This window comes from Streptomyces sp. NPDC029159 (assembly GCF_055564055.1).
Map to the genome: position 1 here is coordinate 1 of NZ_JBVHWT010000019.1, position 93,836 is coordinate 93,836.

A 93,836-nucleotide genomic window follows, 5' to 3' on the forward strand; every position below is an offset into this window, starting at 1 on the left:
CTTCCCACGGCTTCGGCCGCGCCACCCCGCACCCCCAGATCACCGGTCCGGGGGCGATCCAACCACGTCGAAGATCATTTCGTTAGGAGTTCTTAGTGCTCCAGTGCGGTTTCGTGATCTATTCAGCGGATCGTGTCGGCCGCGCCCCGCCTCGTCGGCTCTGGTTGTCTGGGCTGCGTCTCTTCGATCACTGCTGGCCCGAGGCCCGGGATGCCTCTGCTGCGCGCCTACCTGCTCAGTTTGTTTTCGATCCAGGTGGTGGCGAAGTCGATGACTTCCGCGGCCTCGAACAGATGGCTATCGGCAGCGCCGACTCTGCCCTGTCGACCGATTCCCGCAGCGAGCATGTCCTGGGCGATGGCTTCGAACGGCTCTTTCGCTTCGGGCACCACGGCCGAGTAGTCGAAGGCCCCGTCTTCCGAGTCGATGTCGTGGAAGTGGTGCCAGACCTGTCGGCCCTGCACGAGGATGGGCTGTTCGTAGTCCACGAACCGTTTGCCGGGGGCGTTGGCGAGCGCCTCGGCGTGGTGCAACAGCGTCACGGTGTCCAAGGGGGCGCCGAGCAGCAGGACCCGGCCTCTGTGGGCAGTCAGCCGTGCAAGGGGGCTGTCAGGGCCATGGGGATCATCCCAGGGGTGGTCGGTCATCAGCTCGGCTGCTGCCGCTCCCAGGGCCGCGAAGCTGGCATCCGGGTGACGACTGCGGACGGCTCCGGGCCAGCGGCGCAGTGCTTCTGGGAGACGGCCGTTGTTGTGGTCGGCCTCGCTGAGGTTCGGGTCGTAAGCGGGGTGTTCTGCGCGCAGGGCGTCCTGCCAGTCCTGTGGCCAGGTGACGAAGTCATAGGGGGTGCGTCGTTCCAGCCGCAGGTCACCATGAGGGTTCCCTGCGTTCCGACGACGTCGTGGAGTGCGCCGATGATGGTCTGCGGTCCGCCGGCCACGTAGCCGATGGCGGACATGCGCGTGTGGAACATGACGATGTCGCCGTCTCTGAGGCCGAGCGCGGCCAGGTCACGGCTGATCCGACTTCGGGTCACAGGACCGCTGGAGCGCTTGAGTAGTTCCATCTCGTCCTACCGCGACTGGGAGCAGCTGGCGGCACACAGCGCAGCCCACCTGCGCGCAATGGCGGGCGCCGACCCGGACATCCCGCAGCTCGCCCACCTCGTCGGCGAACTGATGCGGAAAAGCCCCGAGTTCGCCCGACTGTGGGAACGCTACGACGTACAGGCACGCAGCGGCGGCCACAAACACTTCCGACACCCCGAGGTCGGCCCGATACGCCTCAACTTCGAGATCCTGACCATCTCCCGCACAGACGGCCAACGCCTCGTCACCTACCAGGCACCACCCGGCACCCCCGACCACGACGCCATGCTGCTCCTCGACATGGCAAACCCCGCGGAGGCAGCACTCCCCGACGCGGCCGAGCAGTAGCCGACCAGGCTCACAGGACGAGAGGCGTACCTCCGAGGCCGGGCCTCCCCGGACCGCAGCTGGCATTCCCCGTCCGTGGAAAGTCAACACGCAAGCGGCACCGACAGCACGGCCCCAGCTCTTGGTAGTTGAGGTTAAGATCCGGACCAGGCAAGGACCAACGCGCTACCAGCGACAGTCTCGTCGGCATTTCGGCAGCTCAGCACCATCGCGAGTGCTGTACCACCAGCAGACGAAGAAGCTTCTGGTGTCGTACTCACCGAAGGATCTGGGGGTTCTTCTAGAGGCAGGAAAAAGGCGCCTGATCTGGCATTTTGCCGGTCAGGCGCCTTCCACTCGGCCCACCAAGCCATCGCCTGGTTTACGTCATACCCCCAGCCCCTCCCACCGCTATATCGATCCTGACCAGCTGTTCCGGACCAACGGCCTGACGCACGCACCTCGGCGCCCGCGGATATGGGGGCTTTCCCCCCGCGCGGGCAGAGGGATGCAGGCCCTGGAGTTTTTATGCCGCGAAATATGCGTGACCCGAAACGAACGGAAATTCCAGCTGTGACGCGCCACAGAAAAGTCGTCTTCACGGGCCTTGCGTCATTATCCATCCTGGCAACATCATGCTCGACAGCTTACGAGCCACTACCACGGGCGCCGCACTTCAAAGTTGGTGAGTTGCTGGGCGAGTGGCGCGGACCCGAAGGCGCTCGGCTCTCCTTGGGGAAAGGAGGGGAGGTGACGGCAGTGCGGCTCCGAGGACAAGAAATGGACTTCGACGACCACTGGAGCCTTTCTGGAAAAGGGAGTTGGCGGACCCGTAGCTCCTACGAGGGCAGCCGCACCGTAGCCGATGGGCACTTTGTGCAACTAACCATAACGAACGGAATATCCCGCGAGGCGAAGACCGGTCGAGCACAGATCGACGGATCCGACACCACCCCGGCGACCCGAACAAAGAGCCCGACCAATTACACTTGGGCGATGAGTCTCGAGAGGGAAGGCAAGGGGCTACACATTTACTACGTTGTGGGCGACCCCGACGCGCGATGGTTTTGCCAATTTACTCACATGTAATGAGAGTTCGAGGCGCCACGCGGCTCCCTGGGCGTCAGACCGATCGGAACAGGTCAGGCGTAAGGTTCGGCGTTTATCGACAGAGGTGGAACATTGCATCGAATATGCCTGGGATCTACTGTTGCCGGACATGAGGGCGGTCTCCGCCTGGCGTCGCGCTCCATCACAGTACGCCGGACTGTGCAGGTGCAACACTAAATGACTCGAAACTCTCCGGCCCACCGGTGTCCAGAACGCAGACATCTCATTGATGCCGCGGCTCGGATCCTGGTGATGCTCGTACTGACTGTTGGCGCCTCGGCGTCTCTTTCACACCTCATGCCGCGCCAAGTCGGGTCAGATGTACTGCGGAGCGACGCCGCACGCCAGAGTCAACTCGTCGTCCACGTCCAGTACCAATCTGACCTGGAGGTGAAGGCGCAGTGGACCACTGGACTCTGGGGCGAAAAGAAAATGATTCACCGGTTTCAGGAACTCCCTTATTCGCCTGGTGGAGTACATGAACTCGAGAAGGCACTGAATCGCGATTATCCGGCTGTACGCCACCATGTCGTGTTTGCACACGATGACACTTTGGAGGATTTCGGAGGGGTTGGCGCCTTTTTCCCTATAACGTATTGGCGGTTCATTCCTCAGCTGTGGTTGAAGTTCCTGACGCTTGGATGCTGCGTGGGGACCCTGGTGGCTATCACATTCCGGGAGAACCATCGAGCGAAAAGCCAAGGCTACTGGCTGCTGTCTTCTGCGCTGACGGGGGCGGGGATATTCGCCTATCTGGCCACGGAACCTTTCTCCATCATCCGGCACGCCATGGGAAGTCCTGACCTGCACGAAACGATGGGTGGCTGGCGGGTGTTCTTGAGCACGCTGGCGACCTGCGTGGTCGGAATGCTCCTCTTGATGGCCTTCGGGGCGGCAAGAGGATACGGAGTCCTCGAATTCGGTCAGGGGTGACCAGGCCATCGAGCGGGCCGCCGGGTGCGAGCAGTTCGGAAGTGCTTCGCCGAGGATCAGGTCGCGGTCGTCCGCGAGGCGGACGGCGAGGAAGGCCACGGCCACTTGGCGTTCGTCGGAGACGGTGACCTCGGCGTGCAGCTCCGCGGTCGCTGCTTGTTCGTCATGCCGTCCGCGCACATCAGTCCGATGCGCGCCCACCGAGTCAAACCCTGCACGGTTTGCGTCGGCTCGTCCCTTCACGCGCCCGCCGCTCGCCCTCCATCAGCAGGGGACTGCACGCCACCGGGACCATGTCACCGGACTCGAACCAGGTTCACAGAGTCGGGCTTGCCCTGCGTCGGCCACCGCCCTGCGAGCACCTCACTTCCGTGGGCAGCACCACTCACCGGAACAGCACCCACAACTCACTCACCCGGCACCAGCCACTTGGCAACATCGGCCACGTACGCTTCAACAAGCCATCGCGCCACAGGAAATGACGTCTCAACCGCGACCCATCTGCGAAAGGTGAGGCATGACGATGCCCCGGCCTCAGCCCGTACCGATCAACGGGGAAGACCTCGATCCACGGCAGCAGGGGCAGCGATACGAGCTGGCAACCTTGTTCTTCCGCCTGCTCGACGCCGAGAAGGCCGCCGCCGGGGTACTGCCCTGGGTCAACGCTCCTGCCGCACGGGGCAGATTGCTCGGCTGCTGGCAGACGGAGAACGGTCCGCTGGGGCAGCTGATGGTACTGCGCGGCTTCGCCGACGACGCGGAACTGACGCAGGAACGGACGCGGGCGCGCGGCAGCAGCGAACCGTTCGGCGCGGGCGAGCACCTGACCGATCTGACGCTGCAGAGCTTCGCCCCCTTCCCGTTCGTTCCGCCGGTACGCACCGGCCGGTTCGGCCCCGTGTACGAGATCCGCGACTACCACCTGCGCCCGGGAGGTCTGCCCCCGACCATCGCCGGCTGGCGGCAGGCGCTGCCCGCCCGGCACCGTGTCGATCCGCTGACGGTGGTGATGTACGCGCTCGACGGCGCCGACCGGATCATCCAGATCTGGCCCTTCCACAGCCTGGACGAGCGGGTCGGCATCCGCAGGGACCTCTACGCATCCGGCCTGTGGCCGCCGCCCGGCGCCCCGGAAGAGATCCTCGACGCCACCTCGATCATCGCCTGGCCGACCGAGTTCTCGCCGCTCTCCTGACGTGCCGTCGACGCCCTGGAGGGCCGGCGAAGTCGGTGTGCGCCATGGCCTGTCGGCCCTGGGCCCGTGCGGCGGGGTCTCACGTGCTGTCCTGGGCGTGGCTGAAGGGCGCGATCGTTGCGGCCCACCGGGCCTGCAGAGCGGCACGGAGGAGTGGCGGGATCAGGGGGTGCGTGAAGCCGCGGGTGGCGAGGCGGAATGGGCCTTCGATGTATGTGTTGGCGAGGGTGGGCAAGGTGAAGAACTCGTCGTGGGTGGGGCACGCGGCTTGCTGCATGGCGGGGGATCCGGGCAGGTCCGCGGGGCCCCATTGCCGGATTCCCGGGAGTCGGCTCAACCGGTCGATGAGCCAGTAAAGCAGTGAGGCGTGCAGCGGGGCGTCTTGGGTGGTGTCGGCGAGGGTGGTGATTTCGGCTGTCATGGCGACGCTCTCGGCCACCAGGAGGCCGTTCCCGAATTGGAGTTGCCGGGCAGCTGACGGTCCCCTGTGCTCGGTGAGTTCGGTGAGGTGATCCATGTGGGTGCCGTAGTGGAACTGCATGCCCGGGCGCTTGGCGGTCTCGTGCTCCGAGGGCGGTTTGAAGGCGACGACCAGGGTGGGGGTGTCCTCGTCCATCAACCAGTCCCGCCATGCCAGATCGACGCTGAAGTCCACATCGACGCAGCGGTGGCCGGTGCATCCGCAAGGGCGCAGGTGGGCAGTGCGGTCCAGATCGGCGGCGACCTCGGCCGCGCCGGACGGTGTGGGGGGGGGCGGGTCGGCGGGGCTGTCGTTGCGTACGCGGTCTGCCAGGCGCGCGAGGGTGACGGCGTGCCGGCGGACGTCAGCCGTGGGCCAGGGGGGCGGTACGGAGGCCGACCGTGGGCGGGGGTAGCGGGCGGGGACCGGCCCGAGCAGGCCGCGCAGGGCGCGCAGGGCGCGCAGACGTGCGGCGAAGCGTGGGAAGACGGGTGGCAGCGTCGATGCCGCCTCGTCGATGGCCGCGAGGGCCTGCAGTTGTCCGGTGACGACGGCGTGCAGGAGGCTCTCCGCCAGGTTTCGCGCGCGCCAGTCGTCAGCTTCCTCTCCCACCGCGGGCACCGCCATGACGCTCGCGACGGCGGAGTCGTCGTGGGTGGGGGGCGAGTTTTCCTCGGTGGTACTCATCCGGTCACCAGCCTGACGCGCAGGAGCAGACGTTGGGGGTCGGAGAACCAGGTCCGCCCGTGGAGGACCCGTTCGTTGTCGCATATCAGGACGCTGTCGGTCGCCAGAGGCAACTGAACCAGGAGGGGGTGTGCGTCGAAGTGGGCGTCGATGTCGTCCGCCACGGCCCGCAGGTCTTCGCCGACATCGAGGTTGTCCAGCCGCCAGCGGATCCGGCCGTCCTCACTGATCGCTGCACGGACCGTGTCCTGCTCTCCGCCGAAGGTGTCGGGTGGCACCCATCTCCACACCGGCTGACGAAGCCTGTCGAGCGTCGTCGGCTCCAGTCCGCTCTGTGCCCGGCGGGCAGCCAGCAGTCTGCTGAGCCCGCCGTCACGCGCCGGACGCACACAGATACAGAGCGAACCGGTTCTCCGGATCCGCCCGGTAGGCGGCGTCGGTGTGCAGGCGCGCCTCACCCGAGCGGATGCTGAACGTCGCCCCCGGTCGTTCCGTCGTGGCAGCCACCGGCCAGATCGTTTTGCCTCCGTCCCTGCTGGAGGGCGCGCCGACGCAACGAGCGATCCGTTCCACAGCGGCATGGTCGATCGAGGAGCCGTCGGTGAAGCCCGTCTCCTGCAGCACCGCCCATCCGCCGGAGGCCAACGCCTGCTGCGCCTCCTGTACGGATCTGCACGTCATCGACTGCTCCACCGTGTCACCAGGCTGCACCGCCACGGTTGGCTCCGCCGCTTGGCTCGCATGCACCCGCATTGACGGCCATGTGTCGCTCCCTTGTGTGCGTTGACCAGCGCCGGCGGTCCCTGTATCGCCAGTAACCCAGTTGGCCTGTCCGGGAGCAAAACAGCGGGCCTGTTCGGGTGACACAGGCCCTGTTCCCCGAAGCCACGGCGAAGTGCCAAGTAGCGCTCCGTGCGGCGTTGGCCCGGGACACGGGGCGACACCCGGCATGCCCTGGCTCACGGCGAACCCCGTGTTCGCCGAATCGGGCAGAGCGAGGGCGCATCGGGGCCCCGCGCTCATGAGGAGGGAGCGCCCTCGCTCGTTCGGTGTCTACGGACTTCGAGGATCGGCAGGAGCCGGCGCAGGGCGGCGTTCTCGCCGGGGTCGAGCACCGAGTGCTGGACGCAGGCGGGCAGCAACTGGCCGGTCCCGGGGTGTGCCATGCAGTACGTGCATGCCTGCAGGCGCTCCTAAGCGGCGCGGGCCCGGGGTTCGGTGCTCGTCTCACCGCGCTGCAACAGCTCCCAGGCGGGAGCGACATCGGCGGCGTCGATGAAGTTGTGCATGACGATCGTCATCGGCCGCAGCCTCCGCCGTACCGCGTGCCGTGCCAGGGCGGGCGTGGTGGCGCCGAGGTTGGCGCCGCCGAAGTGCCGGTAGTAGGCATCGCGGGCGGCCGCGTCGGCCGGCTCCTCGTCGGCCAGTAGCGGCATCCACTCCGCAGCGGCGGAGCTGGGAATGCACCACCGGCCGTGCAAGCACGCCATGAAGCGCTGACGCAGGCCCTGGGGTACGACCCGCGCAGCAACGTCGGCAAGATGCGCTACATCGCCGCCGCACTGCTGCAACGCCTCACCGGCCCGATCCCCCGCGCCGTTCCCAGGCCACCTGACCGGCACCGGACGCCTCTCCCCCGCGCGACGTCCCCTGAGGAAACGGCCCCCGAAACCGCACTGCGGAGACCTGCCTGGGACAAGGTCCGGCCCCGGGTCCTTCGCGGACCGCCCGAGCAGTCATCGGCTGACGAGGCCACGTCTCCGCAGATCTACCTGGAACAGGCCGGCATCGCCCGTGCGGCTGTCACCTTGCCGGGTCGATCAGGATCTTCCCCGAACGGCCGGCTGCCGGGCTGTTGAAGTGGTCGGCGAGTTCGCTGAGCGCGACGCGTCGCCCGACGGGGGTGCGCAGCCGTCCGCGGCGCAGGTTCTCGAAGACCGGGGCGAACAGCCCGGGCAGGTCCTGTCGGCCGTGCTTGTGGACGGTGTCGCGCAGGCGGAACAGCTCCACGCGGGCGCCGCCCCGGTCGGCGAAGCACTCCGCGGGGAGCGGTGTCCCGGACAACAGGCCGTAGTGCACGAACGTGCCGCCGCCCGCGGTCAGCGCGAACGTGTCACCTCCCACAGCCCCGCCCACGCAGTCGAAGGTGGTGTCAGCGCCCTGCGGTCCAACGGCCGTCCGCAGCCGTTCGCGCCATCCGGGCTCGTTCGCCGGGATCACGGCCCGCCACAGGGACGGATCGGCCACCGCCCGCCCCGGCGTTCCCCGTACCACTCCGACCGGCGCGATCCCGCGATCGGCCAGGAGTTCCGCGAGGTGCCCGCCGATCGCCGACGTCGCCGCCGTGACCACGACATGGCGCGCCCCCGGCCGGCAGAACCGGTCGACCATCATCATGGCCGTCAGCGGGTTGACGTAGGCGAAACAGGCGACCTCATCGGGCACATCGTCGGGCACCGGGACGCACCACGAGTGGTCGAGCCGCTTGTACTGCTGCCAGTTCGCCGCCGATCCGAGCGGAAGCACACGCCGCCCCACCGCCGCGGCGGGCACTCCCGGTCCGGCCTCGTCGATCACACCGACGCCCTCGAAGCCGGGAACCATCGGAAACGTCGTCCGCGACCCGTACGCGCCCGAGACGGTGACCTCGTCGGAAGGGTTGACGGTCGCCGCGAGCATGCGCACCACGACCTCACCCGCGCCGGGAGCAGGGGGCCCGTCCACGTCACGGACCGCCAGAACATCGCCCAACCGACCGGGCGAGTCAACAACAGCAGCCAGCACCTACGACCTCCCGCACACCTGTCAGCCCCCCATCCTACGAACGGCAGGACGCCCCCACGACGGGCCTCCCCGGCACGAGGTCCGCCCGCCACGCCCGCCGTCGTAGCAGGCCACGGTGGTAGAAACGGGGTGTGGCAGAGAAGCAGATCGAGGTGCTGGTCGCCGACGACCACATGCTGGTGCGTAGTGGTTTCAGCATGATTTTGGGGGCGCAGCCGGGCATCACGGTGGTCGGTGAGGCGGCCGACGGTGTGGAGTGCGTGGAGATGGCGCGTCGGCTGCGGCCGGACGTCGTGCTCGCCGACATCCGGATGCCGCGGCTGGACGGCCTGGAAGTGGTGCGGCAGCTGGCCGGGCCCGGGGCGGCCGGTCCGATGAATGTCGTGCTGATCACCACGTTCGACCAGGACGATTACGTGCGTACCGGGCTGCGCAACGGTGCGTGCGGGTTCCTGCTCAAGGACGCCTCTCCCGCCTTGTTGGTGGAGGCGGTGCGGGCGGCGGCCCGCGGGGACGCCTTGGTGTCGCCCGCGGTCACGGTCCGGCTGCTGCGGCGCTGGGGCGAGACCGCCACCGCCGAGGCGTCCGCCCATGTCGCCGCCGGTCTCAGCGCACGGGAGCGGGACATCGTGCGGCTGGTGTCGGTGGGGCGGACGAATCAGGAGATCTGTGAGGCGCTGTTCCTGTCGCTGTCGACGGTGAAGACCTATCTGGCGCGGATCCAGGGCAAGCTCGGGGCCCGTAACCGGGTGGAGGTCGCGGCCTGGGCCTGGGAGCACGGCGCGGCGCGCTCAAGCCGGTGAGTCCCCCTCCCCCACGTCGTCCGGTGCCGGGGCGGTGGGGGCGGCCAGGGGGAAGGTGGCGCGCACTTCCCAGCCGCCGTGCGGAGCGGGTCCGGCCCGGAGGGTTCCGTCGAGGGCCTCGATCCGTTCACGTACGCCCAGCAGGCCGAAGCCGCCGCGGCCGCCGGTCGGCACGGGAGACCTGCGGTGGGGCGCGGTGTTGCCGACCGTCACCACCAGCCAGGTGGCGTCCGTGTCGAGGCGGACGGTGGTGTGGGCGCCGAGTGCGTGGCGGCGGACGTTGGTCAGCGCCTCCTGGACGAGCCGCTGCACGGACAGAGCGGTCTCGGGGCTGAGCCGGGCGGTGCGGGCGGCCGCGGTGACGTCGAGCCGGGCCGGGGTGTCGTCGTGCGCGGCGGCGGAGTGGGCGGAGACCAGATCGGCGAGTTCGGTGAGCAGATCGCCGGGGCGCAGCGCGGTGTGGTCGGTCTCCCGCAGGACCCGCACGAGGCGGCGCGTCGACTCCAGGGTCTCGGTACCGGCCCGGGCGATGTTGTGGAGGAGGGGCGGCACGCTGTCGGGGGAGGTCGCCTGGACGGCCAGGGCGGCGTTCGCCTGGGCGATGATGCCGGTCATGTGGTGGGCGATGAGATCGTGCAGGTCCCGGGCGAGGGCCAGGCGCTCGGCCTGCCGGACGTCGTGCACCGCGCGCTCCCGGCGCGCCTCCAGAGTCCGGCCCCAGCAGCCGAGGGCCACACAGACCGCCAGGGCCAGGGTCAGCATGTAGTCCCCCGGGACGGACGCCGACGGAGGGCCGGTACGCAGCGGCAGCATCAGGACCGCGACGACGAGCGCGGCGGCGTGGACGGCCGCGGTGGCCGGACGGCGGACGTGGGCCGTGGTGCGGAGGGTGAGGACGAGCAGCCCGAAGGTCTCCAGCGCACCCCACCAGCCCAGGTCCACCGGCCGCAGAGCGCACCAGACGGTCAGGGCGACGGACACGGTCACGCTCACGACGACGCGGCTGCCCAGGGCGGTGGAGCGCAGTGTGCTCACCGCGCACACGCCGATCAGCGGGCCGGTGACCAGTACCGGCAGCCAGGAGGTGGTGCCGGACGGGATCGGCATCGCGCCGCGCACGGCGAAGTCCGTGAACCAGGTCAGTGCGAACGCGATCACGCCGCTGACCTTGGTGAGGCGGCCGGCGACCGGGAGGGGTGGGAAGTTCGGGTCCACGCTGATCAGCGTAGGACCGTGAGACGAGAAGCATGTCGGTCGAATGGCCGACACCGGCGGGGGCGGCCGGTACGAATGGCCGACGATGCCCTTTTCCGCCCGGCGTGATCATGGTGTCCGTGGCGGTCGGCGTTCCTTGCGCGCGGGCCGTTCGGCTGCCGCGTCCCCGCCGAAGAGGGCGCTCCGGCCGGCTGACACGTGCGCGTCCGCGGTAGCGGTCGCCCGCTTGCGACAGACAGAGCCCGTCCTGGAGGGCGGGGAGTACGACAGGTGGTCTCTCCCCGGTGTCCTGGTGTGCCGTCCGTGATCAGCATTCCCTGCTCGCACCGAACGACAGAGAGTTCCCACTCCCTCATGGCCACATTCCTGCACAAGATCGGCCGGGCCGCGTTCGCGCGGCGATGGCTGGTCGTCCTCCTGTGGGCGCTCGTCCTGGGCGCCGTGGGCGCCGCGGCCGCCAGTAGCTCCGGTCCGGCCAACTCCGCCATCACGCTGCCGGGCACCGAAGCCCAGCAGGCCATGGATCTGCTGGGGAAGAAGTTCCCCGCGGCCAACGCCGACGCCGCCACCGCCCGCGTCGTGCTGCGCGCCCCGGACGGGGAGAAGATCAGCGGCGCGGCGAACAAGGCGGCGCTCCAGGCGACCCTGGCCACGGCGGAGGACTCCTCCTCCCGCATCGCGCAGGTCAGCGACCGCGCTCTTCATCGTCTCCCGCTACCGCTTCGAACGCGCCGACGGCCACGACGCGCGGGAGGCCACCGCCCGCGCCAACGGCACCGCCGGGTCCGCGGTCGTCTTCGCCGGGCTGACCGTCGTCATCGCGCTGGTGGGCCTGGCCGTGGTGAACCTGCCCATCCTCACCGCGATGGGGTTGGCCGCCGCCGGCGCCGTCGTCCTCGCGGTTCTGGTCGCCACCACCCTGGTCCCCGCGCTCCTCGGGTTCGCCGGGGAACGTGTCCTCGGCAAGGCCCGTCGGCAGCGGGCCGAGGGTGCCGAGGAGTCCGCGCCGCGCCGCTCCGGCCTCGGGCACCGCTGGATCTCCTGCATCCTGCGCAGGCCGGCGACGGTCCTGGTCCTGGCGGTGCTCGCGCTGGGTGTCATCGCCCTGCCGTCGGCCAAACTCGAACTGGGGCTGCCGGACGACGGTGCCAAGGCCACCTCGTCCACCCAGCGCAAGGCGTACGACATGCTGTCGGAGTCCTTCGGCCCCGGCTTCAACGGGCCGTTGACGGTGACCGTCGACGACCGGGACCCGAAGGTCACCCGGACCGTCGCGAACGACCTGGCGACCTCGCTCACCGACGTACCGGACGTGGCCGCCGTGACCCCCGCCGCGTTCAACCAGGCCGGTGACACCGCCCTGCTCACCGTCATCCCCGAGAGCGCGCCGAGCAGCGACGCCACCAAGACCCTGGTGGCGGACATCCGCTCCCGGGCGGGCGGGTTTTCGGCGAAGACCGGGGCCGGCGTCCTGGTCACGGGGGCCACGGCACTGAACATCGACGTCTCCGACAAGTTCAGTGCGGCCGTCGTGCCCTACCTGGCGCTCGTCGTCGGTCTGGCCGTGCTGGTGCTGATCCTGGTGTTCCGCTCCGTCCTCGTGCCCGTCAAGGCCGCGCTGGGCTTCCTGCTCTCGGTCCTGGCCTCGTTGGGCGCGCTCGTGGCGGTCTTCCAGTGGGGCTGGCTGAAGGAGCTGATCGGCGTGGAGCAGACCGGGCCGATCATGAGCCTGATGCCCATCCTCATGGTCGGCATCGTCTTCGGACTGGCCATGGACTACCAGGTGTTCCTGGTCACCCGCATGCGCGAGGCCCATCTGCACGGCGCCGATCCGCGGACGGCGATCCGGACGGGCTTTAGGCACAGCTCCACCGTGGTCACCGCCGCTGCCCTCATCATGATCAGCGTCTTCGCCGGCTTCGCCGGATCCGACGACGCCATGATCAAGTCGCTGGGCTTCGGGCTCGCCATCGCCGTCGTCTTCGACGCCTTCGTGGTCCGGATGACGATCGTGCCCGCCGCCCTCGCCCTCCTCGGTGAGCGGGCGTGGACCCTGCCGAAGTGGATCGACCGCCTCCTCCCCCACGTCGACATCGAGGGCGAGAAGCTGGCCCGGCACACCCCGCCTGCCGCCCCCGAGCAGCGCGCACCCGCCCACAGCGGCGCCGCGAACGGGTAGCCCCTGCCCCTTCACCCCGGCACCGGCCGGGCCTCGGTCCCGGAGACCGCGGGTCCGGCTGGTGCCTTCGTATGCGGACCGGGGAGCCCGGACGCGTCCCGGCCCGCTGTCCGTCCTGCGTACGAGGGCGGGCAGCGGGCCGTGACGTCCGGCGCGGGGCCGGTCAGCCCTTCGGCGGGGTGACCGTGACCGTGTGCCCGGGGTCGTCCACGGAGGTCGCGATACGGAGGGTGAAGGCGCCCGGCTCGACCGCCCACCGGTGGGCGTCGGTGTCCCGGTGCCGGAACGCGGTGGGGGCGATCTCCACGCGGGCGCGGACGTGTTCGCCCGCCGCGCGGACGGCGGTGGACCCGCCGAGCCAGGCGGCCGGGCGCTCGACGGCGGAGTCCGGCCGCGACAGGTATGCCTGGAGGACCTGCTTGCCGTGCCGGGCGCCGGTGTTGACGACCACGACGGTACGCGGGGTGACCTCGCGGACGCGTCGGACGAGTTCGTCCTGGCCTTGCGGACCGCTCCCCGCAGCGGCGGCCGTACCGCCCGCCCACGAGCAAGTGCTGTTCGACGGCGGAGAGTTCCTGATGGGGGACGCCCTGGACGAGGGCTATCCGGCGGACGGCGAACGGCCGGTGCACACCGTCCGCCTCACCCCGTTCGCCATCGACGTCACGACGGTCACCGTGGCCATGTTCGAAGCCTTCGCCGAGGACACGGCCTATGTGACCGTGGCCGAACAGGAGGAGAGCTCGGCCGTCTTCCGCTCGGCCGCCGCCGCGGAACCGGCCGACATCCTCGGCGCGGACCCCGCCCTCCCCTGGTGGCTCACCGCTGACTGGCGCCCGCCCCCGTCCGCACACCTACCCGCCCAACGGTCACGGCCTGTACGAGGTCGCGGGCAACGTGTGGGAGTGGTGTGCCGACCGGTTCGCCCCGGACCACTACGCCCACTCCCCCACGGACGACCCGAAAGGGCCTGCCGACGGGAGCCGCCGTGTCCTGCGCGGCGGCTCCTATCTGTGCCACCGCTCCTACTGCCACCGCTACCGCGTCGCGGCTCGCTCGGCCAACTCCCCCCATGTCCAGCAGCGGGAACCGCGGTTTCCGGACAGCGGCTGCGTGACGGGGGCGGCACCGGACGCCACCACGCCCGACCCACCCCACCCGTCACCCATATGCCCGGCCCCATCGGCTCAGCCGCACGCGAACTCGTCAGACGTCGGCAGCGTCCCGTACTCCAGAAATTCCCCAAGTGCTTTCAAAGAAGGGGTAGTTGGGTCGACCATCCCTTGACGACGGCTTTGGTCTAGTCCTTTTCTGTCGGTGAACGGTCATGCTCTTCTCTCGTCCTCCCGGAAGGACCGGACACCTGATGAGGAAGCCGATCCGTACAGCCCTGACCACGGCCGCCGCCGGAGCCTTGTCCGTCGTCGGTATCACCACCGCCGACGCAAGTCCCGCGCAGCCGCAGGCGCTCCGCCCGGCCGCCCACGTGAACGCGGCGGGCGAGTTCGCCCCGTATGTGGACATGAGCAACTCCGGCGAAGGTCTGCTCGACACGGCCATCACCGGCCATGGCGTGAAGACCTACACCGCCGCCTTCACCATCGGCGCCGGTTGCGACAACATCTGGGGCGACACACTCCCCGTCGGCAACGACCCGTACACCGATCCGGAGATCGCCAAAGCCAAGGCCGAGGGCGCCGACGTGATCATCTCCTCCGGCGGGGCGAGCGGTCAGCCGCTGGCCTTCACCTGTACCGACCAGAGCAAGATCGACGCGGGCTATCAGAAGGAGATCACCGCCTACGGCACCACCTCCCTGGACTTCGACATCGAGGGCGCGGCCGTCGCCGACGCCGCGGGTGTGGCCCGGCAGATGACCGCGATCAAGGACCTGAAGGCGAAGAACTCCGGGCTGACCGCCTCGGTGACCCTGCCGGTGCTGCCCACCGGCCTGACCGCCGACGGCGTCAACGTACTGAAGGCCGCCAAGACAGCCGGCGTGAAACTGGACAACGTCAACATCATGACCATGGACTGCGGACAGGGCACCGGTACGGACATGGGCGCGGCGGCGATCAGCGCGGGCAAGGCCACCCTGGCGCAGATGCAGTCCGTGGACCCCGGCTACACCTACGCCAACCTCGGCATCACCCCGATGATCGGCGTGAACGACGACGGCTCCGTCTTCAGCCTGGCCGACGCCGCCTCGGTGGCGAGCTGGGCGGCGAGCAACGGGGTCGGCCGGATGTCCTACTGGTCCGTCAGCCGCGACCAGGCGTGCGGCGCGGTGGCGAAGACGGCGGCCAAGGGCCGCACGGACGCCGCACCGACCACGATGGGGGCCTCGCCGGTGTGCAGCGGCGTCTCCCAGGCACCGTTCGCGTTCACCGACGCACTCGGCAAGGGCTGACACCCGGGCCGTCCGGAGCCCCGCCCGAGGGCAGCTCGCCACCCCGTGGACGTCCAGGCCCGCGTCGACGCTTCCCGATCGCCCCGGAGAGCGATCGCCGGCGCGGGCCGGCGGGCCGTCCTGGCGGCGGCCGACAAGCGGGTGTTGCGCTCACACCGTGGACCTGTCACACCTCCGCAACGCATAACACCGACCTCGGCTGACACCGGCAGGGAGTGACGGGTGAGGCCGGCGAGAGGCGCGTGCTCCGCCGGCGGCCGGGCGGCGTGCGGATGCGGTCTCGACGCGGTGCCGGTCTTTGGTGGACTGTGCCTGCGCTCTCACCTTGAGTGACCGGCCGGGATCGTCGCCCGGGGCACTCACCCGCGGCCCGGGAGGGGCACGATACGGCGATGAGTGCACCTGCTGCCCGACCACGGAATCGGGCATATCGTTCGTAGTGTGGTCGGGCGGTGCGCCCCGGGGCAGCTTCCGTCAGGGCGGGCTCCGTGAGGCGCCGTCGCCGCACTTCGCGGCTCTTCCGCCCCTCCCCGATTCCGCTTCGGCTCCGTGAATCCTCGCGCCGAAAGAAGGCTTCCGATGCATGCAGCGCTCTCTTCCGCCGACCTCGCCCAGCTCCGACGGCGGCGGCCCTATCCAGCCGTGTCCGTCCTGATGCCCACGCACCGTCGCGAGCCGGACAACGCACAGGACCCGGTCCTGTTGCGGAACATGCTGGCGGAGGCCAAGGAGCGGCTCCAGGACGATCCGGACGTCTCCAGGGAGCGGCGGATCGATGTCGTCGAGCAGTTGGGCCGGGCGGTGTCGGAGATCGACCTCGCGCACGCCGAGGACGGCCTGGTCGTCTTCGCGGCGCCGGGGGAACACCAGGTGTGGTCGCTGGGCCGTACGGTCCCGGCCCGGGTGGTGCTCTCGGACACCTTCCTCACCCGCAACCTCGTGGCCGCCCAGGCCGCCGAGCACCCCTTCTGGGTGCTGGCGCTCTCCGCCGACCGCGTCAGCCTGTGGAGCGGCACGGCCGACCGCCTCACCGAGGCCCACCGCGGCGGCTTCCCCCTGACCCGCAGCCTGGTGGACCCCGACCCCGAGGACCAACTACAGGTGGGCAACGTGCCCAGCACCTTCCGTGACGAGCACACCCGCAAGTTCCTGCGGGACGCGGACACCGCCCTCACGGCCGTCGTCAAAACCGCCCCCCGGCCGCTGTACGTGGTCGGCGAGACGGCGGCGCTCTCCCTGTTCGAAGAGGCCGGGACGGTCGTACGGGGCGGCAACGGCACCGGGATCACGGTGACGCAGGTCCCGCACACGGGGCTGGCGGCCGGCCCGCCGGACGCCCTCCGGCAGGCGATCCGCCCGTACGTCGAGAAACAGGCGGAGGCCGAAGTCGCCGACGTACTGGCCGAACTGGACCGGGCACGCGGCCGCCGGACGTTCGCCGCGGGCGTGGACGAGATCCGGCAGAACGCCGAGGAGGGCCGGGTCGCGCTGCTGGCGGTGGAGGAGAACTACCGGGAGACCGTACGGGACACCGGCGAGCACCTCGTGCCGGCCGAGCCCGGTGCCCCGGACTCCGTGGACGACATCGTGGACACGATCGTGGAACGGTCGCTGGACACCGGCGCGGACGTGCGGTTCGTGCCCGACGGCGTACTCGCCGAGGTGGGCGGGATCGCGGGGACGTTGCGGTATTAGCCCGGGTCCGGTCCTGTCGGCCCGCCGCCGTCACGCTCGAAGCGTTTTCTTCACGAAGGCAACGAGCCCGGTTCCGTCACACTCGGCCGGTCCGGCTCCGCTGGAAGCCCGGCCCCTGGGATCCGCGGTGGCCGAGCAGTGACGGGCAGTGGCTCTCAGGCGCCGCGCCGCACCCGGGCCGCCTTGCGGGCCTCGGCGAGCTTGCGCGCCTCGTTCGCCTTGCGGGACGGCTTGCCGCCGCTGCCGCGGGAGGCGCTCTTGGCGGTGCCCAGGCCACGGAAGGGGGCGTTGGTGTTCTTGGGCCGGGCTGCGGCGGGGCCGCCGTCGAGCGGGATGCCGGAGGGGGTCCTGGCCCCGGTGATCCGGCTCAGCTCCGCCTCGCCCGAGCGCACCTTGGTGGTCGTCGTCTCGATGCCGGCCTCGGCCGTCAGCCGGTGCAGCTCCCGGCGCCCGCCGGACAGCACCAGCGTCACGACGCTGCCGGACTCCCCGGCCCGGGCGGTGCGGCCCGCACGGTGCAGATAGTCCTTGGGATCGGTGGGCGGGTCGACGTTCACCACGAGATCGAGGTCGTCGACGTGCAGGCCACGGGCCGCGACCTTGGTCGCCACCAGGGCGGTGACCTGGCCGTTCTTGAACTGTGCAAGGGTCCGTGTGCGCTGGGGCTGGGACTTGCCGCCGTGGAGGGCCGCGGCGTGCACCCCGTGGGCCCGCAGATGCCGGGTGAGCTGGTCGACGCCGTGCTTGGTGTCCAGGAACAGCAGGACGCGGCCGTCGCGGGCGGCGATCTCCGTGGTGACGGCGTACCGGTCGGGGCCGTGGACGACCAGCACATGGTGGTCCATCGTGGCGACCGCGCCTGCGGACGGGTCGACCGAGTGGACGACCGGGTCGTGGAGATGGCTGCGGACCAGCTGGTCGACGTCGCGGTCCAACGTGGCCGAGAACAGCATCCGCTGGCCGTCGTGGTGCACCTGGTCCAGTACCTCGGTGACCTGCGGCAGGAAGCCCATGTCACACATCTGGTCGGCCTCGTCGAGGACGGTGATCCGTACCCGTTCCAGGCGGCATGCCTTGCGCTCGACGAGGTCGTGCAGCCGGCCCGGCGTGGCGACGACGACCTCGGCCCCGTCGCGCAGCGCAGCGACCTGCCGGCCGATCGACACCCCGCCGACGACCGTGGCCGTCCTCAGGCGGAGCGCCTCGGCATACGGTGCGAGCGCCTCGGACACCTGCTGGGCCAGCTCCCGGGTGGGCACCAGGATCAGGGCCAGGGGCTGCTTCGGCTCCGCACGCCGCCCAGCCGTCCGGACGAGCAGCGGCAGGCCGAAGGCGAGCGTCTTGCCCGATCCCGTGCGCCCGCGCCCCAGGACGTCGCGTCCCGCGAGGGCGCTGGGCAGCGTGGCCGCCTGGATCGGGAACGGCTCGCGCACGCCGCGCTCGGTGAGCGTACGCAGCACCTCGGCCGGAAGGTCCAGGTCGGCGAAGGTGACCGGGGACACCGCTTGGGCGGCGTCGCCGTGCGGGGTGCTGGGGCGGTCCGGGTGGTTCATGAAGAGCCTTCCGCAGGGGGAACGTACCGAGAAAGGCCCGGCAGGATGGACGAACGGCCGACGTACGGAGAAGCCGGCGGGCGGAGTCGCCAGCCGTCACGGCCGTCCAAACGGTGAAGATTAACACAGAGTGACAATTGGATCTGCATCGCCGCACGGGTGCCCTCCTGCCTCCGCCGTACCACGGCGTCTGCGGGTGACGTGATCCTTCTCGTCCGAGGAGGGTCATCTTCAGCCTCCGGTGCGGTAGTTCACCCTGCGGATCACCGGCGAGCCCGGCTTCCGCCGCCCGTTCGGGGTTCAAGCCAACCTCCAGGAAGGCCGGCGCGCGCTGCGCGGAAGACCATGTACGGCCGGACCGGGCCGCTCCCTCCGCCCTACCAGGGCCGCGTGGCGGACCGGATCGCGGCAGGAAGATCCCTCAGCCTCCGAGGGCGCCAACCCGGTGATATCTGCCAGGTGGCCGGCTTCGGCCCCTTCGACGGGGCTGCCGGAACTCCGGTGCGGCAACGGCGCGTTTCTCCGACCGTGGACGACTCCAGCGGGTACAGCGTGCCATTTGGCTTCATCCCCGTACTGCTCTTCGGGGCGCCCCCGCGGTGATCTACTACGACCCCGCCGACCCCGACCGCGCGTCGCTCAAGGGCTACGACGGAGCTCTCGTCCATTGGTTCTTCGTGGTGATCGGCCTCGCGGCCACCGGCCTCGGGCTGTACCTCCTCGTCACCGTGCCTCTCGGCGGCTCGATCTAGGTCGCCGGATGGGTATCTCGGCGGGAGACGGCGCACTCCTGGGGCCGGGACATCCCGCTCGGCCAGGTCGGTGCTCACGTATGCCTCGGTGGCATCAGAAGCGGTGCACCGGGACGGAGTGCGCCGCCCAGTGCCAGTTCACCGGGGCGTTCTGCCGCTTCAGCGCGTTGCGCCCGGGGCCGTAGCTCTTCAGGGCGGCGCGCACCGCGGCTTCCAGGTCGCCGAGGTCCGGCGGTACCGGCACCCGGAGCAGCAGGTGCTGCTTGCGGTGGACGAGGAGCAGTTCGCCGGCGGGTGAGCAGCCCTTCAGGGAGAAGTGGGTGAGCGCCGTGAACGGCGCGTCCGGAGTGGGTATGCGGGCCCGCATCTGCCCGTCGGCGTCCCAGGCGTACAGACCGTGGCGGTTGAGGTGGAAGGCCCGTCCGCGGTACGGGTCGCCCGCCACGGTGAAGCAGAAGCCGGGGTACGGGCTGTCCTCGTAGCGGTGCATCCCGTCCAATCTCCCGCGTACCCCGCCCTCCCCGTCGAGCAGCAGGAAGGCGAAGACCTGCCCGCGGTTGCCGGACCGGTACATCCGTCCGAAGACGGGGACGACGAACAGGTCGTCGCCCATGGCCGAGGGGCGGCCCATCTCGCAGTCCGTGTAGTCGTAGCGGGCGCGGTCGTCCGTGGAGACGAGCTGGGTGAGGGAGGGGGACGGGCGGTTGGCGCCGCCGACGGGGGCGCCGTCGAAGACGACGTGCGTGCGCCGGTCCGCGTCGGTCTGCCGGTCGGTGCGTGCGTCGTGTGTGGCGATGGCTCGCAGGGTGGCCTTGGTCCCGGGGCCGAGGGTGGTGCCGGGCTCGGAGAGCGCGACGAGGTTGGCGACCTGCCCGGCGTGATTGCTCACCCCGTACTCGGCGAGGGCGCACAGCAGCCGGCCGGAGGGCGTGACATCGATCGAGAGGGCGAAGGGATCGCCGGTCCGCTCCTCGTTGCCCCGGTCCCACGGTGCGCGCCAGGACTCCACGAGGCGGCTCAAGTCGGCGGAGAAGAGGTGGGTGTTGCCCGGCGCGGAGCTGATCGCCACCGTTCCGTCCGGGAGGACGGCGAGGTTCATGTCCGACCCCTCGGTGAGACCGGTCGGGACGTTGCCGGGCGTCGGCCCGCCGAGCAGGGCCGTCGCGGTGGGCGTCCCGTCGGCGGCGAACCGGGTGAGCAGGTGGTACGTGAAATTGAGTTGGAAGGGGTCCGCGGAGGCGACGGCCTGCGGTCGGTAGCGGACCGCTCCGCACAGCGCGTACGTCTCACCGGCCGCGTTCGCCGCCACGTCGTACGTCTGGAACGCCCATCCCTCGGAGGGTTTGGCGGTGAGGTCGACGCGGTGCTCGCCCACCACGGCGGCAGGCAGGGTCAGAGGAAGGATCGCAGCCATGACCGCCATCCTGCCCCCGACCACTGACAACGGGCGCGGCCGTGGCAGTGGCCCCGCGCCCCTCATCGCCCCCCGCACCGACGGTGACCAGCAGCTCAACGCGTCGACCGCCGCTCGCCTGCGGGTCCGCGCTGATAGCGTCTGCGCCGTCGAAGGCGTGTCGTCGTGTACGCGCCGTAGGGGGAGGACGAACGCACCATGATGGGCCATTCGCATGCGATGAGCGGGGCTCTGCTCTTCGCAGGCACCTCACCTTTTCTGCCGCCGCTGCTGATGCACGCTCACCTGGCGCCGGAGGAGATCTTGATGGGCACGGTGCTCTGCGCCGGTGCCGCGCTGTTGCCGGACCTGGACCACCATGACGGCACCATCGCCAACTTCCTCGGCCCGGTGTCCAAGACGCTGTGCCGCTTCGTGGCGTGGATCTCCGGTGGCCACCGGCACGCCACCCACTCGCTGTTCTTCGTGGCGCTGATGACCGCGGGGACCTGGGCCGGTGTCGAGTACCTGGGGCGGCCGTTCACGCTCGGTATGACCTTCTTCCTTCTGGCCCTCGCGGTCCGGGCGCTCAATCTCTGTCCGCCCGGCCACGGGTTCTCCGCCTGGGGCACGATCGTGGCGATGGCCGGGATCGGCACCGCCACGATCGCGAAGTTCATCCCGTCGGCCCCCGGTTGGCTGCCGTACGCCGTCGGTCTGGGGTGTCTGGCCCACCTCCTCGGCGACTCCCTCACCAAACAGGGCGCGCCGTGGCTGTGGCCCCTCAAGAACCGCTACGAGATCGTCCTCATCCAGCACAGCGGCAACAAGCTGGAGACGGAGATACTGACCCCGATCATGGGGATCGCCACCGTCGTCCTGCTGTGGTTCACGGCGCTGTCGCCGCACCCCTTCAGTTAGGGCGTGACCGGTCGCTGGCACTCGACCTCTGCGACTTCCCGAAGAGCATCGTGTTCTTCTGCCCCGCCCCGGACGGCTCCCGCCGGGCGCCGCGGCCGGTCAGGGCCTGCGGTGCACGGAAACCGCGTAGGGGCCGCCGGTGTAGGGCTCGCGTGACCAGGTCGCGTACCTGGCCTCCGGCGCGAGCCCCGCCGCGTGGCAGTGCGCGTCGTAGTCGTCGAGACCGTAACCGCGGTCCAGGGAGAATCCGGCGATGAGATGGCCTCCGGGCCGGACGTGCCGGGCCGCCCCGGCCACCAGGTCGGCCTCCGTCCCGGGCGGCGTGAACAGCGGGACGTTGCCCGCCATCACCACGACGTCGAAGGTCCGCCCCAGATCGAGGCCGACCAGGTCACGGCGGTGCCAGTGGATCTCCGGCGCCCGGCGCCGCGCGGTGTCGAGCATCGAGGCATCGGCGTCCACACCCGTCACCTCGATCCCGTGCCGGGCCAGCTCCACGGCCACCCGTCCCGTGCCACAGCCCGCGTCGAGCACACTCGTCGGCGCGAAGGCCCGGATGAACACGGCCTCACCGTGCACGTCCTCCCCCGCGGCAGCCATCCGGTCGAATCGGGCCTGGTAGTCGTCACCGTTCCACGTCATACGTCCCACCCTGGCACACCGGTCGCTGACCGCCGCAGGGGCCTTCTCCGTCCCGGCCGCGGGAGCGTGAAACGCGGCACACTCCACCCACGCCTCCCCTCCGACCAGCGGTTTCCTGGCTCCGCTCACATATCCCGGCAGCAGCGGCAGGGCGGTCAACGATCCGACCTCATCCGCTGCTTGACCCCCTCGCGCCACGAACTGGGCGACGAACCAACGACGTTCCGGACCCGATCCGCGGCATCGGGCCGCCACGCACCCGGTCTCCTTTACACACATCCCACGACCACACACGCGCACTATCCGCTTTTCCCACCATTTGAGGGAACCCCAGAGATCATCGCGCCCGGGGCGGCGTCGTGCTGCACAGAATTGCGGTGTGTGCCAACTCCACGTAATACCCCGGCCGGTGGCCGGTCTCGCCACCGCCGCCTTCCTGATACTGACCGGATTCGCCGCGGTGCCGGTCCTGGCCTCCTCCGCCGCGGCCGACCAGACGCACGACAACGGGCACCGGACCGGACACAGCGCCACGCACGGCTCCCGGCACGACGGAGGCCACGCCACCGTCGGTGATCACTCCGTCCACGCCTCGTCCGGCGACTCCACCGCATCCGTCACCCCGGACGGCGCGTACGCCTCCTCCGGTGACAGCTGTGCGTACGCCGGGGCATGGCCGCCGGCCGTCGGTGTGGCGACCGGGTTCCCGATGCCGCCGGACTGGCATGTCCCCTGTACGGAACCGACCCCCACGCCCACGCCCTCGCACGAGCCGACGCCCCGGCCCCGTCCGTCGGAGACCGGCCCGCGCCCGACCCCCACGCCCGGGACGCCCTCGCGCCCGCCCACGCCGCCGCCCGCGCCGCCGGCCTCACCGCTCCATCCGGCGCCGCCCGCTCCCCACTCTCACCGGCCCACCCCGGCGCCGTCCTCCCCCGCGTCGCCGGGTGCGTCCCCGACGTCCCCGCCCAACTACGCGGCGGTGGCGCACAAGCCGCACAGCGGGAGCTCGATGGTGACCAGGACCTTGGTGATCACCACCCCCGCCGTGCTGGCCGGGGTCGCGCTCCGCCCCCGTTCACGTTCCTCGTCCGGTTCTTCCGGACGCCGTTCCTCGTAGGAGAACCCATGTCGCAATGGCTGGTACTGGCAATCGCCACGGCCGCCGTCTGTGGCGTCGTCCTGGCCATCACGGTGCTCAAGCAGCGCCGGATCGGCGAGGACGACGACCCGTCCGAAACCCCCGATGTCATCGAGTACATGACGATGATGGTGGGGGTCGTCTACGCGATCGTGCTGGGGCTGGCGATCGCCGGGGTATGGGAGGCCCGGGGCACCGCGGAGGACACCGTGCGCACCGAGGCGCAGGCCCTGCACGAGATCAGTGCGCGGGCGCGGGCCTACACCCCGCCGGTGCGCGACCAGATCCGCGCCGACGTCGACCGGTACGTCACGTATGTGGTGCGGAAGGAGTGGCCGGTGATGGCCGAGCGGGGTGAGATCACCGCGCAGGGCACCGAACTGCTCGCGAAGGTCCGCGCCGATGTCACCGACCACCGTCCCCGTGACACCTTCGAGGAGCAGTCCTACCAGCCCCTCGTCGACCAGGTCGCGGTGGCGGACGGGGCGCGCAACGCCCGGGCGGACGCGGCCGGTACCGCGCTGCCGGCCGTCGTGTGGTTCGGGCTGATCAGCGGCGGCGTCGTGACCGTCGGACTGATCTTCACCCTGCAGATCCGGCGGTCGGGGAAGGAACTGCTGATGGCCGGTCTCTTCAGTGCGCTGATCGCGTTCCTGCTGTTCCTGGTCTGGGACCTCGACGCACCGTTCAGCCGCGGCCTCGCCGCGGGCGTCGACTCCTTCACCGCGCTCTTCCCGCAGGCGGGGTGACTCCCACCTCCGGCCGGTGCCCCCACCCGGGCCCCAGCCGGAGGTCTGCCGGCCCCTGGCGGCGAGGACAACGGCGGCCGACCGGGCAGCCCACACCTGTTCCCACACCGCCGCGAGCCGGTCAGGTGCGGAACTCCTCGCGGGCGGTGGTCTTACGGGTCAGGTCCACGAAGTCCGGTTCGGAGCCCTTGATCGCGGTGACGGCCTCCCACAGGCGGCCGGCGGCGGCATGGGAGATCGGCAGTTGCCGGGCCGGGTCGGGGACGGCGGCGAGCAGGGTGTCATCGTCCTGCGCCGAGCGGCGCAGCGGGCGCGGGTTGGTGGTGTCCCGGGCGCGGGCGACGACCGCGGCCATGGGGCCGACCGCCATCAGGTCCAGCGCGGTGTCGTAGTCCTGCCCCAGGTGGTCGGCGAGGTCCAGGGCCTCGCGGATACCGGCCTCGGCCGCCATGACGGCGACGTTGGTGATCAGCTTGTAGGCCACCCCGGCTCCCAACTCGCCGACGTGCCGCACCTTCCCCAGTGTCTCCAGCACCGGGCGCGCCCGCTCTTCGACGTCCGGTGCCGCGCCGACGAGGAAGGTGATGCCGCGCTCACGCGCGTACTTCACACCGCCGACGATCGGCGCGTCCAGGACCGTCACCCCGGCGGGGGCGGCGGAGACCACTCGGTGCAGCAGTTCGGGCGTGGTGGTGGAGCAGACGACGACCAGGGAGCCCTCCGAGGCACCGGCGAGGATGCCGTCGGGGCCGAGGTAGGCGGCGGGGATGTCGTCCGACATCACCAGGCCGAGGGTCAGCTGCGCGCCGTGGGCCGCTTCGGCCGCGGCGGGGTGGACGGTGGCGCCGAGGGCGGCGGCGCGTTCCCGTTTGGCGGGGTCGGTGTCGCTGATCCGGACCTCGTATCCGGCGGCGACGAGGTGGGGGGCCAGCTGCTCCCCCATGTCCCCGAAACCGATGATCGCGACCGTCTTCATTCCGTCCCTCCAATGTGTCCGTGGGCAGGCGGGGCCGTGCAGGTGAAGTGGGCGGCGCCCGGGCGGGCCGTCCCGCACCGCAGGAAGACGTAGCGGTGCGTGAGGGAAAAGTTACCGGTGGGCAGGGTCGGTGGCGGGGCAGGATCGCCGGTCGGACGCCGTCCGCACGAGGGGCGGCGGGTTCGCCGTCGCGGCCGTGACGGGGTCTCGCACCGTCAGCCGCGCAGAAAGTAGCGGACGGTCGTGATCACGGCAGTCGTCAGAAGGACGCCCCGCAGCAGCCGGGCCGGGAGGCGGCGGGCCAGGTGGGCTCCGGCGAAGCCGCCGGCCACGGCGCCGAGCAGCATGGCGGTGAGGAGCAGCGGGGCGCCCAGGGCGTCCGGGGCGAGGAGGAAGAGTGCGGTGGCGCTGAGATGGACGGCCGCCAGTTGGGCGGCGCGCATCGGGTTGCCGACCGCGGCGTCCAGGTCGAGGCCGATGCTCCACAGGGCGAGCATCAGGATGCCTACGGCTCCGCCGAAGTATCCGCCGTACACGGCAAGGAAGAACTGCCCGATCAGGACGGCGCGTCCGCTCATGCCGACCGGGCGGCCGAGACCGCCGGTCAACGCCCGGGAGAAGGGACGGCCGAAGGCGAGGGTGGCCGTGGCGAAGGCGAGCAGCCACGGCGCCGCGGCGTCGAACGACGCGGCGGGCAGCGCCAGCAACAGGCCCGCACCGACGCCGCCCCCGATCACGCTGACCGTCGTCAACGCCCTGACGGAGGTGGGTCCGACGGGTGTGAGGTCGCGCCGGTACACCCATGCGCTGACGATCGCGCCGGGCACGAGGGCGACCCGCGACACCGCGTTCGCCGCCACCGGCGGCAGGCCGAAGGCGACCAGTGCGGGCAGCGCCACGAAGGTCCCGCCGCCCCCGATGGCGTTCAGGGCTCCGGCGGCCACACCCGCCAGCAGGGCAGGGAAGAACTCACTCATGTGCCGAGCATCAGCCTCGGATAGGCGGTTCCACAATGCGGAATCTCCAGACGTAGGCTTCGGCTGCGCCTTAGTCTGAGCAGGTGCGCTACGACCTGGACGATCTGCGGCTCTTCCTCCACGTCGTCACGGAGGGCTCGATCACGGCGGGGGCTCGGCGTATGCATCTGAGCCTGCCGTCGGCCAGTGCCCGGGTGCGTGCGCTGGAGCACCACGCGGGCGTGGCGCTGCTGATCCGCGGTCGCCGGGGCGTCCGCCCCACTCCGGCGGGGACGGCGCTGGCCCGCCATGCACGCGGCGTACTCGACCGGACCGCGCAGCTCGAAAGCGCCGTGGCGAGCTACGCCCGGTCCCCGAGCGCCCCGCTGACCCTGCTGGGCGGCGGTTCCGCGATGCACGGGCTGGTGCCGCAGGCCCTGACCTCGTTCCTCCGCGCCCACCCGGACACCGATGTCACCGTGTCCGAGAGCCGCACCCCGCAGACCGTGCGCAGGCTCGCCGACGGTGAGGCGGAGTTGGGGGTGGTCATCGACGACGAGGCCGGTGACTGCGGGCTGCGCACCGAGCCGCTCGGCGACGACTCCCTCTTCGTGGTCGGCCAGGTCGGCGGGGTTCTCAGCGGCCGGACGGCGCTGACCTACAGCGAGGTCGCCGAGCATCCGCTCGTCGGGCTGGACGCCGACTCCTCGCTGCGCCGCTGGATCGAGAAGCGCCTGGGGCCCCACGCCCCGGTGGTGCGCCACCGCACCACCGTCGCCGACCTGGGCGTCCTCGTCTCCCTCGCGGCGGCGGGCGCCGGGCTCGCCGTCGTCCCGCGGCGTGCCGTCGATCCCCGGCAGCCCCTCGACGTGTGCGCGCTCCAGGACCCCTGGGCCCGTCGGAACCATCTGCTGGCCTGGGGCGTCAAGGATCGCGCCACCTCCCCGGAGGCCCTGGCCCTCGCCGAACACCTGCGCCGGGCGGCCCGGGTTTCGCCGCCGTTCGGGGCCGTACGGGGAGCGGATCCGGACGGCCTTCCCGGCCGCTGAGCACTTCCCGGCCGAACGGTCAGGCGTGCTCGCGCCAGACCAGAACGGCGGCCACCGCGAGCAGGGCGAGGGCCGCGAGGTCGATCCGGGCGACCCGCATCGTGGCGCCGTTGAGCCCCGGGGTGGTGTGGGCGAACAGCAGGAAGGTGCCCATGCTGACCCCGCCGGCGGCCATGGCGGGCACCCGCAGCGGCGGGAGGAACACCGCGCAGAGCAGCCCGATGCCGACCAGTGCCAGCAGCACCGCGCGATGGCGGAGCAGCAGCATCAGGTCGGGGCTGTCGTCGGCGTCGACCCCGTAGGCGGTGCCGATCCGGGACGGGGCGAGCGCCACGACGCCGGGCAGCAGGTTGACCGCCCCGACGAGGAACAGCAGGGCGGCGGTGAGGCGTTCGGTCGGCACGGCGGCGCTCCGATCGAGGGTGATGTGCGGGCCGGGGTGTGCGGCACGGCGGCCGGGAAGGGCGGACGGACCCGGCGGTTAGCATGCCCGCATGTCGCCCGCGCCGCTTTCAGAAACGTGCTGCGACCGGGCCGCGTTGTGGCTGTGGCCGGGGCAGGCCCTGTACGTCGGGCCCGCGTTGGGGCTGGGGTTCCACTCCGGTGCGGTGAGCTGTCTGGCGGTGGGCGTCGACGGGGATTTCACGGTCGAGGTGGAGCACGGCGCCCGGCACCGGGCCCGGACGGCGTGGGTGGCGGCCCGGGTGCGGCACCGCATCGTCGCCGGCGGGACCCGGATGGCGTTCTGCTATCTCGACCCGGCGTCGGAGCGGGAGCGGGCCTGCCGCCGGCTGATGGGCGGCGGCGCCGAACCGGCCCTGGGCCATGCGCACCAGGACGAACTGGTACGCAGGGCCGTGTCGTTGGGCGCGGACGCGCCGCTCTGGGAGGTCCGGGGCTGGCTGGAGCTGGCCGGCCCGGGCGGGCACGACGGCGGCCGGGACCCGCGCATCCTCCTGGCGACCGCCCGGCTGGCAGGGCCGCGCGGGCAGCGGGTCGCGGCCCGGGAGCTGGCCACCGAGGCGGGCCTGTCCGTCTCGGCGTTCCTGCGGCTGTTCCGCGCGGAGACCGGCACCACCGTCCGCCGGTACCGGCTGTGGGCCCGGATGCTGCGTACCGCCGAACTGCTGCGGACCTGGCCCGATCTGGGCACCGCGGCCGTCGAGGCGGGGTTCGCCAGCCCGTCCCACTTCAGCAGCGCCTTCCACGCGATGTTCGGGCTGCGCCCCAGCACTCTGCTCTCCGGCCGCGCGGTGATCCGCACGGTCGGGCATCCGCCGGACGTGTCCGTCCCGTCCGCGGGCTGAGCGACGGCGGGCCGCCACGGGAGGCAGGCGTGGCAGGAAGGGTGGGGTTCTCGTCATTGCGGACGCGGTGCGGGCCGCGAAGGATGGCGGCATGACACAGCGATCGGTGCTGGTCGTCCTCTTCGAGGGCGTGCAGAGTCTCGATGTGACCGGCCCCGTGGAGGTGTTCGCGGGCGCCGGGCAGGCGAGCGGGGAGCCGTACGAGATCCGCACCGCCTCGCTCGACGGTGCGCCCGTGCGGACGTCGAGCGGGCTGCGGCTCACCCCGGACTGCGCACTGTCCGACGCCGGGACGCCGCACACTCTCCTCGTCCCGGGCGGTGAAGGCTCCCGCCGCCCCGCCCCCGGGCTGATCGACTGGCTGCGGGAGCACGCCGGGCGGGCCGAGCGCACCGTGTCGGTGTGCAGCGGGGCGCTGCTGCTGGCCGCGGCCGGACTGCTCGACGGCCGCCGGGCGACGACGCACTGGGCGCTCTGCGCGCAACTGGCCGAGGAGTACCCGCAGGTGACGGTCGAGCCGGACCCTGTCTTCGTACGGGACGGCCGGATCGCCACCTCCGCCGGGGTCACCGCGGGCATCGACCTCGCGCTCGCCCTGGTCGAGGAGGACCACGGCCGGGACATCGCCCTCCTCATCGCGCGCCATCTGGTCGTCTTTCTCCGACGCCCGGGAAACCAGGCGCAGTTCAGCGCCCAGCTGTCCGTCCAGACGGCCCGCCGGGAGCCGCTGCGGGACCTCCAGCAGTGGATCACCGAGCACCCGGACGCCGATCTGTCGGTCGCACGCCTCGCGGAACGCGCCCGGCTCTCCCCACGGCACTTCGCGCGGGCCTTCCACGCGGAGACGGGGACGACACCGGGCCGGTACGTGGAGCGTGTCCGCCTGGAGCAGGCCCGCCGTCTGCTGGAGGAGACGGCCGACGGCGTGGAGCAGGTCTCCCGCGCCTGCGGATACGGCACCCCGGAGGCCATGCGCCGCGCCTTCGTCAAAGCGCTGCACACCGCACCGGCCGCATACCGCCGGCGCTTCCACCCGTGACCCGGGCCCTCGCCCCGAGCCACCCCTCACCTCTGAACTCAACTCCCTCGAAGGAAAGACCATGCAGATCGCCATCGTCCTCTACGACCGCTTCACCGCCCTGGACGCGATCGGTCCGTACGAGATGCTCTGCCGCACCCCCGGCGCCGAGACCGTCTTCGTCGCCGAGCGGCCCGGTCCGGTCGCCAACGACCAGGGCGCCCTCACGCTGATCGCGGAGAAGGCGCTCGACGAGGTGCCGCACCCGGACATCGTGGTGGTGCCCGGCGGCCCCGGCCAGCGGGACCAGATGACCAACGAGACGCTCCTCGGCTGGCTGCGCACCGCGGCCGCCACCAGCACCTGGACGACCTCGGTCTGCACGGGATCGCTGCTGCTCGGGGCGGCCGGACTGCTCCAGGGCCGCCGCGCCACCTCGCACTGGCTGGCCCTGGACACCCTCGCCACGTACGGCGCGGAGCCGACCGGTGAACGGGTCGTCGTGGACGGCAAGGTCGTCACCGGGGCCGGGGTCTCGGCCGGTATCGACATGGCACTCACCCTGCTCGGCAAGGTGGCCGGCGACGAGTTCGCCCAGACCGTCCAGCTCGGGACGGAGTACGACCCGCAGCCGCCCTACGACGCGGGCTCCCCGCAGAAGGCCCCGGCCGCGGTCGTCAGCAGGCTCCGCGACGGCGCCTCGGTCTTCCGCTGAGACCAAGGCGGCACGGGTGCCGTCCTCCGCGCCCGTGCCGCCGCTCTTCTCCCGTGTGGTGGCGCCGCTCAGCCCACCTTCACGTCCGTGCCGGTCAGCTGCGCGCGGATGCCGTCCTTCGTCACGGAGAGGGCGCGGAGCCGGATGTCGCCCGGCAGATCGTCCGGCAGCTGCGCGGAGAACTCCATCTGCTGTGCGACCTTCGGTTCGCGGAGCTTCTGCAGACCCTTGATCAGCGAGGGGTCGATGCCGGTGGGCTCGAGCAGCGACGGATGGTCCACCAGCGTGTCCAGCATCCGGCCCGTCAGCAGCTGCCGCGGGCTCACGTCCTCGCCGGTCGCCTGCCGCAGCTCGTCCTCGTCCATCCGGTCGGCGAGGGGCGTGGTCAGCTGGAGGCCGCCGCCCTTGCCCGGTACGTAGGTGAGCAGGCCGGGCACGACCACCCGGGTGTCCTGCACGGTCATCCGCAGGCCGCGGTCCCCGGTGCGCTGCAGCTGCGCCCGCCCCTGGATCCGGGCCCGCTTGTCGCCCACCGGCAGCTCGCCGGAGGCCCGCACCGTGTTCTCCGGTCCGGGCTTCAGGGTGATCTGCGAGGCGCCGACCTCGCGGTTCAGGTCCTTGAAGTCGAGCAGGACGTCACCGCGCACCCGGCTCAGGACCGCTCCCGTGACCGAGGACGGCAGGCTGCCGACGATCCGGATGCCGTCCACCGTCCCCTTGACCTGGGCGACGGAGACCGGCCCCGCGTCGACATGGGGGACGTTGACCTCGACGCGGTCGATGCCGCCCGCGAGCACCTGCCCGATGAACGGGAAACTGTCGATGTGCACCTCGGGCGCGGCGTGCAGTTTCAGTGCCTTCTGGACCTGCTCCGCCGCCGCGTTCTCCGCGTAGAGCACGGCCCATCGGTCACCGAGCGCGAGAAATGCCAGGACGACGGCGAGCGCGACGGCCGTCTTGACGGTCCGCCGGACGATCCGACGCCTGCGCCGCCGAGTCTGCGGGGGTGCCTTCCCGTCGTCGGCGGGCGTGGTGTCCGTGGTCTCGTCGGCCGTGGTGGTGGCGGTGTCAGCGGCATCGGCGCCACTGTCGGTGGCGGTGGTGGCACTGTCGGTGGTGGGGGCGGCGGGGGCGCTGGCCGGGTCGGTGCCGGTGTCCTCGGCGGGTGCGGCGTCCGGCTCCTCGCCGTCCTGGGCGGTACGGCTGCCCGGTATCCGGGCCGTGGAATGCGCAGAAGGTTCGTTGGAGGGCATCGGCGCCATGCGATCACAGCCCGGGGACGCGGACCAAGTTGCCGGCCTTCGATACCGGGCAAGCGCGCACGGGGCGGGAGATTTCGCGCCCTGGAGCGTCCGAGCGCCTCCCGGACCGTCCCGGAGGGTCTGCCGTGGCCCGGGCGGAGCGGCAGAGCCCCGCGCCGCCGGAGGCCGGGCGCCTCCCCCGAGGACGCCGCGCTCTCCCCAAGCGGGACGGGGCCGATGGGGTGACGATGGAAGCGTCCGTATCCGACCGTGCTGTCCCATGAGAGAGGTGGCAGGTATGACGAACCCCTCCGCGGCCTCGGACGACGGCCCGCCGCAAGCCCCGGAAGCCCCCGCGGAGAGCAGTCCCCTGGGCATCCTCTCCAACCTCGGCTGGCAGGCCCTGTTCACCCTCGGCCTGGCGTCGATCGCCCTGGGCGTGGTCATCCTGGTCTGGCCGGGCAAGACCCTGCTCGTCGTCGGCATCGCCTTCGGCGTCTACCTGTTGGTCAGCGGCGTCTTCCAACTGGCCAGCGCCTTCGGCGCACATGTCCCCGGGCATCTCCGGGCGCTGCACTTCATCACCGGTGCGCTCAGCGTGCTCCTCGGGCTCATCTGCTTCCGGGGCACCCTGCAGTCGCTGCTGTTGCTCGCCCTCTGGATCGGCTTCGGCTGGCTGGTGCGCGGCATCATGATGACCGCGGCCGCCGGCGCCGCCCGTGAGACGCCCGCACGGGGCTGGCAGCTCTTCCTGGGCATCATCACCCTGCTCGCCGGCATCGTGATGATCATCTCGCCGTTCGGTTCGATCGCCGCGCTCACGCTGGTGACCGGCATCATGGCCATCGTCCTGGGCGTCACCGAGGTGATCAACGCGATCCGTCTGCGCATCGCCATCGGACGCGATCCCAAGGACACCCCCACCAGGCATCGGCGGTCGGGGTTCCACCCGCGTCCGCACCCGCAGCACTGACGCGAAGACCGCCGGATTCCGTCCCGGCGGTATGGCCTGACCACTCCCGTGGTCGCGGTGGCCGGTGGCCGCCGCAACCACGGGAGTGGCGCCCTATGACCGGAGCAGCTGGACGGCCGGCCGCCACAGCCCCTCCGGCCTCCCCCGCATCGGCCCTCACCGCAATCCGCCGCGGCCGCGGGAATACTGGCCAGTATCCGTGACAGGCACGGAGATGCACAGTTTCTGATCTTTATTCAGCAGGAAGAATATCCTTGGAAGGCGCCCCCATCGGGGAGTTCGGAAGCATTCCGAGTGGTGCACCACATCTTCACGCAACCAGGACCGCGCCCCTCTCGTCTTCCAAGTAACCTTGCATGCCCCGCTGATCGGAATCGGCCGGGTGCCGAAGACCCGGCGCGGGCCACCACAATCCGAGCAGCACGCTCCATCTCAGAAAAAGAGAGAGTCGTTCCGTAATCGCACACCCGCACAGTGAACGGGGGATTACTCATGAACATCAGGTGTGGCAGGCCAAGGGTGAAGATCACCCTCGCCGTCGCCACGGTTTCAGCAGTGGCCGGCGGAATGCTGGGGGTCATCGGAGCCGGATCGGCTTCCGCGCAGACGCTCACGCGCACATTCGCCTATACGTGCCAGGCACAGATGATCGGCACTCAGCCGCTGACGGTGAAGATCACCTCGGACCTCCCGAAGTCGGTCGCCGTGGGCGCGCCCAGCAGGAACATCGCCGTCAAGGCGGTGGCAGAGGTGGACGCGAGTTTCACGGAGTGGCTCGCCAAGGCCGGTATGAAGTCCATCGGGGGCACGGCGGAAGCGCGGGCCCACGTGGCCGCGCCGCAGAAAGACGTCGACCTCACGGTCCCCTTCCAGCTCAGCACGGCCAACGCCCCCGCGTCCGGCCCCTTCCCCATCAACGCGACCGCCCACGCGACCGCCCCCACCTTCCACCAGCCCGGCAAGGGCACGGTCACCGCCGGCGACCTGCTGCTCCACCTCGCCGCGACGAACGGCAATCTGTGGCTGAAGGCCGACGCGCCGTGCACCCTGAACGCCGGCCAGAGCAACGTCGTGACCTCCTTCGACATCACGAAGCCGGGCTCGGGCGCCTCCGCCACTCCGCACCCGTCGACCGGATCGGGGACCTCCGCGGCTCCGCGGCCGACGACCGGATCGGCGGGCGCCCCGGCTCCCGGACCGACGGCCGGCTCGGTGGGGGCTGCCGCTCCCGGCCCCACGGCCGGATCGGTGGGAGCCGCCCCCGCAGCCCACGGTGCGCCCGCGCCCGGCAAGCCGAGCCCCGGCGTGCCCGGTGTCCCGACGGTGACGGCCCCCAGCCAGGCGGCGCCGGTGGCGGCCGGGCCTGCGCCCGGCGGCGAGGTACCTGCCGGCGGACAGAACATCAGGGATCTCCTCCTGCCGGTCATGGGTCTGCTCGCGGCATGCGCCGTCGCCTTCGGCCTCGGCGCGAGGCGGCGGCACAACGGGCGGCCCCGTGGCGACGGAGAAGAGCAGCGGCCCCTCGTACCGCAGCAGGGTCCGTTCGTCGGAGGTGTCAGGGACGGCAGCGCCGATGTGCGTCGCCACAGGAGGGTCTTGACCGCTGACGCCCCTCCGCGTCGGGGGCACAGCGGCGGGACCGTCTCGTACGGCAGCGCGGGCCGGAGGGTGTCCGAGGGGCAGAACGTGCTGATGGGGCGCCATCACACCGACCATCAGGGCGTCGGCGCGCGGGCCTGCGGCGGCGCCGAGGTGGACGGCCCACTGCCGGAGCCACGGGAGCGGGACGGCGTCGGCGCCGTGACCGACGAACAGCCCGGCGCCGCATACGTTCGGCAGTCATAGGGAAGCGGTCACCGTCCGCGTGGCGGAGGCCGGGCAGGGCGGCAGGTAGGCACAGCAGGTGCCTACCTGCTGTGCGGTGGGAACCACCGCGGAAAGCTGACTGTTCACCGTTCACGCGAAGAGGAGGTGCTTCCGGTGACGGAGATCGACACTCCGCTCGGCCAGGTCGTACCTACAGAAACACAGGGCCCCGGGGCGCGTAGCGCGGCCGTCGGGGACAATTCCGGGGGCCTCTCCATGGGCGACAACTCGACGATCATCCGGTATCGGTGAGCATCGCACCGGAGCCGGAGCCCGCCGGCCGTACCGCTCACCCGCCGGACGGCCGAGATCTTTTCAAGATCGGGGTCAACACGGGCATTGTCGTCAGCGGAAACCACAATTTCATCGTGCAATTCCCTGCGGAGTTCTCCGCCAAGGAGGCACTCGCCGGCTGGATCGAACAGCTCGCCACCGCGGTACGCGCCGATCAGCAATCCGTTGGCGGCAAACTGGCCGAACAAGCCGATACGCTCGCGCTCGCCGTCCGTGCGCATCTGAAGCCCGAGGTGGAGCAATTGCGCCTGAAGCACGGGACGTTGCCTTTGCGCTGGCGGCTGATGCTGGAGAAAGCACCCGGCCACGAAGACGCCCCGGACGACCCGACCGGGGAGACACCCGCACCCCCGACGGATCTCGCGGACGTCCTTGAGCAGGCGGATTCCCGTTGGCTGGTGGTCCTGGGGCGGGGAGGCTCGGGGAAGACCGCCCTGGCGCTGCGGTTCGCACTGGCCCACCTGGACGCACGTCTTGCCGGCCGCAGGGCGGCGCCGGTGCCGGTGATCTTCAGTCTCGGGTCCTGGGACCCCGGCGCCCTGCCGCTACGGGACTGGTTGATCGGCCGACTGGAGCGGGACCACACCTTTCTCGCCGAGAAAGGCCCCGGCGACATCACCTGGGCCGAGGCGCTGGTGAGTGAGGAATATGTGCTCCCGATCCTGGACGGGTTCGACGAGATCGCCATCGGTCTGCGCAAGAAAGCGCTGCAAGAACTCAACAACTGCCTCTTGCCGCTGATCGTGACCAGCCGCCGCGCCGACATCGAAGCCGCTGCGGAAGAAACCAGAGTCGCTCCCTACGCCGTCGCCGTCGAATTGACCGACGTCACCTTGGACGACGCCGTCACCTACCTGGAGAAGACCACCAACAGCCGCCTCCTCCGCCATCCGAACGCCGCCTCCCGGAGCGAATGGGCGCCCGTTCTACGGGAGTTGCGCAGCCGTCAGCACACACCGGCCGGCGCCCATCTCGCCGCCGTACTGACCACCCCCTTGATGGTCACACTCGCCCGGTTCGCCCACGAATCCGGCCTCGACCCCGCGGACCTGCTGAACACCGAGAAGTTCAGCACCCGGGAAGCCCTGGAGAAACACCTTCTGGACAGCTTCATCTCCGCCGCCTACGAGCGCGACGCGTCCACGCTGCGCTGGGACCCCGAACGCGCCCGGCACTGGCTCGGCTATCTCGCCGCACATCTGACGGAACTCGAAACGCCCGACATCGAATGGTGGCGGCTGGGGACCAGCGTGCAGCTGCGGTGGCTCATGCTGCGGGTCGGCGTCACGGTCGGAATCCTCTGCGGACTCGTGGCCGGGCTCGTCTACGGGGCCGAGGGCCTGCTCCTGTACGGGCCGTTGCAGGGGCTGATGACCGCCGGTGTCACCGGCCCGACGAACGGGCTCGCGATGGGGCTGACCTTCGCTCTCATGCACGGCTTCGTCACCAGGATGAAGGTCGGCGGCCCGATGTTCGAACCGTCGCTGATGGAAATCAGGCTCGGCGGCTGGACGAGGAACAAGGTGGGGAGGAGATTGCGGGAGAGCTTCCGCCCCAGAGTGGTGGGCGGGCTCACCGGGGGCCTCCTGTTCGGGCTCCTGTGGGCGCTCGGAAGTGCGGCGATCACGGCCTCCCTGCGTTATCCCGCGCCCCTGATCGCGCTGAATTCGGCGATGCTGCTCGCGGCGGGAATCGGCCTGGGAGGTGTGCTGGGGCTCATCGCCGCGCTCGGGGCCGGGTTCGAGACCGCCATCCCGCGGGAGAAGAGCGCCCGCCCGCCGGACCTGTTGCACACGAACCGCGCCACCGTACTCAAGCAGCTGCTCACCGTCGGGCTGGTGATAGGGGTCGGGTGGGGAGTCCTGTTCGGGTCCGCGTCGCGCAGTGCTCTGGCCGGCGCCGGGGCCGGGCTGGTGGCCGGAATCATGATCGCGCTGGGCGTGGGCACCATGACCGCCTGGGGGCGGTGGGTGGTCCTGGCCCGGATCTGGCTGCCCCTGTCGGGGTGGTTGCCGAAGGACCTGGACGCCTTCCTGCAAGACGCCCGGGGGCGCACCCTCCTGCGCAAGGTCGGCGCGGTCTACCAGTTCCGCCACGACCAGCTCCGGGAACACCTGGCCGCGACCGTCGGCACCCCGCCCGCGCGCGTCCTCCACCGCATCCGCAACCTGGACCGCCTGTTCGACGCCGTCGACACCGATGGCGACGGCTACGTCGGCGAGGACGACTACCTGGAGATCGCCGACCGCTGCCGCACCGCCTACGGACTCGACGCGGACGCCGACGAGGCGAAGGCTCTGGACTCCTTCTACCGGGAGTTCTGGGCAGGTCTGCGGCGTCATGCGAAGACCGGCGGCAGGCTCTCCCTCGCCCAGCACCGGACCGCTGCCGGAGCGCTCGCCGCGGACCCGGATCTGCACAGGCCGGTCGCGGCCTTCGGGGCGGCGATGTTCAAGATCATCGATGTGGACCGCGACGGCTCCATCGGTGAGCAGGAGCTGAGCCGGTACCTCGCCCTGTGGAACCTCGCCGGAGATGTCTCCCGTGTGCTGGGGCGGCTGGACGGCGACGGCGACGGCTGCCTCGGCGAGGCCGATCTGATCCGCGCGATCGACGCGTATGTCCGCTACCCCCACCTGGGCGGAGCGGGCAGGGTGTTCTTCGGCGTCGCGTGACGCGCGTCGGACAGCGCAGCAGGTCAAGGGAGACTTCGAAGGCATGAGGGAAGCAACGCAGGCGGCAGGAACCCCCGGCGAGGGCGAGGTCGGCGGCGGTTCGCCGGGCAGCGCACGGCTCGCGGCCGACTCCCTGGAGGCGACCATTGGCCGGCTCGCCCGGTGGTTCACCGCACACGACACGGCGCGGGGGCTCAGCGCCGTCGAGCAGTGGACGCTCCAGGTGCTGAAGATCTCGGAGGAGACCGGCGAGGCCGCCCAGGCGGTGATCGGGGCGCGCGGCACCAACCCCCGTAAGGCGCCCGTCCCCTGGGACGAGGTGCACGCCGAGGTCGCGGACGTGGTGATCACCGCTCTGGTCACGCTGAAACGGATGCGCCCGGACGACGCCGAGGAATATCTGCGCCGCCAACTGGCCCTCAAAGCCGCCAAGTTCCTCCCGGAGCCCGCCCCGACCGCCGGTGGCGCCCCTGCGGCGGACCGCTCCGGCGCCCCGTCCTCGTAGCGGGGTCACCCCTCGCGTGGCTCCTCCGGGGCGACCGTCCGGAAGCTCTGGGCGACGACGAGGGTGTCCCCGTCGATGACGGGGGTGTGGCCCAGGAACTCGCGTACGCCTGCGCTGCGGAAGAACTCCTCGTGGGCGGTGCGCCACTGCGCGGCGTCGGAGTAGCCGCGGCCCTCGGCGTGGGCGAAGGCCTCGTCGATCTCCTTCATGGGGACGACACGGACGTCGGTCAGCTCGATCGTGACGGCCGGGCGGGCGTCGGAGTCGAGGACCGCGAACCGCTGTCCGGCCTGCGGAACGTCCTCACCGGCGTGCTCGTAGATCTCCAACAGGCCGGTGAGGGCGGTCTTTTCGCCGGTGAGGATCGCCGCCACGCCGCGGTCACGCTCCGGACCGGGGAAGGCCAGTTCCAGGGTGGGAAGGTCGTCGTCATGCGCCATCGGGCGAGCGTACGGAGCCGGGGCACGGTGATCAACGGGATATCCGCCCCGCCCGGCAGTCCGACCGGCCGTCCGCCGGGAGCGCGTCCGCCGCCCGCAACCTCCGGGGCGGCGCCACGGGATGCGCAGGACCTTCCCCGACCTGCACCGACCCTCCCCCACCGGTCGATTCGGTCCCTCTTACCATGACTCCCAGACATTTTCCGTTGGCAGGAAGGCAGTGGTGATGACCGAGGGCTATTCCGGCGTGGACCAGTCGAAGCCGAGCATCGCCCGGGTCTACGACTACCTCCTGGGCGGCAAGGACAACTACGTCGTCGACCGTGCCGTGGGAGATACGTTCAAGCACGACATGCCCGGCTCGGTGGCCATCGCGCACGCCAACCGGCAGAACCTGGTGCGTGCCGTGCAGGAGCTGGCGCTCGCCGGTGTCGATCAGTTCATCGACATGGGCAGCGGACTGCCGACCGCGGACAACGTCCATCAGGTCGCACAGCGCCATCTCCCCGACGCCCGGGTGGTCTACATCGACAACGACCCCATCGTGCTGGCGCACGGCCGGGCGCTGCTGGAGGACAACGCGCACACCCGTGTCCTCCAGGCGGACGTCCGCGACCCGCAGGCCATACGGGAGCACCCGGACACCGTGGGGCTGATCGACTTCGACCGGCCGGTGGCGGTGGTGCTCAGCGCGATCCTGCACCACATCAACGACGACGAGGACCCCCGCTCCCTCGTCCGTTACTGGCAGGACCAGGTGCCCTCCGGCAGCTACTTCTTCATCTCGCACTTCCGCAGCGGCGACAACCCGCAGACCACCGAGGCGGAGGCGGTGCTCCAGTCGACGTTCGGCCGCGGGCGGTGGCGCAGCGACGAGGAGATCCGCGCGCTCTTCGGCGATCTGGAGATCCTGGAGCCGGGGATCGTGCCCAGCTCGCTGTGGCGCCCGGAGGCGGCGCCGGATCCGCTCTCCGCCGGGGCGGCGGAGGCCGAACTGACCGTCTGGGAACAGCTCATCGTCGGCGGGCTCGCGCGCAAGGCGTGATACGGGGCGGGGCGGCGCCGGGAGGGTGCCGCCCCGCGCGGCTCCGTCAGGCTCCGTCGCCGTCGTCGTGGTCGAAGTGGACGACGCCGTCCTCGTCGAGGAACGGGTGGAGCTTGTCGGGGAGATGGCTGTCGGTGTCGGACGGGCGGGGGCCCTCGGGGCCGTCCGGGCCCCAGCGGAGCAGGCGGCGGGCGCGGCAGATGCGGTGGACGGTGCCGTGCACCTCGATCTGGTTGGCGCGTTCGGTGCGCAGGCGGTCGGCGGCGCGGATGTACTCGGCGAGTTCGGCGGCGGTGGCCTCGTCGCTCTCGGCGGCCACCGCGCGGGCGTCGGCGGTGCGGTCGGGCAGGTCCCAGGGGATGAGGCCCTGCTGGCGTGGCTCGAACCAGGTCAGGGAGAAGTCCAGGGTCTTGCGGGCCTCGTGGGCGCTGGCGTGCAGGGCGCTGCCCGTCTTCCAGCCGATGCCGTCCTTCTCCACGACCCGGAAGGCGGGCGGCAGCAGCAGGACGTCGGGGTGGCTCTCGCGGATCAGCCGGGAGTCGCGGCAGACCTCCTCGGGGAAGCGGGATCCGGCGTAGACGAGGGCGCGCAGGGCCAGGCGTTCGGCGGCCAGGGCGGGGGTGACCGGCTCCTGCGGGTCCAGCAGCAGCTGGTCGTCGATGCGGTCGCGGACGCTGCGCTCCCAGTCGGGGACGGCGGGCTCGGGGTCGGTGGCGCGGGGCTGTTCGATGCCGTCGCGGCCGCTGCCCGCGTACTCCTCGGCGCGGATGACGCGGTAGCGGGTGTCCTGGACGGTGAGTTCGTCGACCGGTTCCTTCTCCAGGCGGGCGACGCCGGCCAGCAGGGCGCGGCGTTCCTCCCTGGTGTGGGCCTCGTCCTTCGCCCGGAACCACAGCCAGGAGTTGAGGCTGTCGCGGGCCTCCTGGGGGCTGCTCGCCGTCACCGGGACGACCACCCGCCACCGGGGTGCGTCCTCGGGACTCTGGGCCGCGACGCCGAACAGCGGGCCGCGTACCAGCATCACATCCACGTCCGACATCGCGTCGAGCGCATCGGCCTCCATGACCGCCTCGACGGGGCCGTCCGGGGACCTCACCACGACCGGCCGGCTGCGGCCGGGGCTCACCTCACCATGACTCATGGGTTCATCCTGGCGACCCCGGCGGGAGCCGACAGGCGTTCCCCGGAACCCCACCCCGCTCTCCTCGACCACCACTCGGACGAGTGAGCGGATTCAGGACAGGCGCGGCGCCGCCCGGGACCGGGGTGGTTTCCCGGGGCCGGGCGGCGTCCGTCCGTCCGCGGTGTCAGGCCGATTCGAGGTCCGGGGTGACCGGGTCGGGGCCCAGGACGTCGTCGCCGTAGAGGGCGTGCAGCCAGTTGGTCTGGTAGATGGTGTCCAGATAGCGTTCGCCGAGGTCAGGGGCTATCGCCACGGCGGTGAGGCGTGGGGTGCGGTGGTGCGCGAGCCAGGTCGTGGCGCCGCTGACGACGGTGCCGGTGGAGCCGCCGAAGAGGAAGCCCCGGCGGGCCAGGCGGTGGCAGGCGCGGACGGTGTCGGCCTCCTCGACATGGATCACCTCGTCCACGAAGTCCTCGTCGAGCAGGGCCGGGCGGACGCCGGCGCCCAGGCCGGGGATCATGCGGCGGCCCGGTTCGCCGCCGAAGGTCACCGAGCCGACGCTGTCCACCGCGACGACCTTCACCGCCGGGCGGTGTTCGCGGAAGTAGCGGGCACAGCCCATGAGGGTGCCGGTGGTGCCCGCGCCGATGAACAGGACGTCCAGGTGCGGGAAGTGGTGGGCGATGCCCGGTGCGGTGGTGCGGTAGTGGGCCTGCCAGTTGCCGGCGTTGGTGTACTGGTTGAGCCAGACGTACCGTTCGTCGGCCGCGCACAAGGCTCTGACGTGGGATATCCGCGCGCCGAGCAGACCGCCGGTGGCCGCCGGTTCGGCGATGATGTGCACCCGGCCGCCCATCGCCTCGATGAACCGGCGGGCCGAGAGGTTGCAGCGGGCGTCGGTGACGCACAGGAAGCCGTAGCCCTTGCTCGCCGCGATGATGCTGAGGGCCGCGCCGAGGTTGCCGGAGGAGGACTCGACGAGGACGGAGCCCGGTTTGAGGATGCCGTCGCGTTCGGCGGCCTCGACCATGGCGGCGGCCGCCTTGAGTTTGATGGAGCCGGCGAAGTTGAAGCCCTCGCATTTCAGGAAGAGGGAGTGGTCCACCATCGGCCGCAGGTCGACGTAGAGGTCTTCGGCGTTGAACTCCGCGGGACCGGAGATGATCGTCATGCTGTGTCCCTCCTCGGCGGCAGCGCTCCCGGCCGGTCAGCCATGACGGCGCAGTTCGTGGAAGAAGTCGTCGACGCGGTGGAGTTCGCCGGCGCGGGCCACCTGGTCGTAGACGTACCGGCCGACCGCGAGGTCGAGGACGCCCAGGCCGAAGGGGGAGAAGATCACGGTGCGGTCGGCGGGGACGGTGACGCGGCCCGCGGTGACGTCGTCGAGGGTGCCGGTGAGGAAGTCGCGGTGGCCGGTGAGCTGTTCGGCCAGGTGCGGGGAGGTGTCCGCCTTGAGGCAGTGGTCGATGTCGTCGACGACGTTGACGGAGTCGAGGATGATCTCGGGCGCAAGGTCGCGCAGCGAGATGTGCAGCACCAGCGGGTGGTGGTCGAACCACGTGACGTCGTCGACGTGCGGCTTTCCGGCGACGGTGGCGAAGACGACGACGTCGCTGGTGCGGATCAGGTCCTCGGCGGCGGGGTGGACGGTGACCGGTCCGGCGCCGGACTGCTCCAGGTAGAGGCGGAAGCCGGCCGCGCTGTCGGGGGACACGTCGTGCACGCCGATGTGGTCGAACTCCCAGCCGGTCGCCGCCAGGAAGGTGTGGATGTAGCGGGCGATCAGGCCGGTGCCGAAGAAGCCGATGCGGCGGGGGCGCGGGCGGCCGCGGCTGAGCCGGTCGGCGGCGAGCGCCGCGGACGCCGCGGTCCTGGTGGCGCTGATGATGGAGCTCTCCAGGCAGGCGAACGGGTAGCCGGTGTCGTGGTCGTTGAGGATCAGCACCGCGGAGGCGCGGGGGAGGCCGGCGCCGACGTTGGCGGGGAAGCTGGAGATCCACTTCATGCCGTCGACCGGGGTCCCGCCGCCGAGCGAGGCGGGCAGCGCGATGATGCGGGAGGTGGGCCGGTCGGGGAACTTCAGGAAGTACGAGGGCGGGTTGACGGAGTTCCCCTCGCCGTGCAGGCGGTAGGTGGCCTCGACGAGGCCGACGATCTCGTGGGCCCGGCCGGCCAGCGCACGCTGGACCTGGTGGCCGGGGATCACCGCGAACGACGGCGCGGGGGCGGTGGGCCGGGTGGCGGTGTGGTGCTCGGTGGTGGTCATGCGGCGGTCACCTCGATGGTGGGCGAGCAGTCGGTCAGGGAGATCCGGTCGGCGAGGGCGACCAGGATTTCGCGGCGGCCGTGGAACGGTTCCCGGCCGTGCGCGGTGCGGACGTTGTCGACGAGCAGCAGATCCCCGGAGCGCCACGGTGTGCGGCGGGTGAGCGCCTGGTAGACGCCGTTGAGCAGCTCGACGGTCTCCGGTTCGAGGGGGTCGCCGTTGCCGTAGCGGGTGTTGAACGGCAGGCCGTCGGGGCCGTAGCTGTCCACCAGGTACTCGCGGATGTCGGGGGCGAGCGTCCATTCGTTCAGGAAGGCGACCTGGTTGAACCAGCAGCGCCGGCCGGTGACCGGGTGGCGGACGACGGCGCTGCGGCGCTGGCGGGTGGTCAGGGTGCCGTCGGGCTGCCAGTGGTGGGCGATGGCGTGGGCGCGGCAGTGCTCCTCGACGGCGGCGCGGTCGTCGGTGCCGAAGGCTTCGGCCACGGAGGCGCCGATCTCGTCGTTGTAGGTGCGGGTCAGCAGCCAGCCCTGCCGGGCGAACCGCCGGACGAGCCGCCGGGGCAGCGCGTCGAGGACGGCGGACGCGTCGGCCACCACCGTCTCCCCGCCGACGTCGGGTTCCGTGAGGCAGGCGAAGAGCATCAGGCCGGGGAACTCGGTGGCGTAGCTCAGCTCGTGGTGCGGGCACATCTGCTGGTTGGCGGGCCACGGGGTGGTGGTGTACGTGCCGGTGGCGCGGGTCTGGCGGGGGGCGAAGCTCTCCGCCTCGGCCATCAGGTCGTCGGAGAGGGCGGCGAAGACCTCGGCGGTCCCGGTGGCGTCGCGCAGTCCGAGGCCGCGGACGAGGAGGGCGCCGTGTTCGGTGACGAGGGCGCGCAGGGCGTCCCGGTGCCGGGCCGCCCAGTGCGCCGGGTCGCCGCCCGGCTCCACGGGGAGGACCGGTGGCCGGCCGACCCGGAGGAGCGGTGCGGGCAGGGGTGGTGAGGGGGGCGATGCCATGGGGCCTCTTTCCGTGACGGAGTGCTCGGGGGGCGGGTCGCTCGGCGGGTGGCGGGTCGGCGGGCCGCGGGTCGGGCCTGGTGGGCCGGTGTGGGTGAAACGTCGGGCGGCGGACGCGGGGTCAGGCCGGTGGTGCGGTGAGGGCGTCGAGTACGGCTCGGGCGGTCTCGGCGGGGCGGGTGTGGTGGAAGTGGTGGCCGCCGTCGGGCAGCCGGTGGAGGGTGACGTCGGCGGCGAGCCGGCCCCAGGCGTGGTGCGGCTGGCCGGTGGTGCGGGTGAGCGGGTCGTCGTCGGCGAGCACCAGGGTGAGCGGCACGGTGAGCCGGACGGGCCGTTCGTCCTCGTCCAGCGCGGCGGCGAGGTAGCGGTGTGCCACGGCGCTGTCGTGCCGGTGGGCCGCGGCGCGGGCGGCGTGGACGTCCTCGGAGTCGGTGGGTGCGGCGTCGCCGGGGAGGGGTGGGGCGGCGTCCGTCCCGGTGCCGGCGGTTCGGGGTGCGGCGAGGGCTGTCACCGTGCCCGTCCGGCCGGTGCCGGTGCGGATGGCGGTGAGGCGGGTGCCGCCCTCGGTGATCCGGACGGCGGCCGGGTTCGGCCCGCCGTCGGCCGCAGGGTCGGTGGCCGCGCTTCCGGACGGCGCCTGGCCCTCCTCCGTGGTGCCGGGGACCGCGGGCTCCTCCCCCGCGGCGGCCCCCTCGGTGGTGCCGGGGACCGTACGCCCTTCCGCCGCATCGCCCGGTGCCGTCGTCGCCTCGGCGGCCTCGGCCAGCAGACGGGCGCCGATGAAGACATGGTGGGCGGGGGCGCCGCGGTCCTGGAGGAGGCGGGCGGTGGCGACGGCGAGGGCGGCGCCGGCGGAGTGGCCCCACAGGACGACGCCGGTCAGACCACGGCGGGCGATCTCGTCGGCGGTGGCCTCGGCGACCCGTTCCAGCGGGGTGAGGGGGGTGCGGTCGGCCGGGTCGTGGCCGGGCAGTTCGACGGCGTGGGCGGCGTACCCGGCCGACCGCAGCGCCTCGGCCAGCGGCAGGAAGCCGAGCGCGTTGCCGCCCGCGCCGGGGAAGGCCACCAGATGGCCGCGGGGCGGGTCCGCGGGTTCCGCGAGGGTCTGCAGAAGGCCGGGGTCCGGTGCCCGGCCGTCGTCGAGCAGGGCGGCCAGGTCGGTGAGGACGGGGCGGCGGATCAGGTCCTTGAGGGAGACGGCCCGGTCCAGGGCGATGACGAGTTTGACCGCCGCCAGCGAGGTGCCGCCGCGGTCGAAGAAGTGGTCGTCGCGCCCGACAGTGACCTCCGGGACGCCGAGCACCTCGGACCAGGCGCGGGCCAGGCGCCGTTCGGCGGGGGTCCGCGGGGGGCGATGGCGCTCCTCCGGTGGCGCGGGGCGGGCGGCGAAACCGGCGAGCGTCCGCTTGTCGATCTTGCCGTTGCCGGTGAGCGGGAGCCGGGCGTGCCAGTGGAAGGCGGTCGGCACCATGTAGGCGGGCAGCGACTCCCCCAGGCGCGCCCGCAGCACGGTGGTCTCCAGGGGGTGCGGCCCGCTGTAGAAGGCCACCAGGTGCTTGCCGTGGCCCTCGCCGCTCACCACGACGGCGCCGTCGCGTACGCCGTCCACGCGCAGCAGCGCGTTCTCGATCTCGCCGATCTCGATCCGGAAGCCGCGGATCTTCACCTGGGCGTCGCGGCGGCCGAGGAATTCCAGCTTGCCGCCCGGCAGCCAGCGGCCGATGTCGCCGCCCTGGTAGAGCCGTTCGCCCGGGCGGTGCGGGTCGTCGCCGAAGACCTGCCGGGTGCGTTCGGGGTCGTTGACGTAGCCGCGGCCGACGCAGACGCCGGAGAAGACGATCTGGCCGGGGGCGCCGAGCGGGACCGGCTCCAGGTGGTCGTCGGTGACGTAGACGCGGGCGTTGGGGACGCACGGGCCGAGCGGGATCCGGTCGCCGTCGGGGGCGTGGTCCATGACCTCGTGGTTGGTGTCGTCGGAGGTCTCCGTCAGCCCGTAGGCGTTGACGAGGCGGATGCCGGGGCGGGCGGCGAACCAGCGCTGGACCAGTGGTTTCTTCAGCGCCTCTCCGGTGACCGAGACACATCGGAGGTCCGGGAGCGGGCGGGGGGTGCGTTCCAGGTGGGTGAGGACGGCTTCGAGGTAGGACGGGACGACCTGGAGGACGGTGATGCGGGCGGTGGCGAGGGTGTCGACGAAGCGGTCCACGTCCAGGATGACCGGCTGTTCGACCAGGTGGGTGCGGCCGCCGACCAGGAGGGCGGCGACCAGTTGCCACAGGGAGATGTCGAAGCACTGGGGTGCGGTCTGGGCGACGGTGTGGCCCTCGGCGATGCCCAGGTCGGCGATCTTGGCGTAAAGGTGGTTCAAGAACCCCGCGTGTTCGCACATCGCGCCCTTGGGCTCGCCGGTGGAGCCGCTGGTGAAGTAGATGTACGCGAGTTGGTCGGCGGCGACCCGTACGCCCGGGTCGTCGGTGGGGTGGCCGGCGGCGAGGGCGGTGTCGATGCCGAGGGTGCGGACCGCGGGGAGGGCGGCGAAGGCCTGGTCGAGGGTGGTGGTGGCGCCGGGTTCGGTCAGCGCGAGGGCGCAGCCGGCGCGGGTGAGCATGGCGGCGATGCGGTCGGGCGGGAAGTGCGGTTCGACGGGGAGGTAGACGCCGCCCGCCTTGAACACGGCCAGGACGGCGGCCATCCAGTCGAGGGAGCGCTCGCTGACGACGGCGACGACGCCCTCCCGGGTCAGGCCCGCGGCCAGGAGGGCGTGGCCGAGGCGGTTGGCGCGGTCGTTGAGTTCCCGGTAGGTGAGGGACCGGTCGCCGAGGGCGGCGGCGACGGCGTCCGGGTGGGTGCGGACGCGTTCCTCGAAGAGTTCGTGGAAGCGGCGGTCGGGCAGCGGGCGGCGGGGACCGGCCAATCCGTCGAGCTGGAAGCGGCGTTCGCTGTCGGAGAGGAGACCGAGGCGTCCGTAGGGGGCATCGGGGTCGGCGGCGAAGTGGGTGAGGGCGGTGCGGTGGTAGCCGGCGATCCGGGCGGCGCTCTCCGTGTCCAGCGCGTCGGTGCGGTGGCGGGTCCGCAGCCGGGCGCCGGTGCCGTGGCGGGTCACCGAGAGCCGCAGCACGCTGGTGCCGAGCGGGTCGCCGCCGTGGCCGTACGGGTCGAGTTCGGCCTCGAAGAGCACGGTGTCGAGGCCGAGTTCGGCGGCGAGGCGGGGTACCGCGCAGTGGCGGTGGGCGGCGAGGTCGGTGAGGACGCGGGCGGCCTCCTGGGCCAGTTCGCGCCAGGTGACGGGGGTGGCGGCGAGGCGGCAGGGCAGGGCGGGGCCGGTGGCGGCGGTGGTGCAGCCGGTGGTGACCTGCCGTTCGCCGGAGAGCGCGGCGAGCACCCGGATGTGGGCGGCGAGCCAGATCGCCTCCCGGGGGACGCCGTGCTCGCCGCCCCAGCGGTCGAGCCGGTCCATCAGCTCGCCGGGCAGGGCGAGTTCATGGGTGGCGAGGCCGGGCACGGGGGCGGGGGCCCAGCGGGGGACGGCGGTGAATCCGGCGTCGGTCAGGACGGTGCGCCAGTACTCCCGGTCGTGGTCGGTCGGCTTTGTCATCAGGAACCTTTCCTGCTGGTCGGACGGGCACGGCGGGCCGCGGCGGCCGCGGTGCCGGGTGGTGGGTGCGGCCGACGGGGTCAGCGCGGTGCGTGCTCCGGGGCGGTGGCGCCGGGCTCGCGGGGCCGGGGCGGCACCGGGGCCGGTCGGTGGCTGGGGTCCGCGGGGGCTGCCGGGTTGCCGGCCCAGTGGGCGTGTGCGGGGACGTCCTCGCCCTTCATCAGGAAGGAGTCGGCGCCGAGTACCGCGCCGCGGCCCATCGTCACGCCGTAGTGGACGAGGGCGCCGACGCCGAGGGTGCAGTCGGCGGCGAGGGTGCTGTGGGCGGACTTGTAGGTGCCGTCCTCCTGGGAGTGGCACTGGATCTTGCTTCCGGCGTTCAGGGTGCAGTCGTCGCCGATGGCGGTGAGGGTGCGTTCGGTGAGGATGCAGCCGTCGTCGAAGACCCGGCGGCCCATCCGGACGCCGAGCAGCCGCCACAACAGGCTCTTGAAGGGGGTGCCGTTGAAGGCGTTAAAGTGGGTCTCGGGCACCTTCCACACGCGTTCCTGGTGCCAGAAGTCCCGCTCGTAGATGGAGCACACCTGGGGCCGCAGGGGGCGGAAGCGGGTCAGGAAGCGTTCGACGAAGGCGTAGTAGACGGCGGTGTACGTCATGGCGCCGACCAGGAATCCGGCTTCCAGCAGGGTGCCGAGAGTGTCGTCGTCCCCGGTGGTGATCAGGCTCAGCAGGACGATGCCGTGGAAGTGCGCCCAGCGGATGAAGAGGAAGAGGGCGATGGTGCGGAGGTTGTAGCGGTTCTTCTTCCGGAGGCGGTCGCGGAGGGTGTCGCCGGTGCGCAGATGGTCGAAGCGGGCGTCGCGTTCGACGGTGCGCGGGATCTCGAAGCTGGGCGAGCCGAGGAGGCCCACGCCGGTGCGGACCTCGCCGTCGAGCGGGATCATCACCTTCGTCGCCAGGAGGCAGTTGTCGCCGGTGCGGCCGCCCGCCGGATAGGCGATGTAGTTGCCGAGGAAGTTGCGGCGGCCGATCGTGGTGCGGCGGACGCGGAAGGACGAGCCGGAGAACTCGGCGTTCAGGAGCGAGAGCCCGTCGGCGATCATCGTGCCGCTGCCGACGGTGGTGAGGAACGGCGAGTCGTGCTGGATGAAGCAGCCGAAGTTGGAGCCGGTCTGTTCGACGCGGGTGAGGTCGTACCCGATGCCTTGCAGGTAGGGGACGATGTAGCTGCTGTCGCCGAAGAGTTGGATGAAGAACTTGAGGTTGGTCAGGCGGGCGATGGTGCGGTGGGTGCTGTAGCGCAGGCCGTACAGCGGATAGACCGTGTCCGGCTCGATCGTCCGGCGCAGCAGGCGGGGGACGGTGAACAGCGCGCCCAGCCCGAGGGTGACGGCGCCGAAGAAGAGCGTCAGGGACAGCAGCAGCGCGTTGAGGTGGAAGACGGCCGAGGTGAAGGGCTGTTCGTCGAGGTCGCCGTGGCCGCCGAGCACCGGGACGCCGTTCCAGACCAGGGAGAGCAGGGAGAGGGTGAGCGGGATGGTGAGGAGCAGGGTCTTGGCGAGGTCCGCGGCACCGAAGACGGCCCGGCGCAGGGTGCTGCAGCGCTGCGGGGCGACGCGGACGTAGTCGACGTCGGTGGGGCGGGCCGGGGAGCCGTGCCAGCGTTCGCCCGCGGGGACGGTGTCGCCGCGCCGGAGGGTGGAGGTGTGGCCGAGTTGCGCGCCGTCGCCCAGGGAGCTGTCGATGTCCAGGACGGTGCGTTCGCCGACGAAGGTGTCCCGGCCGAGGGTGACGGGGCCGGTGCGGATGCGTCCGGCGTGGGCCCGGTAGCAGAGGAAGAAGGCGTCCTTGCGGATGACGGAGCCGGCGCCGATGGTGAGCAGGTCGGTGCAGACGGGGACGATGCGGGACAGGATGGTGACGTGCCGGCCGATCTTCGCGCCGAGCGCCCGCAGGTAGAGCGGGTAGAGCGGGCTGCCGACGAAGAGCACCACCGGGTTGGCGTGCACCACCACCTTCACGATCCACAGGCGCAGGTAGGTGAGGCCCCAGAGGGGGAACTCACGCGCCGTCCACCTTCCGATGAGCAGCCACTTGACCAGCACCGGGAAGGCACAGAGGCCGGTGAACTCGGCGCTGCCGAAGAGGACCGACCGGCCGTAGAGCGCCGGAAGTGACGCGGCGCGGGAGACCCAGGCGTAGCCGCGGGTGGTGGCGAACGCGATGAGGCAGGAGTAGCCGAGGAAGAAGGCGAGCTGGGCGGCGCCGCAGGCGACGTAGCGGGCGGTGCGGTGGGCCGGCGGGGGCACGGCGGGCTCTTCGGCCGCGGCCGGGGGCTCGGTTTCGGCGGGGGCGGCGTCGGCGCGGGCGGCCGCGAGGGCGGCGAGGGTCGGATACCGGTAGATGTCCTTCATCGAGACCGCGGGCAGCTCCGGGAGTTTCCTGACGCGGGCGCAGAAGTGCGCCATGACCAAGGAGTCGGCCCCGAGATCGTCGAAGAAGTTGCTGTCGGCGGGGGCGTGTTCGATGCGCAGAACGGCGGCGAGGACGGCGCCGAGCGCGGTCTCCAGAGCGGCCGCCGGGTCGGTGGTGTCCGGGGCGGCGGGTGGTGCGGCGCCATTCCCGGCGGCCGGTGGTCCGGTCCCGTCCGTGGTGGCGGTGGTGGCCGGTGCGGCACCGGCGGGGTGGCCGGGCGTGCTTCCGGTCGGTTCTTCTCTCCCCACGTGAACTCCTTGGACGCGTCGTGCCCGTACGCGGGCGGGATGCGGTGGTGGTGCGGTGACGGAGGGGCGGTGACGGCTCAGGGGGTGCGCGCCCGGGGGCTCATCGGTGGGTACCGGTGCCCGGGGAATCCGGCAGGCCGCCTCGGGCGCCTGCCGGGTACCGCGCTTTTCTTCCGCACAGCTCCCCCATTTCCCGTTCCCACCGAAGGGATCGTTGAAGAACGTAGAACTGCCCTCTCTCTCGAACCAGCCGGGTGCAGGCCACAAAAACAATCGGCCGCGCCGCAGGGAGAGGACCGCCGCCGCGCCGTGGAAGACCCGGCTCCACGTCCGAGGCATTTCCGTGTGGCGCGTCCGCCACCTGCGGATACCCCCGCCTCTCCGCGCGACGGCACGACCGGAACCCAAGCCTTCACCACACCCACACATAAAGCATGTAAATGCTACTTATCAGGCGACTCCCTCCCGCACGAATGGGGGTAAACAAGGCAATCCGCCGGGCAACATGACACACATTCAAGACTTCGACGGCACCTCCGATTGGCGCGAATCGACCGACACGCCACGCGCCGCGGATAAAGAATTACCCTGGCTCCGGTAATGGCCCGCCACAATCCGGCGGACGGCTCCCCGGGGCACTCCGAGAGTATTTTTATCTTCCCCGCCGGGAATTTCCGTCGCCCGCACCATTCGGCACACAGTTCACCGCGCACACCGGAATGCACCCACTTTCCCCAGGCCCCGAAAAGCCCTCTTCCGCGGCGCGGGAAATCCGCCGGCGCGGAAGAACACCACGGGCGCACCTGCGTGCGCGCCCGGCGCAACGGACACCCCTCCGCATCCCTACGGTGGACTGCGGCACAACCGCGAGGAGAAGAGGCAGAGATGACGGAGCATCAGGCGGCACCCGTTGACGGACGGATACCGAGCGGCGCGCAGACCCCGGACGACGAGCTCGCCTGGCTGGACGCGACGGCGCAGGCCGATCTGGTCCGCCGGGGCGCGGTGTCGCCGACGGAGCTGGTCGAGGTGGCCATCGCCCGGATCGAACGGCTCAACGGCAAGCTCAACGCGGTGATCACGCCGCTGTTCGAGAAGGCGCGCGCCGCGGCGGGCTCGGCGGCGTTGCCGGACGGCCCGTTCCGCGGGGTCCCCCTGCTCCTGAAGGACATGCTGTGCCACTCCGCGGGCGACCCGGCCCACAGCGGTATGCGCGCACTGCGCGACCGTGACTGGCGCGCCCCGGAGGACGCGGAGCTGACCAGGCGGTTCCGGGCCGCCGGGTTCGTCATCTGCGGCCGGACCAACGTCCCGGAGCTGGCCACCAGCGTGACCACCGAACCGCTGGCCTACGGCCCGACCCGTAATCCGTGGGACCTGACCCGCTCCCCCGGTGGTTCGAGCGGCGGCTCGGCGGCGGCGGTCGCGGCGGGCCTGGTGCCGGTGGCGCACGGCAACGACATGGCCGGTTCGATCCGGATACCGGCGAGCGCCTGCGGTCTCGTCGGCCTCAAGCCCACCCGGGCCCGGACGTCGCTGGGGCCGGAGTTCGGCGAGTACTGGGGGCCGGTGACGCATGAGCACGTCCTGACCCGGTCGGTCCGCGACACCGCGGCGGTGCTGGACGCCACCGCCGGGGCGGCGACCGGCGACCCGTACACCGCCCCCGCTCCGGCCCGGCCCTACCGCGAGGAGGTGGGCGCCGACCCCGGCACGCTGCGCATCGGGTTCCGTACCGTCCCGCCGGGTGCGAGCGCCCCGGCCCATGCGGACTGTGTGGCGGCGGTCGAGCAGGCCGCCCGGCTGCTCGACGGGCTCGGCCACCGGGTCGCTCCGGAAGCGGCGCCCGCCCTGGACTCCCCCGGTCTCTTCGAGGCGCTGCCGGGTCTCTTCGCCGCCATCCTCGCCTGGGAGGTGGCGTACTGGTCGCAGCGGACCGGCGCACCGCTCGAACCCGGCGATCTGGAGCCGATGAACGCGGCGCTCGCGGAGGCGGGCCGCTCGGTGACGGCCGCGCAGTGGCTGTCCGGGGTCCAGATGTGGCAGCGGTGGGGGCGCGAGGTGGCCGCGCTCTGGGAGAACGACGTCGACGTGCTGCTCACCCCGACGCTCGCCACACCGCCGCTGCCGCTGGGCGTTCTCGCGCCGACCGCACAGGAGCCGATGGAGCTGGTGGCGGGCGTCTCCCAGGGCATCGCCTTCACCCTGCCGTTCAACCTCACCGGCCAGCCCGCCGTCTCCCTGCCCCTGTACCGCAACGCCGAGGGCCTGCCGATCGGCGTCCAACTCGTCGCGGCCCACGGGCGGGAGGACGTGCTGCTCCGGTTGGCGGCCCAGCTGGAGACGGCGGCGCCGTGGGCGGGTGAGCGGCCGCCGTTCTCGGCGTAGTCACCGGTCGTCATGGGACGCGGGCGGCCGGGGACGGCTGGGCCGCCCGTGTCCGTCACGCCCCGGGCCGGAGCCCGTGGCCCCTCGGGGCTCCGGGCGCGGCGGGCGTGGCCCCGCTCAGCCGACGCGCACACGGCGCCGTGCCGACCCGTCCCGTCACACCGTCAGCTCCGCCCCGTCCTCCGGCACCTCCACCCCTGCGTCCCGTACCTCGGCGGCGGCGTCGGACGACGGGTCCAGCAGCGGATTGGTGTTGTTGAAGTGGGTGTAGAGGCGGCGCAGGTCCGGGTGGCGGGTGAGGCGGGCGAGGGTGCCGCCGGGGCCGCTCACCGGCAGATGGCCCATCAGGGACTGCCCCGCGTCGGGTGAGCGGACCGCCCGGCCCAACTCCTGTGCGCTGAAGAACGTCCCGTCGACGACGGCGCAGCTCACCGACGCGAGGAGGTCGTCGAAGCCGTCGGGCCAGGTGGCCAGGCAGGGCGCGTGGAGCAGTGCCCCGCCGGTCGCCGGGTCCTCGATCCGGATCGCGCTCACCCAGGGCGCTCCGGCGGCGGGCTCCGCGACGTACTTCGGTGCCTTCGTGCCGACCGGGTGCAGGGTGGCGGTGAGCCCGCCGGACAGGATGAAGGGGGCGGAGGCGGATCCGGTCTCCTGCCACCGCCAGGGTGCGTAGCGGTCCAGCAGGCCCCGCAGCGGGAGCGCGGTGGAGAGCGCCTGGTGGACGGGGTGTGCGGCGTACACCGTCAGATCCGCCCCGCCGCGCAGCACCGCCAGCCCGAGGCTGTGGTCGACCTCCGCATCGGTCAGCAGGACGCCGCGCACCGGGGTGTCACGCGGGCCCGGGCCCGCGGCCAGTACGGACGCCGCCTCCAACTGGACCCGGATGTCCGGCGAGGCGTTCAGCAGCCACCATTCACGGCCGTTGCCGCTGACGGCGACGGAGTCCTGGAAGCGGGGCGGCAGCTCCCCGCGGCGGCACCGGGCGCAGAGCGCACACCCGCAGTTCCACTGCGGGAACCCGCCGCCCGCGGCGGTACCGAGCAACTTCACCCTCATCGAAAGCCTCCCCAGCTCGCGGAACATGCAGGGCCGCTGCCGATTGCGTGCGCCCCGGGACGCCGGATACCGCCGCGGGCACGGCGGGTCTCCGTGATCACCGGGGAATCTCCCCGGGACGGGACGGGCGAACACGCCTATCGACGCGGGAAGTTGGCACGGGTCACGTGCGATCGTCCGCCGGGTACGGTGGCGCGATGTCCCAGCTGGAGCCGCTGCGCCTCGACCACGCCCCCGCGGTGCTCGCCTTCGAGCGGGCGAACCGCGCCTACTTCGCCGCCGCGGTCTTCGATCGCGGCGACGCCTACTTCGACCAGTTCGCCGAAGGGTTCCGGGCCCTGCTGGCCGAACAGGCGGCGGGCGACTGCGCCTTCCATGTGCTCGTCGCCGAGGACGGCTCGGTGCTCGGCCGGTTCAACCTCGTCGACCTCGCGGAAGGCGCCGCGGACCTCGGCTACCGGGTCGCCCAGCACGTCGCCGGCCACGGCGTGGCGACCGCGACCGTCCGGCAGCTGTGCGGTCTGGCGGCGGAGCGGTACGGGTTGCACACCCTCCGGGCAGCCGTCTCCCACGGGAACGCCGCGTCCCGGAAGGTGCTGGTCAAGACCGGTTTCCTGCCGGTCGGCCCGGCGGACCCGGCCGACGTCGGCGGCAGGCCGGGCACCTGGTACCGGTGCGATCTCGCCCGACCGCGGTAGCCGCCGCGCCCTACCCGCCCACGCCCCGGTGGCGTACCGCCGACCCCGACCGGTCCTTCACGACCTCCAGCTGGGCCGGGATGCGGCCCTTCAGGTCCGCGACATGGCTGACGATGCCGACGCTGCGGTCGCGTTCCCGCAGCCCGTCCAGGACGTCGAGCACCTCGTCCAGGCTCTGTTCGTCGAGGCTGCCGAAGCCCTCGTCGATGAAGAGGGTGTCCAGCCGGGTGCCGCCCGCCTCGTCCGTGACCACGTCGGCGAGGCCCAGCGCGAGGGCGAGCGAGGCGTAGAACGTCTCCCCGCCCGACAGGCTGTTGGTGTCCCGCTCGCGCCCCGTCCAGGCGTCGATCACCCGCAGCCCCAGCCCGGAGCGGCGCGCCCCGGCGCTGCGCGCGTCCGTGTGCACCAGGGTGTAGCGGCCACCGGACATCCGCTGCAGCCGCTCCCCCGCCACCACCGCGACCTGCTCCAGCCGGGCGGCCAGGACGTACGACTCCAGCCGCATCCGGCGCACGTTCTCGCCGGAGGTGCCGGCGACGAGCGAGGCGACACCGCCGACGACATCGAACTCCGCGTACCGCGGGGCGAGTTGGCGGGCCTCGGTGGCCGCCCGGTGCGAGAGGCGGTCCAGTGCGGCGCAGCGTTCCTGGGCTCCCGTACGGGCCACGGCCGCCGCGCGCAGCCGCCGTCCGGCGTCCTCCACGGCCTGGCGCGCGGCGACCGGGTCCGCCTCCGCTCCCGTCGCCGCGGTGGCGGCCGCCGCCTCGGCGTCGACCAGTTCCCGGGCCGCGGCGGCGGCTTCCGCCTCCCGGTGGGCGACCCGTTCGGCCAGCTCCCGCCGCGCCGCCTCGGGCAGCTGCGCGGCCACCGCCTCGGCGACCTCCGCGAACCCGGCCGCGGCGACGGCGTCGGCGCGCGCCGCCTCGGCCTCCCGCAGCCGCCGGTCCGCGGTGCGGGCGGCGCCCGCCGCCTCCACCACGGCGGCCAGCATCGCGGCCCGCCGCTCACCGCGCCGGGCCCGCTCCGCGACGCTCGCGCACTCCCCGCGGGCCCGCGTCACCTCGTCGCGGAGCGCGGCCCGTTCGGCCTCCAGCGCCTCGCGGCGGGAGAGGCGGGCCGCGATCCGACGCTCGGCATCCTGCCGCTCCGCGCGGCGCCGCTCCGCCTCGCGCTCCGCGGCCGCCAGCGCCTCCCGCGCGGGCCGCACCCCGGCCGCCACCGCGCGCACCTCGGCGTACTCGGCGGCCAACTCCTCGGCGCGGGCGGCACGTTCGGCGGCCGGGGTGTCGCCGGCCGCGGCGACGGCGGCGGACAGCTCGCCGTGGACCTCGCGCACCCGGCCCTCCGCGGTGCGGTACGCCTCCTCGCGCTCGCGGTACGCGGTGAGCGCGGCCTCCTCCTCGGCGCGGCCGACGTGTCCCGCCCCCGGCCGCGCGGGCTCGGGGTGTTCCGTCGCGCCGCAGACCGCGCACGGGGCGCCGTCGCGGAGCGCGGCGGCCAGTTCGGCGGCGACGCCCCGCAGCCGGCGGTCCTTCAGCTCCAGCCACTGCTCGTGGGCCTCGGCGGACCGCTCCCGTGCGGTCAGGGAGGCGCCGCGCAGCCGCTCCAGGCGGTCCGTCAGCTCGTCCCGGCGCCGGGCCGCCGCCGCGTGCTCGCGTGCCGTGGCCACCGCCGCCTCCAGCGCCTCCGCGCGGCCCACGGCCTCCTGGGCGCGCTCCGCCCGCTCCTGGAGGGCGCCGCGCCGCGCCTCCCAGCCGTCGAGCCACTCCGCGCACTCCGCCACCGCGTCCTCGTCGGCGGCGCCCTCCCGCTCCGACGCCTCGCGTTCGGCGGTCAGCGCGGCGACACGCTCCTCGGCGCGGCGGGCCGCGGCCAGGGTGCCGAGCTGTGCGCGCTCCTCGTGCTCCCGGGCGGCGAGCCGGTCCGGCTCCTCGTTCGCGAGGGAGGCGGGCAGCTCGGCGCGGCGGGCGCGCTCCGCGGCGCCCGCGGCCTCCGCCTCCCGCCGGGCCGTCGCGCACCACGCCAGCGCCGGTGCCACCTCGGCGGCCCGGCCCGCGGCCGCCAGCCGCTCCCGGTCCCGGGCGTCCGCCGCGGCCGTCTCCGTCAGCCGGTCGGCGCGCGCCCGGGCGTCGGCGAGGCGGCGCCGTACCCGGTCGCGTTCCTGCGCCTCCTCCCACACCCGGGCGGCCGCCCGCTCGGCCTCCTCGGCCGCGCGCTCCGCGCAGGCGGCCACGGTCAGCCGCTCCCGCGCCGCGGCCCGCGCCACCGCCAGCCGTACGAGGACGGACGCGGCGAAACCGGGCTCGCCCACGCCCGGGGCGTCCGCAGCCGCCTCCGGGGCCGCCCGGCGGGTCACGGCGCCCGGCTTCCGTGCGGCCGGGACGGTGCCCGCCGCGGATCCGGCCGGCAGCGCGGGCAGCGCCGCGAGGTCCGGGCAGTCACCGGCCGCCTCCGCCGCGCGGTGGGCCAGCGCCAGCAGCCGTTCGTCGCCGCCGCGGACCTGCTCGGCGGCGGCCTTCCGGCGGGCCGCCAGCCGCTCCTCGACGGCGGCGAAGCGGCGGGTGTCGAAGAGGCGGCCCAGCAGCCGCGCCCGGGATTCCGCGTCGGCCCGCAGAAAGCGCGCGAAGTCGCCCTGCGGCAACAGCACGACCTGGCAGAACTGTTCCTTGTTCAGGCCGAGCAGCCCGGCGATCTCCTCGCCGATCTCCTGGTGCGACCGGCTCAGCCCCTTCCACCGGCCGCCGTCGCCGGGCCCGGGCACGTACTCCCGCAGCCGGCTCTGCGCCTTCTCCCGCGTCGTGCCCGTACCGCGCTTCTTCGGGCGGGTCTGCTCGGGCAGCCGGGTGATCTCCAGCCGGCGCCCGGCGACGGTCAGTTCGAGGACCACCTCTGTCGGCGTCCACGGGTCGGCGAGATCGCTGCGCAGCGCCTGTCCCGCCTGCCGGACGCCGGGCACCGAGCCGTACAGCGCGAAGCACACCGCGTCCAGGACGGAGGTCTTGCCCGCGCCGGTGGGGCCGTGCAGCAGGAACAGACCGTCGCGCGAGAGCCGGTCGAAGTCGACGGTCTGGGCGCCGCCGAACGGCCCGAACGCCGTGACCGACAACCGGTGCAGCCTCATGGCGCCACCTCTTCCGCCGCCTCGTCCAACCGGACCTCCTCGAACGCGGCGCGCAGCACCGCCCGCTCCCCGTCGTCCGCCGCCCGGCCCTCGCGCACATGCTCCACGAAGTCCTCGGCGACCTCCTGGTCCCCGCGACCACGCACCCGCTGGGCGTACGAGGCGAAGGTGGCGGCCGGGCCCTCGTCCGGGTCGAAGGCGAGGGCGAGGGTGTGCGGGAAGCGCTCCGTCAGCCGCGCCATCGGCTCGGCCGGACGCACCGGGTCGGTGAGCGTCACCTCCACCCAGTGCTCCGCGTGCCGCTCCAGCGCCGGGTCCGCCAGCAGCGTCTCCAGGCGGCCGCGCAGCCGGGCCAGCGGGCGCGGGACGGGGGCGTCGACGCGCTCCGCCGTGAGCGTGCCGTCCGCGCCGAGGTCGATCAGCCAGGACGATTTGCGGTGCGTCGCCTCGGAGAAGGAGTACGCGAGCGGGGAGCCGGAGTACCGGATCCGCTCGGTCAGCGTCTGGCAGCCGTGCAGATGGCCCAGCGCGACGTAGTCGACGCCGTCGAAGACCGCAGCGGGCACCGAGGCGACGCCGCCGACGGTCAGGTCCCGCTCGCTGTCGCTCACCTCGCCGCCGGTGACGAAGGCGTGCGCCAGGACGACGGAGCGGGTGCCGGCGGGCCGGGCGGCGAGGTCGGCGCGGACCCGGTCCATCGCGGCGCCCAGCACCTCGGTGTGGGCCGCGCGCCCGGCGCCGAGGCGGTCGCGGACGAGGGCCGGTTCGAGGTAGGGCAGTCCGTAGAAGGCGACCGGGCCGTCGGCGTCGTCGATCAGGACCGGTTCGCCGCAGCGCTCCGGGTCGGTGCGCAGGTGGACGCCACCGCGCTCCATCAGCCCGGCGCCGACGCCGAGGCGGCGGGCGGAGTCGTGGTTGCCGGAGATCATGATCGTGGGGACGCCGAGCGCGGCGAGGCGGTGCAGGGCCTCGTCGAACAGCTCGACGGCGGCGAGCGGCGGCACCGCCCGGTCGTAGACGTCACCGGCGACGAGGACCGCGTCGACCTCCCGGGCGGTGACGGTCTCGACGAGATGGTCGAGGTAGGCGCGCTGCGCGGTGAGCAGGCTCACGCGGTGGAAGGAGCGCCCCAGGTGCCAGTCGGAGGTGTGCAGCAGCCTCACCACGCCGCTCCCGTCCGCATCGTCACTCCCTCACCGGCCGCCTCGAAGCGGCCACGCCGGTCCGCAGTCACCCGGACATCCTCCCAGGCGTCCGGGGTGCGCCCGGCCGCCCGGGTCGCTCACGCCTCGCCGTACGCCTCGCCGCCCAGCTCCAGGACGGCACTCCCGGCGGTGCTGTCCGCCAGCCAGGCGCCGAACGCCTCGACGTCCGCCTCGGGCAGACCGACCTCGATCCGGACCTCGGCGCCGTAGGTGACCTCGCGCACGGTGCGTCCGGTGGCCCGCAGGTCGTTCTCCAGTTTTCCGGCCCGCTGGTGGTCGACGGTGACGGTCGCCAGGCGGTAGCGGCGGCGGACGACCGTGCCGAGGGTGTCCAGGGCCTCGCCCACGGCGCCGCCGTAGGCGCGGATCAGTCCGCCGGCGCCGAGCTTGATGCCGCCGAAGTAGCGGGTGACGACGGCGACGACGTACCGCATCTCGCGGCGCAGCAGCATCTGGAGCATCGGGACGCCGGCGGTGCCGCCCGGTTCGCCGTCGTCGCTGGCCTTCTGGACGCCGCCGTCGGCGCCGAGGACGTAGGCGTAGCAGTGGTGGCGGGCGGTGGGGTGCTCCTTGCGGACGGCCGCGATGAAGTCCTGTGCCTCGGCCTCGGTCGCGACGGGCGCGAGGGCGCAGAGGAAGCGGGACTTGTTGATCTCGATCTCGTGCACCCCGGCGTGGGCGAGGGTCCGGTACTGCTCCTGCATCGCACCAGCCTATGCGGCGGCGCGGCGGGCCCGGTCACCGGCCGTGGCACGGGGGTACGGGGCGGTGTCCGCCGTACGGGGGCCCACGGCACGTCCAGGCGGCGTATCCGGGCGGGTGTTGCGGTGCGTCGGACGGACGCGGGGGCCGCCCGTGGGCACTGTGGCCGGGGCGACGGCCTCGTGCGCGGGGCCCGCTCGCACACCCAGAACCGTACGGGTCGGCGGAGGGCTTCATGGACGACAACACACACACGACGCTGGCGGCGGGCGTGCCCGTGACGGGCGAGGCGATGCCCGAACCGCCGCCGGAGGTGGTCGAGGCGGCCCGCGAGGCGCCGGACCACTGGCTGGCCATGGTCGACCTGACGTGGACGGGCGAGGGCCCGCCACCGCTCTGGTCGGTGATCGGGCAGTGGCGGTCGGGGCCGACCGGCGAGATCGAGGACTGGCGGGACAACCCGGAGTACCGGCCGTCCCCGCAGATGCTGGACTGGGCCGAACCGACGGACCCGGTCGACCAGGCCGTACAGCTGGCGGCGACGGGGTACGGACCGGTTCCCGAGGTGGCCCGGACGCTGGCGGACGCCGAGGTGTCGTACCTGGTGACCGCTGCGGGCGCACCGCTGCCCGCGGCATCGCCGGAGGGCACGCCGGTGGTGCCCGTCTACACCTCGGAGGACCATCTGGAACCGGTCGGACGGCTGCTGGTCGACCGGCGCCCGGTGGCGGAACTGCTGGAGCGCCTCCCTGCCGGGCATGCGCTGTACGTCAACCCGACGGGCGCGGTGAGCATGCTGGTGGAGCCGGACACGGTGCGGGCGGCGATCGCGGAGCGCGCGCCGGGCCGGATCGCGGTGGAGGCGGCGATCGGCCGGCCCGGTACGGGTGCGGGCGGCGCGGAGCCGGTGCGGGACGGTGAGGCGGGTGAGCGCGGCGGCCTGCCGAAGCCGGCGCGGACCGCCGCCGTCCGGGCGGGCATGGCGAGCAGCGGGGCCCGCGGCGGCGCCGCCTGACGGCCCGCCCCACGAACCCGCCCCGCCCGTCTTCCCCTTCGGGCGGGGCGTTCGCCGTCCGGGTTCCGCACGGACGGGAATCCCGGGCGGCCCCCGGCCGTTGTCGGTACGGGCCCGGCCGCCCGCCTCGCACCTGGAGACGGTTCCGGGCCACGGCACGACGACAGGGAAACGGGGAGGCGCACGTGTACGGCGATCCAGCGGTGATCCGCAGCATGCTGACGGAGATGGGCGACACCTGGGCGGTGGTCGGCCTGTCGAACAACACGTCACGGGCGGCGTACGGCGTCGCCGCGGCGCTGCAGCGGTTCGGCAAGCGGATCGTGCCGGTGCATCCGCGGGCCGAGACGGTCCACGGCGAGCAGGGCTATCCGTCCCTGTCGGCGATCCCGTTCCCGGTCGACGTGGTGGACGTGTTCGTGGCCGCCGACCGGGCGGGCGCGGTGGCGGACGAGGCGGTGGCCATCGGCGCGAAGGGCGTGTGGTTCCAGCTCGGCGTCGTGGACGAGGCGGCGTGGGAGCGGGTGCGCGGCCAGGGGGTGGCGATGGTGATGGACCGTTGTCCGGCGATCGAGATACCGCGCCTGGGCTGAGCGGCGGCGTGGGGGGACGGTGGTGACGGCGTGGCCGGGTGGCGGTAGCGTCCGGGCATGATCACGCCACGTTCCGCCGTTCCCGGGGACGCCGCCGAGTTGGTTCGGCTGCGTCGTGCGATGTTCGCCGCGATGACCGGCAAGGACGAGCCCGGGCCCTGGGAGCGCGCCTCGGAGGTGGTGGCCCGGCGCCGGCTGACGGACTCCCCGGACTCGTTCGTGGCGTATGTGATCGACGGGCCGCCGGGGTCGGGGGCGCCGCATCTGGCGGCGTGCGCGGTCGGCACGGTCGAGGAACGGCTTCCGGCGCCCGGGCATCCCACCGGCCGGTTCGGCTTCCTCTTCAGCGTCTGCACGGACGCGCGCCACCGCAGTCGCGGGTACGCCCGGGCGGTGACGGAGGCGGCACTCGACCGGTTCGCGGAGCTGGGGGTCAGCCGCGTCGATCTGCACGCCACGGACGCCGCCGAACCCCTCTACCGCAGCATGGGGTTCGCGCCGCACTCGACCGCGCTCTCGGTGGATCTGCGGTCGTGGCGGGCGGGCGGCTGAGCCGGGTCGGGCAGGTCAGGCGGTCGCCAGGCCGTCGAGGACGGTGGCGTGCGGGAGTTCGGCCAGTGCCTTGCCGGGGACGATGAGCTTGCCGCGGCGGCTGCCGCTGCCGATCAGTGCGTAGGGCGTGTCGGCGACGGCGGCGTCGACGAGCAGCGGCCAGTGGGCGGGCAGCCCGATGGGGGTGATGCCGCCGTACTCCATCCCGCTGTCGTCGACGGCGGTGTCCATGGGGGCGAACGACGCCTTGCGGGCGCCGAGTTGGCGGCGGACGGCGCCGTTGACGTCGACGCGGGTGTGGGAGAGGACGAGGCAGGCGGCGAGGGTGGTCTCCCCGCCGCGCTTCCCGGCGACGACGACGCAGTTCGCCGACTGCTCCAGCAGCCACTCGCCGTGGTGGGCGACGAGGACGGCGGTGTCGGCGATGTCGGGGTCGGTGTCGACGTAGCGGATCTCCTCCACGGGCACCGAACCGCTCCAGGCGCGCAGGGCGGCGGCGACGGGTGCGGCGAGCAGGTCCAGGCGGTCGACGGCGGGCCGGACATCGGAGAAGGCATCCATGGGCACGGGCATGGCGCCAAGTTAACAGCCGGACGCGGGGGTTCGGCTCCGCGTCTCATGGTGTGGGCGGGCGTCGGGGGCCGATCGGCGGGAGCCGGAGCGGCGGGTTTCCCGCAGGTCGGGGCCCGGCCGCCGGGAGTCCGTACCGGCGCGAGCGCGGTCCGGTCGGCCGCGGCGAGCCCCGGTCGATACACGGCGGGCCCGTCAACACCTCGCGGGCGCCGTTCACCCGCCGGCCGGCGTGGTGCCTTCGGGCTCGGGCGGCGTCTCCAGGGCGGAGAGGGCCACGAGTTGTTCGGGGGTGACGCCCTCCGGGACGGGGACGGGGGCCGGGGTGCGCAGCGGTGGCTGCCAGCCGGAGGCCGCCTCCCAGCGGCGGACGACGCGGGCGGGGGCCCCGGCGACGACGGCGTGGTCGGGGACCTCGCCGCGGACCACCGCGCCCGCCGCGACGACCGCGTTCCGGCCGAGCCGGGCGCCGGGCAGGATGACCGCGCCGGTGCCGATCCAGCTGCCCGGGCCGATGCTGACCGGCGCGCTGCGCGGCCACTGCTTGCCGACGGGCACCTCGGGGTCGTCGTAACTGTGGTTGGTGGTGGTGAGGTAGACGCCCGGGCCGAAGAAGCAGTCGTCGCCGATGGTGAGCGGGACGTCGGCGATGACATGGCTGCCGCGCCCGAGGACGACGCCGTTGCCGAGGGTGAGGATCGGGTCGGGACCCAGGTCGAGGTCGGGCATCATCCCGGCGGTCAGGGTGACGTCCTGGGCGATGATGCAGTGGTCGCCCAGGGCGATCCAGGGGTCGCCGAAGACCGTGCCCTGCGGGAAGGCGAGGCGGGTGCCGGGGCCGATGGCGCGGAAGCGGTACGGTCCGGGGCGCTCGGCGGTGACCGCGCCCGCCCGGCTCATCCACCGCGTCCCGCGGTGCACGGCGCGCGAAGCGGCCCGGCGCCGCCAGGCGGCGAGGGAGGAGAACACGTTCTTGTTCGACACCACTCGCACACGGTACTCAGCGCGCCGGGCGCCCGGTCGCCCCGCCCCTGTGATCTTCACCCCAGACCGGCGGTGCGGGCCGGGGACGCGGCTCGGCCGGTGAACGCGGCGGCGTGGGTCTCGGCGAGGTCCCGGTAGACGGCGGCGTTCAGCTTGATGCCCTCGCGCTCCTCGCCGGTCAGCTCCCGCTTGACCTTGGCGGGGACCCCGGCGACCAGCGAGCCGGGCGGGACGACCATGCCCTGCGGCACCAGCGCCTGTGCGGCGATCAGCGAACCGGCGCCGATGTGCGCACCGTTGAGGACGGTGGCGCCCATGCCGATCAGGACGTCGTCCTCGACGGTGCAGCCGTGCAGTACGGCGTTGTGGCCGACCGAGACCCCGGCGCCGACGGTCACCGGGAAGCCGGGGTCGACGTGGACGGTGCAGTTGTCCTGGATGTTGCTGCCGGCGCCGACGGTGATCGGGCCGCAGTCGGCGCGCAGCACCGTCTGGTACCAGATGCTCGCCCGGGCGGCGAGGGTCACCTCCCCCAGCACGACCGAGGTCGGGGCGGTGAACGCCGCCGGGTCGACGACCGGTGCGGTGTTGCCCACGCCCGCGATGAGTGCGCCCTGCGCCATTGCCGTTCTCCTTCGTCCGTTCGAATCGCGCCGGGTGCACAGTAGGCGACGTGGCGGACGGGGCGTCAGGCGGCCTCGCCCACCGGAGGACCGGCGCAGCCGCGGCGGCCCTCGTCCCCCCGACCCGCCGGACGGCTGCTCCGGGTGCCGCTGCGCGCCTACCGGAAGCCGAGGTCCGGGTCGGCGTCGGCCAGTTCGCTGCTGATCGTCCAGAGGCGGGCGGCGGTGACCGGGTCGGTCATGTGCGCGGGGACGGGCTCGCGCCGTGGGGCGCCCCGCAGTCCGAAGACCTTCGGTCCCCAGAGGTCCCCGCCCGCCACCTCCGGGTCGAGGACGGCACGGACGACGGGCCAGGCCCCGGCCTCCTTGCCCTGCACCAGGAGTCCGGCGGGCAGGGCGCGCAGCCGTTCGCCGCGGGTGGTCACCCGGATCGGCGGGCGGGACGGGGTGAGCCCGTCCAGCGCGCCGCCGGGGTGGGCCACGACGCTGAGGACCGGGCTGCCGGCCGCGCGCAGCCGCCGGTCGAGGGCGAAGCCGAAGCACATCTGCGCCAGCTTCGACCGGCCGTAGGTGCGCTTGGGCCGGTAGTCCCGCACCGACTGCGGATCGTCGAGGTCCAGCCGCTCGGACCGGGCCGCGAAGCTGCCCACCGTCACGATGCGGCCGGCCGGTGCCGCGGACAGCAGGGGGGCCAGCCACCGGGTGAGCGCGAAGTGGCCGAGGTGGTTGGTGGCGAACATCAGCTCATGGCCGTCCGCGGTCTCCCGGCGTGACGGGTCGTCGAGCGCGACCCCCGCGTTGTGGACCACCGCGTCGAGGCGGTCCAGCTCCAGCCGGTCCACGGCGGTCTTCAGGGACGGCAGGTCGGCGAGGTCCAGCGGAAGGTGGCGCAGCTGCGCGCCGGGGACCCGCGAGCGGATCGAGGCGGTGGCGGCGTCGGCCTTCGCGGCATCCCGGCTGCCGAGGACGACGACGGCGCCGGTGGTGGCGAGCTGTTCCGCGACGAAGTAGCCGATCCCGGCGTTCCCCCCGGTGACCAGGAAGGTCCTGCCCTCGGCCGGCGGGAGCCGGTCTACGTTCCACACTTGGCTCCGGGATGCGGTGGACACGGTGGCAGGCTCCTCTGCTCGGGGCGGTGTGCTCGCGGGGAGCACCGGTCCACACAAGATCGCAGCCTGCGCCGACACACCGCCGACAGCTCACCTCCGCCGCCGACAGATGTCCGATCGCCCCGGAGGGCGAGCGGGTCGCCCTTACGTACGGTCACGCGCCCCGCACCGCCGGCATGCGATCAAGAGGGGTGGCGGTCAGGCTGGGGCCATGCAGCGCGCACCCGTCATCGTGCACCCGCCCTGCTCGGGCGGGCGCCGCGTCACGCTCCACGGGCAGGACATCGGGCGGGCCCGGCGGCCGGGCGACGTCGCCGCGTTCCTGCGCCGCGCCGGGTTTCCGGCGGCCGATCTGATCTGGGACGACGCGGGGATCTGCGAGTGGCGGGAGGGCGGGCCGGAGATCTGGTTCACCCGCTGAACGCCACCGGCCCGGCGGCAGAAGCCACCGGGCCGGGAGAGAAGGGAAGACGGGTCAGTCGGTCGAGGCCCCGACCGGCTTCTCCTGCGCCGCCTCGCGTGCGGCGGCGGCCTTCTTCGCGCGCTGCTTCATGACGAGGAACGAGCCGACGCCGAAGAGCAGCGCGGCGACCAGGCCCAGCCAGGAGAAGCGCTGGAGCCATGCCTCGGCGACCACACCGACGCTGTAGATGAGGGCGGTGGTGCCACCGGCCCAGACGATGCCGCCGAGGACGTTGGCGATCAGGAACTTCCAGTACGGCATCTTCAGCACGCCCGCCAGCGGACCGGCGAAGATCCGCAGCAGGGCGATGAAGCGGCCGATGAAGACCGCCCACATGCCCCACTTGTGGAACTTCTCCTCGGCCATCGCGACCTGGTCGGGCCCGAAGTGCTTGGGGAACTTGCGGCCCGCCCAGTCCAGCAGCGGCTGCCCGCCCTTGCGGCCGATGAGGTAGCCGATCGAGTCGCCGATGATCGCACCGGCCGACGCGCAGGCGCCCAGTACGAAGGGGTCGATGTGGTCCTGGGTGGCGGCCAGGATCGCCGCGCTGACGAGGACGATCTCCCCCGGCAGCGGAATGCCCAGGCTCTCCACCCCGATGACCACTCCGACCAGGAGGTACACGCTGATGGCCGGTACCGTCGCCAGCCACTCCTGGATGTGCAAAGCCGCTTCCTCCGCATGGTGTCGGGCCCCCGTGGGCCGCTGCCGGGTGTCACCGAAGCCGGTGCATCCGATTCCCCCGGCGCGCCCGGACGGGCGCGCCTGGGAAGCGTACTCGACACCCCGGCACGCGGGCGGGGCCGCGCACGCGCCGGGGGACGTCGGGAGGCGGAGGTGGGGCGAGGGTCAGCTGTTCGGGCGGAGGGTCCAGACGATGGACATCTCGCCGGTCACCGCGCCGTCCTCGCGGGTGAGCGTGACGTTCACGGGGAATTCGGGGCGCTGCCCGGCGTCGAGGTCGGCGATCACCTCGGCGACGGGGCGGCCCAGCTCCGCGGTGGCGGTGACGGGGCCCATGGCGAGCTTCTTGTAGCCGATCTCGGCGCCGACGGCGAGCGGTACGGCGCGGTGCAGCTCGGAGCCGAAGGCGCTCATCACGATGGCGCCGCTGGCGGACTCGGCGAGGGTGAACATCGCCCCGGCGTGCGGTCCGGCGACGTGGTTGTGGAAGGCGGGCTGGTCGGGCAGGCGGACGACGGCGCGTTCGGCCGTGGTCTCGGTGAATTCGAGGTTGAGGGTGCGGACCATCGGCACGGAGGCCGCCATCATCGCGCCGATCGACGGCAGGGACTCGGAAGACATGCGCGTCATGTTACCTACGAGTAGCTTGCCGGGGAAGGCCCCGACCTGCGGCATCGCCGCGGCGCCTATCGTTGACGTCCATGACGACGACCGCACCGCCGCCCGGGAGACCCGGCCCGCGGCACACCGCCGCCCCGCTCCCCCGCCCCGTACGCCCGGCCCCGGCGTCGGCGGTGCGGCGGTGAGGGCACGGCCGGTCTGGGCGGGGCGGAACTTCACGATCCTCACGGCCGCCACGGTCATCTCCGGGCTCGGCCACTCCGGTGCGCTGATCGCCGCCGCGTTCGCCGTGCTGGGGGCGGGCGGCTCGGCCACCGACGTCGGGCTGGTCGCCGCCGCCCGGACCGTCCCGCTCGTCGCGCTGCTCCTGGTCGGCGGGGCGCTCGCCGACCGGCTGCCGCGGCACCGGGTGATGGTCGCGGCCAACGCCCTCAGCTGCGTCTCCCAGGGCGGCTTCGCACTGCTGGTGCTGGCCGGCGAGCCGCAGCTGTGGCAGATGGCGGCGCTCGCCGCGCTGGGCGGCGCCGGGCAGGCGTTCTTCGGGCCCGCCTCGGAGGGCATGGTGCTCGCCAGCGTCTCCGGGGAGCACACCTCGCGGGCGTTCGCGGTGTACCGGATGGGCATGAACGGCGCCAACATCGGCGGCGCCGCGCTCGGCGGCGCACTGATCGCCGCCGTCGGACCGGGCTGGGTGCTCGCCGCCGACGCGGTGGCCTTCGCCTGCGCCGGGGCACTGCGCGCCTTCCTCGACGTACGCGGGGTGCCGCCGCGCACGAACGACGGCGGCATGCTGCGGTCGCTGCGCGAGGGCTGGCGCGAGGTGATCTCCCGGCCCTGGCTGTGGTCGGTGGTGCTGCAGTTCGCCGTGGTCAACGCGGTGATCGCGGCGGCGGAGGCGGTCTACGGGCCGCTGGTCGCCGATGCGCATCTGGGCGGTCCGGGGCCCTGGGGCGTGGCGCTCGGCGCGTTCGGCGCGGGCACCCTGGCCGGGGCGCTGCTGATGACCCGCTACCGGCCCCGGCGGCTGCTGCTGACCGGTTCGCTGTGTGTCTTCCCGCTGGCCCTGCCGTCGGCGGCGCTGGCGGTGCCGGTGTCCGCCGGGTGGCTGACCGTCGTGATGTGCCTGACCGGCGTCGCCGTCGAGGTGTTCATCGTGACGTGGATGACGGCGCTGCACCAGGAGGTCCCGGAGGAGAAGTTCTCCCGGGTCTCCTCGTACGACTGGCTGGGCTCGGTCGCCGGGATCCCGCTCGCCACCGCGCTCGCCGGTCCCGTCCAGGAAGCCGTCGGCCTCCCGGCCGCCCTTTGGGGCTGCGCCGGTCTGGTCGTGCTGCTCACCGCGGCGGTGCTGTGCGTCCCGGACGTACGGCGGCTGACCCGGCGCACACCGGACGCGGCGGCGGTCGCCGCCGCGCCGGACGTGGTGCCGCCGGTGGCCGAGGGCCCCGCGGTCGGCTGAGGCGGCGTGCCGGCCGGTCAGCCGAGGCGGAACGCGCCCTGCGGCGGCTCGGGCGAGGCGACCGCGTCGGCGTCCTGGACCGGGACGGCGTCGCCGGTCAGCCGGCGCAGCGCGGCGCCGTGCGTCACCCGGGCGGGGAAGGCGTCGCCGGCCGCGCGGCGGGTCAGCGCGGCGAGCGGCAGCGGGGCATCGGAGGCGACGAGGACGGTGTTGCCGAAGCGGCGGCCGCGGAGCACGGACGGTTCGGCGATCAGCGCCACCTCGGGCCAGACCGCGGCGGCGCCCGCGAGCTGGCCGCGCAGGAAGGTGAAGGGGGCGCCGTCGGCGAGGTTCGCCGCGTAGATCCCGCCGGGGCGCAGGACGCGGGCCACGGCGCGGGCGTAGGTGAGGGTGGTCAGATGCGCGGGGACCCGCGAGCCGCCGAAGACGTCGCCGATGACGAGGTCGGCGGAGCCCGCGGGCGCCTCCTCCAGCGCCTGCCGGGCGTCGCCCGCGTGGACGGTGACGCCGCTCCCCGCGGGCAGCGGCAGTTCGTCGGCGACGAGGGCGAGCAGCCCCCGGTCGGCCTCGACGACGTGCTGGCGGGAGCCGGGGCGGGTGGCCGCGGCATAGCGGGGCAGGGTCATCGCGCCGCCGCCGAGGTGGAGCACGTCGAGCGGTTCCCCGGGCGGCGCGGCCTCGTCGAGGACGTGGGCGAGGCGGCGGACGTACTCGAACTCCAGGTGGTCGGGGGCGTCGAGGTCCACGTAGGACTGCGGGGCGCCGTCGACGGTCAGCAGCCGGGCCCGGGGCCGGTCGACGTCGGGCAGGAGTCGGGCGGTGCCGCCGTCCACGGCACGGATGACCGGTATCGGCTCGGAGGGTGCGTCCACGCCCCCATTGTGCCGGGCGGGCGGGGGCGGAGCGGAGACGGGGCGCGGCGGTGGTGGCCGCGTGCGCCCGCGGCGCCGCCCCTGAGCGGCGCGCCTCATGTGCCCCTGGTGGGCGGGTGCCCGTCGGTTACGCTCCCGACGTGTTCGAACCCGCCGCGCCCTCCGACGGTCCCGCCGCGCGCGCCGTGCGCCTGCTCCTCTCCCCCTGGTGCCGGCTGGCGCTGCTCGCGGTGGTGCTGGCCTGCGCGGCGGGGGCGATGCTGTGGTGGCAGCCGCAGCGGCTGCTGACCGGGGATCTGCCGGAGCGGATGACGGGGCCCGGCGGGCTGATCGTCTACGCCGTGGCGTACGGCGTGTGCACCACGGCGTTCGTGCCGCGGCCGGTCCTCAACCTCGCGGCGGGCGCGGTGTTCGGCAGCAGTTCGGGGAGCGCCACCGCGCTCGCCGGGACGGTGCTGGGCGCCGGTTTCGCGTTCGGGCTGGGCCGGTGGCTGGGGCAGGATGCGCTGCGGCGGATGCTGCGGGCCCGGTGGCTGACCGCCGCCGACCGGCAGCTGAGCGAGCACGGTTTCCGTTCCATGCTGGTGGTCCGGCTGCTGCCGGGGCTGCCGTTCTGGGGGACCAACTACTGCGCCGCGGTCTCCCGGATGCGCTGGTCGCCGTTTCTGCTGGCCACCGCGGTCGGCAGCGTCCCCAACACCGTGGCGTACGCGGTCGCGGGGGCGCGGGCGACCGCCCCCACCTCCCCGGCGTTCCTGCTCGCGATGGCGTTCATCGCGGTGAGCGGGCTGGTGGCGGCGGGCCTCGCCTGGCGCAAGCGGGCGGCGCTGCGCGGCGGCTGACCGGCGGTCACCCCGCGGCCGTCCGGGCGTGGCCCGCCGTACACCTTCCGTCGTTACGGTGCCCGGGCCGCCACATGATCGCCTTCGCCGTCCGCCGTGCCGTGCCGCTTCCCCGACGCCCGGCGGCGCGCGGGGGCGGGCGGAGGCGGGCGGCCTCATCCCGGGATTGCCGCCCCATGAGCTGGTTCGCCTCCTTCGTCCTCGGACTCGTCCAAGGGCTCACCGAGTTCCTGCCCGTCTCCTCCAGCGCCCATCTGCGGCTGACCGCCGCGTTCGCGGGCTGGCACGATCCGGGCGCGGCGTTCACCGCCATCACCCAGATAGGCACCGAAGCCGCCGTGCTGCTGTATTTCCGCGCCGACATCGCGCGGATCGTCTCGGCGTGGGCGCGATCGCTCTTCGACCGCCGGATGCGGAGCGATCACGATGCGCGGACGGGCTGGCTGGTGATCGTGGGCTCGGTGCCGATCGGGGTGCTGGGGCTGACGCTCAAGGACGCGATCGAGGGGCCGTTCCGCGATCTGCGGCTGATCGCCACCACGCTGATCGTGCTGGGCCTCGTCCTGGGCTTCGCCGACCGGCGGGCGGCGCGTGCGGAGCACGGCGGGCGTCACCGCGCCGCCGCCCGCCGCAAGGACCTCGGCGACCTGGGCGTCCGCGACGGTCTGCTCTACGGCGTCTGCCAGGCGATGGCGCTGATCCCGGGCGTCTCCCGCTCCGGCGCCACGATCAGCGGCGGTCTGCTGATGGGCTACACCCGCGAGTCCGCCGCCCGCTACTCCTTCCTGCTCGCCGTCCCCGCCGTCCTCGCCTCCGGTCTCTACGAGTTGAAGGACGCGGGCGAGGGCAACGTCGCGTGGGGGCCGACCCTGCTCGCCACCGCCGTCGCGTTCGCCGTGGGGTACGCGGTGATCGCCTGGTTCATGAAGTTCATCAGCACCAAGAGCTTCCTGCCGTTCGTGATCTACCGCATCGTGCTGGGCCTCGCGCTCTTCGCCCTGATCGGTGCCGGGGTGCTCGCGCCGCACGCGGCGGAGTCGGCCGGATGAGGCTGCCGGCCCCGCGGCGGTCGCTGAGCGTGTGGGAAGGGACACATGCAGCCAGCGAACCTTTGGGGAACGTTCCGTTGTTCGCGCTGGTCAACCGGGAGTTGCGGCACGGCCGGTGGCGGCAGGTGCGGCCCCGGGGACCGGGAAGGGCCGTGCACGGGGTGCGGAAATGTCAGTGACTGCCCCTAGCATGTCTGCCATGTCCCCTGCTCCTTCCGCCCTTTCGGGCACCCCCGCCCCTGCCTCCGAGGCCAACGACGCGATCCGCCGTTTCGTCTGCGCCCGGCCCAGCTGGACGTGGACGGCGCAGGACATGACGGAGTACGCGACGCTGCTGGAGAACTGGACGCAGGCGGTGCGCGCGGAGGTCGTCGAGGCGGCGTGACCCACCGCGCCTGACGGTGCGTCACACGCGCCCGGACCACGGACGCGCGGTGGCCCCCGGCGCTCCGGGGCCACCGCTCCGTTCATCCGCGCCGGGTCATCCCTCGTACTGCGCCACGATCTTGGTGTACGCGTACGGCTCCTGGTCGACGCCGCTGCAGCTGTCGCCGTCGCTGCCGGAGCCGCAGGAGCGGTCGCGGTTGACGGCCCAGTAGGCGAAGCGGGCCAGGTGGTGGGCGCGGGCGTAGTCGAGGATCTTCTGGAAGTCGTCGAGGGTGACGTTCTCGTCCTCCTCGTCGGTGTGGCCGTTCATGGAGGAGACGCCGATCTTCCGGTAGGCGTCGTCCTCGCTGTAGCCGTAGGCCGACTTGACGTCGGCGGCGAGACCGTCGAGGGCACTGACGGTGGCCTCACCCATGGTGCCGCTGTGGCTGCCGAAGTCGAACGGCATGATCACCCAGCCGTCGTTGTCCAGCCCCGCCTTGGCGCCACGTGCGATGAGGTCCTTGCCGTCGTCCGACGGGCCCTCGGGCGTGGCGCCCATGGTGACGTAGGTGACGAGCCCCTGGTTGGCGTCCTTGACCTTCTTCAGGGCGTCGACGACGCGCTGGCGGACGGTGGCGTTGCTCATCTCGGTGTCCTCGATGTCGATGTCGAGGGCCTTGAGGTGGTACGCGTCGATGACCTTCTGGTAGGCACCGGCCAGGGCGTCGGCGCTGGTGCACTTCTCGCCGAGCTTGTTGCCGCTCCAGCCGCCGGCGGAGATGACGACATCGCCGCCGCCGGCGCGGATCGCGTCGATCGCCTTGGCGTCGCTGCCGCCGGTCAGCGGCCGTTCACCGTCCCAGGCGGGGTTGCAGCCGCCGTCGGAGAGGATGAAGGCGAGGGTGAACCACTTGATACCGGTCGCCTTCATCACGTCGGCGGGCGGCTGCGGGTCGCCCCAGCCGAGGTACTCGTAGGGCGCGGCGGCCATCGGCGGGGCGGCCTTCGGGGTGTGCGCGGGCGGCGCGGAGGCGGCGGAGGGGCCGGCGGCACCGGCCGTGGCGGCGGTGGCCAGGAGCGTCGCGGCCACGGCGCCGACCAGGGCGCGGCGGCGGGTGGGGGAGGTGGCGCGATCCATCAGGAGTTCTCCACTCTGCGGGACGGGGACGGTCGGCCGGGTCGCCGGGGGCGGCCCAGCGCGCGGGACGGTGGCGCGGGTGCGTCCACCAGGTCACGGATGACGGTGTGGTGCGGGGAGTGGCGGCATGCCGGGTCGGTGGCGGCGGCGTCCCCGGTGAGGGCGTACGCCTGGCAGCGGCAGCCGCCGAAGTCCCGCTCGCGCAGCGCGCAGCTGCGGCAGGGCTCGCGCATCCAGTCGGTGCCGCGGTAGCGGGCGAAGGCCGGGGAGCGCTCCCAGATCCAGCGCAGCGGCCGGTCACGGACGCCGGGCGGGTCGAGCCCGGGGAGGGCGGCGGCCGCGGGGCAGGGCAGGACGGTGCCGTCGGGGGTGACGGTGAGGGAGACGGCGCCCCAGCCGCCCATGCAGGGTTTGGCGGTGCCGTCGAAGTGGTCGGGGACGACCCAGATCACCTCGACCCGGCCGTCGAGCTCCCGCCGCCGGCGCCGTACGGTCTCCTCCGCCTCGGCCAACTGCGCCCGGGTGGGCAGCAGTTCGGCCTTGTTGAGGAGCGCCCAGCCGTAGAACTGCGTGTTGGCCAGCTCGATGCGTCCGGCGCCCCAGGCGGGGGCGAGGTCGATCAGCGCGTCGAGGGCGGCGAGGTTGTGGCGGTGCAGCACGACGTTGAGGCCGAGCGGCAGTCCGGCGTCGGTGACGAGGGCGGCGGCGCGCTCCTTCTCGGCGTGGGCGCGGCGCCGCCCGGCGATCCGGTCCCCGTCCGCCGCGTCGGCGTGCTGGACGGAGAGCTGGACGCTGCGCAGTCCCGCGCCGGTGAGCGCGGCCAGCCGCTCGCGGGTCAGCCCGACGCCGCTGGTGATCAGCTGGGTGTGGATGCCCGCCCCGTCGGCGGCGGCGACGATCTCGGTGAGGTCGGCGCGGAGCAGCGGTTCACCGCCGGAGAGATGGGCACTGACGACGCCGAGGTCGGCGGCCTGACGGAAGGTGTCCTGCCACTCCGTGAGCGTCAACTCGGCGCTTCTGCCGGTGAGTTCGAGCGGGTTGGAGCAGTAGGTGCAGTGCAGCGGGCAGGCGTGGGTCAGCTCGGCGAGCAGCGCCCAGGGCGGCGGGGGCGCGTCGGTGCCGGGCGCGGGCCCGTCGTCGGGGGTGAGGTGGGCGGTCATCGCAGCCAGCCCTCCTTCCGTACGCGGTCGAGGAAGGCGGGGACCTCGTCGGCGATCGGCGCCCCGGGGTGGCGGGCGGTCAGCTCCCGCACGATCTGGGGGACGTCGCGGGTGCCGTCGCAGAGCCGCAGCACCTCGCCCGCCGAGCCCTCCAGCACCACGACGCGTTCGGGCAGGAGCAGCAGGTCGACGCCGCGGACCCGGTCGGCGCGGAGCAGGACGCCGGGGGCGGGGCCCGGGCGCCAGGTGGTCATGCCGGGGCTCCGGCCGGGTCGGCGGCGGGCGGGCGGCCGCCGCGTTCGACCGCGTCGAGGAGCGACCAGAGGACCTCGCATTTGAAGGTGAGGGCGGCGACGGCGCGGTCCTGGTCCGCCTCGGTCCGGGCGCCGTCGAGGACGAGGGCGAGGGCTTCCTTGCTGTCGCGGCTGCCCTGTCCCTGCCGGTCGTGGAAGTAGGTCAGGCCGTCCCGCTCGATCCACGGGTAGTGGCGTTCGAAGGCGCCGATGCGGGTGCGCATGATGTCCGGGGCGGAGAGTTCGGTGAGGGAGGCGGCGACCGCCTCCAGCGGGGAGCGCAGCCGGCAGAAGTTCACATAGCCCTCGACGGCGAGACGGACGCCGGGCAGCACCCCGGACTCGTCCAGCAGAACGGCGCGGTCGATCCCGGCGGCCTCACCGAGCCGCAGCCAGCGCTCGATGCCGCCCTCGCCCTCTCGGTCGCCGTCGTGGTCGCGGATCCGCCGCAGCCACATCCGGCGCAGCTCGGGCGTGCCGAGTTTCGCGGTGATCAGGGCGTCCTTGACGGGGATGTGGCGCTGGTAGTGGAACCGGTTACGGATCCAGCGGCGCAGCTCGTCCGGCGTCAGTTCTCCCTCGTGCATCCGGACGTTGAAGGGATGCCGGTCGTGGTAGTGCTCGCGTGCGACGGTGCGCAGGCGCTCCTCGAAGGAGGCCCGGGCCGCCGGAGGGACACAGTGGTCGGGGGTCGGGTCTCCCTGCAGGCCGTTCATGGCGCGATCTCCATCCCTTCCGCCGCGGCGCATTCCCCCGCGGCGGACGCCCAGGTGGGCGCCGCAGGCCGGGGTGCGCGGGGCGGCGGTGCGCGGGGTTGGTGGGGGTGAGAGGTGTGGGGGTGGCGTTCCGGTGGGCGCGTGCCCGGCCGTTGCGGGTGGGCACGCGCCGCGGGGCCGGGGTAGGCGGCCGCCGGCCCGGCCACCGGCGTGCCCGTCGGCGGTGCGCGGTGTTCGGGCAGGTCGGCGGCGGGTGCGGTCGGTGGGTCAGCGGTCGGCGAGGCGGTACGCGGTGACTTCGAGCGCGGTGTCGATCACGGTGTACCCGGGGGTTACCCAGGCGGTCGCGGGCCGGGCGGCGACGCCGTGCGGACGGGGCGCGGCCGCCGGGGCCTCGGTGGACGGGGCGTCGGTGGTGTGCGGGGTGTGTACGGTCTGCAGGCTGGTCATGGGGGTTCCGCCCTTCGCTGATGACAGGTGATGGGAACGGAGAGTTTCGGACACGGCCGTTACATGCCCCGGGCGCCTCCCGCGTCGGCTACGGCGCCTACGCTCTGGACGGTCGCCAACTCCCTTGCAATGCGGGCAGGTTGGCGCGAGAGGGCATGCGGCACGGCACCGTCCCGGCCGACCGGGCATACCCGGTGCACCTGCCGCGCCGTGACGCTCCGTACCGCACCGCAGAATCACCGCCCACGCGCGCCGGAGTCAATGGGGCGGGACAGCATTGGTCCGGTCCTTTTCCTCGCGGGGCGCCGGAGCCACTCTTCGCCTTACGGGTAACACGCCTGGTGGGGCCGCCTGTTCGCAAGCGCTTCCGGGACGGGGCGATCTCTGGCACGGCGGCGACATCTGTGGGCGTGAGTTCCGGATGTCGAACGGGCGAGAGGTTTTTCGAAGGGTGGGGCTGGCGGGATGCGGCAACACGACGCGGGTCGGGGCGCGTTGAGGTATTCGGGGGCGGGGCGCGTTGTCGCGTTGGGGAAGCGGGAGGGCTGCGGGGGCCATGCGGAGGGCGCCGGGCGCGCGGAGGTGGCGCTGGGTGCGCGGAAGCGGCGCTGGATGCGCGCATTTTGCGCGGGGCGAACTCGCTTCGGTGTCGAACTCCGCGGTGATGCCGGGCCGGATTGCTGGTGCTCAACTCAGCTCTGCCGCCCGGCATTTCCGCAGGTAGTTAGCGGTCTTTCGCTGAACTTCGCCACAGGCGGCAGGCCCGGCGCGGGCGTCTCATAGGGCGACGGGCGGCGCACCCAGCGGGAAGCCACCCGGCACCGCGACCGCGCGCCTACGCCCCTCGCACCCCTGTCGGGTCTCTTGACGGTGTGCGGGGCCCGCAGTAGGTTCCCGGCCAGTCAACAAACAGGAAACTTTCCTATCAGCTTTTGGCGGTCCACCACCGGCCCCGTGCCCGGACGGGGGTGGGGGTGTTCCGCGCCCGATCGCCGTGGACGAGGACCCGTGTCCCGCCACGCACCGCCCGCGCCACCGCTCCCCCGGCTCTGTCCTGCCGCACCTTCCTGACCCGGAGGTCCCCCATGCGCAAGCGCAGCCCCTTCGACACCCACCGCCTCTCGCTCCCCAGCCTCGGCGCGTCCGCCGTGGCCGTCGGGCTGCTGCTCGCCGCCGGTACGGCCGGACCGGCCACGGCGGGCCCCGCGCACCCGGCGCACCCGGCGGGCGCCAACAGCCCGGCCACCGTGGCCGATTCCACGCCCGGCAAGCCCGTGACCGTTTCGGAGGGCTGGTCCATCCCCTGGGGGCTGAGCTGGCTCCCCGACGGGTCCGCGCTGCTCACCGAGCGGGACACCTTCAAGGTCTTCACCCTCACCCAGGACGGCAAGAAGAAGCAGGTCGGCAAGGTCCCCGAGGTGGTGACCACCGGCGGCGAGGGCGGGCTGCTGAGCATTGCGGTGTCGCCGAAGTGGAAGAGCGACCACCATGTCTTCGTGATGCACACCGCCAAGGAGGGCAATCGCATCGCCCGCCTCACCTACCAGGACGGCAAGCTCAGCGACTACACCGTGCTGGTCAAGGGCATCAAGAAGAACACGTACCACAACGGTGGGCGCATCAAGTTCGGCCCCGACGGGCTGCTCTACGCCACCACGGGCGAGGCCCAGACGCCCGATCTGGCGCAGGACAAGAAGTCCCTCAACGGCAAGATCCTGCGAATGACGCCCGACGGCAAACCGGCGCCGGGCAACCCCTTCGGCAGCCTCGTCTACTCCCTGGGCCACCGCAATCCGCAGGGCCTGACCTGGGATGCCCAGGGACGCCTGTGGGAGGCGGAGTTCGGCAACGCCAAGTACGACGAGCTGAACCTCATCGAGCCGGGCAAGAACTACGGCTGGCCGGTCTGCGAGGGCACCTGCTCGGACAGCGGGATGACCAACCCGAAGCGCCAGTGGCCGGTCAAGGACGCCTCCCCCAGCGCCGTCGCCTACGCGGACGGTGCGATCTACATGGCGGCACTGCGCGGCCAGCGGCTCTGGCGCATCCCCGTCGACGGCACCACCGCCGGCACCCCCAAGGCGTACTACACCAAGGACTACGGCCGGCTGCGCACCGTCGAGGCCGTGCCCGGCAAGAAGGCGCTGTGGCTGACGACGACCAACGCCGACAACAACGGTGACGGCGGCGCCGGTTCGGACAAGGTGTTCCGGATCGACCTGAAGTGAGCACGGCGGGCACCCCCTCCCGGGGCCGGGCCGTGTATGCCCGGCCCCGGGTGGGCGGCGGTCCCCCGCACTCAAGCGCCCCCGGCTCAGCCGGCCTCGTCGGACGACGGCTGGACGAGGTCCACGTCGAGCGTCCGGTGACTGCCCGCGGTGAGGGATATCGGGGTGGCGCGGGGCGGGTAGCCGGACGCGGTGAGCGTCAGGTGGCTGCCGGTCAGGCCGTCGAAGGCGAAGGCGCCGTCCGGGCCGGTGACGGTGTGGCCCGCGACCGTGCCGTCCGTCAGCACCGTCACGGCGGCGTCCGCGAGCGGCGCACCGCCAGGGCCCCGGACCGTGCCGCGCACCGAGGCCACCGGCAGCAGCCGTATCTCCTCGCAGCCGGTGACCCCGGAGGCATCCGCCAGATCGACGGTGCGGGTCTCGGTCCGGTGCCCAGGGGCGCTGACAGTCACCGTGCAGACGGTGCAGGGCAGTTCGCGGATCTCCCAGCGGCCGTCGGCGCCGGTGGTCGCCCGGCCCGCCACCGTGCCCTCGGCATCGGTGACGACGACCTCGCCCCCGGCGAGCGCGGCGCCCTGCTCCCCGCCGTACAGCGTGCCGGTGAGCCGCGCGGCGCCGGTCAGCGTCAGCAGGACGTCCACGGGGGCGTCGCCGCAGGTGAGCGCGAGGGCGTGCGGAGTGTGGCCGGGGGCGGTGCCGGTGAGGACATAGCTGCCCGCGCCCGGGTCCGGGAGGGCGAAGCGTCCCTCGGCATCGGTGGTGGTGACACCGGCCTGGCGGCCCCGCCGGTCGATGAGGGTGACGCTCGCCCCCGCCACCGGCGCACCGGCCGCGCTCCGGATGCCGCCCCGTACACCGGCCCGGCCGACCCTGTCGACCGGGGCGTCAGCGGGCTCGGCGGTGCCTGCACCGATGGTCTCCGGCGCCCCGTCGGTGTTCCCGGCGACGAGCGTGGGGCGGGCGGTGCGGCGCTGCGAGGGCAGGAATGCGGCGAAGACGACGCCGAGGAGCACCGCGCCGGTGGCGATCACGAAGGAGGTCCGGAACCCGGCCATCGTCGGGTAGGTGACCGGCCCCCTGGTGGTGGACATATGGGCCAGCACCATGCCGATGACGGCGCTGGACACGGAGGTCCCGATCGACCGCATCAGGGTGTTCAGTCCGTTGGCGGCGCCGGTCTCGGACGGGTCGACGGCGCCGATGATCAGGGCGGGCAGCGAGGAGTACGCCAGGCCGATGCCGGCGCCCACGACCACCGCGATGATGACGGTCTGCCAGGGGGCGTTCATCAGGCCGATTCCGGCGCCGTAGCCGATGCCGATGATCAGCATGCCCAGGAGCAGGGTCACCTTCGGGCCGCGGCGGGCGGCGAGCCGGGCGTAGACCGGGGCGACCAGCATCATCGTCAGGCCGAGCGGCGCCACGCAGAGCCCGGCGGTCACCATCGGCTGGCCGAGGCCGTAGCCGGTGGACGTCGGCAGCTGGAGCACCTGGGGCAGCACCAGGGAGATGGCGTAGAACGCGACACCGACGGTGATGGACGCCAGGTTGGTGAGGAGGACTTCGCGGCGGGCGCTGGTGCGCAGGTCGACGAGTGGGTCGGCGAGGCGGAGTTCCAGCACGCCCCACAGCACCAGGAGGAGCACGGCGAGGCCGAACAGTCCGAGGGTGGTGGGCGAACCCCAGCCCCAGTCGCTGCCCTTGGTGATCGGCAGGAGCAGCGCGATCAGTCCGGCGGAGAGGCCGAGGGCACCGAGCAGGTCGAAGCGTCCTGGCGCCCGGACGGCGGTCTCCGGTACGACGAGCAGGGTCAGCGCCATCGACAGGACGCCGAGCCCGGCGGCGAGGAAGAACAGGGCGTGCCAGTCGGCGTGCTGGGCGACGAGGGCGGCGACGGGCAGGGCGAGGCCGCCGCCGACGCCGATGGACGAACTCATCAGCGCCATCGCCGAACCGAGGCGTTCCTTGGGGAGTTCGTCGCGCATGATGCCGATGCCGAGCGGTATCGCGCCCATGGCGAAGCCCTGGAGCGCCCGGCCGACGATCATGACGATCAGGTTGTCGGTGAAGCCGCAGATCAGCGAGCCGACGACCATGACGGCGAGGCTGGCGAGGAGCATCTTCCGCTTGCCGGAGAGGTCGCCGAGGCGCCCCATGATGGGCGTGGCGACGGCGCCGGAGAGCAGGGTGGCGGTCAGTACCCAGGTGGCGTTGCTCGGCGCCGTGCCCAGCAGCGTCGGCAGGTCCTTGATGACCGGCACGAGCAGCGTCTGCATCACGGCGACGACGATGCCGCAGAAGGCGAGGACGGGGACGATGCCGCCGGATCTCCGCTCCTTGGCGGGGTCGGAGACCGGGAGCGCGGCGGTCGGCGGCGCGCTCCGGGGTGGCTGTTCCGTCGTCGTCTGGGTCATGCCTGCGGCCTCCGGGCGGAGAGTGGAGCGGATAGGGATAGAGATACGGATCCGGTCTGTGCGGCTGGACGGTGCGGTGCGGTCTCGGGTGCGGCGGTGGCGCCGCGGGGCAGCGGTCGTTTCGTACGCGGCCGTGCCCGGTGGGCAGGGCGGTGTCGTCACGAGGTCCGGCGCACGGCGGGGCCTCGGGCCGGACGGCCCGGGAACGGCTGTGCACACCGGGGTCGAGGTGCGGGTGGTCGCCGCGTGGAGCGGTCAACGTGGGTGCGAAGAAAGGGTGTTGGCGCGGCGGTGGCTTCGGTGGGGCGAGGTCAGGGTGTCGGTGTGCCGCGTGGCGGGCCAGGTACGTGCATACCGAACGTTGTATGCCGTGGCCGTATTCCGGCGCGACCTCGTCCACCCCACGAGATGCGGGTGATCTGGGTCACTCCCCTCCCCGCCATCAGGTGTCTCTCCGTCATCGGCCCTCCCCCGGTGCCGTTTTCGCTGCTGATCCGGCCGGACGGCCGACGGTGCGGCCGGACGCGGACCCGGCTCACCGGCGGCCGGACGCCGTCCCGGCCGCGGCGACCACGGTCGGTCCGACCACGGATACCAGTCAACAGCACACCACTGACAACGGGTTGGCGCGCGAGCGAAGCCGAAGCGTTCGGGAGGCGGCGGAAAGGGCCAGGGCCCCTCACCCAACCGCGGCGAGACCCCCAGGTCGGCGCCCATGCGGAAGGTTGGGTGGATCTGGAGAGTTGGATCGAGAAAGTTGGACCGGCCGGAATCCGGCCGGGGCCGTGGAGCGGTCCGGAGCAGTCCGGTCGGCCACGAGCAGCCCGGTGCTCTTACGGCCGTTGGCGGGGCAGCGGTTGGAGCGTGGGCCATCGGACGAGCATGGCGGACCGGAGGGCCGCGGCGAGTCGCCCCAGGCCGTTGAGGGCGCTGCCGTCACCGCCGTCGGCGGTCATCCGGCTGACGGTTCCGAGGCGGTGGACGAGTCGCTGCCGGGCCGTTGCCGTACCCCAGGTCCAGTCCCGGTCCGGGATCGCGGCCAGGTGGTCGGCGGTGCCGCGTTCCGCGCGCGGGACCAGGGCATCGCCCCGTAGCAGCCACGCGGCGCAGGCATCGGTGAGGTCGGAGGGGGCGTCGGTGCCCGTGGCGTCACGCCAGGTCGCGCGGTAGGCGGACTCCGCCGCGTGCAGCAGGGAAGGGGGCGGGGCCGTGACGCACCAGCAGGTCGGGAAACCGACGCGGAGGTAGGCGAGTTCCACCAGGCCCTCGCCCAGCGCGGCCTGTTCGAAGTCGATGAATCTGACCCCGGTGCGGGTGTGCAGGTCGTTGCCGGGGCACGGATCGCCGTGCAGCAGGGCGTGGCCCTCCGTGCCGGACCGGCGGTCCACCAGGGCGTCCAGCTCGGCGCGGACACCGGCCGGAAGCGCCACGCCGAGCGTCCGGGCGAGTCCGAGGAAGGAGTCGATGTCGCCTTCGGTCGGGCCGGACCAGGCGGGGAGTGTGCCGGTGTCGTCGGCACCGGTGGCCGCATGGAGGCGGGCCAGCGCCGTGGCGTGGTCGACCACCCAGTCCTCGCGAGGCGGCTGAGCGTCCACGTACTCCAGAACCAGGACACGTGCGGCCGGATCGGTGCCCAGAAGCCTCGGCACCACGGGCGGGTCGACCCGGGAGGCGAGCTTCAGCGCCGTCACCTCACGGGCGTACCTCTCGGCCGCCGCCGGTGCGTCGACGAGCTGCTTGACCACCACGGGGGTGCCGGACAGCTCGGCCCGCCACACCCGGGAGCGCGGGCTGCTCTCCAGTCGGCGGGCCTGGCGGGGTGTGCCCAGCGCGGACCGCAGCTCGTCCCCGAAGGGCAGTGGTGGGCGCATGGGCTCATGCTCGCACGCGCGGGTACGCGCGCACCGCGCATTCACGCCCGGTGCCGCCGCACTTCACGCCTCGTGGAAGACGATCCCGAGGGAGTGGCGGCGGCCGGACCGGACCGTGCTGACGCCGTGGCGGATCTGCCCCGCCGACCAGCCGCGGGCGGAGCGCACCGGGCGGTCGCGGGTGGTGAAGACGAGGCCGCGGCCCTGTTCCAGGACGGTCGTCGTGCCGCGGGACTGGGCGCGCGGGCGCTGCTCGACGAGGAGGAATTCGCCGCCGGTGTAGTCGTCGCCGGGGACGTCGAGGCCGATGACGACCTGGAGCGGGAAGACCAGATCGCCGAAGAGGTCGCGGTGGAGGGCGTTCCAGTCGCCGGGGCCGTAGCGCAGCAGGATCTGGGAGGACCTGTCCTGGCCTGCGGCGTGGCACCGCTCCAGCCAGGCGTCGAGGCTGTCGGGCCAGGGGGCGGGGCGGCCGAGCCGGTCGGCCCAGTCGCGGGCCACGGGCAGCAGCAGCGGGTAGAGCGCGGCGCGCAGTTCACGGACCGGGCCGGGCAGCGGGTCGGCGAAGTAGCGGTACTGACCGGAGCCGAAGCGGTGGCGGGCCATGTCCACCGTGGAGCGGAAGAGTTCGGGCCGGTCGTACAGGGCGATGAGGTCGCGGCAGTGCGCGGGCGTGAGCAGCGGTGGCGTCATCGCGCAGCCCAGGGTGTCGAGTTCCGCGGCGAGGGCCTGCGGGTCCGTGGCGGCGACACGGGCCGCGAGGCCGGCGCGGGCGGGGTGGCGGACGGCGGTCGTGGACATGCGGGGCTCCGGTGCGGGGCGGGTCGGGGGGCCGTGGCGCGCCCCGCGGCGGGGGCGCGCCGGTGGTCATGCGGTGCGGGGCAGCGCGTTCTCCAGGCGGAGCAGCTGCTCCTTGCACGCGGGGCCGGCCGCGTAGCCGGAGAGGGAGCCGTCGGCGCCGATCACGCGGTGGCAGGGCCGGACGATGAGCACCGGGTTGGCGCCGATGGCGGAGCCCAGGGCACGGACGGCTCCGGGGACGGCGCCGATCTCGGCCGTCAGCTTGCCGTAGCTGGTGGTGGCGCCGTACGGGATGGCTTCGAGGGCCTTCCAGACGCGGGTGCGGAACTCCGTGCCCGGGGTGGCGATTTCGAGGGTGAAGTCGGTGAGTTCACCCGCGAAATAGGCGCGGAGCTGGCGGATGACCTCGGTGAAGGCCACCGGGTCGTGGGTCCAGCCGTCCTGGACGGTGGCGCCGCCCTTCTGGCCGGGCAGGGACAGGGCGGTCAGTGCGGTGCCGCCGACGGCCGTCGCCGACACCTCGCCCACGAGGAGGAGTTCGCCCAGGGGGCTGTCGTACGTGGCGTAGTGGGTCATGGGACTGTCCGTTCCTGAGATTCTCGGCGGTACACGCTCCACTGTGCGGTACTGCCGGGGCTCTCGCTGGCGGAAATCGGACACGGCGCTCCGGTGGGGGCGCCCCCCTGGGCAGGCGCCGGACGGCTTCGGGGCGCACGGCCGTCGCCGACGCCCGGAGGCCGGTCAGGCCGGTGGGATCGGCCAGTCGTCCAGGTCGCCGCCGCGCCATTCGACGAGGCGGGGGTCGTCGAGCGGGATGTCCTCGGCCGGTTCGCAGAGGCCGGCCCGGCGCAGGAACTCGGCGACGTCACCGCGGCCGTGGGCCAGACCCACGATCTGGCCGTGCACGGTGACGCGGCGCCCTCCGGAGGACGACGGCGGATGCACGATGACGGGCGGGTGCTCGGTCATGCCTCCAGCCTGCGACGGGGTCCGCGCCCTCGCATGTCGACCCGGTCCGCGGCGTCCCCGGCGGTCCGTGGGGGAAGCCCCGGCCGGACGGGGGGGAGAGCCGGCCGGGGCGGCTGGGGTGCGGGCCCGAAGGCGGTCGCCCCTCGGCGAAAGGCACTGTGGGGCTTCAGCCGAACGATCATCCCCACAGGCGGAGGGTTAGGCCCGGGGACACAGTTCCTCCGGCACCCGCACTCAGGAGAACAGCGAACCGGAGAGCGGTGTTCCGCCCCGCCCCAGTGACGGCGGTCACGCGCCCGCCCCGGAGCGGGAGCCCTTCCGGGAACCCCGTCCGGGGCCTGCGCCGAAACCGTCTCCGCCGGGGCGAACGCGCAGGTCAGACCTTCAGCGGCTTGATCGCCGTGGGGGCGTGGCCGGGCTCGGTCGCCAGCTCCTCCCACTCGTTGACCTTGTCGATCTCCGCGCCGGCCATCGAGATGTTGGTGATCCGCTCCAGGATCGCCTCGACGACCACCGGGACGCGGTGCTCGGCGGCGAGCTTCTTCGCCTCCTCGAACGCGGGCAGCAGCTGCTCGGGCTCGGTCACCCGGATCGCCTTGCAGCCCAGCCCCTCGGCGACCTTGACGTGGTCGACGCCGTAGACGCCCAGCTCGGGGGTGTTGATGTTCGCGAACTCCAGGTTGACCTGGAAGTCGATGTCGAAGTTGCGCTGCGCCTGACGGATCAGGCCCAGGTAGGCGTTGTTCACCAGGACGTGGACGTACGGGATGCGGTGCTGGGCGCCGACCGCCAGCTCCTCGATCATGAACTGGAAGTCGTAGTCGCCGGAGAGCGCGACCACCGGGGTCTCCGGGTCGGCGGTGGCCACGCCCAGGGCGGCGGGGATGGTCCAGCCGAGCGGTCCGGCCTGGCCGCAGTTGATCCAGTGGCGCGGCTTGTAGACGTGCAGCATCTGGGCGCCGGCGATCTGCGAGAGGCCGATGGTGGTGACGTAGCGGGTGTCCGGCCCGAACGCCTTGTTCATCTCCTGGTAGACGCGCTGCGGCTTGATCGGGACGTTGTCGAAGTGGGTGCGCCGCTGGAGCCGGGCGCGGCGCTCCTGGGTGGCGGCGGCCCACTCGCCGCGGTCCGGCAGCGCGCCCGCGGCCTGCTGCTCCCTGGCGACCTGGACGAACAGTTCAAGGGCCGCCTTCGCGTCGGAGGTGATGCCGTAGTCCGGGGCGAAGATCTTGCCGATCTGGGTGGGTTCGATGTCGACGTGCACGAAGGTGCGGCCCTCGGTGTAGACGTCGAGCTTGCCGGTGTGGCGGTTGGCCCAGCGGTTGCCGATGCCGAGGACGAAGTCGGAGGCGAGGAGGGTGGCGTTGCCGTAGCGGTGGGAGGTCTGCAGGCCCACCATGCCGGCGTTCAGCTCGTGGTCGTCGGGAAGGATGCCCCAGCCCATCAGGGTGGGGACGACCGGGACGCCGGTCAGCTCGGCGAACTCGACCAGCAGCGCGCAGGCGTCGGCGTTGATGATGCCGCCACCGGCGACGATCAGCGGGCGCTCGGCCTCGTTGAGCAGGGCGAGGGCTTTCTCGATCTGGGCGCGGGTGGCGGCGGGCTTGAAGGCGGGCAGCGGCTCGTACGTCTCGGGGTCGAAGTCGATCTCGGTGAGCTGGACGTCGATCGGCAGGTCGACGAGGACGGGCCCGGGGCGTCCGGAGCGCATCAGGTGGAACGCCTGCTGGAAGACGCCGGGGACCTGCGCGGCCTCGGTGACGGTGGTCGCGGCCTTGGTGACGGGTCCGGCGATGGCGGCGATGTCGACGGCCTGGAAGTCCTCCTTCTGCATCACCGCGACCGGTGCCTGGCCGGTGATGCAGAGGATCGGGATGGAGTCGCCGGTCGCGGAGTACAGGCCGGTGATCATGTCGGTGCCGGCCGGGCCCGAGGTGCCGATGCAGACGCCGATGTTGCCGGGGTGGGTGCGGGTGTACCCCTCGGCCATGTGGGAGGCGCCCTCGACGTGGCGGGCGAGCGTGTGGTCGATCCCGCCGGCGGCCTTGAGCGCCGCGTAGAAGGGGTTGATCGCCGCGCCCGGGACTCCGAAGGCGTGGGAGATGCCCTCCCGCTTGAGGATCTCCACCGCGGCGCGGGCGGCTGTCATTCGAGGCATCGCGTACTCCTGCGTCGGCCTGTCAGGGGCGTCGTCCGGCCCGGAGACCGGAACTCCTTCAATTCCGTATTGTGAAAGTCATGTTTTGCTTTACGGAAGGAAAGTAGAGCGCGGTGCCGGACCCGTCAAGAGATCCGGTGACGGTGAGCGAGCAGCCGCACCCGGCCGGGGGTGCGGCGCATACGCCAACTCCCCTGCCTGATAACGGAGTTCAGGATCCCGAATCCCCCACCGCGACCCCGCCCCCGGCGGCCGGTACCGCAGCGACCGGCCGGCGGCGTTCCCGTACACGATGGAGGCGCACGCCGACGCGGTGGCGGTGGCGCTGGAGGCGGCGGGGGTGACGGGTGCGGAGGTGGTGGCGCACAGCATGGGCGGCACGGTCGCGGTGCTGCTCGCGGCGCGCCATCCGCGGCTGGTGTCGCGGCTGGTGCTGGTCGACGCCAATCTCGACGCGTTGGAGCCGGAGCGGGGCGCGGGCGGCAGCCGCGGGATCGCGGCGCGGACGGCCGAGGAATTCCGGACCGGCGATGCGGAGAGCGCCGCCGCGGCGGGCAGCGAGTGGTGGGCCACGATGCGGCTCGCCGGGCGGGAGGCGGTGCACCGCAGCGCCGTCGACCTGGTCCGCGGGACCACGCCGTCCGTCCGGAAGGTGCTGTGCGATCTGCCGCTCCCCCGGACGTTCCTGTACCCGGCCGACGACGGACCCTTCCCCGGTACGGACGGGCTGACCGCGGCGGGCGTCGCGGTGGTGGGCCTGCCCGGCTGCGGGCACAACATGATGCTGGACGCCCCGGAGGCGTTCGCCCGGGCGACGGCCGCGGCGCTGGCGTAGGCCGCCCGGACACACGGAAAACCGCCGGTCCCCCGCTTTGCGGAGGCCCGGCGGTCGGATCCCGTACGGGGCGCGCGGCCGCGGCGGCGCGCCCCGTAGGGGTTCAGCGGATCGGCATCCCGGAGAGGGTGCGGGCGATCACCAGGCGCTGGATCTCGCTGGTGCCCTCGAAGATCGTGTAGATCGCGGCGTCGCGGTGCATCCGCTCGACCGGGTACTCCCGGGTGAAGCCGTTGCCGCCGAGGATCTGGATGGCCTGGGCGGTGACCTTCTTGGCGGTCTCGCTGGCGAACAGCTTCGACTGCGAGCCCTCGGCCGCCGTGAACGGCTTGCCGTTGACCGCCATCCAGGAGGCCCGCCACACCAGCAGCCGCGCCGCGTCGATCGAGGTGCGCATGTCGGCGAGCTGGAAGGCGACGCCCTGGTTGTCGATGATCGGGCGGCCGAACTGCTCACGCGTCTTCGCGTACTCCAGGGCCTCCTCGTACGCGGCGCGGGCGGTCCCGACGGCCATCGCGCCGACGGCCGGGCGGGACGCCTCGAAGGTGGCCATCGCGGCGTTCTTCACGCGCTCACCGCTGGTCTTCGCGCGCTCCCGGGCGCGGGCGAGGCGCTCGTCCAGCTTCTCCTTGCCGCCCAGCAGGCAGCTGCCGGGGACGCGGACGTCCTCCAGTACGACCTCGGCGGTGTGCGAGGCGCGGATGCCGTGCTTCTGGAACTTCTGCCCCTGGGAGAGGCCGGGGGTGCCCGGCGGCACGATGAAGGAGGCGTGGCCCTTGGAGCCCAGCTCCGGGTCGACGACCGCGACGACGACATGGACGTTGGCGATGCCGCCGTTGGTCGCCCAGGTCTTGGTGCCGTTGAGGACCCACTCGTCCTTGGCCTCGTCGTAGACGGCGCGGGTGCGCATGGAGGCGACATCGGACCCGGCGTCCGGCTCGGAGGAGCAGAAGGCGGCGACCTTGACGTCGTCGGGGGTGCCGTACATCTGGGGTATCCAGGTGCCGATCTGCTCCTCGGTGCCGTTGGCGAGGACGCCGACGGCGGCGAGGCCGGTGCCGACGATCGACAGGGCGATGCCCGCGTCACCCCAGAACAGCTCCTCCATCGCCATAGGGATGCCGAGACCGGTGGGGTCGAAGAACTGCTGGGCGTAGAAGTCGAGCGAGTAGATGCCGATCTTGGCGGCCTCCTGGATGACCGGCCAGGGCGTCTCCTCGCGCTCGTCCCACTCGGCGGCCGCGGGGCGCATGACATCCGCGGCAAAGCCGTGGATCCAGTCCCGGACCTCCTTCTGCTCGTCGTTCAGCTCCATGATGAACTCGGCCATGTCCCCTCCAGCGGTACGCGCCACATCAGGCGTTACTTACGGTAACAGGAGTCTGTTACTCACGAGTAGGCGTGTCAACTCCCCCGCTGACGACAGGCACCGCGCGGCACGGGTGTTACGTTGCGCGAGCACCACGGGTTCACAAGGGCGGGGAGCTGGACGATGGAGAACACCGAGCGGGACGGCAGGCGGCAGACGACCGCGGACCGGCGGCGCGAGCTGCTGGAGGCGGCCGAGCGGATCGTCCTGCGCGACGGCCCGGAGGCGTCGATGAACGCCATCGCCGCCGAGGCCGGGATCACCAAACCGATCCTCTACCGCCACTTCGGCGACAAGGGCGGCCTCTACCGCGCCCTCGCGGTGCGCCACACCGACGGACTGCTGGCCGGGCTGCGGGCGGCGCTGGCCTCCCCGGTGCCGCGCCGCGAGCGGGTCGAGGCCACCCTCGACACCTATCTCCTCGCCATCGAGACCCGGCCGCAGGTCTACCGCTTCCTGATGCACCCGGCCGACGAGGCGACCCCCGCCGAGTCCGGATTCGACGTCGGACGGCACTCCGCCCCGCTGCTGCGCCGCCTCGGCGAGGAGCTGGCGGAGGTGATCAGCGAACGCCTCGCCCTCGGCCCGGCCGGCGAGGAGAAGGCCCGCGTCTGGGGGCACGGCATCGTCGGCATGATGCACGCCGCCGGCGACTGGTGGCTGCGCGAACGCCCCTGCTCCCGCCGGCAGTTGGTGACCCACCTGACGGATCTGCTGTGGGGCCAGCTCGCCGCGATCGAGGACCGGCCGGACGGCCCCGGCTTCTGAACCGCGGGCTCCGGGAACCGGCACACCCGGGGTCAGCGGGCGGCCGCCGCCTCCTTCGCCCACGGGGCGCGGGCCGCGGACCGCAGCGCGCGGCGGCGCCGCAGACCGGTGAGCCGGTCCACGTAGAGACCGCCCTCCAGGTGGTCGCACTCGTGCTGGAGGCAGCGGGCGAAGAAACCGGTGCCCTCGACGCGCAGCGGCGCACCGGTCCGGTCGACACCCTCCACCACGGCCTCGTCGTGGCGCGGGGTGCCCGCCTCGATGCCGGGCAGCGAGAGACAGCCCTCGGGTCCGCGGACGACCGGCCCGTCCGTCCCCGCCAGGTGCGGATTGACGAGGTGGCCGAGGTGGCGGCGGTCCTCGTCATCGGGGCAGTCGTAGACGAACACCCGCAGCGGGACGCCGATCTGATTGGCGGCGAGCCCCACGCCCCCGGCCGCGTACATCGTCGCGAACATGTCCTCGATCAGCCGGGACAGCTCGCCGTCGAACGACGTGACCTCCCGGCAGGGGGCCGAAAGGACCGGATCGCCCAGCAGTCGGAGGGGGCGCGGCTGCCCGGTGCGGCCGGGAATGGTGCGGGACGGCATGGGGACCAGCGTACGGTCCCGCGGAGCGCCGGATGACGTCGCGGGGGTGGCGGGGTTCGGGCACGGGCGCGGATCTCGATAGGCTGATCCCCGACCGACAGCCTCCGGACGGGCCCTCGGCCCCGGAGGAGGCGTTCCACCGGCAGCCCGGAGGGCAGGCGGGCGCCGGATGCAAGGAGGATCAAGGACGATGGCAGGCAACACGGACCCGCTGTCGCCGCGGGCCAAGCTGGCCGTGACGGCGGGCAGAGCCGCGGCGGCGGTATCGCGCGCGGCAGGCCGCGGCAGCGGATCGGTGATCGGCGGCCGGGTGGCACTCAAGCTCGACCCCGACCTGCTGGCCCGGCTGGCACGTCATCTGGATGTCGTGCTCGTGTCCGCGACGAACGGCAAGACGACGACGACCCGGCTGATCGCCGAGGCGCTGCGGGCCGGCGGCCCGGTGGTCTCGAACGCGCTGGGCGCCAACATGCCGGCGGGGATCACCTCCGCGCTGGCGGGCGGCTCGGACGCCAAGTTCGGCGTCATCGAGGTCGACGAGAAGTACCTCGCCGGGGTGGCGCGGGACGTCACGCCCAAGGCCATAGCGCTGCTGAACCTCTCGCGTGACCAGCTCGACCGTGCCGCGGAGACCCGCATGCTGGCCGAGCACTGGCGCGAGGGCCTCTCCGGCTCCAAGGCGCTGATCATCGCCAACGCCGACGACCCGCTCATCGTGTGGGCGGCGTCCTCGTCGGCGAACGTGGTGTGGGTCGCGGCGGGCCAGGAGTGGAAGGACGACGCCTGGTCGTGCCCGTCGTGCGGCGGTGTGATGCAGCGCCCCGACGACGACTGGTTCTGCGGTGAGTGCGGCTTCCGCCGCCCCACGCCCAGCTGGGCCCTGTCCGGCGACTACGTCCTCGACCCGCACGGCAGCGCCTGGCCGATCAAGCTGCAGCTGCCCGGCCGTGCCAACAAGGCGAACGCGACGACGTCCGCCGCGGTGGCCGCCGCCTTCGGCGTGCCCCCGCAGGTGGCGCTGGAGCGGATGTACAGCGTGCAGGCGGTCGCGGGCCGCTACGACGTGGTGTCGTTCATGGAGCGGGAGCTGCGGCTGCTGCTGGCGAAGAACCCGGCCGGCTGGCTGGAGACGTTCTCGCTGATCGACCCGCCGCCGACCCCGGTGATCATGTCCGTCAACGCCCGCGGCGCGGACGGCACCGACACCTCCTGGCTGTGGGACGTCGACTACACCCGCCTCGCCGGGCACCCGCTGTTCGTGCTGGGTGACCGGAAGCTGGACCTCGCGGTCCGCCTGGAGGTCGCGGGGCTCGACTTCGAGGTCTGCGACAGCCTCGACCAGGCGGTTCAGATGGCGCCGCCCGGGCGGATCGAGGTCATCGCCAACTACACGGCCTTCCAGGACCTGCGTCGGCGCGTGGGCAACTGACGGCGATGGAAAGACAAGGACGAGCGAGAATGAGCGACAACAGCCTGCGGCTGGTGTGGGTCTACCCGGACCTGCTGAGCACCTACGGCGACCAGGGCAACGCGCTGGTCGTGGAGCGCCGGGCCCGGCAGCGCGGCCTGGACGTGCAGCGCCTCGACGTACGGTCCGACCAGCCGATCCCCACCTCCGGTGACATCTACCTGATCGGCGGCGGTGAGGACCGGCCGCAGCGCCTTGCGGCCGAGCGGCTGCTGCGCGACGGCGGACTGAACCGCGCCGTCTCCAACGGCGCGATCGTCTTCTCGGTCTGCGCCGGGTACCAGATCCTCGGCCACGAGTTCATCAACGACCAGGACAAGCAGCAGCAGGGCCTGGGCCTCCTCGACGTGGTGAGCACCCGCGGCGAGGCGGAGCGGTGCGTCGGTGACGTCCTCGCCGACATCGACCCGCAGCTCAACCTCCCGCCGCTGACCGGCTTCGAGAACCACCAGGGCGTCACGCACCTGGGGCCGACGGCCCGTCCGTTCGCGAAGGTCCGCTTCGGCAACGGCAACGGCGTCGGCGACGGCTTCGAGGGCGCCTGGCAGGACACCGTCTTCGGCACCTACATGCACGGCCCGGTGATGGCGCGTAACCCGCACATCGCGGACCTGCTGCTGAAGCTGGCCCTGGACGTCAACGCCCTGCCGCCGGCCGACGACCGGTGGTACGAGGCGCTGCGTCAGGAGCGGATCGCCGCCGCGACCGCGACCACCTGACGGCCACCGCGCGGGGCACCTCCCGCGCGGCCACGCCCCTTCCGTACGCCCGCAGTCCCGCACTGCGGGCGTACGCGCGCGTTCGGGCGCCGCGCTTGTAGGGTGAGCGCCATCCCACCGGACGACGGGGTCCGGGCCCCCGGTTTCTGTTGCAGAGGGTTTCTGGCATGCGTATTGGTGTACTCACCTCCGGCGGCGACTGCCCCGGTCTGAACGCCGTCATCCGCTCCGTCGTCCATCGGGCCACGGCCGACCACGGCGACGAGGTCATCGGCTTCCACGACGGGTGGAAGGGCCTGCTGGAGTGCGATTACCGCAAGCTCGATCTGGATGCCGTCGGCGGCATCCTCGCGCTGGGCGGCACCATTCTCGGCTCGTCCCGGGTGCAGCCGGCGCACCTGCGCGACGGTGTGGAGCGGGCCCGCGGGCACGTCGCCGACCTGGGTCTGGACGCGATCATCCCGATCGGCGGCGAGGGCACGCTGAAGGCGGCGCGGCTGCTGTCGGACGCCGGGCTGCCGATCGTCGGCGTACCGAAGACCATCGACAACGACATCGCGGTCACCGATGTGACGTTCGGCTTCGACACCGCGGTGGGGGTGGCGACGGAGGCGCTGGACCGGCTCAAGACGACCGCCGAGTCGCATCAGCGGGTGCTGATCGTCGAGGTGATGGGGCGGCACACCGGCTGGATCGCGCTGCACTCGGGGATGGCCGCGGGCGCGCACGCGATCGTGGTGCCGGAGCGGCCGTTCGACATCGAGGAGCTGGCGGAGCGGGTCGGCGAGCGGTTCGCGGCGGGCAAGAAGTTCGCGATCGTGGTGGCGGCCGAGGGCGCGAAGCCGCGCGAGGGGTCGATGCGGTTCGAGGTCGGCGACACCGACATGTACGGGCACGAGCGGTTCGCCGGGGTGGCGCGGCAGCTGGCCCGGGAGCTGGAGCACCGGCTCGGCAAGGAGGCCCGTCCGGTGATCCTCGGCCATGTGCAGCGCGGCGGGACGCCGACCGCGTACGACCGGGTGCTGGCGACCCGCTTCGGCTGGCACGCGGTGGAGGCGGCGCACCGCGGGGAGTTCGGGATGATGACGGCGCTGCGCGGTACGGACATCACCCTGGTGCCGCTGGCCGAGGCCGTCGAGACGCTGAAGACGGTGCCCGGCGACCGCTACGCCGAGGCCGAGTGCGTGCTGTGAGCGGCGGCCGCGCCCGCAGGTAGGCGCGCCGTGTGAACCGCCCCCGGCCGAGGCAGGCACCGGGGGCGGTTCTAGTCTGGTCGCCGGAGTATCGGTACGAACCAGGAGCGAGCGGATGGATCACAGCGGGCACGGCATGACGATGGATCTGCCGCCGTTCACGCTGGGGCGGGGGATGGAGTTCGGCGGTGATCCGTTCTTTCTCGTGGGTTGTCTGCTGGCGCTGGTGCTGTACGGCTGGGCGGTGGCGCGGCTGCGGCGGCGCGGGGACGCCTGGCCGGTCGGGCGGACGATCGCCTGGGTCGTCGGCGTCCTGACCGTCGCGCTGGTGATGTGCACCAAGCTCAACGACTACGGCATGGTCATGTTCAGCGTGCACATGGTGCAGCACATGGTGATCTCCATGCTGTCGCCGATCCTGCTGCTGCTCGGGGCGCCGGTGACGCTGACGCTGCGCGCCCTGCCGGCCGCCGGGCGGGGCCGCAAGGGGCCGCGGGAGCTGTTGGTGGCGTTCCTGCACAGCCGGTACGTGCGGATCATCTCGCACCCGGCGTTCACCATCCCGCTGTTCATCGCGAGCCTCTACGCGCTCTACTTCTCGCCGCTCTTCGACTTCCTGATGGGCTCGCGGGTGGGGCACATCGCGATGATGGTGCACTTCCTGGCGGTGGGCCTGGCGTTCTTCTGGCCGATCATGGGCGTGGACCCGGGGCCGCACCGGCCCGGCTACGTGATGCGGATGCTGGAGCTGTTCGCGGGCATGCCGTTCCACGCGTTCTTCGGCATCGCGCTGATGATGGGCACCGAGCCGATGGTGGACACCTATCTGCACCCGCCGGCCTCGCTGGGCATCGACGCGCTGTCCGACCAGTCGGCGGCCGGCGGCATCGCCTGGGCGTTCAGTGAGATCCCGTCGGTGGTGGTGCTGATCGCGCTGGTCTACCAGTGGTACCGGTCCGAGGCGCGGCAGTCGCAGCGGGCGGACCGGGCGGCGGACCGCAACGGCGATCAGGATCTGGCGGACTACAACGCGTATCTGGCGTCGCTGCACGCGCGCGGGCGCTGACGCGGCGGACGGATGGCGGTGCGGGCCGCGGCCGGGGACGATGGGTCCCAGGCCGCGGCCCGCCGCCTTTCGGCCGCGGCCTGCGTGAGGAGGTACGCCGATGAGCGGATCCACGAGGACGATGACCGGGCTCACCGTCGGCGGGCTGGTGGTGGTGACCGCGTACAGCGTGGCGCTGGGCGGCAATCCGTGGGTCTGGCTCACCTGGGTGGTGGTGGCGCTGGTGACGGCGGCGATGGTGGTGACCACCCACCGGTGAGGCGCGGTGCGCCGGCCGTTCAGAAGCGGAAGAGCGGCCCGGTGGCGGCGTCCATGGTGCAGGCGTTGGCGAAGGTGCGCTCCCAGTCGAGGTGCGTGCCCCGCCAGACGCCCTCGGCGGTGACCGTCACCGGGTCGTACTCCTTGGTGCAGGCGTGCGGTGCGCCGCGCAGGGCGTCGAGGTCGCCGCGGGCCCAGGTCAGCGCGGAGCAGGCGGCGTCGTGGTGCGGATGGTGGTCGCGGCCGTCGGGGCAGCGCAGCAGGACGCCGCGGATCCAGGTGTGGGCGGTGTCCGAGACGGTGAGGAAGACGCCCCGGTCCTCCTGGGCGGTGGCGGCGTCGGCGGGGGTGGCGGGGGCCACGGCCACCGCGGTGACGAGGGCGGCGGCGGTGACCGCTACGGCGCGGGCCGCGCGGCGGCGTGGGCTGACGGGCATGGGGCGTCTCCTGGCACTCGTGGGGGTGGGCGGATACGGGCCCGGGGGGGGGGGGGGGGGGGGGGGGGGGGGGGGGGGGGGGGGGGGGGGGGGGGGGGGGGGGGGCGGGAAGGGGGAGGGGGGGGGGGAGGGGGGGTGGGGGGGGGGGGGGGCGA

General features: G+C 72.8%; 84 protein-coding genes and 4 pseudogenes. 40 read left to right on the forward strand and 48 right to left on the reverse strand.

What is annotated here, in order from left to right; all coding sequences use genetic code 11:
* Nucleotides 1-227: 227 nt before the first annotated feature.
* Nucleotides 228-1,066, reverse strand: a pseudogene (gene aac(3) / locus ACZ4U4_RS27915) (aminoglycoside 3-N-acetyltransferase).
* Here aac(3) and ACZ4U4_RS27920 point away from each other — a divergent pair.
* The 3 genes from ACZ4U4_RS27920 to ACZ4U4_RS27930 all read left to right on the forward strand — a co-directional run bounded on the left by ACZ4U4_RS27920 (nucleotide 1,053) and on the right by ACZ4U4_RS27930 (nucleotide 4,653).
* On the forward strand, nucleotides 1,053-1,436 hold the full coding sequence (locus tag ACZ4U4_RS27920) for an MmyB family transcriptional regulator (RefSeq protein WP_467879759.1): 384 nt from the start codon (nucleotides 1,053-1,055) through the stop codon (nucleotides 1,434-1,436). The pseudogene aac(3) and the gene ACZ4U4_RS27920 sit on opposite strands and share 14 nt — an antisense overlap.
* A 1,341-nt stretch (nucleotides 1,437-2,777) precedes the next feature.
* Nucleotides 2,778-3,458, forward strand: a complete 681-nt coding sequence (locus ACZ4U4_RS27925) for a hypothetical protein (protein ID WP_467879762.1) — start codon at nucleotides 2,778-2,780, stop codon at nucleotides 3,456-3,458.
* Between the two features lie 517 nt (nucleotides 3,459-3,975).
* On the forward strand, nucleotides 3,976-4,653 hold the full coding sequence (locus ACZ4U4_RS27930) for an NIPSNAP family protein (RefSeq protein WP_467879765.1): 678 nt from the start codon (nucleotides 3,976-3,978) through the stop codon (nucleotides 4,651-4,653).
* Nucleotides 4,654-4,732: 79 nt separating this feature from the next.
* On the opposite strand, the gene ACZ4U4_RS27935 is transcribed toward ACZ4U4_RS27930, so the two are convergent.
* The 6 genes from ACZ4U4_RS27935 to ACZ4U4_RS27960 form a co-directional block, all read right to left on the reverse strand.
* The gene (locus ACZ4U4_RS27935) at nucleotides 4,733-5,800 is read right to left on the reverse strand and encodes a hypothetical protein (protein WP_467879768.1); all 1,068 of its coding nucleotides are present in this window, start codon (nucleotides 5,798-5,800) and stop codon (nucleotides 4,733-4,735) included.
* Nucleotides 5,797-6,189, reverse strand: a complete 393-nt coding sequence (locus ACZ4U4_RS27940; protein ID WP_467879771.1) for a TauD/TfdA family dioxygenase — start codon at nucleotides 6,187-6,189, stop codon at nucleotides 5,797-5,799. The genes ACZ4U4_RS27935 and ACZ4U4_RS27940 overlap by 4 nt, the downstream gene beginning before the upstream one ends.
* Nucleotides 6,173-6,517 (reverse strand): hypothetical protein, encoded by a 345-nt coding sequence (locus tag ACZ4U4_RS27945; RefSeq protein ID WP_467879773.1) that lies wholly within the window; start codon nucleotides 6,515-6,517, stop codon nucleotides 6,173-6,175. The genes ACZ4U4_RS27940 and ACZ4U4_RS27945 overlap by 17 nt, the downstream gene beginning before the upstream one ends.
* 302 nt (nucleotides 6,518-6,819) lie before the next feature.
* Nucleotides 6,820-6,966: a hypothetical protein gene (locus tag ACZ4U4_RS27950; protein WP_467879775.1), complete on the reverse strand. Its 147-nt coding sequence runs from the start codon at nucleotides 6,964-6,966 to the stop codon at nucleotides 6,820-6,822.
* A 27-nt stretch (nucleotides 6,967-6,993) separates the two neighbouring features.
* Entirely contained in the window at nucleotides 6,994-7,236 is a 243-nt protein-coding gene (locus ACZ4U4_RS27955; RefSeq protein ID WP_467879777.1) for a hypothetical protein, read from the reverse strand.
* A 367-nt stretch (nucleotides 7,237-7,603) separates the two neighbouring features.
* Nucleotides 7,604-8,584, reverse strand: coding sequence for a zinc-dependent alcohol dehydrogenase family protein (locus tag ACZ4U4_RS27960; RefSeq protein WP_467879780.1), 981 nt, complete (start codon nucleotides 8,582-8,584; stop codon nucleotides 7,604-7,606).
* Nucleotides 8,585-8,715: 131 nt separating this feature from the next.
* On the opposite strand from ACZ4U4_RS27960, the gene ACZ4U4_RS27965 reads away from it, so the two are divergent.
* Nucleotides 8,716-9,387, forward strand: coding sequence for a response regulator (locus tag ACZ4U4_RS27965; RefSeq protein ID WP_467879782.1), 672 nt, complete (start codon nucleotides 8,716-8,718; stop codon nucleotides 9,385-9,387).
* Here ACZ4U4_RS27965 and ACZ4U4_RS27970 read toward each other — a convergent pair.
* Nucleotides 9,376-10,602, reverse strand: coding sequence for a sensor histidine kinase (locus ACZ4U4_RS27970; protein ID WP_467879785.1), 1,227 nt, complete (start codon nucleotides 10,600-10,602; stop codon nucleotides 9,376-9,378). The genes ACZ4U4_RS27965 and ACZ4U4_RS27970 overlap by 12 nt on opposite strands.
* 354 nt (nucleotides 10,603-10,956) lie before the next feature.
* Here ACZ4U4_RS27970 and ACZ4U4_RS27975 point away from each other — a divergent pair.
* Nucleotides 10,957-12,781: pseudogene (locus ACZ4U4_RS27975) on the forward strand (MMPL family transporter).
* Between the two features lie 163 nt (nucleotides 12,782-12,944).
* Here ACZ4U4_RS27975 and ACZ4U4_RS27980 read toward each other — a convergent pair.
* On the reverse strand, nucleotides 12,945-13,232 hold the full coding sequence (locus ACZ4U4_RS27980) for a fibronectin type III-like domain-contianing protein (protein WP_467879788.1): 288 nt from the start codon (nucleotides 13,230-13,232) through the stop codon (nucleotides 12,945-12,947).
* Between ACZ4U4_RS27980 and ACZ4U4_RS27985 the strand changes: the two are divergent.
* The 3 genes and pseudogenes from ACZ4U4_RS27985 (at nucleotide 13,201) to ACZ4U4_RS27995 (ending at nucleotide 16,886) form a co-directional block, all read left to right on the forward strand.
* Nucleotides 13,201-13,898: pseudogene (locus ACZ4U4_RS27985) on the forward strand (formylglycine-generating enzyme family protein). The gene ACZ4U4_RS27980 and the pseudogene ACZ4U4_RS27985 overlap by 32 nt on opposite strands.
* 249 nt (nucleotides 13,899-14,147) lie before the next feature.
* On the forward strand, nucleotides 14,148-15,191 hold the full coding sequence (locus ACZ4U4_RS27990; protein WP_467879791.1) for a glycoside hydrolase family 18 protein: 1,044 nt from the start codon (nucleotides 14,148-14,150) through the stop codon (nucleotides 15,189-15,191).
* A 579-nt stretch (nucleotides 15,192-15,770) separates the two neighbouring features.
* The gene (locus ACZ4U4_RS27995) at nucleotides 15,771-16,886 is read left to right on the forward strand and encodes a baeRF3 domain-containing protein (RefSeq protein WP_467879793.1); all 1,116 of its coding nucleotides are present in this window, start codon (nucleotides 15,771-15,773) and stop codon (nucleotides 16,884-16,886) included.
* A gap of 155 nt (nucleotides 16,887-17,041) precedes the next feature.
* Here ACZ4U4_RS27995 and ACZ4U4_RS28000 read toward each other — a convergent pair whose 3' ends face one another.
* Complete coding sequence (locus ACZ4U4_RS28000) at nucleotides 17,042-18,439, reverse strand: DEAD/DEAH box helicase (RefSeq protein ID WP_467879796.1); 1,398 nt, start codon at nucleotides 18,437-18,439, stop codon at nucleotides 17,042-17,044.
* Between the two features lie 599 nt (nucleotides 18,440-19,038).
* Here ACZ4U4_RS28000 and ACZ4U4_RS28005 point away from each other — a divergent pair.
* A complete protein-coding gene (locus tag ACZ4U4_RS28005) occupies nucleotides 19,039-19,191 on the forward strand; it encodes a hypothetical protein (RefSeq protein WP_467879799.1) in 153 nt (50 codons plus the stop codon).
* A gap of 94 nt (nucleotides 19,192-19,285) precedes the next feature.
* On the opposite strand, the gene ACZ4U4_RS28010 is transcribed toward ACZ4U4_RS28005, so the two are convergent.
* Nucleotides 19,286-20,605, reverse strand: coding sequence for a hypothetical protein (locus tag ACZ4U4_RS28010; RefSeq protein ID WP_467879802.1), 1,320 nt, complete (start codon nucleotides 20,603-20,605; stop codon nucleotides 19,286-19,288).
* 201 nt (nucleotides 20,606-20,806) lie between these two features.
* Between ACZ4U4_RS28010 and ACZ4U4_RS28015 the strand changes: the two genes are divergently transcribed.
* Nucleotides 20,807-21,505, forward strand: a complete 699-nt coding sequence (locus ACZ4U4_RS28015) for a metal-dependent hydrolase (protein WP_467880043.1) — start codon at nucleotides 20,807-20,809, stop codon at nucleotides 21,503-21,505.
* Nucleotides 21,506-21,604: 99 nt separating this feature from the next.
* On the opposite strand, the gene ACZ4U4_RS28020 is transcribed toward ACZ4U4_RS28015, so the two are convergent.
* On the reverse strand, nucleotides 21,605-22,147 hold the full coding sequence (locus ACZ4U4_RS28020) for a class I SAM-dependent DNA methyltransferase (protein WP_467879805.1): 543 nt from the start codon (nucleotides 22,145-22,147) through the stop codon (nucleotides 21,605-21,607).
* A gap of 409 nt (nucleotides 22,148-22,556) precedes the next feature.
* On the opposite strand from ACZ4U4_RS28020, the gene ACZ4U4_RS28025 reads away from it, so the two are divergent.
* Nucleotides 22,557-23,267: a hypothetical protein gene (locus tag ACZ4U4_RS28025; RefSeq protein ID WP_467879807.1), complete on the forward strand. Its 711-nt coding sequence runs from the start codon at nucleotides 22,557-22,559 to the stop codon at nucleotides 23,265-23,267.
* An 8-nt stretch (nucleotides 23,268-23,275) separates the two neighbouring features.
* Nucleotides 23,276-24,037 (forward strand): bestrophin-like domain, encoded by a 762-nt coding sequence (locus tag ACZ4U4_RS28030; RefSeq protein ID WP_467879810.1) that lies wholly within the window; start codon nucleotides 23,276-23,278, stop codon nucleotides 24,035-24,037.
* Nucleotides 24,038-24,158: 121 nt separating this feature from the next.
* On the opposite strand, the gene ACZ4U4_RS28035 is transcribed toward ACZ4U4_RS28030, so the two are convergent.
* Both ACZ4U4_RS28035 and ACZ4U4_RS28040 read right to left on the reverse strand, forming a co-directional pair.
* Nucleotides 24,159-25,013, reverse strand: coding sequence for an NAD(P)-dependent oxidoreductase (locus ACZ4U4_RS28035; protein WP_467879812.1), 855 nt, complete (start codon nucleotides 25,011-25,013; stop codon nucleotides 24,159-24,161).
* Nucleotides 25,014-25,228: 215 nt separating this feature from the next.
* On the reverse strand, nucleotides 25,229-25,990 hold the full coding sequence (locus tag ACZ4U4_RS28040) for a sulfite exporter TauE/SafE family protein (protein WP_467879815.1): 762 nt from the start codon (nucleotides 25,988-25,990) through the stop codon (nucleotides 25,229-25,231).
* Between the two features lie 83 nt (nucleotides 25,991-26,073).
* On the opposite strand from ACZ4U4_RS28040, the gene ACZ4U4_RS28045 reads away from it, so the two are divergent.
* Nucleotides 26,074-27,018, forward strand: coding sequence for a LysR family transcriptional regulator (locus ACZ4U4_RS28045; RefSeq protein WP_467879818.1), 945 nt, complete (start codon nucleotides 26,074-26,076; stop codon nucleotides 27,016-27,018).
* Nucleotides 27,019-27,037: 19 nt separating this feature from the next.
* Here ACZ4U4_RS28045 and ACZ4U4_RS28050 read toward each other — a convergent pair whose 3' ends face one another.
* Entirely contained in the window at nucleotides 27,038-27,421 is a 384-nt protein-coding gene (locus ACZ4U4_RS28050) for a hypothetical protein (RefSeq protein ID WP_467879820.1), read from the reverse strand.
* A 91-nt stretch (nucleotides 27,422-27,512) separates the two neighbouring features.
* On the opposite strand from ACZ4U4_RS28050, the gene ACZ4U4_RS28055 reads away from it, so the two are divergent.
* The 3 genes from ACZ4U4_RS28055 (at nucleotide 27,513) to ACZ4U4_RS28065 (ending at nucleotide 30,058) form a co-directional block, all read left to right on the forward strand.
* A complete protein-coding gene (locus ACZ4U4_RS28055) occupies nucleotides 27,513-28,325 on the forward strand; it encodes a helix-turn-helix domain-containing protein (RefSeq protein ID WP_467879823.1) in 813 nt (270 codons plus the stop codon).
* Nucleotides 28,326-28,416: 91 nt separating this feature from the next.
* Entirely contained in the window at nucleotides 28,417-29,364 is a 948-nt protein-coding gene (locus ACZ4U4_RS28060) for a GlxA family transcriptional regulator (protein WP_467879826.1), read from the forward strand.
* A gap of 61 nt (nucleotides 29,365-29,425) precedes the next feature.
* Nucleotides 29,426-30,058, forward strand: coding sequence for a DJ-1/PfpI family protein (locus ACZ4U4_RS28065; protein ID WP_467879828.1), 633 nt, complete (start codon nucleotides 29,426-29,428; stop codon nucleotides 30,056-30,058).
* 68 nt (nucleotides 30,059-30,126) lie between these two features.
* Here ACZ4U4_RS28065 and ACZ4U4_RS28070 read toward each other — a convergent pair whose 3' ends face one another.
* Entirely contained in the window at nucleotides 30,127-31,311 is a 1,185-nt protein-coding gene (locus tag ACZ4U4_RS28070) for an LmeA family phospholipid-binding protein (RefSeq protein WP_467879831.1), read from the reverse strand.
* 286 nt (nucleotides 31,312-31,597) lie between these two features.
* Here ACZ4U4_RS28070 and ACZ4U4_RS28075 point away from each other — a divergent pair, with 286 nt between their 5' ends.
* The 5 genes from ACZ4U4_RS28075 to ACZ4U4_RS28095 all read left to right on the forward strand — a co-directional run bounded on the left by ACZ4U4_RS28075 (nucleotide 31,598) and on the right by ACZ4U4_RS28095 (nucleotide 37,612).
* Nucleotides 31,598-32,272, forward strand: coding sequence for an HdeD family acid-resistance protein (locus ACZ4U4_RS28075; protein ID WP_467879833.1), 675 nt, complete (start codon nucleotides 31,598-31,600; stop codon nucleotides 32,270-32,272).
* 567 nt (nucleotides 32,273-32,839) lie between these two features.
* Nucleotides 32,840-34,117 carry a DUF6801 domain-containing protein gene (locus tag ACZ4U4_RS28080; protein ID WP_467880046.1) on the forward strand — a complete coding sequence of 426 codons (1,278 nt, stop codon included), beginning with the start codon at nucleotides 32,840-32,842 and terminating at the stop codon, nucleotides 34,115-34,117.
* A 135-nt stretch (nucleotides 34,118-34,252) separates the two neighbouring features.
* A complete protein-coding gene (locus tag ACZ4U4_RS28085) occupies nucleotides 34,253-34,390 on the forward strand; it encodes a hypothetical protein (protein ID WP_467879836.1) in 138 nt (45 codons plus the stop codon).
* A gap of 116 nt (nucleotides 34,391-34,506) precedes the next feature.
* Nucleotides 34,507-37,107: an EF-hand domain-containing protein gene (locus ACZ4U4_RS28090; RefSeq protein ID WP_467879838.1), complete on the forward strand. Its 2,601-nt coding sequence runs from the start codon at nucleotides 34,507-34,509 to the stop codon at nucleotides 37,105-37,107.
* Nucleotides 37,108-37,150: 43 nt separating this feature from the next.
* Nucleotides 37,151-37,612 carry a MazG-like family protein gene (locus ACZ4U4_RS28095; protein WP_467879840.1) on the forward strand — a complete coding sequence of 154 codons (462 nt, stop codon included), beginning with the start codon at nucleotides 37,151-37,153 and terminating at the stop codon, nucleotides 37,610-37,612.
* A 5-nt stretch (nucleotides 37,613-37,617) separates the two neighbouring features.
* Here ACZ4U4_RS28095 and ACZ4U4_RS28100 read toward each other — a convergent pair whose 3' ends face one another.
* Nucleotides 37,618-38,052, reverse strand: coding sequence for an ASCH domain-containing protein (locus ACZ4U4_RS28100; RefSeq protein ID WP_467879843.1), 435 nt, complete (start codon nucleotides 38,050-38,052; stop codon nucleotides 37,618-37,620).
* A 226-nt stretch (nucleotides 38,053-38,278) separates the two neighbouring features.
* On the opposite strand from ACZ4U4_RS28100, the gene ACZ4U4_RS28105 reads away from it, so the two are divergent.
* The gene (locus ACZ4U4_RS28105; protein WP_467879845.1) at nucleotides 38,279-39,097 is read left to right on the forward strand and encodes an SAM-dependent methyltransferase; all 819 of its coding nucleotides are present in this window, start codon (nucleotides 38,279-38,281) and stop codon (nucleotides 39,095-39,097) included.
* A 46-nt stretch (nucleotides 39,098-39,143) separates the two neighbouring features.
* Here ACZ4U4_RS28105 and ACZ4U4_RS28110 read toward each other — a convergent pair whose 3' ends face one another.
* From ACZ4U4_RS28110 to ACZ4U4_RS28135, 6 genes are all read right to left on the reverse strand, one after another.
* Entirely contained in the window at nucleotides 39,144-40,238 is a 1,095-nt protein-coding gene (locus tag ACZ4U4_RS28110) for a DUF5954 family protein (protein WP_467879848.1), read from the reverse strand.
* Nucleotides 40,239-40,404: 166 nt separating this feature from the next.
* Nucleotides 40,405-41,391: a 2,3-diaminopropionate biosynthesis protein SbnA gene (sbnA, locus tag ACZ4U4_RS28115; RefSeq protein WP_467879850.1), complete on the reverse strand. Its 987-nt coding sequence runs from the start codon at nucleotides 41,389-41,391 to the stop codon at nucleotides 40,405-40,407.
* 36 nt (nucleotides 41,392-41,427) lie between these two features.
* Nucleotides 41,428-42,486, reverse strand: coding sequence for a 2,3-diaminopropionate biosynthesis protein SbnB (sbnB, locus tag ACZ4U4_RS28120; protein ID WP_467879853.1), 1,059 nt, complete (start codon nucleotides 42,484-42,486; stop codon nucleotides 41,428-41,430).
* Nucleotides 42,483-43,487, reverse strand: coding sequence for a TauD/TfdA family dioxygenase (locus ACZ4U4_RS28125; protein WP_467879855.1), 1,005 nt, complete (start codon nucleotides 43,485-43,487; stop codon nucleotides 42,483-42,485). The genes sbnB and ACZ4U4_RS28125 overlap by 4 nt, the downstream gene beginning before the upstream one ends.
* A gap of 121 nt (nucleotides 43,488-43,608) precedes the next feature.
* Complete coding sequence (locus tag ACZ4U4_RS28130) at nucleotides 43,609-47,082, reverse strand: amino acid adenylation domain-containing protein (RefSeq protein ID WP_467879858.1); 3,474 nt, start codon at nucleotides 47,080-47,082, stop codon at nucleotides 43,609-43,611.
* 80 nt (nucleotides 47,083-47,162) lie between these two features.
* A complete protein-coding gene (locus tag ACZ4U4_RS28135; RefSeq protein ID WP_467879861.1) occupies nucleotides 47,163-49,805 on the reverse strand; it encodes a Pls/PosA family non-ribosomal peptide synthetase in 2,643 nt (880 codons plus the stop codon).
* Nucleotides 49,806-50,690: 885 nt separating this feature from the next.
* On the opposite strand from ACZ4U4_RS28135, the gene ACZ4U4_RS28140 reads away from it, so the two are divergent.
* The gene (locus tag ACZ4U4_RS28140; protein ID WP_467879863.1) at nucleotides 50,691-52,193 is read left to right on the forward strand and encodes an amidase; all 1,503 of its coding nucleotides are present in this window, start codon (nucleotides 50,691-50,693) and stop codon (nucleotides 52,191-52,193) included.
* Between the two features lie 156 nt (nucleotides 52,194-52,349).
* On the opposite strand, the gene pqqB is transcribed toward ACZ4U4_RS28140, so the two are convergent.
* Nucleotides 52,350-53,249: a pyrroloquinoline quinone biosynthesis protein PqqB gene (gene pqqB, locus ACZ4U4_RS28145; protein ID WP_467879866.1), complete on the reverse strand. Its 900-nt coding sequence runs from the start codon at nucleotides 53,247-53,249 to the stop codon at nucleotides 52,350-52,352.
* A gap of 197 nt (nucleotides 53,250-53,446) precedes the next feature.
* On the opposite strand from pqqB, the gene ACZ4U4_RS28150 reads away from it, so the two are divergent.
* The gene (locus tag ACZ4U4_RS28150) at nucleotides 53,447-53,947 is read left to right on the forward strand and encodes a GNAT family N-acetyltransferase (RefSeq protein ID WP_467879869.1); all 501 of its coding nucleotides are present in this window, start codon (nucleotides 53,447-53,449) and stop codon (nucleotides 53,945-53,947) included.
* A gap of 10 nt (nucleotides 53,948-53,957) precedes the next feature.
* On the opposite strand, the gene ACZ4U4_RS28155 is transcribed toward ACZ4U4_RS28150, so the two are convergent.
* From ACZ4U4_RS28155 to ACZ4U4_RS28165, 3 genes are all read right to left on the reverse strand, one after another.
* Nucleotides 53,958-57,068: an AAA family ATPase gene (locus tag ACZ4U4_RS28155; RefSeq protein WP_467879872.1), complete on the reverse strand. Its 3,111-nt coding sequence runs from the start codon at nucleotides 57,066-57,068 to the stop codon at nucleotides 53,958-53,960.
* A complete protein-coding gene (locus tag ACZ4U4_RS28160) occupies nucleotides 57,065-58,231 on the reverse strand; it encodes an exonuclease SbcCD subunit D (protein ID WP_467879874.1) in 1,167 nt (388 codons plus the stop codon). The genes ACZ4U4_RS28155 and ACZ4U4_RS28160 overlap by 4 nt, the downstream gene beginning before the upstream one ends.
* A 119-nt stretch (nucleotides 58,232-58,350) precedes the next feature.
* Complete coding sequence (locus ACZ4U4_RS28165) at nucleotides 58,351-58,977, reverse strand: YigZ family protein (RefSeq protein ID WP_467879876.1); 627 nt, start codon at nucleotides 58,975-58,977, stop codon at nucleotides 58,351-58,353.
* Between the two features lie 233 nt (nucleotides 58,978-59,210).
* Here ACZ4U4_RS28165 and ACZ4U4_RS28170 point away from each other — a divergent pair, with 233 nt between their 5' ends.
* The 3 genes from ACZ4U4_RS28170 to ACZ4U4_RS28180 all read left to right on the forward strand — a co-directional run bounded on the left by ACZ4U4_RS28170 (nucleotide 59,211) and on the right by ACZ4U4_RS28180 (nucleotide 61,135).
* Complete coding sequence (locus ACZ4U4_RS28170; protein ID WP_467879878.1) at nucleotides 59,211-59,990, forward strand: type VII secretion system-associated protein; 780 nt, start codon at nucleotides 59,211-59,213, stop codon at nucleotides 59,988-59,990.
* 185 nt (nucleotides 59,991-60,175) lie between these two features.
* Nucleotides 60,176-60,583, forward strand: a complete 408-nt coding sequence (locus ACZ4U4_RS28175) for a CoA-binding protein (RefSeq protein WP_467879881.1) — start codon at nucleotides 60,176-60,178, stop codon at nucleotides 60,581-60,583.
* 57 nt (nucleotides 60,584-60,640) lie between these two features.
* The gene (locus ACZ4U4_RS28180) at nucleotides 60,641-61,135 is read left to right on the forward strand and encodes a GNAT family N-acetyltransferase (RefSeq protein ID WP_467879884.1); all 495 of its coding nucleotides are present in this window, start codon (nucleotides 60,641-60,643) and stop codon (nucleotides 61,133-61,135) included.
* Between the two features lie 15 nt (nucleotides 61,136-61,150).
* Here the strand turns inward: ACZ4U4_RS28180 and ACZ4U4_RS28185 are convergent, their stop codons facing one another.
* The 4 genes from ACZ4U4_RS28185 to ACZ4U4_RS28200 form a co-directional block, all read right to left on the reverse strand.
* A complete protein-coding gene (locus tag ACZ4U4_RS28185; RefSeq protein ID WP_467879887.1) occupies nucleotides 61,151-61,708 on the reverse strand; it encodes a YbaK/EbsC family protein in 558 nt (185 codons plus the stop codon).
* Nucleotides 61,709-61,921: 213 nt separating this feature from the next.
* Entirely contained in the window at nucleotides 61,922-62,692 is a 771-nt protein-coding gene (locus ACZ4U4_RS28190) for an acyltransferase (protein WP_467879889.1), read from the reverse strand.
* Between the two features lie 53 nt (nucleotides 62,693-62,745).
* A complete protein-coding gene (locus ACZ4U4_RS28195) occupies nucleotides 62,746-63,312 on the reverse strand; it encodes a gamma carbonic anhydrase family protein (RefSeq protein WP_467879891.1) in 567 nt (188 codons plus the stop codon).
* Nucleotides 63,313-63,470: 158 nt separating this feature from the next.
* Nucleotides 63,471-64,421: an SDR family NAD(P)-dependent oxidoreductase gene (locus tag ACZ4U4_RS28200; RefSeq protein ID WP_467879894.1), complete on the reverse strand. Its 951-nt coding sequence runs from the start codon at nucleotides 64,419-64,421 to the stop codon at nucleotides 63,471-63,473.
* A gap of 211 nt (nucleotides 64,422-64,632) precedes the next feature.
* On the opposite strand from ACZ4U4_RS28200, the gene ACZ4U4_RS28205 reads away from it, so the two are divergent.
* On the forward strand, nucleotides 64,633-64,842 hold the full coding sequence (locus ACZ4U4_RS28205; RefSeq protein WP_467879896.1) for a hypothetical protein: 210 nt from the start codon (nucleotides 64,633-64,635) through the stop codon (nucleotides 64,840-64,842).
* 54 nt (nucleotides 64,843-64,896) lie between these two features.
* Here ACZ4U4_RS28205 and ACZ4U4_RS28210 read toward each other — a convergent pair whose 3' ends face one another.
* Together ACZ4U4_RS28210 and ACZ4U4_RS28215 are read right to left on the reverse strand one after the other, a co-directional pair.
* Nucleotides 64,897-65,550, reverse strand: a complete 654-nt coding sequence (locus tag ACZ4U4_RS28210; RefSeq protein WP_467879898.1) for a DedA family protein — start codon at nucleotides 65,548-65,550, stop codon at nucleotides 64,897-64,899.
* A 183-nt stretch (nucleotides 65,551-65,733) separates the two neighbouring features.
* The gene (locus ACZ4U4_RS28215) at nucleotides 65,734-66,189 is read right to left on the reverse strand and encodes a DUF4442 domain-containing protein (protein ID WP_467879901.1); all 456 of its coding nucleotides are present in this window, start codon (nucleotides 66,187-66,189) and stop codon (nucleotides 65,734-65,736) included.
* 181 nt (nucleotides 66,190-66,370) lie between these two features.
* Between ACZ4U4_RS28215 and ACZ4U4_RS28220 the strand changes: the two genes are divergently transcribed.
* Nucleotides 66,371-67,648 carry an MFS transporter gene (locus tag ACZ4U4_RS28220; RefSeq protein WP_467880049.1) on the forward strand — a complete coding sequence of 426 codons (1,278 nt, stop codon included), beginning with the start codon at nucleotides 66,371-66,373 and terminating at the stop codon, nucleotides 67,646-67,648.
* Between the two features lie 17 nt (nucleotides 67,649-67,665).
* Here ACZ4U4_RS28220 and ACZ4U4_RS28225 read toward each other — a convergent pair whose 3' ends face one another.
* Entirely contained in the window at nucleotides 67,666-68,520 is an 855-nt protein-coding gene (locus ACZ4U4_RS28225) for a spermidine synthase (RefSeq protein ID WP_467879904.1), read from the reverse strand.
* A gap of 140 nt (nucleotides 68,521-68,660) precedes the next feature.
* Between ACZ4U4_RS28225 and ACZ4U4_RS28230 the strand changes: the two genes are divergently transcribed.
* The 3 genes from ACZ4U4_RS28230 (at nucleotide 68,661) to ACZ4U4_RS28240 (ending at nucleotide 70,796) form a co-directional block, all read left to right on the forward strand.
* Nucleotides 68,661-69,362 (forward strand): TVP38/TMEM64 family protein, encoded by a 702-nt coding sequence (locus ACZ4U4_RS28230; protein ID WP_467879907.1) that lies wholly within the window; start codon nucleotides 68,661-68,663, stop codon nucleotides 69,360-69,362.
* A 176-nt stretch (nucleotides 69,363-69,538) separates the two neighbouring features.
* A complete protein-coding gene (locus ACZ4U4_RS28235) occupies nucleotides 69,539-70,411 on the forward strand; it encodes an undecaprenyl-diphosphate phosphatase (protein WP_467879910.1) in 873 nt (290 codons plus the stop codon).
* Between the two features lie 199 nt (nucleotides 70,412-70,610).
* Complete coding sequence (locus tag ACZ4U4_RS28240; RefSeq protein WP_467879913.1) at nucleotides 70,611-70,796, forward strand: hypothetical protein; 186 nt, start codon at nucleotides 70,611-70,613, stop codon at nucleotides 70,794-70,796.
* Nucleotides 70,797-70,892: 96 nt separating this feature from the next.
* Here the strand turns inward: ACZ4U4_RS28240 and ACZ4U4_RS28245 are convergent, their stop codons facing one another.
* The 5 genes and pseudogenes from ACZ4U4_RS28245 to pqqA form a co-directional block, all read right to left on the reverse strand.
* Complete coding sequence (locus tag ACZ4U4_RS28245; protein ID WP_467879915.1) at nucleotides 70,893-71,918, reverse strand: chitinase; 1,026 nt, start codon at nucleotides 71,916-71,918, stop codon at nucleotides 70,893-70,895.
* On the reverse strand, nucleotides 71,918-73,078 hold the full coding sequence (gene pqqE, locus ACZ4U4_RS28250; protein ID WP_467879918.1) for a pyrroloquinoline quinone biosynthesis protein PqqE: 1,161 nt from the start codon (nucleotides 73,076-73,078) through the stop codon (nucleotides 71,918-71,920). Before pqqE ends, ACZ4U4_RS28245 begins: the two co-directional genes overlap by 1 nt.
* Entirely contained in the window at nucleotides 73,075-73,332 is a 258-nt protein-coding gene (gene pqqD, locus ACZ4U4_RS28255) for a pyrroloquinoline quinone biosynthesis peptide chaperone PqqD (protein ID WP_467879921.1), read from the reverse strand. The genes pqqE and pqqD overlap by 4 nt, the downstream gene beginning before the upstream one ends.
* Nucleotides 73,329-74,087 carry a pyrroloquinoline-quinone synthase PqqC gene (pqqC, locus tag ACZ4U4_RS28260; RefSeq protein ID WP_467879924.1) on the reverse strand — a complete coding sequence of 253 codons (759 nt, stop codon included), beginning with the start codon at nucleotides 74,085-74,087 and terminating at the stop codon, nucleotides 73,329-73,331. Before pqqC ends, pqqD begins: the two co-directional genes overlap by 4 nt.
* A 267-nt stretch (nucleotides 74,088-74,354) precedes the next feature.
* Nucleotides 74,355-74,432: pseudogene (gene pqqA / locus ACZ4U4_RS28265) on the reverse strand (pyrroloquinoline quinone precursor peptide PqqA); the annotation flags it as partial.
* 1,190 nt (nucleotides 74,433-75,622) lie between these two features.
* Between pqqA and ACZ4U4_RS28270 the strand changes: the two are divergent.
* Nucleotides 75,623-76,765: a PQQ-dependent sugar dehydrogenase gene (locus ACZ4U4_RS28270; RefSeq protein WP_467879927.1), complete on the forward strand. Its 1,143-nt coding sequence runs from the start codon at nucleotides 75,623-75,625 to the stop codon at nucleotides 76,763-76,765.
* An 86-nt stretch (nucleotides 76,766-76,851) separates the two neighbouring features.
* Here ACZ4U4_RS28270 and ACZ4U4_RS28275 read toward each other — a convergent pair whose 3' ends face one another.
* The 6 genes from ACZ4U4_RS28275 to gcl all read right to left on the reverse strand — a co-directional run bounded on the left by ACZ4U4_RS28275 (nucleotide 76,852) and on the right by gcl (nucleotide 84,978).
* Nucleotides 76,852-79,179, reverse strand: a complete 2,328-nt coding sequence (locus ACZ4U4_RS28275; RefSeq protein WP_467879930.1) for an MFS transporter — start codon at nucleotides 79,177-79,179, stop codon at nucleotides 76,852-76,854.
* Between the two features lie 833 nt (nucleotides 79,180-80,012).
* On the reverse strand, nucleotides 80,013-81,050 hold the full coding sequence (locus tag ACZ4U4_RS28280; RefSeq protein WP_467879933.1) for an aminoglycoside phosphotransferase family protein: 1,038 nt from the start codon (nucleotides 81,048-81,050) through the stop codon (nucleotides 80,013-80,015).
* Nucleotides 81,051-81,113: 63 nt separating this feature from the next.
* Nucleotides 81,114-81,851: a 2OG-Fe(II) oxygenase gene (locus tag ACZ4U4_RS28285; RefSeq protein WP_467879935.1), complete on the reverse strand. Its 738-nt coding sequence runs from the start codon at nucleotides 81,849-81,851 to the stop codon at nucleotides 81,114-81,116.
* Between the two features lie 66 nt (nucleotides 81,852-81,917).
* Nucleotides 81,918-82,427, reverse strand: a complete 510-nt coding sequence (locus ACZ4U4_RS28290) for a methylated-DNA--[protein]-cysteine S-methyltransferase (RefSeq protein WP_467879938.1) — start codon at nucleotides 82,425-82,427, stop codon at nucleotides 81,918-81,920.
* A 165-nt stretch (nucleotides 82,428-82,592) separates the two neighbouring features.
* A complete protein-coding gene (locus tag ACZ4U4_RS28295) occupies nucleotides 82,593-82,820 on the reverse strand; it encodes a hypothetical protein (protein ID WP_467879940.1) in 228 nt (75 codons plus the stop codon).
* 376 nt (nucleotides 82,821-83,196) lie between these two features.
* Nucleotides 83,197-84,978, reverse strand: coding sequence for a glyoxylate carboligase (gene gcl / locus ACZ4U4_RS28300; RefSeq protein ID WP_467879943.1), 1,782 nt, complete (start codon nucleotides 84,976-84,978; stop codon nucleotides 83,197-83,199).
* Between the two features lie 223 nt (nucleotides 84,979-85,201).
* Between gcl and ACZ4U4_RS28305 the strand changes: the two genes are divergently transcribed.
* Complete coding sequence (locus ACZ4U4_RS28305; protein WP_467880052.1) at nucleotides 85,202-85,813, forward strand: alpha/beta fold hydrolase; 612 nt, start codon at nucleotides 85,202-85,204, stop codon at nucleotides 85,811-85,813.
* A 103-nt stretch (nucleotides 85,814-85,916) separates the two neighbouring features.
* On the opposite strand, the gene ACZ4U4_RS28310 is transcribed toward ACZ4U4_RS28305, so the two are convergent.
* Nucleotides 85,917-87,143, reverse strand: coding sequence for an acyl-CoA dehydrogenase family protein (locus ACZ4U4_RS28310; protein WP_467879946.1), 1,227 nt, complete (start codon nucleotides 87,141-87,143; stop codon nucleotides 85,917-85,919).
* A gap of 162 nt (nucleotides 87,144-87,305) precedes the next feature.
* Between ACZ4U4_RS28310 and ACZ4U4_RS28315 the strand changes: the two genes are divergently transcribed.
* Entirely contained in the window at nucleotides 87,306-87,950 is a 645-nt protein-coding gene (locus ACZ4U4_RS28315) for a TetR/AcrR family transcriptional regulator (protein ID WP_467879948.1), read from the forward strand.
* 32 nt (nucleotides 87,951-87,982) lie between these two features.
* On the opposite strand, the gene def is transcribed toward ACZ4U4_RS28315, so the two are convergent.
* Nucleotides 87,983-88,540, reverse strand: a complete 558-nt coding sequence (gene def, locus ACZ4U4_RS28320; protein ID WP_467879951.1) for a peptide deformylase — start codon at nucleotides 88,538-88,540, stop codon at nucleotides 87,983-87,985.
* Between the two features lie 190 nt (nucleotides 88,541-88,730).
* On the opposite strand from def, the gene ACZ4U4_RS28325 reads away from it, so the two are divergent.
* The 5 genes from ACZ4U4_RS28325 (at nucleotide 88,731) to ACZ4U4_RS28345 (ending at nucleotide 93,245) form a co-directional block, all read left to right on the forward strand.
* On the forward strand, nucleotides 88,731-89,969 hold the full coding sequence (locus tag ACZ4U4_RS28325; protein WP_467879953.1) for a DUF1727 domain-containing protein: 1,239 nt from the start codon (nucleotides 88,731-88,733) through the stop codon (nucleotides 89,967-89,969).
* 29 nt (nucleotides 89,970-89,998) lie between these two features.
* Nucleotides 89,999-90,727 carry a type 1 glutamine amidotransferase gene (locus tag ACZ4U4_RS28330; protein WP_399095523.1) on the forward strand — a complete coding sequence of 243 codons (729 nt, stop codon included), beginning with the start codon at nucleotides 89,999-90,001 and terminating at the stop codon, nucleotides 90,725-90,727.
* 167 nt (nucleotides 90,728-90,894) lie between these two features.
* On the forward strand, nucleotides 90,895-91,920 hold the full coding sequence (locus ACZ4U4_RS28335; RefSeq protein ID WP_030281391.1) for a 6-phosphofructokinase: 1,026 nt from the start codon (nucleotides 90,895-90,897) through the stop codon (nucleotides 91,918-91,920).
* A gap of 115 nt (nucleotides 91,921-92,035) precedes the next feature.
* Nucleotides 92,036-92,986: a cytochrome c oxidase assembly protein gene (locus ACZ4U4_RS28340; protein ID WP_467879958.1), complete on the forward strand. Its 951-nt coding sequence runs from the start codon at nucleotides 92,036-92,038 to the stop codon at nucleotides 92,984-92,986.
* A 100-nt stretch (nucleotides 92,987-93,086) separates the two neighbouring features.
* Entirely contained in the window at nucleotides 93,087-93,245 is a 159-nt protein-coding gene (locus tag ACZ4U4_RS28345) for a hypothetical protein (protein WP_467879961.1), read from the forward strand.
* Between the two features lie 19 nt (nucleotides 93,246-93,264).
* Here the strand turns inward: ACZ4U4_RS28345 and ACZ4U4_RS28350 are convergent, their stop codons facing one another.
* A complete protein-coding gene (locus ACZ4U4_RS28350) occupies nucleotides 93,265-93,681 on the reverse strand; it encodes an SSI family serine proteinase inhibitor (RefSeq protein WP_467879963.1) in 417 nt (138 codons plus the stop codon).
* Nucleotides 93,682-93,836: the final 155 nt, after the last annotated feature.

Bases quoted from the DNA above. Each gene is read 5' to 3' on its own strand.
- ACZ4U4_RS27925 (WP_467879762.1), top strand. From the start codon at position 2,778: ATGCTCGTACTGACTGTTGGCGCCTCGGCGTCTCTTTCACACCTCATG.
- ACZ4U4_RS27930 (WP_467879765.1), top strand. From the start codon at position 3,976: ATGACGATGCCCCGGCCTCAGCCCGTACCGATCAACGGGGAAGACCTC.
- ACZ4U4_RS27935 (WP_467879768.1), bottom strand. From the start codon at position 5,800: ATGAGTACCACCGAGGAAAACTCGCCCCCCACCCACGACGACTCCGCC.
- ACZ4U4_RS27950 (WP_467879775.1), bottom strand. From the start codon at position 6,966: ATGGCACACCCCGGGACCGGCCAGTTGCTGCCCGCCTGCGTCCAGCAC.
- ACZ4U4_RS27955 (WP_467879777.1), bottom strand. From the start codon at position 7,236: ATGCCGCTACTGGCCGACGAGGAGCCGGCCGACGCGGCCGCCCGCGAT.
- ACZ4U4_RS27990 (WP_467879791.1), top strand. From the start codon at position 14,148: ATGAGGAAGCCGATCCGTACAGCCCTGACCACGGCCGCCGCCGGAGCC.
- ACZ4U4_RS27995 (WP_467879793.1), top strand. From the start codon at position 15,771: ATGCATGCAGCGCTCTCTTCCGCCGACCTCGCCCAGCTCCGACGGCGG.
- ACZ4U4_RS28000 (WP_467879796.1), bottom strand. From the start codon at position 18,439: ATGAACCACCCGGACCGCCCCAGCACCCCGCACGGCGACGCCGCCCAA.
- ACZ4U4_RS28010 (WP_467879802.1), bottom strand. From the start codon at position 20,605: ATGGCTGCGATCCTTCCTCTGACCCTGCCTGCCGCCGTGGTGGGCGAG.
- ACZ4U4_RS28015 (WP_467880043.1), top strand. From the start codon at position 20,807: ATGGGCCATTCGCATGCGATGAGCGGGGCTCTGCTCTTCGCAGGCACC.
- ACZ4U4_RS28020 (WP_467879805.1), bottom strand. From the start codon at position 22,147: ATGACGTGGAACGGTGACGACTACCAGGCCCGATTCGACCGGATGGCT.
- ACZ4U4_RS28030 (WP_467879810.1), top strand. From the start codon at position 23,276: ATGTCGCAATGGCTGGTACTGGCAATCGCCACGGCCGCCGTCTGTGGC.
- ACZ4U4_RS28035 (WP_467879812.1), bottom strand. From the start codon at position 25,013: ATGAAGACGGTCGCGATCATCGGTTTCGGGGACATGGGGGAGCAGCTG.
- ACZ4U4_RS28040 (WP_467879815.1), bottom strand. From the start codon at position 25,990: ATGAGTGAGTTCTTCCCTGCCCTGCTGGCGGGTGTGGCCGCCGGAGCC.
- ACZ4U4_RS28055 (WP_467879823.1), top strand. From the start codon at position 27,513: ATGTCGCCCGCGCCGCTTTCAGAAACGTGCTGCGACCGGGCCGCGTTG.
- ACZ4U4_RS28060 (WP_467879826.1), top strand. From the start codon at position 28,417: ATGACACAGCGATCGGTGCTGGTCGTCCTCTTCGAGGGCGTGCAGAGT.
- ACZ4U4_RS28065 (WP_467879828.1), top strand. From the start codon at position 29,426: ATGCAGATCGCCATCGTCCTCTACGACCGCTTCACCGCCCTGGACGCG.
- ACZ4U4_RS28070 (WP_467879831.1), bottom strand. From the start codon at position 31,311: ATGCCCTCCAACGAACCTTCTGCGCATTCCACGGCCCGGATACCGGGC.
- ACZ4U4_RS28075 (WP_467879833.1), top strand. From the start codon at position 31,598: ATGACGAACCCCTCCGCGGCCTCGGACGACGGCCCGCCGCAAGCCCCG.
- ACZ4U4_RS28080 (WP_467880046.1), top strand. From the start codon at position 32,840: ATGCTGGGGGTCATCGGAGCCGGATCGGCTTCCGCGCAGACGCTCACG.
- ACZ4U4_RS28095 (WP_467879840.1), top strand. From the start codon at position 37,151: ATGAGGGAAGCAACGCAGGCGGCAGGAACCCCCGGCGAGGGCGAGGTC.
- ACZ4U4_RS28100 (WP_467879843.1), bottom strand. From the start codon at position 38,052: ATGGCGCATGACGACGACCTTCCCACCCTGGAACTGGCCTTCCCCGGT.
- ACZ4U4_RS28105 (WP_467879845.1), top strand. From the start codon at position 38,279: ATGACCGAGGGCTATTCCGGCGTGGACCAGTCGAAGCCGAGCATCGCC.
- ACZ4U4_RS28110 (WP_467879848.1), bottom strand. From the start codon at position 40,238: ATGAGTCATGGTGAGGTGAGCCCCGGCCGCAGCCGGCCGGTCGTGGTG.
- sbnA (WP_467879850.1), bottom strand. From the start codon at position 41,391: ATGACGATCATCTCCGGTCCCGCGGAGTTCAACGCCGAAGACCTCTAC.
- sbnB (WP_467879853.1), bottom strand. From the start codon at position 42,486: ATGACCACCACCGAGCACCACACCGCCACCCGGCCCACCGCCCCCGCG.
- ACZ4U4_RS28125 (WP_467879855.1), bottom strand. From the start codon at position 43,487: ATGGCATCGCCCCCCTCACCACCCCTGCCCGCACCGCTCCTCCGGGTC.
- ACZ4U4_RS28130 (WP_467879858.1), bottom strand. From the start codon at position 47,082: ATGACAAAGCCGACCGACCACGACCGGGAGTACTGGCGCACCGTCCTG.
- ACZ4U4_RS28140 (WP_467879863.1), top strand. From the start codon at position 50,691: ATGACGGAGCATCAGGCGGCACCCGTTGACGGACGGATACCGAGCGGC.
- pqqB (WP_467879866.1), bottom strand. From the start codon at position 53,249: ATGAGGGTGAAGTTGCTCGGTACCGCCGCGGGCGGCGGGTTCCCGCAG.
- ACZ4U4_RS28150 (WP_467879869.1), top strand. From the start codon at position 53,447: ATGTCCCAGCTGGAGCCGCTGCGCCTCGACCACGCCCCCGCGGTGCTC.
- ACZ4U4_RS28155 (WP_467879872.1), bottom strand. From the start codon at position 57,068: ATGAGGCTGCACCGGTTGTCGGTCACGGCGTTCGGGCCGTTCGGCGGC.
- ACZ4U4_RS28165 (WP_467879876.1), bottom strand. From the start codon at position 58,977: ATGCAGGAGCAGTACCGGACCCTCGCCCACGCCGGGGTGCACGAGATC.
- ACZ4U4_RS28170 (WP_467879878.1), top strand. From the start codon at position 59,211: ATGGACGACAACACACACACGACGCTGGCGGCGGGCGTGCCCGTGACG.
- ACZ4U4_RS28180 (WP_467879884.1), top strand. From the start codon at position 60,641: ATGATCACGCCACGTTCCGCCGTTCCCGGGGACGCCGCCGAGTTGGTT.
- ACZ4U4_RS28185 (WP_467879887.1), bottom strand. From the start codon at position 61,708: ATGCCCGTGCCCATGGATGCCTTCTCCGATGTCCGGCCCGCCGTCGAC.
- ACZ4U4_RS28195 (WP_467879891.1), bottom strand. From the start codon at position 63,312: ATGGCGCAGGGCGCACTCATCGCGGGCGTGGGCAACACCGCACCGGTC.
- ACZ4U4_RS28205 (WP_467879896.1), top strand. From the start codon at position 64,633: ATGCAGCGCGCACCCGTCATCGTGCACCCGCCCTGCTCGGGCGGGCGC.
- ACZ4U4_RS28215 (WP_467879901.1), bottom strand. From the start codon at position 66,189: ATGTCTTCCGAGTCCCTGCCGTCGATCGGCGCGATGATGGCGGCCTCC.
- ACZ4U4_RS28235 (WP_467879910.1), top strand. From the start codon at position 69,539: ATGAGCTGGTTCGCCTCCTTCGTCCTCGGACTCGTCCAAGGGCTCACC.
- ACZ4U4_RS28240 (WP_467879913.1), top strand. From the start codon at position 70,611: ATGTCCCCTGCTCCTTCCGCCCTTTCGGGCACCCCCGCCCCTGCCTCC.
- ACZ4U4_RS28245 (WP_467879915.1), bottom strand. From the start codon at position 71,918: ATGGATCGCGCCACCTCCCCCACCCGCCGCCGCGCCCTGGTCGGCGCC.
- pqqE (WP_467879918.1), bottom strand. From the start codon at position 73,078: ATGACCGCCCACCTCACCCCCGACGACGGGCCCGCGCCCGGCACCGAC.
- pqqD (WP_467879921.1), bottom strand. From the start codon at position 73,332: ATGACCACCTGGCGCCCGGGCCCCGCCCCCGGCGTCCTGCTCCGCGCC.
- pqqC (WP_467879924.1), bottom strand. From the start codon at position 74,087: ATGAACGGCCTGCAGGGAGACCCGACCCCCGACCACTGTGTCCCTCCG.
- ACZ4U4_RS28270 (WP_467879927.1), top strand. From the start codon at position 75,623: ATGCGCAAGCGCAGCCCCTTCGACACCCACCGCCTCTCGCTCCCCAGC.
- ACZ4U4_RS28275 (WP_467879930.1), bottom strand. From the start codon at position 79,179: ATGACCCAGACGACGACGGAACAGCCACCCCGGAGCGCGCCGCCGACC.
- ACZ4U4_RS28280 (WP_467879933.1), bottom strand. From the start codon at position 81,050: ATGCGCCCACCACTGCCCTTCGGGGACGAGCTGCGGTCCGCGCTGGGC.
- ACZ4U4_RS28285 (WP_467879935.1), bottom strand. From the start codon at position 81,851: ATGTCCACGACCGCCGTCCGCCACCCCGCCCGCGCCGGCCTCGCGGCC.
- ACZ4U4_RS28290 (WP_467879938.1), bottom strand. From the start codon at position 82,427: ATGACCCACTACGCCACGTACGACAGCCCCCTGGGCGAACTCCTCCTC.
- ACZ4U4_RS28295 (WP_467879940.1), bottom strand. From the start codon at position 82,820: ATGACCGAGCACCCGCCCGTCATCGTGCATCCGCCGTCGTCCTCCGGA.
- gcl (WP_467879943.1), bottom strand. From the start codon at position 84,978: ATGCCTCGAATGACAGCCGCCCGCGCCGCGGTGGAGATCCTCAAGCGG.
- ACZ4U4_RS28310 (WP_467879946.1), bottom strand. From the start codon at position 87,143: ATGGCCGAGTTCATCATGGAGCTGAACGACGAGCAGAAGGAGGTCCGG.
- ACZ4U4_RS28315 (WP_467879948.1), top strand. From the start codon at position 87,306: ATGGAGAACACCGAGCGGGACGGCAGGCGGCAGACGACCGCGGACCGG.
- def (WP_467879951.1), bottom strand. From the start codon at position 88,540: ATGCCGTCCCGCACCATTCCCGGCCGCACCGGGCAGCCGCGCCCCCTC.
- ACZ4U4_RS28325 (WP_467879953.1), top strand. From the start codon at position 88,731: ATGGCAGGCAACACGGACCCGCTGTCGCCGCGGGCCAAGCTGGCCGTG.
- ACZ4U4_RS28330 (WP_399095523.1), top strand. From the start codon at position 89,999: ATGAGCGACAACAGCCTGCGGCTGGTGTGGGTCTACCCGGACCTGCTG.
- ACZ4U4_RS28335 (WP_030281391.1), top strand. From the start codon at position 90,895: ATGCGTATTGGTGTACTCACCTCCGGCGGCGACTGCCCCGGTCTGAAC.
- ACZ4U4_RS28340 (WP_467879958.1), top strand. From the start codon at position 92,036: ATGGATCACAGCGGGCACGGCATGACGATGGATCTGCCGCCGTTCACG.
- ACZ4U4_RS28345 (WP_467879961.1), top strand. From the start codon at position 93,087: ATGAGCGGATCCACGAGGACGATGACCGGGCTCACCGTCGGCGGGCTG.
- ACZ4U4_RS28350 (WP_467879963.1), bottom strand. From the start codon at position 93,681: ATGCCCGTCAGCCCACGCCGCCGCGCGGCCCGCGCCGTAGCGGTCACC.